General features: G+C 41.4%; 90 protein-coding genes and 1 other RNA gene. 37 read left to right on the forward strand and 54 right to left on the reverse strand.

All coding sequences use genetic code 11. The annotated features are described in order from the left end of the window. Nucleotides 1–45 precede the first annotated feature (45 nt). The 3 genes from PSE72_RS09275 to dagF are packed head-to-tail and all read left to right on the forward strand — an operon-like array spanning nucleotide 46 to nucleotide 3023. Nucleotides 46–1185, forward strand: coding sequence for an amidohydrolase/deacetylase family metallohydrolase (locus tag PSE72_RS09275; protein WP_109911695.1), 1140 nt, complete (start codon nucleotides 46–48; stop codon nucleotides 1183–1185). Continuing rightward, entirely contained in the window at nucleotides 1169–2281 is a 1113-nt protein-coding gene (locus tag PSE72_RS09280; protein ID WP_004908346.1) for a DgaE family pyridoxal phosphate-dependent ammonia lyase, read from the forward strand. The genes PSE72_RS09275 and PSE72_RS09280 overlap by 17 nt, the downstream gene beginning before the upstream one ends. Nucleotide 2282: 1 nt before the next feature. Continuing rightward, the gene (dagF, locus tag PSE72_RS09285; RefSeq protein ID WP_109911693.1) at nucleotides 2283–3023 is read left to right on the forward strand and encodes a 2-dehydro-3-deoxy-phosphogluconate aldolase; all 741 of its coding nucleotides are present in this window, start codon (nucleotides 2283–2285) and stop codon (nucleotides 3021–3023) included. A 137-nt stretch (nucleotides 3024–3160) separates the two neighbouring features. Here dagF and PSE72_RS09290 read toward each other — a convergent pair whose 3' ends face one another. The 3 genes from PSE72_RS09290 to rsmI form a co-directional block, all read right to left on the reverse strand. Then, nucleotides 3161–4237: a 4Fe-4S binding protein gene (locus PSE72_RS09290; RefSeq protein WP_196723992.1), complete on the reverse strand. Its 1077-nt coding sequence runs from the start codon at nucleotides 4235–4237 to the stop codon at nucleotides 3161–3163. 447 nt (nucleotides 4238–4684) lie between these two features. Beyond that, nucleotides 4685–5058, reverse strand: an RNA gene (gene rnpB / locus PSE72_RS09295) — RNase P RNA component class A. 94 nt (nucleotides 5059–5152) lie between these two features. Next, entirely contained in the window at nucleotides 5153–6025 is an 873-nt protein-coding gene (gene rsmI / locus PSE72_RS09300) for a 16S rRNA (cytidine(1402)-2'-O)-methyltransferase (protein ID WP_115167905.1), read from the reverse strand. 61 nt (nucleotides 6026–6086) lie between these two features. Between rsmI and PSE72_RS09305 the strand changes: the two genes are divergently transcribed. From PSE72_RS09305 to dolP, 4 genes are all read left to right on the forward strand, one after another. Continuing rightward, nucleotides 6087–7784 carry a penicillin-binding protein activator gene (locus PSE72_RS09305; RefSeq protein ID WP_115167906.1) on the forward strand — a complete coding sequence of 566 codons (1698 nt, stop codon included), beginning with the start codon at nucleotides 6087–6089 and terminating at the stop codon, nucleotides 7782–7784. Nucleotides 7785–7823: 39 nt separating this feature from the next. Then, nucleotides 7824–8204: a YraN family protein gene (locus PSE72_RS09310; RefSeq protein WP_115167907.1), complete on the forward strand. Its 381-nt coding sequence runs from the start codon at nucleotides 7824–7826 to the stop codon at nucleotides 8202–8204. A 114-nt stretch (nucleotides 8205–8318) separates the two neighbouring features. Then, on the forward strand, nucleotides 8319–8909 hold the full coding sequence (gene diaA, locus PSE72_RS09315; protein ID WP_115167908.1) for a DnaA initiator-associating protein DiaA: 591 nt from the start codon (nucleotides 8319–8321) through the stop codon (nucleotides 8907–8909). Nucleotides 8910–8918: 9 nt separating this feature from the next. Then, entirely contained in the window at nucleotides 8919–9494 is a 576-nt protein-coding gene (gene dolP, locus PSE72_RS09320) for a division/outer membrane stress-associated lipid-binding lipoprotein (protein ID WP_109911689.1), read from the forward strand. Nucleotides 9495–9557: 63 nt separating this feature from the next. Here dolP and mtgA read toward each other — a convergent pair whose 3' ends face one another. The 3 genes from mtgA to arcB all read right to left on the reverse strand — a co-directional run bounded on the left by mtgA (nucleotide 9558) and on the right by arcB (nucleotide 13517). After that, a complete protein-coding gene (gene mtgA, locus PSE72_RS09325; protein WP_115167909.1) occupies nucleotides 9558–10280 on the reverse strand; it encodes a monofunctional biosynthetic peptidoglycan transglycosylase in 723 nt (240 codons plus the stop codon). A gap of 8 nt (nucleotides 10281–10288) precedes the next feature. Then, nucleotides 10289–10939, reverse strand: coding sequence for an isoprenoid biosynthesis glyoxalase ElbB (gene elbB, locus PSE72_RS09330; RefSeq protein ID WP_115167910.1), 651 nt, complete (start codon nucleotides 10937–10939; stop codon nucleotides 10289–10291). A 232-nt stretch (nucleotides 10940–11171) separates the two neighbouring features. Further along, nucleotides 11172–13517, reverse strand: coding sequence for an aerobic respiration two-component sensor histidine kinase ArcB (arcB, locus tag PSE72_RS09335; RefSeq protein ID WP_115167911.1), 2346 nt, complete (start codon nucleotides 13515–13517; stop codon nucleotides 11172–11174). Nucleotides 13518–13817: 300 nt separating this feature from the next. Here arcB and PSE72_RS09340 point away from each other — a divergent pair, with 300 nt between their 5' ends. Next, nucleotides 13818–15224, forward strand: coding sequence for an FAD-dependent oxidoreductase (locus tag PSE72_RS09340; protein WP_198641642.1), 1407 nt, complete (start codon nucleotides 13818–13820; stop codon nucleotides 15222–15224). 72 nt (nucleotides 15225–15296) lie between these two features. Here PSE72_RS09340 and sspB read toward each other — a convergent pair whose 3' ends face one another. The 5 genes from sspB to zapE form a co-directional block, all read right to left on the reverse strand. Beyond that, complete coding sequence (sspB, locus tag PSE72_RS09345) at nucleotides 15297–15788, reverse strand: ClpXP protease specificity-enhancing factor (RefSeq protein ID WP_371021305.1); 492 nt, start codon at nucleotides 15786–15788, stop codon at nucleotides 15297–15299. 7 nt (nucleotides 15789–15795) lie between these two features. Then, nucleotides 15796–16437, reverse strand: a complete 642-nt coding sequence (gene sspA / locus PSE72_RS09350) for a stringent starvation protein SspA (RefSeq protein ID WP_004908304.1) — start codon at nucleotides 16435–16437, stop codon at nucleotides 15796–15798. A gap of 537 nt (nucleotides 16438–16974) precedes the next feature. After that, nucleotides 16975–17367, reverse strand: a complete 393-nt coding sequence (rpsI, locus tag PSE72_RS09355) for a 30S ribosomal protein S9 (RefSeq protein ID WP_004258235.1) — start codon at nucleotides 17365–17367, stop codon at nucleotides 16975–16977. Between the two features lie 14 nt (nucleotides 17368–17381). Beyond that, complete coding sequence (gene rplM, locus PSE72_RS09360; protein WP_004258237.1) at nucleotides 17382–17810, reverse strand: 50S ribosomal protein L13; 429 nt, start codon at nucleotides 17808–17810, stop codon at nucleotides 17382–17384. 307 nt (nucleotides 17811–18117) lie between these two features. Then, nucleotides 18118–19248, reverse strand: a complete 1131-nt coding sequence (gene zapE / locus PSE72_RS09365; RefSeq protein WP_117162555.1) for a cell division protein ZapE — start codon at nucleotides 19246–19248, stop codon at nucleotides 18118–18120. 355 nt (nucleotides 19249–19603) lie between these two features. Between zapE and zapG the strand changes: the two genes are divergently transcribed. The 3 genes from zapG to degS all read left to right on the forward strand — a co-directional run bounded on the left by zapG (nucleotide 19604) and on the right by degS (nucleotide 22961). Beyond that, nucleotides 19604–20008: a Z-ring associated protein ZapG gene (gene zapG / locus PSE72_RS09370; RefSeq protein WP_004908297.1), complete on the forward strand. Its 405-nt coding sequence runs from the start codon at nucleotides 19604–19606 to the stop codon at nucleotides 20006–20008. Between the two features lie 378 nt (nucleotides 20009–20386). Continuing rightward, the gene (locus PSE72_RS09375; protein WP_004908295.1) at nucleotides 20387–21781 is read left to right on the forward strand and encodes a Do family serine endopeptidase; all 1395 of its coding nucleotides are present in this window, start codon (nucleotides 20387–20389) and stop codon (nucleotides 21779–21781) included. 115 nt (nucleotides 21782–21896) lie between these two features. Beyond that, the gene (degS, locus tag PSE72_RS09380) at nucleotides 21897–22961 is read left to right on the forward strand and encodes an outer membrane-stress sensor serine endopeptidase DegS (protein WP_109911684.1); all 1065 of its coding nucleotides are present in this window, start codon (nucleotides 21897–21899) and stop codon (nucleotides 22959–22961) included. Between the two features lie 107 nt (nucleotides 22962–23068). Here the strand turns inward: degS and murA are convergent, their stop codons facing one another. The 7 genes from murA to mlaF all read right to left on the reverse strand — a co-directional run bounded on the left by murA (nucleotide 23069) and on the right by mlaF (nucleotide 27917). Further along, nucleotides 23069–24331 (reverse strand): UDP-N-acetylglucosamine 1-carboxyvinyltransferase, encoded by a 1263-nt coding sequence (gene murA / locus PSE72_RS09385; RefSeq protein ID WP_115167915.1) that lies wholly within the window; start codon nucleotides 24329–24331, stop codon nucleotides 23069–23071. A gap of 52 nt (nucleotides 24332–24383) precedes the next feature. Next, nucleotides 24384–24638 carry a BolA family iron metabolism protein IbaG gene (gene ibaG / locus PSE72_RS09390; RefSeq protein ID WP_004258269.1) on the reverse strand — a complete coding sequence of 85 codons (255 nt, stop codon included), beginning with the start codon at nucleotides 24636–24638 and terminating at the stop codon, nucleotides 24384–24386. 222 nt (nucleotides 24639–24860) lie between these two features. Continuing rightward, a complete protein-coding gene (gene mlaB, locus PSE72_RS09395) occupies nucleotides 24861–25151 on the reverse strand; it encodes a lipid asymmetry maintenance protein MlaB (RefSeq protein ID WP_109911682.1) in 291 nt (96 codons plus the stop codon). A 1-nt stretch (nucleotide 25152) separates the two neighbouring features. After that, the gene (gene mlaC, locus PSE72_RS09400; RefSeq protein WP_004908281.1) at nucleotides 25153–25782 is read right to left on the reverse strand and encodes a phospholipid-binding protein MlaC; all 630 of its coding nucleotides are present in this window, start codon (nucleotides 25780–25782) and stop codon (nucleotides 25153–25155) included. Nucleotides 25783–25817: 35 nt separating this feature from the next. Next, complete coding sequence (mlaD, locus tag PSE72_RS09405; RefSeq protein ID WP_102137924.1) at nucleotides 25818–26321, reverse strand: outer membrane lipid asymmetry maintenance protein MlaD; 504 nt, start codon at nucleotides 26319–26321, stop codon at nucleotides 25818–25820. Nucleotides 26322–26324: 3 nt separating this feature from the next. Beyond that, complete coding sequence (gene mlaE / locus PSE72_RS09410; protein ID WP_004908276.1) at nucleotides 26325–27107, reverse strand: lipid asymmetry maintenance ABC transporter permease subunit MlaE; 783 nt, start codon at nucleotides 27105–27107, stop codon at nucleotides 26325–26327. Between the two features lie 6 nt (nucleotides 27108–27113). Continuing rightward, the gene (mlaF, locus tag PSE72_RS09415) at nucleotides 27114–27917 is read right to left on the reverse strand and encodes a phospholipid ABC transporter ATP-binding protein MlaF (RefSeq protein WP_004908275.1); all 804 of its coding nucleotides are present in this window, start codon (nucleotides 27915–27917) and stop codon (nucleotides 27114–27116) included. A 479-nt stretch (nucleotides 27918–28396) separates the two neighbouring features. On the opposite strand from mlaF, the gene kdsD reads away from it, so the two are divergent. From kdsD to rnk, 11 genes are all read left to right on the forward strand, one after another. Next, nucleotides 28397–29365: an arabinose-5-phosphate isomerase KdsD gene (gene kdsD, locus PSE72_RS09420; protein ID WP_004908272.1), complete on the forward strand. Its 969-nt coding sequence runs from the start codon at nucleotides 28397–28399 to the stop codon at nucleotides 29363–29365. Nucleotides 29366–29379: 14 nt separating this feature from the next. Further along, nucleotides 29380–29940, forward strand: a complete 561-nt coding sequence (gene kdsC, locus PSE72_RS09425) for a 3-deoxy-manno-octulosonate-8-phosphatase KdsC (protein ID WP_004908270.1) — start codon at nucleotides 29380–29382, stop codon at nucleotides 29938–29940. Between the two features lie 16 nt (nucleotides 29941–29956). Then, the gene (lptC, locus tag PSE72_RS09430; RefSeq protein WP_004908267.1) at nucleotides 29957–30532 is read left to right on the forward strand and encodes an LPS export ABC transporter periplasmic protein LptC; all 576 of its coding nucleotides are present in this window, start codon (nucleotides 29957–29959) and stop codon (nucleotides 30530–30532) included. 1 nt (nucleotide 30533) lies between these two features. Beyond that, entirely contained in the window at nucleotides 30534–31094 is a 561-nt protein-coding gene (gene lptA, locus PSE72_RS09435; protein ID WP_004908264.1) for a lipopolysaccharide ABC transporter substrate-binding protein LptA, read from the forward strand. Between the two features lie 5 nt (nucleotides 31095–31099). After that, nucleotides 31100–31825 carry an LPS export ABC transporter ATP-binding protein gene (gene lptB / locus PSE72_RS09440; RefSeq protein WP_004908261.1) on the forward strand — a complete coding sequence of 242 codons (726 nt, stop codon included), beginning with the start codon at nucleotides 31100–31102 and terminating at the stop codon, nucleotides 31823–31825. Between the two features lie 41 nt (nucleotides 31826–31866). Next, entirely contained in the window at nucleotides 31867–33312 is a 1446-nt protein-coding gene (rpoN, locus tag PSE72_RS09445) for an RNA polymerase factor sigma-54 (RefSeq protein ID WP_115167916.1), read from the forward strand. Nucleotides 33313–33334: 22 nt separating this feature from the next. Next, nucleotides 33335–33622 (forward strand): ribosome hibernation promoting factor, encoded by a 288-nt coding sequence (gene hpf, locus PSE72_RS09450; RefSeq protein WP_004258306.1) that lies wholly within the window; start codon nucleotides 33335–33337, stop codon nucleotides 33620–33622. Between the two features lie 93 nt (nucleotides 33623–33715). Continuing rightward, on the forward strand, nucleotides 33716–34183 hold the full coding sequence (gene ptsN, locus PSE72_RS09455) for a PTS IIA-like nitrogen regulatory protein PtsN (RefSeq protein ID WP_004258311.1): 468 nt from the start codon (nucleotides 33716–33718) through the stop codon (nucleotides 34181–34183). A gap of 119 nt (nucleotides 34184–34302) precedes the next feature. After that, nucleotides 34303–35154, forward strand: coding sequence for an RNase adapter RapZ (rapZ, locus tag PSE72_RS09460; RefSeq protein ID WP_004258318.1), 852 nt, complete (start codon nucleotides 34303–34305; stop codon nucleotides 35152–35154). A gap of 5 nt (nucleotides 35155–35159) precedes the next feature. Beyond that, nucleotides 35160–35432: a PTS phosphocarrier protein NPr gene (gene npr, locus PSE72_RS09465; RefSeq protein WP_004258320.1), complete on the forward strand. Its 273-nt coding sequence runs from the start codon at nucleotides 35160–35162 to the stop codon at nucleotides 35430–35432. 211 nt (nucleotides 35433–35643) lie between these two features. After that, a complete protein-coding gene (gene rnk / locus PSE72_RS09470) occupies nucleotides 35644–36054 on the forward strand; it encodes a nucleoside diphosphate kinase regulator (RefSeq protein WP_004908251.1) in 411 nt (136 codons plus the stop codon). 134 nt (nucleotides 36055–36188) lie between these two features. On the opposite strand, the gene pmbA is transcribed toward rnk, so the two are convergent. Further along, nucleotides 36189–37529, reverse strand: coding sequence for a metalloprotease PmbA (gene pmbA, locus PSE72_RS09475; protein WP_115167917.1), 1341 nt, complete (start codon nucleotides 37527–37529; stop codon nucleotides 36189–36191). 185 nt (nucleotides 37530–37714) lie between these two features. Between pmbA and yjgA the strand changes: the two genes are divergently transcribed. Beyond that, nucleotides 37715–38260, forward strand: coding sequence for a ribosome biogenesis factor YjgA (gene yjgA, locus PSE72_RS09480; protein ID WP_004258329.1), 546 nt, complete (start codon nucleotides 37715–37717; stop codon nucleotides 38258–38260). A gap of 71 nt (nucleotides 38261–38331) precedes the next feature. Here yjgA and PSE72_RS09485 read toward each other — a convergent pair whose 3' ends face one another. From PSE72_RS09485 to PSE72_RS09535, 11 genes are all read right to left on the reverse strand, one after another. Continuing rightward, on the reverse strand, nucleotides 38332–38919 hold the full coding sequence (locus tag PSE72_RS09485; RefSeq protein WP_115167918.1) for an RBBP9/YdeN family alpha/beta hydrolase: 588 nt from the start codon (nucleotides 38917–38919) through the stop codon (nucleotides 38332–38334). Between the two features lie 60 nt (nucleotides 38920–38979). Continuing rightward, nucleotides 38980–39267, reverse strand: coding sequence for a barstar family protein (locus tag PSE72_RS09490; protein ID WP_004908240.1), 288 nt, complete (start codon nucleotides 39265–39267; stop codon nucleotides 38980–38982). A gap of 12 nt (nucleotides 39268–39279) precedes the next feature. Further along, nucleotides 39280–39768: a ribonuclease domain-containing protein gene (locus PSE72_RS09495; RefSeq protein WP_115167919.1), complete on the reverse strand. Its 489-nt coding sequence runs from the start codon at nucleotides 39766–39768 to the stop codon at nucleotides 39280–39282. A gap of 109 nt (nucleotides 39769–39877) precedes the next feature. Continuing rightward, the gene (tldD, locus tag PSE72_RS09500) at nucleotides 39878–41323 is read right to left on the reverse strand and encodes a metalloprotease TldD (protein WP_115167920.1); all 1446 of its coding nucleotides are present in this window, start codon (nucleotides 41321–41323) and stop codon (nucleotides 39878–39880) included. Nucleotides 41324–41328: 5 nt separating this feature from the next. Then, nucleotides 41329–42180: a deaminated glutathione amidase gene (gene nit1 / locus PSE72_RS09505; RefSeq protein ID WP_004908231.1), complete on the reverse strand. Its 852-nt coding sequence runs from the start codon at nucleotides 42178–42180 to the stop codon at nucleotides 41329–41331. Next, complete coding sequence (gene yhdP / locus PSE72_RS09510) at nucleotides 42180–45971, reverse strand: AsmA2 domain-containing protein YhdP (protein WP_115167921.1); 3792 nt, start codon at nucleotides 45969–45971, stop codon at nucleotides 42180–42182. The genes nit1 and yhdP overlap by 1 nt, the downstream gene beginning before the upstream one ends. 14 nt (nucleotides 45972–45985) lie before the next feature. Continuing rightward, complete coding sequence (rng, locus tag PSE72_RS09515; protein WP_004908223.1) at nucleotides 45986–47455, reverse strand: ribonuclease G; 1470 nt, start codon at nucleotides 47453–47455, stop codon at nucleotides 45986–45988. Then, a complete protein-coding gene (locus tag PSE72_RS09520; protein WP_115167922.1) occupies nucleotides 47452–48039 on the reverse strand; it encodes a Maf family protein in 588 nt (195 codons plus the stop codon). The genes rng and PSE72_RS09520 overlap by 4 nt, the downstream gene beginning before the upstream one ends. Nucleotides 48040–48074: 35 nt before the next feature. Next, nucleotides 48075–48563: a rod shape-determining protein MreD gene (gene mreD / locus PSE72_RS09525; RefSeq protein WP_115167923.1), complete on the reverse strand. Its 489-nt coding sequence runs from the start codon at nucleotides 48561–48563 to the stop codon at nucleotides 48075–48077. Between the two features lie 44 nt (nucleotides 48564–48607). Then, on the reverse strand, nucleotides 48608–49576 hold the full coding sequence (mreC, locus tag PSE72_RS09530; protein ID WP_109911672.1) for a rod shape-determining protein MreC: 969 nt from the start codon (nucleotides 49574–49576) through the stop codon (nucleotides 48608–48610). Between the two features lie 85 nt (nucleotides 49577–49661). Next, nucleotides 49662–50705: a rod shape-determining protein gene (locus PSE72_RS09535; RefSeq protein ID WP_004908213.1), complete on the reverse strand. Its 1044-nt coding sequence runs from the start codon at nucleotides 50703–50705 to the stop codon at nucleotides 49662–49664. A gap of 605 nt (nucleotides 50706–51310) precedes the next feature. Here PSE72_RS09535 and acuI point away from each other — a divergent pair. The 9 genes from acuI (at nucleotide 51311) to fis (ending at nucleotide 59396) form a co-directional block, all read left to right on the forward strand. After that, the gene (gene acuI, locus PSE72_RS09540) at nucleotides 51311–52294 is read left to right on the forward strand and encodes an acrylyl-CoA reductase (NADPH) (RefSeq protein WP_115167924.1); all 984 of its coding nucleotides are present in this window, start codon (nucleotides 51311–51313) and stop codon (nucleotides 52292–52294) included. Nucleotides 52295–52526: 232 nt separating this feature from the next. Continuing rightward, a complete protein-coding gene (gene aroQ, locus PSE72_RS09545) occupies nucleotides 52527–52991 on the forward strand; it encodes a type II 3-dehydroquinate dehydratase (RefSeq protein WP_004908209.1) in 465 nt (154 codons plus the stop codon). 18 nt (nucleotides 52992–53009) lie between these two features. After that, a complete protein-coding gene (gene accB / locus PSE72_RS09550) occupies nucleotides 53010–53480 on the forward strand; it encodes an acetyl-CoA carboxylase biotin carboxyl carrier protein (protein WP_004908206.1) in 471 nt (156 codons plus the stop codon). A gap of 12 nt (nucleotides 53481–53492) precedes the next feature. After that, nucleotides 53493–54839 carry an acetyl-CoA carboxylase biotin carboxylase subunit gene (gene accC, locus PSE72_RS09555; protein ID WP_004908205.1) on the forward strand — a complete coding sequence of 449 codons (1347 nt, stop codon included), beginning with the start codon at nucleotides 53493–53495 and terminating at the stop codon, nucleotides 54837–54839. Nucleotides 54840–55015: 176 nt separating this feature from the next. Next, nucleotides 55016–55258: a DUF997 family protein gene (locus PSE72_RS09560; RefSeq protein ID WP_004908202.1), complete on the forward strand. Its 243-nt coding sequence runs from the start codon at nucleotides 55016–55018 to the stop codon at nucleotides 55256–55258. Then, on the forward strand, nucleotides 55248–56708 hold the full coding sequence (gene panF / locus PSE72_RS09565; RefSeq protein ID WP_115167925.1) for a sodium/pantothenate symporter: 1461 nt from the start codon (nucleotides 55248–55250) through the stop codon (nucleotides 56706–56708). Before PSE72_RS09560 ends, panF begins: the two co-directional genes overlap by 11 nt. 198 nt (nucleotides 56709–56906) lie before the next feature. Next, nucleotides 56907–57791 (forward strand): 50S ribosomal protein L11 methyltransferase, encoded by an 885-nt coding sequence (gene prmA / locus PSE72_RS09570; RefSeq protein WP_115167926.1) that lies wholly within the window; start codon nucleotides 56907–56909, stop codon nucleotides 57789–57791. Nucleotides 57792–58108: 317 nt separating this feature from the next. Further along, nucleotides 58109–59092, forward strand: coding sequence for a tRNA dihydrouridine synthase DusB (gene dusB / locus PSE72_RS09575; RefSeq protein ID WP_004908195.1), 984 nt, complete (start codon nucleotides 58109–58111; stop codon nucleotides 59090–59092). A 7-nt stretch (nucleotides 59093–59099) separates the two neighbouring features. Continuing rightward, the gene (gene fis / locus PSE72_RS09580) at nucleotides 59100–59396 is read left to right on the forward strand and encodes a DNA-binding transcriptional regulator Fis (protein WP_004258438.1); all 297 of its coding nucleotides are present in this window, start codon (nucleotides 59100–59102) and stop codon (nucleotides 59394–59396) included. 64 nt (nucleotides 59397–59460) lie between these two features. Here the strand turns inward: fis and PSE72_RS09585 are convergent, their stop codons facing one another. Next, nucleotides 59461–61011 (reverse strand): methyl-accepting chemotaxis protein, encoded by a 1551-nt coding sequence (locus tag PSE72_RS09585; protein ID WP_109911670.1) that lies wholly within the window; start codon nucleotides 61009–61011, stop codon nucleotides 59461–59463. A 474-nt stretch (nucleotides 61012–61485) separates the two neighbouring features. On the opposite strand from PSE72_RS09585, the gene PSE72_RS09590 reads away from it, so the two are divergent. Both PSE72_RS09590 and PSE72_RS09595 read left to right on the forward strand, forming a co-directional pair. After that, nucleotides 61486–63621, forward strand: a complete 2136-nt coding sequence (locus PSE72_RS09590) for a TonB-dependent receptor (RefSeq protein ID WP_232800910.1) — start codon at nucleotides 61486–61488, stop codon at nucleotides 63619–63621. A gap of 20 nt (nucleotides 63622–63641) precedes the next feature. Continuing rightward, entirely contained in the window at nucleotides 63642–64619 is a 978-nt protein-coding gene (locus PSE72_RS09595) for an energy transducer TonB (RefSeq protein ID WP_115167929.1), read from the forward strand. Nucleotides 64620–64710: 91 nt separating this feature from the next. Here PSE72_RS09595 and PSE72_RS09600 read toward each other — a convergent pair whose 3' ends face one another. The 7 genes from PSE72_RS09600 to PSE72_RS09630 all read right to left on the reverse strand — a co-directional run bounded on the left by PSE72_RS09600 (nucleotide 64711) and on the right by PSE72_RS09630 (nucleotide 72554). After that, nucleotides 64711–65958, reverse strand: coding sequence for an aromatic amino acid transporter (locus PSE72_RS09600; RefSeq protein ID WP_115167930.1), 1248 nt, complete (start codon nucleotides 65956–65958; stop codon nucleotides 64711–64713). Between the two features lie 63 nt (nucleotides 65959–66021). Further along, nucleotides 66022–67425, reverse strand: coding sequence for a tryptophanase (locus tag PSE72_RS09605; RefSeq protein WP_115167931.1), 1404 nt, complete (start codon nucleotides 67423–67425; stop codon nucleotides 66022–66024). 528 nt (nucleotides 67426–67953) lie between these two features. After that, a complete protein-coding gene (locus tag PSE72_RS09610; protein ID WP_004908185.1) occupies nucleotides 67954–68610 on the reverse strand; it encodes a DUF799 domain-containing protein in 657 nt (218 codons plus the stop codon). Further along, nucleotides 68607–68960, reverse strand: a complete 354-nt coding sequence (locus tag PSE72_RS09615) for a DUF4810 domain-containing protein (RefSeq protein ID WP_115167932.1) — start codon at nucleotides 68958–68960, stop codon at nucleotides 68607–68609. Before PSE72_RS09615 ends, PSE72_RS09610 begins: the two co-directional genes overlap by 4 nt. A 9-nt stretch (nucleotides 68961–68969) precedes the next feature. Next, complete coding sequence (locus tag PSE72_RS09620) at nucleotides 68970–69644, reverse strand: CsgG/HfaB family protein (protein WP_115167933.1); 675 nt, start codon at nucleotides 69642–69644, stop codon at nucleotides 68970–68972. Nucleotides 69645–70176: 532 nt separating this feature from the next. Continuing rightward, nucleotides 70177–71304, reverse strand: a complete 1128-nt coding sequence (locus PSE72_RS09625; RefSeq protein WP_115167934.1) for a hypothetical protein — start codon at nucleotides 71302–71304, stop codon at nucleotides 70177–70179. Further along, the gene (locus tag PSE72_RS09630) at nucleotides 71301–72554 is read right to left on the reverse strand and encodes a hypothetical protein (RefSeq protein ID WP_164529171.1); all 1254 of its coding nucleotides are present in this window, start codon (nucleotides 72552–72554) and stop codon (nucleotides 71301–71303) included. Before PSE72_RS09630 ends, PSE72_RS09625 begins: the two co-directional genes overlap by 4 nt. 276 nt (nucleotides 72555–72830) lie before the next feature. Between PSE72_RS09630 and PSE72_RS09635 the strand changes: the two genes are divergently transcribed. After that, on the forward strand, nucleotides 72831–73544 hold the full coding sequence (locus PSE72_RS09635) for a UTRA domain-containing protein (protein ID WP_004908180.1): 714 nt from the start codon (nucleotides 72831–72833) through the stop codon (nucleotides 73542–73544). A gap of 89 nt (nucleotides 73545–73633) precedes the next feature. Here the strand turns inward: PSE72_RS09635 and PSE72_RS09640 are convergent, their stop codons facing one another. The 12 genes from PSE72_RS09640 to PSE72_RS09695 all read right to left on the reverse strand — a co-directional run bounded on the left by PSE72_RS09640 (nucleotide 73634) and on the right by PSE72_RS09695 (nucleotide 88481). After that, nucleotides 73634–75316 (reverse strand): electron transfer flavoprotein-ubiquinone oxidoreductase, encoded by a 1683-nt coding sequence (locus PSE72_RS09640; RefSeq protein ID WP_115167935.1) that lies wholly within the window; start codon nucleotides 75314–75316, stop codon nucleotides 73634–73636. 11 nt (nucleotides 75317–75327) lie between these two features. Continuing rightward, on the reverse strand, nucleotides 75328–76278 hold the full coding sequence (locus PSE72_RS09645) for an electron transfer flavoprotein subunit alpha/FixB family protein (RefSeq protein WP_004908175.1): 951 nt from the start codon (nucleotides 76276–76278) through the stop codon (nucleotides 75328–75330). Between the two features lie 15 nt (nucleotides 76279–76293). Next, nucleotides 76294–77049, reverse strand: coding sequence for an electron transfer flavoprotein subunit beta/FixA family protein (locus PSE72_RS09650; RefSeq protein ID WP_115167936.1), 756 nt, complete (start codon nucleotides 77047–77049; stop codon nucleotides 76294–76296). A 152-nt stretch (nucleotides 77050–77201) separates the two neighbouring features. Then, nucleotides 77202–78641, reverse strand: a complete 1440-nt coding sequence (locus PSE72_RS09655) for a purine-cytosine permease family protein (RefSeq protein ID WP_115167937.1) — start codon at nucleotides 78639–78641, stop codon at nucleotides 77202–77204. A gap of 275 nt (nucleotides 78642–78916) precedes the next feature. Next, a complete protein-coding gene (locus PSE72_RS09660; RefSeq protein WP_004908169.1) occupies nucleotides 78917–80056 on the reverse strand; it encodes an acyl-CoA dehydrogenase family protein in 1140 nt (379 codons plus the stop codon). Then, nucleotides 80053–81237, reverse strand: a complete 1185-nt coding sequence (locus PSE72_RS09665) for a CaiB/BaiF CoA transferase family protein (protein ID WP_115167938.1) — start codon at nucleotides 81235–81237, stop codon at nucleotides 80053–80055. Before PSE72_RS09665 ends, PSE72_RS09660 begins: the two co-directional genes overlap by 4 nt. A gap of 56 nt (nucleotides 81238–81293) precedes the next feature. Beyond that, on the reverse strand, nucleotides 81294–82961 hold the full coding sequence (gene hutU / locus PSE72_RS09670) for a urocanate hydratase (RefSeq protein WP_004908165.1): 1668 nt from the start codon (nucleotides 82959–82961) through the stop codon (nucleotides 81294–81296). Nucleotides 82962–83597: 636 nt separating this feature from the next. Then, nucleotides 83598–84299, reverse strand: coding sequence for a high-affinity branched-chain amino acid ABC transporter ATP-binding protein LivF (gene livF / locus PSE72_RS09675; RefSeq protein WP_004258508.1), 702 nt, complete (start codon nucleotides 84297–84299; stop codon nucleotides 83598–83600). Continuing rightward, entirely contained in the window at nucleotides 84299–85078 is a 780-nt protein-coding gene (gene livG / locus PSE72_RS09680; RefSeq protein ID WP_004908162.1) for a high-affinity branched-chain amino acid ABC transporter ATP-binding protein LivG, read from the reverse strand. Before livG ends, livF begins: the two co-directional genes overlap by 1 nt. Next, nucleotides 85075–86346, reverse strand: coding sequence for a high-affinity branched-chain amino acid ABC transporter permease LivM (locus PSE72_RS09685; protein ID WP_115167939.1), 1272 nt, complete (start codon nucleotides 86344–86346; stop codon nucleotides 85075–85077). The genes livG and PSE72_RS09685 overlap by 4 nt, the downstream gene beginning before the upstream one ends. Then, a complete protein-coding gene (gene livH / locus PSE72_RS09690) occupies nucleotides 86343–87269 on the reverse strand; it encodes a high-affinity branched-chain amino acid ABC transporter permease LivH (protein ID WP_115167940.1) in 927 nt (308 codons plus the stop codon). Before livH ends, PSE72_RS09685 begins: the two co-directional genes overlap by 4 nt. Nucleotides 87270–87371: 102 nt before the next feature. After that, entirely contained in the window at nucleotides 87372–88481 is a 1110-nt protein-coding gene (locus PSE72_RS09695) for a branched-chain amino acid ABC transporter substrate-binding protein (RefSeq protein WP_004908157.1), read from the reverse strand. 379 nt (nucleotides 88482–88860) lie between these two features. On the opposite strand from PSE72_RS09695, the gene panM reads away from it, so the two are divergent. After that, complete coding sequence (gene panM / locus PSE72_RS09700; protein WP_115167941.1) at nucleotides 88861–89265, forward strand: aspartate 1-decarboxylase autocleavage activator PanM; 405 nt, start codon at nucleotides 88861–88863, stop codon at nucleotides 89263–89265. Beyond that, nucleotides 89262–89648 carry an SMU1112c/YaeR family gloxylase I-like metalloprotein gene (gene gloA2, locus PSE72_RS09705; RefSeq protein ID WP_115167942.1) on the forward strand — a complete coding sequence of 129 codons (387 nt, stop codon included), beginning with the start codon at nucleotides 89262–89264 and terminating at the stop codon, nucleotides 89646–89648. Before panM ends, gloA2 begins: the two co-directional genes overlap by 4 nt. A gap of 109 nt (nucleotides 89649–89757) precedes the next feature. Here gloA2 and rpoH read toward each other — a convergent pair whose 3' ends face one another. From rpoH to ftsY, 4 genes are all read right to left on the reverse strand, one after another. Beyond that, complete coding sequence (gene rpoH / locus PSE72_RS09710) at nucleotides 89758–90636, reverse strand: RNA polymerase sigma factor RpoH (protein ID WP_004908152.1); 879 nt, start codon at nucleotides 90634–90636, stop codon at nucleotides 89758–89760. Between the two features lie 257 nt (nucleotides 90637–90893). Further along, nucleotides 90894–91871, reverse strand: coding sequence for a permease-like cell division protein FtsX (gene ftsX / locus PSE72_RS09715; protein ID WP_004908150.1), 978 nt, complete (start codon nucleotides 91869–91871; stop codon nucleotides 90894–90896). Then, nucleotides 91864–92529 (reverse strand): cell division ATP-binding protein FtsE, encoded by a 666-nt coding sequence (gene ftsE, locus PSE72_RS09720; RefSeq protein WP_004908148.1) that lies wholly within the window; start codon nucleotides 92527–92529, stop codon nucleotides 91864–91866. The genes ftsX and ftsE overlap by 8 nt, the downstream gene beginning before the upstream one ends. 6 nt (nucleotides 92530–92535) lie before the next feature. Further along, on the reverse strand, nucleotides 92536–93568 hold a 1033-nt coding region (gene ftsY / locus PSE72_RS09725), incomplete at its 5' end, for a signal recognition particle-docking protein FtsY (protein WP_272690953.1).

Below are 93568 nucleotides of genomic sequence, written 5' to 3' on the forward strand. Positions count from 1 at the left end.
TTTGAAGTATGACGAGCATCGAGTATGAGTATAAAGAGGGCAACTATGTACACTCTAATCATCAAACAAGGTAAGCGTATCGATGGCTCGATTATCGATATTCTTATCAAAGATGGAAAAATCGAAGCAGCAGGCCCTGAGTTAGCCTGTAACCAGCAAGCTGACAAAATTATTGATCTCCAAGGTAAAACTTATGTCAGCGCCGGATGGATTGATTCTCACGCACACTGTTTTGTTGAGTCACCTATTTACTTCGATGACCCTGATTTAGCAGGAGCCGCTGGCGGAGTTACCTCACTGGTTGATGCAGGCAGTGTCGGTGCTGATGATATTGATAAATTTTATCAACTGACACAAAAATCGAAAACCAATGTCTTTTCTCTGTTAAATATTTCACGCATTGGCATCATTGCACAAAATGAATTGTCCGATATGAACAACATCAATGATGCCTGCTTTCAAGACGCTATCGAGCGCCACTCAGGCTTTGTTGTTGGTATGAAAGCGCGTATGAGTAAAAGTGTGGTTGGTGAAAATGGTATTGCACCACTGATTAAAGCTAAAGAAATGCAGAAAAAACACCATCTTCCACTCATGGTGCATATCGGCAACAACCCACCGGATATCGATGAAGTCGCTGATTTACTGACACGTGGCGATATCATCACTCACTGCTTTAATGGCAAACCCAATAAGATTTTAGGCGAAGATGGCTACCTAAAACCATCAATTGCTCGCGCACTCGCACGGGGTGTCATATTAGATGTTGGCCATGGCGGTGAGAGTTTTAGCTTTAAAGTTGCCGAACAAGCCATGCGCATCGGCACTTACCCTGACATTATCAGTTCCGATATTTACCACCGCAACCGCGTTAATGGCCCTGTTTATAGCCTCGCTTTTGTGATGACCAAATTCCTGTGTATGGGCTTTAGTGCGGAACAAGTGCTTCGCTGCGTTACCGAAAAAGCCGCCAATTTCTTATCATTACCCGCGAAAGGCTATTTAAGGCCGGGCTTTGACGCCGACATAACCCTTTTTGACCTTAAAGAAGAGCAAACCGAGCTCACGGATGCAGAAGGCGAACACCGTATAGGCACTCACCGCTTCGTACCATTGGCTGCTATCGTCGGTGGAAAACACATTATTCATGCACAAGGTGAATCAGAACATGCAATCGATTTATGATAAATATCAGTTAAAACACGTTATTAATGCCTCTGGCCGCATGACAATTCTGGGTGTTTCAACGCCAACTCCGGAAGTTGTTGAACGTGTTGCTTACGGATTAAATAATTATTTTGAAATTAAAGACTTAGTTAATAAAACTGGCGAATACATTGCTAATCTATTAGATGTTGAAGCCGCAGTTGTTGTTTCCTGCGCATCTGCCGGTATCGCACAAGCTGTTGCAGCGGTGATTGTACAAGATGATGATGATTTACTGCTTAATTTGCATTCATCCGACAAAGTTGTGCCTCGTGAAATTATTTTACCTAAAGGCCATAACGTTAATTTCGGTGCTCCTGTCGATACAATGGTGAGCTTAGGTGGTGGTAAAGTGGTCGAAGCGGGCTTTGCTAACGAGTGCAACGCCGCCCAGTTAGCTGCAAAAATCACCCCCAATACCGCCGCTATTCTGTATATCAAATCCCATCATACCGTACAAAAAAGCATGTTAACCGTGGAACAAGCCGCCAAAGTGGCTCATGACCACCAGCTACCACTGATCGTTGATGCTGCCGCTGAAGAAGAGCTCACAGCTTACTACCAAGCAGGCGGCGATATTGTGATTTACAGTGGCGCAAAAGCGATTGAAGGCCCAACAAGTGGCCTAGTTATTGGTAAAAAACAATATGTTGAGTGGGTAAAACGCCAAAGCCAAGGTATTGGCCGTGCGATGAAAGTGGGTAAAGAAGGTATTTTAGGCCTCACTCTTGCTATCGAACAGTACCTGACAGCGACAAAAGAAACTGGCCCAGAAATGGTCAATCGAATGAGTAAATTCATCAGCGATTTGAATGCAATTAAAGGTATCTCTGCTCAAGTGGTCTGGGATGGCGCTGGACGTGATATTGCTCGTACTGAAATTAGCTTTGATGAAAAAACAATAGGCAAAACTACCTACCAAATCATGGCTGAGTTAAAACAAGGTGATACCGCGATTTACTTCCGTGAGTACAAAGCCAACGAAGGAAAAGTGGAAGCTGACATTCGTAGTGTTAGTACTGAACAACTTGATGTTATTTCTCAGAATATTCGTTTGTTAGTAGAAGGAATTTAAAATGAAATTGTCACCGAATTTTTATCGTGACCGCGTGTGTTTAAACGTCTTGGCAGGCAGCCATCAAAATGCAAAAGATATCTATGCTGCAGCAGAAACCTTTGTTGTTGTTGGTGTTTTATCTAAAAATTACCCTGACTTAGAAAGCGCGATTGCAGATATGCGTATTTATGCCCAAAAAACCGATAATGCATTATCAGTTGGCCTGGGTGCTGGCGACCCAAATCAATCAACCATGGTATCGTTGATTTCAAAAGAAGTGCAACCGCAGCACGTTAACCAAGTATTCACTGGTGCCCCAATTAGCCGTGCACTATTAGGCCAAAACGAAACCTTCGTGAATGCGCTCATATCACCGACAGGCACGGTGGGTATGGTAAAAATTTCCACAGGCCCATTAAGTTCTCAAGCGCCAGATGGCATTGTTCCGATTGAAACTGCCATTATGATGCTTAAAGACATGGGTGCTGACTCTGTTAAATTCTTTAATATGAAAGGGTTAACATATATTGAAGAATATAAAGCCATTGCCAAAGCTTGCGCTGACTTTGATTTTTCTTTAGAGCCTACAGGCGGCATTGATTTAGATAACTTTGCTGAAATTTTGCAAATTGCTCTTGATGCAGGCGTGAAAAAAATCATTCCTCATATCTATAGCTCAATTATTGATAAAGATACTGGCAATACGCGCCCTGAAGATGTACGTCAGTTATTGCAGATGGTTAAGCAAGCGGTTAACTGATGGGGTAGTAAGTAGTATGTAAGAAAATAAATATAAGCGAGAAATAAGTATAAATAAGCAGTACAAAATCTGTCATCACGACAAAACAACAAGTTGCCCCGCTTATTATCATATGTAGCGGGGTTTTTTATTGTGCATCAATGGCCTATCATTCTTGCATTTGGAATAATATGAAACCAATAATTATCGGGTACTGGGCTATCCCAAACGCCAAAATACATAGCAACCCCAATAGTGATAAATAAAATTGCCAAGGTTAAAATAGCCATCATCCTACCCGATAACCGAAATTGATGTTTTTTTGCTGGCAATTGCAATGAAAAATCCAGTGTTGATGCAACAGGGCAAGATTCCACGCAAGTCATACACCCCGTACATTCGAGCGTTCTTACCTGAATTAATTTATCAACAGGGATGCGGGATGGGCAGTTTTTCGCACATTTTCCACAATCAATGCAACTTTCCACATTTCGCCGAATTTTAAATGGTGAAAATAACGAAAACAGCCCTAGCAATGCACCATAAGGACACAAATAACGGCACCAAGCATTACGAATAAACAAGCTTGCCACCACTAAAACCGCAACACTGACCAGCGCAAACAAGCTAATATAGCGAAAGAAATCCAACATTTTGACGTCAATGATGATCCCATAAGGTGACATCATAAAGTATTGGATCATCTGCGCAGACATGGAAAATGCAATATAGAGAAAGAAGCTTAATAGTAAATATTTTAAACCTCGTAGGGGGATATCTAGCCATTTAGGTAAACTGATTTGTTTTTGATAACCAAACAGTTTTTGGCCTATTTTTCCCGTATATTCCGATATAGTGCCTATCGGGCACATCCATGAACAAAATGCTTTTTTGAGCAGTAAGCTAATCAAAATAAAAGAAACAAGCAGAAACATTGAAGCCGCATGAATTGGCGGGAAACTCCCCGTCTCCAACGTATATTTTAAATTCATTAACCCCGCAATCGGCAGCCAACCTTCAATTCCACCAGGGCGAGGAAGGTGAACTGTCGCTCCTCCGGTTTCGTAGTAACGCACCCAAAAATAGAAGGTGATGCCAATATAAATATTGATCGCCAATAGCGTAAACTGTACAAATTTACGCCATGTTGATGCATTACGCCAATCATTCCAAGGGAGCTTACCCCCTGTAGTACCAGGGCGACGTTGGTACCTTACACGTGGTTTTTCTTTCATGTCCGCACATCTCTTTAACATGCATTATAAATACCACTATTGTATTTACATATTCACAGGGCGCATTGATTTGCATCAGAGGGTTGTGATGTTGATGAGTTGATGAGTTGATGAGTTGATATATCAAATGGTGAAGACAAGCCAGAAAAGAAAGAAGAGAAGTATTTTTATATTAAATCAAAAGATTATGATTTTTTCTAAATAGTTCGTGTTATACCGAGGCGGCAAAATGAAGACAGCGCGGGGAGCATACAAAAGTATGTGACCCGTGTGGCCGAATGCAGCCAACACAGGTACAGCTCGAAGCATTATAAACTGAAATTTTTTCTAAATAATTCGAGGTGTGCCAAGGCGGCAAAATGAGGAAATCCCTAGGAGCATACAAAAGTATGTGACTAGGGCTGACGAGTGACGCCAACACAGGCACAGCTTGAAGTATGACGAAAAAATGGGAGTTGGCCGATAAGCCGGGTTCTGTCTTGGACAACCATTCATCTAGGCCAGCACTTGCGCACTGGCTCCAGCAACCTACCCGAGTTCAATGCGGGCCGCACCATATGAACCCCTATTTGGTCTTGCTCCGGGTGGAGTTTACCGTGCCACGAACTGTTGCCAGTCGCGCGGTGCGCTCTTACCGCACCCTTTCACCCTTACCTGATCCTGTAAACAGGCCATCGGCGGTTTGCTCTCTGTTGCACTAGTCGTAGGCTCGCGCCTCCCAGACGTTATCTGGCACCCTGCCCTATGGAGCCCGGACTTTCCTCCCCTCTACCCGTCTCCCGAAGGGACTACGATAAAGCAGCGGTTGTCTGGCCAACTCCGCGGCGAATTATAGGCACTTTGCTGAGTCTTGTACAGACTCTAACGACTTTCATTTACCACTTATATAAATGAACTCGTCTATTTGCTCAAGAATCATTCACCATCTTGATTATCAAGCATCAATTTATACAGCATATTTTTCTTGAGGCCATAAATTTCAGCCGTGATCGCCGCTGCTTTTTTAGGAGGTAATTCTTTTTGTAATAAATTTAATGTTCTCACCACTTCAGGGGAAACTGCGGAGTCATCTACGGGTTTTTTATACCCTTCGACAATCAACACCATTTCGCCACGGTGACGATTTTCATCTTCTTTTACCCAAGCGAGTAACTCTCCCACAGGGCGACCTTCAATAGACTCCCATGTTTTAGTGATTTCACGCGCTAAAACAACATGACGCTCCGGTCCCCAGACTTCCACCATATCTGCTAAACTGTCTAACAAACGATGGGTTGATTCATAGAAAATCAGTGTGCGAGTTTCTTGTTCGAGTGATTGTAAAACATCCTTACGACCTTTTGTTTTAGCCGGTAAAAAACCTTCATAACAAAAACGGTCTGAAGGTAAACCCGCGGCGGATAACGCTGTGATAGCAGCACAAGGCCCCGGTAAAGGTACAACACGAATACCCGCTTCGCGACAACGATTGACGAGATGATAACCCGGATCATTAATTAAAGGTGTACCCGCATCGGAGACTAATGCGATACTATCACCTTGTTGAAGTCGACTAATTAATTGATCTGCCTTTTGCTGTTCATTATGATCATGCAGAGCAAACAACCGTGCATTTATCGCAAAATTCTGTAATAGAATGCCTGAATGCCGAGTGTCCTCTGCAGCAATAAGGTCAACATGTTTAAGAACATCCAACGCACGTTGCGTGATATCCCTCATATTACCAATTGGGGTAGGAACGATATACAGCGTGGATGCCATAACCACAGCTTGATTAGGTTGGTTCATTGTTTCATCCGAATAGCCGGTTTAAAATTAAGCAATTGAAAAATACACCATTGGATACAGTATGCGTCCTTCAATTTTTTTGCATTTGAAAAAAGGGTTAATCTGCACAGCAATGCTGTCCACATTTGCTCTGTCTGGGTGCCAAATTGTCTCGGAATATTTTCCGTCAACCCAAAAAACACCTGAGCAAAGCGCATCTGATGATGCTAGCCGTTACCAAGCAATCATTGATGCAGCACAAGGTAAGCCTTCAATGGAGGCGATACGCGCCTACATTAGCCAAGAACCTTTATTAAAAACAACCACTGAACGCCAAGCTAACATTGATGGATTATGGCAGATGTTAACACAGTTAACGCCAGAACAAATTCATGGAATTAGTGCCGATGAAAATATTCTCCAAGGCTGGGTCGACCTTTTAGATATTTATCAAAATAACCGAGATGACACAGATGCCTTACTTGCTGGCTACAACGATTGGAAAATGCGTTACTCAAATAACCCTGGAGTGACGACAACACCAACCCTTTTACTGCAAGCGATGATACCTCAAGTGGGTAAAAATCCTAAGATTGCGTTGTTTTTACCCATGAGTGGGCAAGGACAAGTATTCGGCCAGGCGATTATGCAAGGCTTTATGGATGCGCAAAAAGGTCTGCCTCAAGGGTCTCCCTCTCAAGACGCTATAGATCCCCCAAGTAGTGGAAATGATGTCCTCGACCAAATTTATGAACAAGTTGCTGCAACAACAGGTAATACCCCTACTGCTAGCGATAGCGATGTAGTGGCATCCACTTTACGTATCGATGCAGCCCCTGTGAATACCCAAAGCGTCAAGGTGTTTGATACCACTAATAAACAAATGCCTGCGCTTATTGAGCAAGCAAAAAATGAAGGCTTTAACCTGATTGTTGGGCCATTATTAAAAAGTGACGTTCAAGTAATTACCCAAATGGGGGCTCCAGTTAGCGTGCTTGCGCTCAATGAGCTTGATGCGAACCAATTACAGCCTCGACCAAATCTTTGCTATTTTTCATTATCACCAGAAGATGAAGCACAGAATGCGGCCGCTTATATGAAAGCCGAAGGTAAGCAAATGCCATTGGTATTAGTTCCCGCTAATGCTTTCGGCGATAGGATAGCCAAAGCCTTTGCTCAAGGGTGGCAAGAAAAAGGAGGGGGAACCGTTTTAATGCAAACCTTTGGTTCTATCCCCTCTTTAAAAGAGTCGATTAATCATGGTGCGGGTATCCGTATGACAGGAACGCCAGTGAATACCGGAGCGCAATCAATAGATTCACAATATGTCGATTCGGCTGGTGCGATTGACGGCGTTTATATTGTCGCCACTCGTGATGAGCTCACCTTAATCAAACCAATGATTGAAATGGCAATTAGTTCTCGTTCTCGCCCTGCACTTTATACAAGCTCTCGCAGTAACCAAGCAGGGTCTGGCGCAGACTATCGCTTTGAAATGGATGGCGTTAAATTTAGCGAAATCCCTTTACTCGCAGGTGCAAACAATAACTTGCGTAAACAAGCCCAACAAAAGCTGAACAATGATTACTCTTTATTCCGCTTATATGCCATGGGTATTGACGCATGGTCTTTAGCCAACAATTACGACAAACTGCAACAATCGGGGCAATTTCGTATTAATGGCGCATCTGGAACCTTGAGTACCACACCAAACTGTGTGGTGTTCCGAGAATTACCTTGGTTGCAATTTAAACAAGGTAAAGTGGTTTCCGCGCAATAGAATCGTTCAATACTTCATTTTTTTTCAGACAAGGACGTCATGAAAATTATGCCAAAAGCCATACAATGGTTAACAGGCCGGCACTATGAAAATCAAGTGCTCGCTTTCCTGAAACAGCAGGGACTAACATTTGTCGAACGTAATGCAAGAAACCGAGGCGGAGAAATCGACCTCATTATGCGAGATAATACAGGTTGGGTATTTGTTGAAGTTCGTTTTCGCAAAAATTGTGATTACGGAGATGCACTTTTATCAGTAAACTGGCGCAAACGTCGAAAGCTATTAGCTGCCGCCAAATTTTGGCTCTCACAAAGGCAAGAAAGTTTTGAAACCAGCGCATGCCGTTTTGATATCTGCGCCATCACTGGAAACCAATTTGATTGGATACAAAATGCATTTAACGAAAATGATGTTTATTAACAAATGATATAGTCAGCTTTATATACTGATCATGCAGTCAACAAAGCTATAATTCAAATATAATAGCAACACAAAAATGATTTGAATTATATCGAGGCGACAAAGGAAAAACTCGTGCTAGACCGAATAAAAGTTTGTTTCACTGAAAGCATCCAAACTCAAATAGCAGCGGCTGAAGCGCTGCCTGATGCCATATCAAGAGCCGCAATGATGATGGTTCAATCTTTACTCAATGGCAACAAAATTCTATGTTGTGGTAACGGTGCTTCCGCCGCTACCGCACAACGTTTTGCTGCGAGTATGATCCATCGCTTTGAAACTGAGCGCCCTAGCTTACCCGCCTTAGCGCTTAATACCGATAATGCCGTGCTAACTGCGATTTCAGGTAGTAAGCAACCTTCTGAAATTTATGCGAAACAAGTTAGAGCATTAGGGCAACATGGTGATGTTTTGATGGCGATTTCAACCCATGGTAATAGTAGCGATATTATTAAGGCCGTTGAAGCTGCGGTGACTAGAGACATGACAATTGTCGCTTTAACAGGTTATGACGGAGGGGAACTCGCAGGCTTACTAGGCCCTCAAGATGTTGAAATCCGTATTCCATCCCAACGAAGTGTTCGAATTCAAGAAGTTCATCTTCTTACTGTAAATTGTCTGAGTGACCTTATAGACAATACTCTTTTCCCACATCAGGACGATTAAGGAGACAAAATGCGATTAATACCGATTTTTGCCATAGTCATCAGTACTGTTTTATTACAAGGCTGTATTGGGGCTGCAGTCGTAGGTTCTGCTGCTGTTGCAACGAAAAGTGCCACAGACCCTCGCAGCGTTGGTCAGCAGGTTGACGATGGAACCTTAGAAGCTCGAGTTAGTGGGCAACTGAATAAAGATAAAGAAATCACAGGTAAGGCTCGTATCATTGCGACCGCTTATAAAGGTAATGTCCTGTTAACTGGCCAAAGCCCTGATATGGCTTGGGCTGAACGAGCAAAACAAATAGCCTCTAACGTTGATGGCACTATCGCAGTCTATAATGAAGTTCGTAGCGGTGAGCCCGTTGATTTGGGTACGGCCTCAAAAGACACTTGGTTAACAACCAAAGTGAAATCGAAAATTCTTGCTAGTGATAGCGTTAAATCTGGTAGTGTGAAAGTCATCACTGAAAATGGTGAGGTTTTCTTACTAGGTGTTTTAACAAGGCAAGAAGGTGATGCAGCGGCAAAAATTGCTAGTGAAACAGACGGTGTTCGTCGAGTTACGACCGCTTTCACTTATCTTAATTAATCATAAACAATAATATATTGTTATAAAAACAAAAGCCGTGGGTTAAAAACCATGGCTTTTTTCTTATTCATCCACTAATTGGTTTATTTTCAGATAATTCCTACCTCCTAATAAGTGCATTTGATTCAAGATCCAAGCCTGCCTTTTGAGAACATAAGAAGATGGGTTTTTCACGCTATACCTATGAGGATTAGGTAAAACTGCTGCTAATAGTGCTGCTTCATTCATTGAAAGCTTGCTAGCCGGCTTATTAAAGAATTTATTTGCAGCCTCTTCTACACCAAAAACACCATCACCAAACTCAACTATATTAAGGTAAACTGTCAATACTCTTTGCTTTGACCATAAGAGCTCCATAATAGGAGTCATTACTGTCTCCAGCCCCTTTCTTAACCAGCTTCTTCCATCCCATAACCACAAGTTTTTCACTGTTTGCTGCGAGATCGTTGAAGCCCCTCTAATTGTTTGTTTATTACTCAAGTTGTGTTTGTAAGCACGCTCTATTGCATCAAGGTCAAAACCCCAGTGATGAGGAAAATTTTGATCTTCCGCAGCAATTACTGCTAAATAAATATACGGAGAAATGTGATTTTCATCTACCCATTCAGAATGGGATACATAAGAAAAATTTAAGTTTATCCATGCGGTGATTTGTCGTTCAATCATCACCGCAGAAAAAGGCACTGGTATGTATTTAAATAAAACGACTGAACAAATCCACACCACAAGTAATGAAAATGTGATCTTCTTTAACCAGTGCCATAATTTAGAAACAATAATTCGCATTCAAATAATCACGCCATTTCCAATACTTTCTTAACAAGCTTATTAATGCCCGTATTTGCTTCAGAAATTGATTGAGCCAGCATATAAGCAGGTGTTGTAACAACTCGGTTAACTTCATCAATTACAATATCATCAACAGCACATTTAATATGTTTCCCACCCATAAGTTCTATTTGGGCAATCGTTTCACTATCATCACCAATAGTTAGTACTACTGATGTATTTAACATTTTAGGGAGCATCACAGGAGCAATACACATCAGCCCTAGCGGTTTTTTTTGTTGGTGCATTTGGCGTACTAAACTTAATAGTTCTTTATTAATTTCACATTCACTTCCTTTAACTGCGAAATCACATAAATTTTTTGCCGCACCAAAACCACCAGGAATTATGAGGGCATCAAGCTTTGAAGCATCAGCTGAGGATAAAGGCGATATTTTTCCACGTGTAATACGTGAAGATTCTTCCATTTGATTACGTCCCTCTGATTTTAACTCACCATTAATATGATTAATAACAGCAGGTTGCAACTCATTAGGTGCAAAAAAATGAACTTCGGCACTATTTTCACTCAAAGCTAGCATAGTTAGTACTGACTCATGGATCTCACTTCCATCAAAAACACCACAGCCACTTAAAATAACCGCAATTGATTTCATATCTTCCTCCATTTGTAGTAAATTATCTCTCAGGCACTAAGGTGCATAAACATCAATCTTCATCACAGATTTTAATGAATCTTGTAACAGATTAGCTAAATTTTGGTATCTTGATGTTGCCCTTTACAGTGATATACCTAATTTAATGATTTGCAAACAACAAAAAACATATGCAGATCAATGATTTCCCTGGTGTTGGCGCAGTATTCGCGCACCCCAACTTCGGTTGGGGTTATTTTTTTGTACGCTCATCAACCCAGTTTCTCAAAGTTTCTATATCTGCTTTCCAATCCTGTTTTAATTCATCCACCCATTCCTGTACATTGTCCCACCATGCTGGTAAATCAGGAGATTGAATCTGTTGTGCGATTTTCTGTAAGTTCTTTAAGCCAACAGAACCTGCGGCTCCTTTGATTTTATGGGCTTCCTCCACAATACCTTTTTGGTCTTTAGCCACCATGTTCGAATCAAGAATAGCTAAGTAGCCTGGAAGCATTTTTTCAAAGACATCTAGCCCGTCATAAATAAGCTTAGGACCAACTAATTCAATATACTGCTCTAGCATATCGCAATCTAATTTGGATTCATCAACACTTGAAGCCTCATGCTTACTCGGTGCTTCTTCAGGTCGAGCGGATTGCTCCCCCCAAAATTGCTCAATAATATGGGTCAGTGCTGGAACTGATAATGGCTTACTCAATACACCATCCATACCTGCATCAAAGTATTCTTTTTTATCTTTCAGAACATTTGCAGTTAATGCAATTAATGGTGGTAAGTCTTGTTTATCATACTGCTGTTTAAGTTGCCTAGATATATCTAGACCTGTCATATCAGGTAATTGGATATCCAATAACACTAAATCATATTCACCAGGAGCAAACATTTCGAGGGCATCTTTACCATTCATTGCCACATCAACTGTATTACCTAAATTTTCTAATACAGAACAAGCAACAACGACATTCAGTTCGATATCTTCTACGAGTAAAATATGTAATGCAGGCAATGGGTAATCGTCTTCACTCTCTTGCTGTTCAATAACGTCACTTTCAACCACTGGCGCTGTAATAAATAAAGTAAAAGTAGAACCTTGCCCTATTTCACTTTCAACTTGTATATCGCCGCCCATATTTTGTGCTAAACGACGAGATACAGAAAGCCCAATCCCCGTTCCAGTAGCCGGTTTACCGCCAGCAGAATCTGTCACTTGATAATACATTGCAAAGATTTTATCTAGCTCATCCCTAGGGATACCTATGCCACTATCCTGAACCCTAAAAAACAATTTATTTTCAGTGTCTTGCCAAATACTAAGCTTCACTTCACCTTTTTGCGTGAACTTAACTGCGTTGCCAATTAAATTCCAGAGTATTTGCCGTAAACGAGTCCCATCGGTTAAAACCGTTTTTGGTAATGCAGGAGCGACATCCATGACAAATTTCAGCCCTTTCGGCTGTACTAATAGCCCACTTAAATTCTCTAAATCATTCACAAATTCAGATAATGTGATTGGTTGGTTATCTAACTGAACCTTGCGACGCTCAATTTTATCCATCTCAATAATATCATTGAATATATTACCCAACGTGACGGCACTTACATGAATCGTTTTTAAATAGCTAGATTGTTCCGAAGTTAAATCTGTGTCTAATAAAATTCGGCTCAAGCCGACAATGCCATTAAGGGGTGTACGAAGCTCGTGGCTGATTGTAGAAATAAAGGTGGTTTTCTCCCTGCTTGCGTTCTCTAACGCCTCCTGGTAGCGTTTACGTTCCGTTATATCGCGCCCAAAGCCCATCAGACCATGTCGTTTTCCAACTCGATCATAAAAAGGCACTTTACGGAGTTCAAAACAGGCTTTACGGCCGTCTGGATATACCAGCCATTGCTCATAGGTAAGAGAAACATTATGACGAAAAACTTTTTCATCGGTTTCCATAACCTTAGAGGCAATTTCAACATCATAAATATCTAACGGAGTTAGCCCAACTAAGTGTTTTTCACTTTTTCCGGTCAACAGTTCCATTGCCCGGTTACAACCTGAAAACTCATTATTTTCGTTGCGGTAATAAACTAAGTCAGGTGAGGCATCAAGGAATGAACGAAGTAAAACAGATTGCTGCTCAAGTTCAATTTGTGTTTGCTCACGATATTTCATTTCTTGCTTTAATTGTTCAAGGAGCTCTAAATGAGCACGCTCAGCTTTTTCTCGCTCTTGAATTTCAAGGTTAAGCTGTTCAATATTTCCCTGTAATTGAGTGTTTAAATCAGCATCACGTTTTCGCATAACTTCAAGTTTATCAACCATTCGCGATAAACGCTGCCGAGATTCCTCAAGTTGCTCGACCACCACTGACAAAAAATAAACGGCTAACGGAGTGATGATTAACCCAAAGAAAATTGACCCGACCATATCGAGGCTATCAACATGCCCTCTTAAAAAAATTGTCACTGCCATTTGCATTATCATGGCGAGAACAACGAGTGCCGATGCGAGTAATAGGGAAAAACGCACTAACCCGAGCTTCATCATTAAATCGACATAGTATTGCGCAAGGCCGCGAAGTACTTTCATAACCACCCCTTAGTTAAATTCTCTTTGAATCATATATCAAACAAGGCAGTTTCGGATGATTATTCACTCGAAATGTCGATCCCGCTCATTCAATAGCCATTTTTTACTATTAATGATAAAAAACAATCAGGTATTTTCTTTGTGTTAGATAAAGTAAAAATTTACCTTGGATAGTTTTTAATCATAATTACATAAAAATCAAAACAATAACGCTATTGTTCCTTGAGCAAGACCGCTAAAATCAAAGAAAAAGCCCCTGCTATCTCAAGTAAAATCAGACAAAATTCAGTAAGGAATGCCATGAATTCAAATATTTTCGCTTCCCAACGTCGCGAGCCGTCCAAAAAAGCGCTGGCAATCCGCAAAATAGCGTTTACTGAAATCTATGCGCCCGATAATGCAGTCGATGCACAACAGCAAGCGAGCCGCTGTCTATCTTGTGGTAGCCCATTTTGTGAATGGAGGTGCCCACTACATAATCCAATATCAAAGTGGCTCAGGCTTGCTGCTGAAGGAAAAATTATCGAAGCTGCTGAATTATCTCATCATACCAATAGTTTACCTGAAATTTGTGGGCGTGTTTGCCCACAAGAAAAACTGTGCGAATTAGCATGTGTACTTAATGATACAATCGGTTCTATCACTATCGGTCATATTGAGCGGTATATTAATGATACTGCTTTTGCGATGGGGTGGCGCCCAAACCTTTCCCATATTAGCCCCGTTAACAAGCGTGTCGCCATTGTTGGCGCAGGCCCGGCGGGTCTTTCTTGCGCCGATGTGCTTATTCGTAATGGTGTAAATGTCGTCGTTTTTGATAAGCACCCTGAAATAGGTGGGCTACTAACCTTTGGTATTCCGTCATTTAAGCTAGAAAAGGAACTGATGATCCAACGACGGGAAATATTTACAGAAATGGGCATTCAATTTCAATTAAATACCGAGGTAGGTATAGATGTCTCTCTAGATGAGCTTCTTTGCAGTTATGACGCCATTTTTATTGGTACAGGTACTTACCAAGCAATTCGAGGCAACTTACCTAAAAAATCGATTCAGGGCGTTTTTGAAGCACTTCCCTATCTAATCGCAAATACACGCCATTTAATGCAACTTCCCATCTCTAAAAACGAACCCTATGTTAATTTACACTCAAAAAGAGTTATCGTATTAGGAGGTGGAGATACCGCGATGGATTGTGTACGTACCGCTATTCGTCAAGGCGCAAAGCAGGTTAGCTGTCTCTATCGTAGAGATGAACAAAGTATGCCAGCCTCACAAAAAGAAGTCGCCAATGCGTTAGAAGAAGGCACTCAGTTCCATTTTAATATACAAGTCACTGAATTTGTCGTTAATGAGCAGCAACAACTTATAGGCGTTTATGCCACTCGTACACAAAATGGCGAATTAGAAAATGGTCGTTATCAAGTAGAACTACTTGAAGATTCAACCTTTTTTATCGAAACCGACACCATAATTGTCGCTTATGGATTTGCCCCTCATAACCAAACTTGGTTAGAAAAACCGTTAATTAAGCGTGATAAGTATGGTCATATTTTAGCAAACCGTAATAGCCGATTTCCGTTTCAAACTTCTCATGAAAAAGTATTTGCCGGAGGGGATATAATCAGAGGCTCAGATCTTGTTGTGACTGCTGTTGCTGATGGGCGTAATGCTGCCGAAGGTATTTTATTATTTCTAGAAGTTTAATTTCTCATTGATATAAAAAAACAGAGGGTTTTGCCCTCTGTTGATTAATATACTGTTAACCTGACCAATGGATTATTTGACAACCCTTAATGAAGGCCGACCTTTTGGTGGCCGCGGTGGCTCATCATCTGATGGCTCATGTGAATTTTCATCCACAGATTCAGCTTCATGAACTAAAGCAATGTTGTCTTCAAGCTCTTCAACTTGTTCAAAACCTGCTGATAACTCTGCATCATACGCAGCTTCAGGCTCAAACATCATTCCAGCCCCATTTTCACGTGCATATACCGCCATAATTGCGGCCATTGGGACATAAACTTGGCGAGGTATTCCACCAAAGCGAGCATTAAAACGCACTTCTTCATTGGTTATTTCAAAATTACCAACAGCTCTTGGCGCAACATTCAATACAATTTGCCCATCACGAGCAAATTCCATAGGAACGTTAACAGCAGGAACGGTGACATCAACCACCAAATGCGGAGTCATATCGTTATCGAGCAACCACTCATAGTGAGCGCGTAACAAATAAGGGCGACGTGGTGACATTGCTGTCATTTCCATCATTCTTTTAGCCTCTTGTAGACAAACGCATTTCGCGCTCAGATTCAGTCAACGATGCTAAAAATGCGTCACGTGCAAATACACGTTGCATATACAACTGCAAGTATTTGCTACTAGATGGGTTCAATTCAATACCAAGTACAGGTAAACGCCATAGTAACGGCGCTAAATAGCAATCTACGAGACTAAATTCTTCACTCATGAAGAATTCCATTTCAGCAAAAACAGGTGAAACCGCGATCAGCTCTTCAGATAGTTGACGGCGGGCATTTGCTGCCTCTTGCGCACTACCGTTCTCTATTTTGCTCATTAATGAATACCAATCGCTTTGAATACGGTGCATCAATTGACGACTCGTCCCACGTGCAACTGGGTAAACAGGCATTAATGGTGGATGAGGAAAACGCTCATCAAGATATTCCATGATAATGTGTGGGTCATAGAGAGTCAGGTCACGATCGACTAATGTTGGAACACTCTGGTATGGGTTGAGATCGATCAGATCTTGAGGCAGATGACCGGGTTCAACATGTTCAATTTCAACACTTACCCCTTTTTCAGCCAGAACAATCCGTACCTGATGGCTAAAAATGTCAGTAGGGCCAGAGAACAATGTCATTACCGAGCGTTTATTAGGAGCGACAGCCATTAAAACCTCCAAAATACAAAATGGACGAAATGTAATTAATTTTTAATTACCCATTACCCATTTTAAAATCCCCTGTGTTTAACTTTCATTTATCCATATTGGAAGTCAACACAACCCTCCCGCACAGTAAAGGCGAGAAATGCGAAATAAAAAAACAGGGGCGTATTCTAACAGATTTTGTACAACTTAGGGGGGCTACATCGAAAAAATCATAGATTTATTTCATTTTAAGGATAAAATAGTAAAAAATTTAGAGTTATAACAATATAAAAACAAAAAAATACAGAATAAAAACCTTAAAGTTAACTCTATAGTTTGGACTATGTTTAATTAAAGTATCTCAGTATCGCTCACTAGTGATTATTTTAGACTAAATTATGATGTTTAACTTTAGATTATATTCGTTCTTTTATAAAGAGTCATAATTAGACACTGTTACCTGTCATAAATAATAAAAATGTAAGTAAAACAATAGGCAATAAAAAACCCGCCATAAGACGGGTTTTTTCATCAATTTTATACCCAAAGGGTAATAAATTAACGTTTGGAGAACTGTGGACGACGACGTGCTTTGCGCAGACCCACTTTTTTACGTTCAACAGAACGCGCATCACGGGTAACGAAACCAGCTTTACGCAGATCAGAACGAAGAGTCTCATCATAAGCCATCAGTGCACGTGTAATACCGTGACGGATTGCGCCTGCCTGACCTGAAATACCACCACCTTTAACAGTGATGTACAGATCCAGTTTTTCCAACATTTCAACCAATTCTAACGGCTGACGAACTACCATGCGCGCAGTTTCGCGACCAAAGTATTGTTCCAGTGTACGTTGATTGATTGTGATGTTACCGCTACCCGGCTTAATAAAGACACGAGCAGATGAGCTTTTGCGGCGACCAGTGCCGTAGTATTGATTTTCAGCCATTGCTATAATCCCGATTAAATGTCAAGAACTTGCGGTTGTTGAGCCGCGTGGTTGTGCTCATTACCTGCGTAAACTTTCAGTTTACGGTACATTGCACGACCCAGAGGTCCTTTTGGCAACATGCCTTTAACCGCGATTTCAAGCACACGCTCAGGACTGCGAGCAATCATTTCTTCGAAAGTTGCTTGCTTGATTCCACCTACATGGCCAGTATGGCGATAGTAGATTTTGTCTTCGCGTTTATTGCCGGTAACAGCAATTTTTTCTGCATTCAGAACGATGATGTAATCACCAGTATCCACGTGCGGAGTATATTCCGCTTTATGCTTACCGCGCAGACGGCTAGCAATTTCAGTTGCAAGACGGCCTAAAGTTTTGCCATCTGCATCAACAACGTACCAGTCGCGTTTTACGGTCTCTGGTTTAGCTGTAAAAGTTTTCATTAAAACTTACCCAATATTGAAGTTACACGTTGGTGAACACTCATGTTCATAAGCTTTCTGAGGTTCACACGACTCTTTGTCCAGTAAACCTACCCCTTCGAGCAGCCTAACTGGCATTAATGCGTTATTTTTTGGGAAATAAAAAACAACGCTGTAACGTGGGGTCGCAAGATTATAGAGAAGTCAGAAACAAAAATCGACCCCAAATGCATTTTTTTTACGTTTGCTCAAATAAACATCGCATCTTGTATTTAAATTATGCGATTTAGATGATTTGTTCGCTAACAACTCGGTTTTATCGTTAACCTTAAGTTAAATGCGGTATTTTCAGGTACTCTTCACTTTGCATTTCTTGCAATCGAGATAAGCAACGTTGGTATTCGAATGCTAACAATTGCCCCTGATACAGCGATTCCATTGGCACTTCAGCGTTAATCACTAATTTAACTTTTCGTTCGTAAAACTCATCAATTAACGCTAAAAACCGCCGAGCCGGGTTTTCATCGTTGGTTCCCATCACAGGTACATCGTACAGTAAGACGGTGTGATAACAGTTGGACAGGTAAATATAGTCATTTTGACTACGAGGCTCCTCACACAATACTTTGAAGCCTATCGCAAGAACACCTTCTGCAGCACGGATAACGGGCATTTTTCGGTGGTTAACCTCTAAAACAGGGTTCACCTCACCTTCTTTTCCTGCCAATTTCACAAACACCTCATCAAGATGTTGTCGGTTTTCATGGTTAATTGGCGATAAAAATAAATGTGCTTGCGTTAAAGTTCTTAAACGGTAATCAATACCTGCATCGACATTCATCACATCACAGTATTTTTTAATTTGCTCAATCGCAGGTAAAAAACGTGCCCGCTGCAAACCATTTCGATAAAGATTATCAGGGATGATATTTGAAGTGGCGACAAGAGTGATGCCCCGAGCAAAGAGCCCTTCTAGTAAAGTGCCTAGGATCATAGCGTCTGTAATATCTGACACAAAAAATTCATCAAAACACAAGACATCTGTTTGTTTTTTAAACTCATCCGCAATGATATCTAGTGGGTTCTCTTGCCCTTGCAGTGCCATCAAATCTTCTTGTACTTTTTTCATAAAGCGATGAAAATGTAAGCGAAGTTTACGCGTACCCGGTAAACTTTCATAAAACATATCCATTAGCCACGTCTTTCCACGCCCCACCCCGCCCCACATATATAGCCCTTGTATGGGGACAACCGGTACTGTTGACGTTTTACCTAGAAGGCGGTTAAAGCGCTGCTTTAAACCTGAAGGCTTATCTTGTAAAGTGGAAGAGGTTGCATCAACAAGCTGCTGATATATTTTATCTAGGCGTTCTACAGCGAGCTTTTGTACGTCATCTGGCTGATAGTTTCCATCAGCTAGCGCTTGTTGATAACGCATTATAGGGGTCATCGGCGACATTAACTGAATAATCCTTAAAAATTTTTCGGTTTTTTTACCGTTATTTGATATACACTGCCTTTATTATAACCAGATTCAGTTATCATTTAACTTTCGGTTAACGAGCCGCTATAGAGTAAGGAAATTCGATTTAAGATTCCACTCTTAATATCTTAATAAGTTGTTGACTAATTTAGCCTGTCTAATTCAAAGCTTGTCGATTTTGTCATCACTTAACTAGTCAAATTACAATATGTTAAGACGCTTTACTTGACGCTTACATGCAACTTGAATTATTTAAGGTATAGTAACGGTAACAACACTACGTTTCTGCGAACATTGAATCTGTGAACATTGAAGTAATGAAGGAGTCAGCATGACCTGGGAGTATGCATTAATCGGATTGATTGTGGGTTTTATCATCGGTGCATTAGTTGTGCGCTATGGCAACCCAAAGCTTCGCCAGCAAAAAACAGCGCAGGCTGAGCTAGACAAAAAAAGTACTGAACTTGAAGAGTACCGTAAAGAGCTTGTGAGCCATTTTGCTCGTAGCGCAGAATTATTGGATAAAATGGCGCGTGATTACCGTCAGCTTTATCAACACATGGCACAAAGTTCGTCTGAATTAATGCCTGATATGCCAGCGCAAGACAACCCATTTAACTATCGTTTAACCGAATCTGAAGCAGATAACGATCAAGCGCCAGTTAAAATGCCACCAAGAGATTACTCAGATGGTGCATCGGGTCTTTTCAGGCCTATCGAAGAGAAAGAGAAGTAAGTTTTTATCTTTTATCACCAGTAAGCACCACTTACTGGTGATTTTCTACCAAATACACTAAATTTAGTCGCTTTCCGTGTATCTTTCATGATTAAATTTTTATTTAATAATTCTGAACAAGATTTCCATCCAAATATAAATTAATAATTTATTTACCTACTGTATAGAAGTTATGGTTTCACTTAAGTTGCATGTAAATAGATGTAAAAGAGTGGATATTCGCTACCCGTAAGGGGAACTTTTGCGCATAATCGGTAGTCATAGTCATCAGTAAAATTGAATCTGATACCAACCAATATTATCTCAACGCATTGTGTTTATTCTAAAATTGTATTTACAATGAGTTGATAATTTATTCTTGAGAGAATCGACTAAATTATGAAAAGAAAAAACTTTTTTCTTACCGCGGTAGCAATGAGTTTAGGTTTATCTTTAGCGGCTATCCCTGCCGTAAGTAGCGCAGCATTACCTGCAACTTTACCTGCAACAGCACAAAGCCAGAACATGCCTAGCTTAGCTCCAATGCTTGAAAAAGTATTGCCTGCTGTAGTTAATATTCACGTGTCGGGTACGCGCGTACAAAACCAGCAAATTCCAGAAGAACTTAAATTCTTTTTTGGCCCAAATGTACCACAACAGCAACAAAGCGTACGTCCATTTGAAGGCTTAGGTTCGGGGGTCATTATTGATGCTCAGCAAGGTTATATTTTAACCAATAACCATGTTATTGATGGCGCTGACAAAATTCAAATTCAATTAAATGATGGCCGTGAAATTGCCGTTAACTTAATTGGTAAAGACCCGCAAACAGATATCGCGTTATTGAAAATCAGTAATGCAAAAGATATCAAAAACTTAACAGCTGTTAGTATTGCAGACTCCGACAAATTACGTGTGGGTGATTTTGCGGTTGCCGTCGGTAACCCATTTGGTTTAGGGCAAACAGCGACATCAGGCATTATCTCCGCATTAGGCCGTAGCGGTTTGAACCTTGAAGGTCTAGAAAACTTTATCCAGACCGATGCTTCCATTAACCGTGGTAACTCTGGTGGCGCACTCGTTAACCTAAACGGTGAATTAATCGGTATCAATACCGCAATCTTAGCACCTGGCGGCGGTAATATCGGTATCGGCTTCGCGATCCCAAGTAATATGGCTAAAAACCTTAGCGAGCAGTTAATTAAGCATGGTGAAGTAAAACGCGGGATCTTAGGTATCAAAGGTACTGAAATGAACTCCGATATCGCTAAAGCATTCAATATTGATGCACAGCGTGGCGCTTTCGTGAGCGAAGTTTTACCTAAATCATCCGCAGCTAAAGCAGGCATTAAATCCGGTGACGTTTTAGTCTCTGTTGATGGTAAACGTATTAATAGCTTTGCAGAGTTAAGAGCTAAAATCGGTACTAGCCAAATTGGTAAAGAAATTACTATTGGCTTGATTCGCTCAGGTAAACCAATGGAAGTCAAAGTGGTTCTCGAGAACGACGAAGGCTCTGCAACTAAAGCCGAAAAATTGAGTGAATCTTTATTAGGTGCAACGATTTCGAATGCAACGGTAAGCAACACCAAAGGTGTTCAAGTTGATAGCGTCGCGCCTAAATCACCGGCGGCTGCCATTGGCCTAGTAAAAGGCGATTTAATCTTTGGTGTCAATGACGCTCGTGTTGAGACGATTGAACAATTCCGTAAGATTATCGATGCTAAACCTCCGGTATTAGCCATGAAAGTATTGCGTGATGGTGAAACCTTATATTTACTGATGAGAAATTAATTCATCAAAAACCATCTGAAAACCAATAAAACAGGTACAGTATCACTCTGCTGTACCTGTTTTTTTATGTTATGCTCTGAACATGTTTAAGCAATAACTAAATATTCTATATCCTATGGTGAAGAAGCTAACTTTATCTGTCATGCTTGGCCTGTTGACTGCATTGATTATTATCGTTGCGGTTCCTTCTTTGCGCCCTCAAGGTTTAGCCGACTTATTATATGGTAAAACAAATAGTGAGCCCGTCAGTTATAATAAAGCGGTACGTCGTGCTGCACCTGCAGTGGTCTATGTTTATAGCAGTTCAAAAGGCAGTTTTTCTCAATCAGGACGTGAATTAAAATCCCTCGGTTCAGGTGTGATCATGAGCCAAAATGGCTACATCATCACGAATAAACATGTGGTTGATAACCCAGACCAAATTTTAGTGGCTTTACAAGATGGTGCTATTTTTGATGCCCTCCTAGTTGGCTCAGACCCATTGACTGACCTCGCCGTATTGAAAATTGATGCCGATAACTTACCTGTTATTCCAATTAATACGCAACGAGTCACTCATGTTGGTGATGTCGTACTGGCAATTGGAAATCCTTATAACATAGGTCAAACCGTTACTCAGGGGATTATCAGTGCGACAGGTCGTGTTGGGTTAAGCTCTACTCGCCGACAAAACTTTCTTCAAACCGACGCCTCAATCAACTCAGGTAACTCTGGCGGAGCATTAATTAATACCGAAGGTGAGTTAGTAGGCATCAACACGCTTTCTTTCACTGCAGGTCAAGGCATTAGTTCTGAAGGGCTAAGCTTTGCTATTCCTACCGCACTAGCCACCAAAATCATGGATAAGCTAATTCGTGATGGCCGAGTGATCCGCGGTTATATTGGTATTACCGCACGCGAATTGCCTCAAATTAGGTCAAATAACAATAATATCAATCAAATACAAGGCTTACGGGTTTTCCAAGTTGCCCCAAATGGGCCAGCGGCTAAGGCTGGTATACTGCAAGGGGATATTATTTTATCGGTTGATGGTAAACCGGCTATTTCAGCCGCGGAAACTATGGATTTAGTTGCAGAAATCCGTCCCGGAAGTAAAACGGCAGTACAAATTTTACGAGATGGCGAAATTAAAAATATTGATGTGATTATCGAAGAAATTCCTGAAGAACAGGCTGGGTAATCATTAGAAATACATTTGCATAAAAAAGGTTGTTCGATATCGAACAACCTTTTTTGATTCATCGAATAGGTAAATAAAGCCACCAGCCTATTTACCTTATCAAGGTATTAATCATCTGAGTGCACGCGCTGAATATCAGCACCTAAACCACGTAGTTTATCTTCGATATGCTCATAACCACGGTCAATATGATAAATACGGTCAACTGTCGTTGTCCCTTCCGCAATACAACCCGCTATAACTAAACTCGCAGAAGCTCGTAAATCCGTTGCCATCACCTGTGCACTGGTTAATTTTTCAACACCATGACATAACACAGTATTACTTTCAATTTCAGCATGAGCCCCCATACGGATTAGCTCAGGGATATGCATAAAACGATTCTCAAAAATCGTTTCAGTGATCATGCCAGCACCATCAGCAACAAGATTAAGTAAGCTAAACTGTGCTTGCATATCCGTTGGGAACCCTGGGTGTGGCGCCGTACGTAATGTCACTGCTTTCGGGCGTTTGCCTTCCATATCTAGGCTAATCCAGTCATCACCTATTTCAATTTTAGCTCCTGCTTCACGCAATTTAGCTAACACCGCATCTAAAGTATCTGGACGAGCATTACGACAGATAACCTTGCCGCGCGAAACCGCGGCTGCAATTAAAAATGTTCCCGTTTCAATACGGTCAGGTAGTACTTTATAAACACCCCCACCTAAACGTTCAACACCTTCAATAACAATACGGTCAGTCCCTGCACCCGTAATTTTTGCACCAAGGGTATTTAAGAAATTAGCAGTATCTTCAATTTCAGGTTCACGTGCCGCATTTTCAATTGTTGTGGTTCCTTCAGCTAAAGTCGCAGCCGTCATAATAGAGACTGTCGCACCCACACTGACTTTATCCATCACAATGCAAGCACCTTTTAAGCGGCCATCGACCGTTGCTTTTACATAACCATCTTCTAAAGCAATCTTTGCGCCTAATTGCTCTAAACCTGAAATATGTAAATCAACTGGACGAGCACCGATAGCACAGCCACCTGGTAAAGAAACTTCACCATGACCAAAACGAGCGACCAATGGCGCCAAAGCCCAAATGGATGCACGCATGGTTTTAACAAGGTCATAAGGTGCACAGTATGTCGTTACAGTGCTTGCATCGACGTACACTGAGCCATTGCGTTGTACTTTAGTACCAAGTTGATTCAGTAATTTAATCGTTGTGTCGATATCCCTCAAATGAGGGACATTCTGTATTTCTACTGGCTCTTCAGCCAACAGAGCAGCGAACAGAATTGGTAATGCCGCATTTTTTGCGCCAGATATAGTGACCTCACCCTGTAAGCGGGTTGGTCCTTTAACTAAAAACTTATCCATTCAAGTATTCTCGTATGTCGAATTTTACAGTCTGTTCGCTTAGGCTTTGTAATCAAAGGCCACTAAGTTTACGATCGCGCTCCCATTGCGCAGGGGTGTACGCTTTAATAGACAAAGCATGAATGCGGTTATCCGCAATATACTCCATTAAAGGCGCATAAATTGCTTGCTGTTGCTTAACACGGCTCATACCGTCAAACATGTCACCGACCGCGATAACCTGAAAGTGGCTACCATCACCAGTAACAATAGCCTCATTCAGAGACAATTTTTCCATCAATACTTGCTTAATTTCGTTGGTATCCATAATGACTCAATTTATTAATTATTTGTGATTTATAATTTTACTCTAAATAGTGCAAATTGCATGCATAGCATACAGAGGCATCGCAATAAGAACAGTCAGAGCTCAATCCTCTATCCTAAAGGATTAGGCTTAACACTTAAACCAAAGAAAACGCCTCTCGTGCCGAAAAGCACATAGAGGCGCTTATTTTTACATAACTTGACCCAATTTAGGATATTTAACCTAATTGAGGATAACCCCTTGAACCCCGTATAGCTCAATCAATGTGTTCAAGTTATCACTGACACCGGTTATATTCAGTGAACGGTTTTTAGCTTGGAATTCACCTTTTAAGCGAACTAGCATCGCCAACCCTGTTGAGTCAACATGTTTGAGACCAGAAACATCTATATTTTCAATGCGTTCCAGCGATGAGTCTTTTTTATCCCAAAACGACATTAGCGAATCACGGTCTAACGTCCCGGTGAGATAAAGTGTTGTTTCATTGAGTTCCCATGCTAACAACTGACTCATATTACTTTTTCTCTTCTAAAGTAATTGGCGCTTTTGCACTGATTTCTAACTGTTTTGTTAAGCCATCGACACCTTGCTTACGTAAAATATCACCCCACTCATTTTGCTTAGTCGTGATCATACTCACGCCTTCTGCAATCATGTCGTAAGCTTGCCAGTAACCTGTTTTACTATTTTTACGCCATTGGAAATCTAAACGGACGGGAGGACGGCCGTTGGTATCAACAATAGTCACGCGAATGGCGACAATGTTTTTATCTCCCAACGGTTGCTCTGGGGCTATTTGATACGTTTGGCCATGGTACATTGCCAATGCTTGACCATAGACTTGTTCGAGGTAATCTTCAAATGCGTTGAAATAAGCCTCACGCTGTGCTGGAGTTGCCCCTTTATAATAGGTTCCTAACACCAAAGCCCCTGCATATTTAACTTGTACATAAGGTAATAATTCCTCACGAACAATTGTTCTAAGATACTCGGGGTCTTGCTTAATTTTCGGTTGCTCTGATTTCAAGCGGTTAAACGTTTTCGCCGCCGCTTCATCCATTAATTTATAAGGGTTGGTTTGGTCTACTGCCATGGCAAATGGCGCGATTGCCAACATAGCAACCATCATTAAACGTTTAAACATAATTCATTCCTTTATTCTTCAAAGGGAACACCAAATTACTGTGCAGTTGACTCTGGCTCTGCACCTTGGCTATCACCACTTTTATATAAAAACTGGCCAATTAAGTCTTCTAATACCATAGCCGGCTTAGTATCTTCAAGACGCCCGCCATTTTTTAAGATTGCGATACCTAATTCTTCGTCATCTGGACCAATATTCATCGCAATATATTGTTCTCCCAACAACCCTGACGTCCGAATTGATAGTGAGCTCGAATCAGGAATATTGTCGTATTCACTCAATAAATCAATTTTAACTTCAGGAACATAGTTCTTTTTATCTAGCGTGATACTGGCAACTCGACCAATCACCACACCACCCACTTTGATTGGCGAGCCTTCTTTTAAGCCACCAATATTTTCAAAAGATGCTGAAATTTGATAGGTGGATTGGCTTCCTATCGATTTTAAATCAGCGACTTTTAAACACAAAAAGATAATTGCGGCAATCGCCAGCAACATAAAACAACCAACCCATATTTCACTTTTTTTACTTTGCATGACTTAGTTCCCAAACATCAGTGCGGTAAGTACGAAATCCAGTCCTAAAACAGACAATGACGCATGCACAACTGTTCTTGTTGTAGCTTGGCTTATCCCCTCCGAAGTTGGGATGGCATCATAGCCATTAAATAATGCGATCCAAGTAACTGTGATAGCAAAGACTAAGCTTTTAATCACACAGTTGACTAAATCTAGCCGCCAATCAACGGAAGATTGCATTGAAGCCCAGAAAAAGCCTTCATCAATCCCCTTCCAGTCAACCCCAACTAGTGCGCCACCTAAAATACCGACAGCAACAAAAATTAGAGATAACAACGGCATACTAATAAAACCAGCCCAAAAACGTGGCGCGATGACGCGCCTTAGAGGGTCAACCGCCATCATTTCAAGGCTAGAAATCTGTTCTGTCGCTTTCATTAAGCCAATTTCAGCAGTTAATGCAGAGCCCGCTCGTCCAGCAAACAACAATGCGGTTACAACAGGGCCTAACTCACGCAATAGTGAAAGCGCCACCATCATACCTAAGCTAGCTTCAGCACTAAACGTCGTGAGAACCAAATAGCCTTGTAACCCCAAAACCATCCCAATAAATAACCCAGAGACAGCAATGATCAGCAATGATTGCACACCAATGGCGTACAATTGCTTCATCAGTAATGGCCATTGTTTACGAAACTCTGGTTTACCGAGTAAGGCGCGAAACAGCATGTAACCTGCTCGACCAAACGCGGAAAATATATCAATCCATCGGCGTCCGAAGCCTGCTATCGCCTTTAATATCATTTTATTTTACCCTAATAAATCAGCCAGATAATCATTGGCGGGAAAACGGAATGGAACAGGCCCATCAGCAATGCCATCAAGGAATTGTCGTACACGAGGGTCTTGGTTTTCTCGCAATTCTTCACCCGTTCCCTGAGCAATGACATGCTGCTGCGCAACAATATAAGCATTATCTGCGATACTCAATACCTCTGGAACATCATGGGAAACCACGACACAGGTGACACCCAGCGCTTGATTAAGCTCATCAATCAATTTAACCAAAACCCCCATAGTAATCGGATCTTGGCCGACAAAAGGTTCATCAAACATGATTAAATCTGGGTCAAGCGCGATAGCACGTGCTAACGCAGCACGCCGTGCCATACCTCCTGACAACTCAGATGGCATTAATTGAGCAGCGCCACGTAAACCAACCGCCTCTAGTTTCATCATCACCGTCGTATGAATCAGCGATTCTGGCAAGTTAGTGTGCTCACGTAGAGGGAAAGCCACGTTATTAAATACGTTCATATCCGTGAATAACGCCCCGGATTGAAACAGCATGCTCATCTTTTTACGAGATTGATACAGCTTTGAGCGTGACAACGCTGGAATATTGTCGCCATCAAACCAAATTTCACCTTCATTTGGCCGTAATTGCCCACCAATCAAGCGCAGTAATGTGGTTTTACCAATCCCTGATGGCCCCATAATTGCCGTAATTTTTCCACGAGGAACCGCCAGATTAATATTTTCAAATATTTTCCGGCTTCCACGAGTAAAGGACATGTTCCGTACTTCAATTAAGTTGTCTGTCTGTGCTTGCATTGTTAAATAACTCGTTATACACCACGCGTAAATATTTTTTATCCGTTCAGATGTTACCGAAAGATAAACTGAAAATCGTCAAATATCACAACAAAATAGAATTTATAGTATTATAGCGTTGAAAATATGACTTTTAGTGTTACAACCCTGTTTTTACCTTCAGATAACAGAGAAAAAACAATATAATTTACTTATAGTCAGCAAAAGCTTTCACTATTAACAGCAGATAGCTCTTAGAATGTTGTGATTTACCTAGCTTGAGGATACTCGAATTTGCCTATCCATTTTTGGTTCAAGATGCTAATGAAATCGTCTTGTACGTATTAAATTCTACATCGAAGTCCCGAAAAATACTCATTAAGTATAAAACTAACATTAAAAATAGCTTAACTGACAAAATACTTACTGATACCAAGTATTCGTTATACAATTTAATTTCGCTAATCCGATTAACTTAAAAGCTACGCATGGAACTAGAAATGTCAAACTTCGATTTTCAGAAAGTAGGTAAAGAAGTTCTCCATATCGAACACGAAGGTTTAAAAAACCTAGAACAATATATCAATACTGACTTTGACCGCGCTTGCCAGCTCATTTTTAACTGTGAAGGTAAAGTCGTCGTAATGGGAATGGGGAAATCGGGGCATATTGGCCGTAAAATTGCCGCCACACTAGCGAGTACAGGAACACCATCATTTTTTGTTCATCCGGGAGAGGCCAGTCACGGTGACCTTGGGATGATTACTCATAACGATGTTGTGTTAGCCATTTCAAATTCTGGTGAGTCAGGAGAAATTTTAGCCTTACTTCCTGTTTTAAAAAGAATTAAAGTGCCTTTAATCTGTATGACTAACAATCCTGAAAGTAATATGGGAAAATATGCAGATGTTCATTTATGTATCAAAGTCCCTCAAGAAGCCTGTCCATTGGGGCTTGCTCCTACCACGAGTACAACAGCTACACTCGTGATGGGAGATGCATTAGCGATAGCCTTATTAACCGCCCGCGGCTTCACTGCGAATGATTTCGCACTTTCGCATCCGGGTGGCGCACTTGGGCGCAAACTTTTACTCCTCGTTCGTGATTTAATGAATACGGGTGATGAAATCCCCCATATTCCTAAAAGTGCGTCTTTACGCGAGGCTTTAGTGGAAATTACCCGCAAAAAACTGGGTATGACCGTTATTTGTGATGATGATATGAATATTGAAGGTATTTTCACTGATGGGGATTTACGCCGTATCTTTGATATGGGAATCGACCTGAATAACGCTAAAATTGCTGATTTAATGACCCCCGGTGGAATTCGAGTATCACCAACCATGTTAGCGGTTGAAGCGCTTAATTTAATGCAATCTCGGCATGTGACTTCGTTATTAGTTGCAAATGATAACAAATTAGTTGGTGTGCTACATATGCATGATCTGCTTCAAGCAGGTGTTGTATAACATAAGGAAATACCATGACGTCTACCTTGTTGGAAACCTGCTATGGCCCTGTTGCCAATACTGTTTTAACCAAAGCAGAAAAAATCAAATTATTGATCTGCGATGTTGATGGTGTCATGTCTGATGGCTTGGTCTATATGGGAAATAATGGCGAAGAACTCAAAGCCTTTAATGTCCGTGACGGCTATGGGATACGTTGCTTATTAACTTCCGGTATTGAGGTCGCCATCATTACAGGAAGAAAAGCGAAGCTTCTTGAAGATAGGGCCCAAACATTAGGCATTACATATCTTTACCAAGGTCAAAGCGATAAGCTTTTGGCGTATCACGAACTGTTAGATACACTACAATTATCAGCTGAAGAAATAGCTTATATTGGGGACGATCTGATTGACTGGCCTGTTATGGCTAAAGTAGGCTTATCCGTCGCCGTCGCGGATGCCCATCCTTTGTTATTACCGCGAGCGGATTATGTGACTCGCATTGGCGGAGGAAAAGGCGCAGTCCGCGAACTTTGTGACCTTATTTTGCTTTCTCAAGGCAAACTGGAAGAAGCAAAAGGTTTATCAATATAACGAATAGATTGAATTCATGAGCAATGCGAAGAAGTGGTTAATTATTATTTTATCCTTGGTTGTATTAGGGCTTATCGGCTGGAATTTAGCAGGTAGTGATTCTGACAACCAAGAGGATAAAGTAATTAATGATGGTCAACCTAATTATCAAACTGATGATTCAGTGACTTTTGTCTATAATCCAACGGGTAATTTAGCGTATAAACTCGTTTCAGATAAAATAGATAACTACACTGAAGGAAAAATCACGTGGTTTTCAAAACCGGTTCTAACCACTTATAACGAAGCGGGCGAGCCAACTTGGACGGTTAAGGCTTTCAAGGCTAGGTTAACGAACGATAGAATTCTCTATTTATATAGCGATGTTCAGGTTGATAGCTTAACCAAAGACTCGCAGATCCAACGAATTACAACTGAGAGTGCAGTTGTCAATTTGACAACACAAGACGTTTCATCTGATGATAAAGTGACCATTATTGGACAAGGTCTCAATTCTACCGGTATGAAAATGAAGGGAAACCTTCGTACAAGAACGGCTGAATTAATCGAAGATGTTAAAACTCATTATGTGTTACAACCAGAAGAGCATTAAAATGAATCAAGTAACTAAGAAACGTTTTATTCAAGGAGCTGTTGCCAGTGCAATCTTGGCTCTTAGCCTACCTGCAATGGCATTAAAAAGTGATACGCAGCAGCCAATGACGATTAATTCGGTCAAACAATCTCTTGATTTAGAAAAAAACGTCACCACCTTTACTGATGATGTTGTTATTAAACAAGGTTCTATTGATATCAGAGCCAATAAAGTGGTTGTAACACGTCCAAGTAGTGACTCGGATAAAATTGTGATTGAGGCCTTTGGTACCCCGGTTACCTTTTACCAATTACAGGATGATGGCAAACCAATTAAAGGCCATGCCAGCAAAGCCCGTTATGAGGTCGATAAACAGCTCGTCACCTTAACAGGCAATGCTTATCTTGAGCAGTTAGACAGCAATATCCAAGGTGACAAAATTACCTATTTGGTTCCTACGCAGCAAATGGAAGCATTTAGTGATAAAGGTAAACGCGTCACCACTGTAATACTGCCAGCCCAATTGCAAGAAAAAGGCCCAGCAGCGAATAAAAATTCATCAGCAAGTAAGAGTAAATAACTGTTATGGCTACACTAACCGCTGAAAATCTAGCTAAAGCCTATAAAAAACGTAAGGTCGTTGAAGATGTCAGCCTGGAAGTTAAATCAGGAGAAATCGTTGGCTTGTTGGGACCAAACGGTGCCGGTAAAACCACAACCTTTTATATGGTTGTGGGTATTGTTCAGCGGGACGCTGGCAAAATTATGATTGATGGTGAAGATATCAGCCTTCTACCACTGCATGAACGTGCTCGTCGTGGAATTGGCTATCTTCCTCAAGAAGCCTCAATTTTTCGCCGCCTCAGCGTTTATGATAACTTAATGGCTGTGTTAGAAATTCGCGAAGATTTGAGCTCCCAGCAACGTAAAGAACGTGCTGAGGAATTGATGGAAGAATTTAGTATCACCCATCTTCGGGACAGTATGGGGCAGTCGCTATCCGGTGGGGAACGCCGCCGTGTGGAAATTGCGCGTGCACTTGCTGCTAACCCAAAATTTATTTTATTAGACGAACCTTTTGCGGGTGTAGACCCTATTTCCGTCTTAGATATCAAAAAAATCATTCAGCACTTAAGAGATTACGGCCTCGGCGTTTTAATTACCGACCATAATGTGCGGGAAACCTTAGATGTGTGTGAAAGAGCCTATATTGTCAGCCAAGGGCACTTAATTGCGCATGGGTCACCAACCATGATCTTAGAGAACGAACAAGTGAAACGTGTATACTTAGGTGAAGGTTTCCGGTTATAAATTATCGTGTTGTCATTTTTTAGGGAGAATAAAACAGATTCATGAAGCAAAGTTTGCAGCTTAGAGTCAGTCAACAACTTGCAATGACCCCTCAATTGCAGCAAGCTATCCGCTTGTTGCAGCTGTCTACACTTGAGCTTCAGCAAGAAATTCAACTTGCCTTGGAAACCAACCCACTTCTTGAACAAGAAGAGTTGAATTCCGAGTCCGAATCTATTGACTCCCTAAATGAAAATACCGATACCAGTGAACTCGACACCAAAGACGCTCTTGAAAATCATGATATGCCAGATGAGCTCCCTTTAGATGCTGATTGGGATGAAATATATACGGCAGGAACACCGTCAGGGACCAGTAACGATTATAGTTTTGATGAACTGCCTGTTTATCAAGGTGAAACGACACAAACGCTGCAAGATTACTTGACATGGCAAGCTGAGCTGACCCCTTTTACTGACACAGACAGGGCAATCGCTACTGCCATTATTGATTCAATAGACGATTCCGGTTATCTGACAACAGCAATTTCTGATATACATGAAGGGATTGATAACCCTGAAATTAGCATAGAAGAAGTCATCGCTGTCCTAAAGCGTATTCAGCATTTCGACCCGCTGGGTGTTGCAGCACAAGATTTAAAAGAGTGTTTATTAATCCAATTGTCGCTGTATCCTCAGCAAACTGATGGGCTACAAGATGCAAAGCGCATTATTAGTAACCATATTGATTTGCTGGCTAACCGTGATTTTCGCCAGCTGGGTAAATTAACTCGCTTAAAAGAAGATGCACTAAAAACCGCGATAAACCTGATTTTAACGCTAAATCCAAAACCCGGCCAATCCATCAATACTGGGGAATCAGAATACGTCATTCCTGATGTTTTAGTGAAAAAAATTGCTGGACACTGGCAAGTTGAGTTAAATACAGATAGCATCCCTAAACTAAGTATTAATAACCATTATGCTTCAATGCTAAATAATTCAGCAAATGAAGATGACTCGCAATATATTCGTAGTCATCTGCAAGATGCAAAATGGTTGATTAAAAGCCTTGAAAGCCGCCACGAGACACTCTTAAAAGTCGCGACTTGTATTGTAGAACAGCAACAAGAATTCTTTGAGCTGGGTGAGGAATATATGAAACCGATGATACTGGCCGATATCGCCTATCAAGTGGACATGCATGAATCAACCATCTCACGAGTAACAACTCAAAAGTTTCTCCATAGTCCACGAGGCATTTTTGAGTTGAAGTATTTTTTCTCCAGCCATGTTAATACGGACACAGGTGGCGAAGCCTCCTCAACCGCAATTCGAGCATTGGTGAAAAAACTGGTTGCTGCTGAAAACCCAGCAAAACCATTGAGTGACAGTAAATTGACGAGTATGCTGGCAGAACAAGGCATTCAAGTCGCTCGCAGAACTGTTGCTAAGTATCGAGAATCGTTATCCATTCCGCCCTCTAACCAGCGTAAGCAGCTGGTTTAATTGATAAAATAAGGAAGATTGTATGGAATTTCAGATTACTGGACACAATATTGAAGTTACTCCTGCATTGCGCGAGACTGTTGAGAAAAAACTCAAAAAATTGGAGCAATTGTTTGATCGTATTAATGGTATCCAAGTTGTCTTGAAAGTTGAAAAAGTTCAGCAAATTGCTGAAGCAACCGTGCAAGTTAATGGAGCGGATCTCCACGCATCAGCGGAAGAAAACGATATGTACGCTGCTATAGATATACTCGTAGACAAACTGTCGCGCCAATTAACCAAACATAAAGAAAAACTGAGACAACATTAATACATTGACGCGGCTTATTAATTAGCCGAATAATGTTTCAAACCAGATGGTGGGATACATCATCTGGTTTTGTAGTCCTAAGTGAACAATAAAATGAATAGTGATATAGAAATCCAGTTAAACGTTGTTTTATCATCAGCCTGTACACGTAATAATATTGTGTGCACCAGTAAAAAAAGAGCTTTAGAAATTATTAGTGAGCTGGCTGCCGTTGAATTGGAATTACCTGAAAATACGGTATTTGAAGCGTTATTAACCAGAGAAAAAGTTGGCACAACAGGTATTGGCGGCGGTATTGCCATTCCTCATGGAAAGCTGAACGAAGGTGAAAGTAGCCGTGCTGTCGGTGTCTTTTTACATTTAGAAGAGCCGATTGCTTTTGATGCAATTGATAACCAGCCTGTTGACTTGCTTTTCGCTTTACTCGTGCCATCAGACCAATGTAAAACGCACCTGCATACGTTGTCGCTTATCGCCAAAAAACTAGCCGATAAAACGCTCTGTAAACGCCTGCGCAGTGCACAAAGTGATGAAGAGCTATACAGCATAATTACAGAGTAAGCGATAAATTATGTATCTTGCCATATGCAAATGATATTGTTATGGTTTCTAAGTAATATTAATTGGCAAGTACTGCTTTTCAAGAAACACATTATTAAGAAACAAAAGGGAGCAAGCTCATGGTGCTGATGATAGTCAGCGGCCGTTCCGGTTCGGGGAAATCCGTTGCCTTACGTGCGCTGGAAGATATGGGTTTCTATTGCGTAGATAACCTACCGGTTGTATTACTGCCGGAGTTAGCGAATTCACTGGCTGATCGTAATATTTCAGCAGCGGTAAGCATCGACGTGCGTAATATGCCCGACAATCCAGAGATTTTCGAAGAAGCGATTGATAAATTACCATCAACCTTCTCTCCTCAATTATTGTTTCTAGATGCCGACCGTAACACGCTTATACGTCGTTACAGTGACACTCGTCGGTTGCACCCACTTTCAAGTAAAAATCTTTCGCTTGAAAGCGCAATAGATGAGGAAAATGAGCTACTTGAACCTTTACGCTCTCGTGCTGATTTAGTTATTGATACTTCAGAAATGTCCGTTCATGAATTAGCTGAAATGCTAAGAACACGTTTGATGGGCAAACGTGAGCGTGAACTGACAATGGTGTTTGAATCCTTTGGTTTCAAACATGGTATTCCTATTGATGCCGATTATGTATTCGATGTGCGTTTTTTACCAAACCCGCACTGGGATCCGAAATTACGCCCAATGACAGGTCTTGACCGGCCCGTTGCTGCATTCTTAGATAGGCATACTGAAGTCCATAACTTCATCTACCAAACTCGTAGTTATTTAGAATTATGGCTACCGATGTTAGAAACCAATAACCGTAGCTATTTAACTGTTGCGATTGGCTGTACAGGAGGGAAACACCGTTCAGTATACGTCGCAGAACAACTTGCCGATTATTTCCGTTCCCGTGGTAAAAATGTGCAGTCACGCCACAGAACATTGGAAAAGCGTAAATAACAGCAATGACCGTAAAAGCCACAATAACGCTCAAAAATCGGCTTGGGATGCATGCACGGCCTGCCATGTTACTCTATGATTTAGTTAAACAATTTAACTCTAGAGTTATTTTGCGTAATAATAATCAAATTGAGGCGGAGGCCGATAGCGTTATTGCGATGTTGATGTTAGACTCAGAACAAGGCAGTAAGATTGATATCGAGGTTAGCGGTCCGGATGAAAATCAGGCCTTGTCTGCAATTATCAACCTATTCGAAAACAGGTTTGACGAAGAATAGTTGATGAAATGATGAAAAATAGCAGAGTTTCAAGCTAGCTATAGCATGTCAATCAGTAGATTTTTATCTAGGCAGGCTTAGAGATCGTGATCATGATCTCTTCCCTTTAAAGCGTATAGCGCCTAATATTTTAAACAAACTTATTTCTAGCGACACCCCCTACCTTATGGGTGGGGGGTGTTTGCTTTGTATGTCTCTATTGGAGTGTGGTATGACAAAGCCAACAATTATTATCAATGATTTAGATGCTGAACGTTTAGATGCACTGATGGAACAGCCGGCTTATGCGGGCACACCGGTTGCCGAAGCGCTAAATGATGAACTTGACCGTGCAGATATTCTTAGCCCACAAGAAATCCCTGCGGATGTGGTCACGATGAACAGTACCGTTCGCTTTTTGGATTTAATCAGCAACGAAGAACGCACACGCACCTTAGTTTACCCTGCGTCACTGAAAGATAGTGCGGAGCAACTGTCTGTGATGGCTCCGATTGGTGCAGCCTTGTTGGGCTTGCATGTAAACGATGAAATCAGCTGGGAATTGCCAAACGGTGTTCAAACACGTGTTCGTGTACTTGAAATCGTTTATCAACCAGAAGCAGCTGGTGAGTTCCACCGTTAATCACGACAACGGCTGAATTAAAGAAGGCTTAGCGAAAAAAGTTTTTATTTAAAAAACTCAGGCAAGCCCTCTGGCATATTCAGGCACTCAATTGAGTGCCTTTTTTGTTGCCATTAAATAAGCAAAGTAGAGAACTATTCTCCCGCAATACTCATTTCTGGGATCAATACCGAACCACACTGAATATTACTGCGAGTTTCAATATCATCAGCGATAGTCACCATATTCGCCCACATATCTTTTAGGTTTCCAGCAATAGTAATTTCACTCACTGGGTACTGAATCTCACCATTTTCGACCCAAAAACCTGAAGCGCCACGAGAATAATCTCCTGTAATCCCACTCACCCCTTGGCCCATTAACTCAGTAACGATTAGCCCTGTTCCCATTTGTTTCAGTAATGCATCAAATGAAAGCCCTTGGCCTGCAATACGCCAGTTATGGATGCCGCCCGCGTGGCCAGTGCTTTGTAAACCTAGCTTTCTTGCTGAATAGCTGGTCATCAACCACGTTTGTAGAACACCATTTTCGACGATATTGCGTTCACAAGTGCGAACACCTTCGCTATCAAAAGGTGATGATGCTAATCCACCCATTAAATGCGGTTGCTCATTGATAGTTAGCCAGCTTGGTAGAATTTGCTTTCCTAAGCTATCGAGCAAGAAAGAAGATTTGCGGTAAATACTACTGCCACTAATGGCACCAACTAAGTGACCAAACAGACCTGTAGCCACTTCGGCCGCAAAAATAACAGGCGCTTTCATCGTAGGTAATTTACGAGGTGATAAACGAGATAAGGTGCGTCGAGCGCATTCCTGCCCAACCCACTCAGGGGACTGTAATGCACCTAAGCTACGACCGATCGTATAAGCGTAATCACGTTCCATCTCACCATTTTGCTCTGCAATCACACAACTCGACATCGAATAGCGGCTTGAGCAGTAGCTTTGCAGCATACCATGGGAGTTGCCAAATACACGTACACCATAGTGCCCATTAAAACTGCCGCCTTCGGTATTCACAATGCGGGGGTCTGCATTTAATGCTGACATTTCTGCAACTGATGCTAAGCGGATAGCTTCTTCGGGAGAAAGTTCGCTCGCTTGAAACAAATTGAGGTCAGGAGCTTCAAAAGCCAACAAAGATTTGTCTGCCGGCCCTGCACACGGGTCTTCTGAGGTGTAATTAGCGATATCAATTGCCGCTTGAACGGTGCGTTCAATCGCTTCAGGGCTTAAATCTGTAGAAGAGGCACTACCTTTACGTTGTTGATGATAAACGGTGATCCCTAATGCCCCATCACTGTTAAACTCAACATTTTCGACTTCCCCTTGGCGGGTACTCACACTAATTCCTGTGCTTTTGTTTACTGCGACTTCCGCAGCATCACAACGTGTTTTTGCAAAATCTAATGCGTGTGCGACGGCTTCTTCGAGTTTTTTACGTTGTTCAGTGACTTGTTCAGTTACACTCATGCTTTAGTCCAATCAATAATATGGGGGAAACGTGATTTTCTGCCCTAACACGTAAATGCTAGGTAGTCATAGAGGGGTTTTCCCAGTTACAATATATAATAGATGAATGTTAACACTCACAACACAGTAAATCATATTAATTACGCGTAATTAAACCACTGTGTTCGGTAAAAAGGAAAATCGATATGGCCAAACAGCCTGATGACTGGCTGGATGATATCCCAGCGCCGCAAGACGAAGAAGATGAGGAAATCATTTGGGTCAGTAAAAGCGAAATTAAGCGCGATGCTGAGATCCTCAAAAAATTAGGGGCTGAGCTCGTTGATTTAAGTAAAAGTGAATTAGAACGTATTCCGTTAGATACTCAATTACTTGAAGCTATTGAACTTGCTCAAAAAATCAAACGTGAAGGCCGTCGTCGCCAATTACAATTGATTGGTAAGTTACTACGTTCACGTGAGGTTGAGCCGATTACAGAGGCTCTGGATAAGCTTAAAAACCGTCACAACCAACAAGTAGTCATTTTACATAAACTGGAAGACTTACGAACCCGTTTATTAGATGGCGGTGATGAAGTCATTGAAGACGTAGTTGCCCTGTTCCCACAAACAGACAGGCAACAATTGCGTGCATTAGTCCGTAATGCGAAAAAAGAGCGTGAAGGCAATAAACCGCCAAAAGCCTATCGCCAAATCTTTCAATATTTGAAAGATCTGTCTGAAATGGCTTAATAAATTATCCCCTATGCTACGGCTAGGGGATTTTTCTTGGTAAATGTACCTAGTATTCTTACCAGCCATAACTAGCTAAAATGCGCTTTGATTGTATCAAGTAGTGTTTTGAACTCAGTATAGCCTTCTCTATCAAGGAAATGCCCGGCAGATTCTTCAATAATAACCTGTGTTTTTAAAGCCTCTGCCAATGCTTTCGAAGACCTTGGTGACACAATTTCATCATTGGTTGATATAATCGATATTCGATTATTTGCTATCTGTATGAGTTCATCATAATTCAATGGCTCAAGGGTGTGATGCTGTAATTCTGGCAATGTTTCTTGCGTTTCATCAAACCCTGATACCAATACATAACCCGCTACCGATTGCCTCGTATTTTGCAAAAATCGTAATGCGGTAATGCAACCTAAGCTATGACCAATCAAAACCGTATTTTCATCAATATCAAAAGGTAAGTGTTGTAAGCGCTGCTGCCACCTTTCAGGATGAGGAGCGAGTGAGTCAGGCATGATGGGTACGTTAACAAAAGCGCCTAAGGCTTCAAGCTCTGATTTCAACCATGGAAACCAATTTTTATCAGGGGATGCCGTATAGCCGTGAACAATAAGGAATTTTTTTTCTTTTAGCGGAAATGCAGTGCAGGTAACGTTATTCATCCTAAAGACCCCTATCAGCTCAGTTATCTTATTTAGACTTTACCATGAGTGATAGGAATATTAGTTAGAGCTTTTTGTTATATCTAAAGCAAAAACGAACTCTTCTTCCCACATATCTTGTGCGTCATTCATCACATCAATAACATCTGCGAATTTTATACGTTGTTCGGCCGTCATATGTGAAAACGTAATGGTTACAGGCAACTCAATGCCTGCGGAAACCATGTCCCACAGGGCATCAAGATTATAGCCAAACCAATCAGGAAGGGAAAATTGTTGAGCAAATTGGTCATAAAAATCATTCAATGAGTTTATCTGCCTGAAATCAAAGCTCACCTGTTTGCTCATTATGATTTTCCTTTAGTTGACTTGAGTAAAGCTCTTATAGTGGTCATGAGTCACAAAAATCATCCCATCCGATGAGTACAGCAAACGGTCTGCCCCGCGATGACCACAGCGATAATTGATATCTGCTTCAAACCACTGACGCCCTTGTGCAATTGGCAAACTTTTTTCACGGTTAGAAAAACGGTCTCCGCCAATTGCTCTTCCAGGTAACACATCGCAAAGGTTACCTTTTTTCGCATCCCATCCGGCTTCACGGGCTTGTTTCTTCGTCATATAGAAAGCTGGAAGTTTTTGATATTTTTCCATAAAACTAACCACGTTGTCTTGTGCAGTTAGCTTATCAATCGGTTGTGGTGTTTCTTTTGGCGTTATCACTTCACGAGAAGGTGGATTGCTTTGATTAATGGATGGTTCAGATGGTGTTTTATCTCCACCATTAAAATAAAGGCTAATCACAATCAAAATAGCCATCAATACGACAGGTAAAAAACGTTTATTCATAACACCTCAGTTGTTTTGTGCTTTGCAGGCACACAATCGCCCTAGTCACAACATCGACAAGAAGTTGTCACCAGGGCGAGCAGAGCCTAGTTTATATCGCCATAAACGATTATGCGGTACCGCCAACGGTCAGTTTGTCCAGTTTTAATGTAGGTTGGCCGACACCAACAGGGACACTTTGGCCTTCTTTACCACAAACACCAACGCCTTTATCTAGCGCTAAGTCATTACCAACCATTGAAATCTGCTGCATAGCTTCAACACCCGAGCCTATTAACGTCGCCCCCTTCACAGGAGAAGTAATCTTACCCTTTTCAATCAGGTAAGCTTCTGATGTTGAAAATACAAATTTACCTGAGGTGATATCTACCTGACCACCACCAAAGTTTGGTGCATAAATGCCTTTATCCACACTAGCAATAATTTCTTCTGGCGTTGATGTCCCTGCTAACATGTAGGTATTGGTCATACGCGGCATCGGTAAGTGCGCATAAGATTCACGGCGTGCATTACCTGTTGGAGCAACTCCCATCAGGCGTGCATTCAGTTTATCTTGAATATAATTACGTAAAATACCATTTTCTATTAGGACGTTATACTGCCCAGGCACCCCTTCGTCATCAATAGCGAGAGAGCCACGACGGCCCGCTATCGTGCCATCATCCACGACGGTACACAGTGGTGATGCGACTTGTTCACCAATTTGGCCTGAAAATACAGATGTGCCGCGACGGTTAAAGTCACCCTCTAAACCATGCCCTACAGCTTCATGCAATAGAACCCCAGGCCAACCGGCACCTAGCACAACAGGCATCATTCCCGCAGGAGCCGCAACTGCAGACAAGTTCACCAGTGCCATACGCACCGCTTCGCGTGCATATTGTTCAGCAACTACTTGCCCTTGGTGAATTTCCAAGAAATATTCATAACCATAACGACCACCACCGCCACTTGCACCGCGTTCACGCTTACCGTCATGTTCCACCAGCACGCTGACTGACAAACGCACTAACGGGCGAATATCTGCCGCCAAAGTACCATCTGTTGCGGCGACTAACACTTGCTCATAAACACCGGTTAAACTAGCATTGACCTCAATGACACGCGGGTCTTCTGCGCGTGCAACTTGGTCAACACGATGCAGCAAATCAATTTTTTGTTCCCGCGATAAGCTTTGCAGTGGATCTGCCACTGAATACAATTTTTTATATTCAACGTTAGTTAAAATTTGTGATTTACCAGAGCCTTGCTCATTCACAATGCTGCGTGCAGCGGTAGCACTTTGTGTCAGCGCGTGTAGCGAAATTTGGTCTGCATAAGCAAAACCCGTTTTTTCACCACTAACAGCTCTCACACCAACACCTTGGTCGATATTGTAAGAGCCATCTTTGATGATCCTATCTTCAAGCACCCATGACTCATGGAAGCTCGATTGAAAGAACAGATCCGCATAATCTAGATGGCGCTCAGATAACAAACCTAAAATGTCATACAGATTTTCTTGCCCAAGGCGGTTGGCGGCCAGCAAATGTTCGCTGACAGAAACTAAACTCATATTCGTTACTCTTTGGTTTCTTTTTTAATCAATGATGTCAATTGCGGTCTAAAACGGTTGTGTTTTACCACTTTTATTTGCTCGCGCATGACACTCAAGCTGTCTGTTTTAATATTCAGTACCGTAGAAGCGACGGCATCCACGTTCTTTTTCATCACTTTACCCCACCCATCAACCGCAAGGCTATGCCCCCACGTGCGACGTGTACCGTGCACACCGACTTGAGCAGGTGCTAAAATATAGCATTGGTTTTCTATCGCACGGGCTCGTAATAACGGCTCCCAATGTGCTTGACCGGTGTAACGGGTAAATGCCGCTGGTACAGAGATAATTTCTGCACCTTGCTCACGTAATGCTTGGAATAAACCAGGAAAGCGTAAATCATAACAAATCGTCATGCCAAGGCGGCCCACCGGCGTATCAACAACGGTAATATGTTCACCACGCTGATAAATCACGGATTCGTTATAAGTGCCTTGTTCATCTTCGATATTGACATCAAACATATGAATTTTATCGTAGCGCGCTTTAATGTTTCCTTCGGCATCAAATAATAAGCTACTACTTGTAATACGTTCGGGATCTTCACGGCTAATCATTGGCATTGAGCCAATTAAAATCCAAACATGATAACGTTTGGCCATTGCGCTGATCGCTTTTTGCAAAGGGCCTTTTCCTTGCTCTTCCGCTTGTTTACGATAGGTCGCTGCATCTGCAAATAACAATGCGTTTTCAGGTGTCAGTACTAACTCAACAGTTTCTGGTAACTGTTTGATCTGTTGTTCGATTTGCGCCAAATTGTGTTTAGTATTATTTCCGCTACATAACTGCAAAAGTGCAACGTTGCCATTTTTCATTACTCTTGAGTCTCCTTCAGTTGACGTAATACTTCATCAATTTTCGGCTCGTCCAAGCTACCTGTTACTCGGTAACGAATAACGGAAACTTTACTCCATAGTGGACCGAGCACTTTTGTTGCCGCAAATACGGCAGCGCCTGCAAATGGGTTTACCACAAACGCGGTTGCTACTCCTACTGTAGCAGATATTTCCGGTGTAATGACGGCTTCAACATTAATTTGGCGTTTAACGAGGTCAATTTGACCATTAAAAGCAATATCGGCAACTAAACCATCAACATAGGTATTTTTCGAAACCAGTACACCATTTTTAATGGTCGCATCACCTTTAATGGAATCAAAATCAAAGTCATCACTAAATGTATCGCTAAAATCAAATCGTAGTTTACGCAACAGCGCATCAAAGCTGACTAGACGCAATATTTGCCCTGCACGACCGCCCCCCATTTGTGCAATCGCTCCTTTACCCAATTTTGCAGACATTTTACCATTTAAAGAGGCAATATCTGGTGACCAAGGCAAATTAGCCCAATCTAAATCAAATTCAATAGTATAAGGTGATTGGATAATGGGAACCAATATACCAAAATACGCTGCTGTTTCGTCAAAAGCTTCGCCGGTCAATGAACCTGCAATTTGCGTTTTATTGCCGTTTTCGCTATTCCAAATAGCATCTAGCGTTAATTTCGTAACACTGTTATCTAGCGTGCCATCGGTCAGTTGCAATAACGTCCCTTTAGGTTGGATATTCGCACTAATTTCACCCAATTTCTGCCCAGCAACCCAACATTCTTTACAATGAAACTGCAATTGTGGCCATTGGCTAAAATCAAATTGTGTTGTGGCAAGGTCATTGATTTGAGCACTAGAGGAAGTGCTAGGGTTGTAATACAAATAATCAATAGCGACCTGCCAAGGCTGTGAAGCAAAGATTTGTAACGAGCCTTTTAGGTTTTCACTGTTGATACTGACCAATTGCTCAGGCCGTTGTAAATCATAAGAAAAGTTTACTGCGTTCCATTGCTGCCCAGCGAGGTAGATTGATGGAATATTGACCTGGAGCATATCCGGCAAGCCAATATTCATACCACCTTCGCGGCTATGGGATGACACTAGTAACCCAGCTAATTTCTCCCAGTTCATATCAGTAATCGCTGGCAAATCGACAATAAAAGCTGAGTTTTTAGGGAGTTCAGGGATAACATCACGCCATTGAGCAATATGGGCTTTTAATAAACTCAGAGGTTTGTCACTCAACCCCCATTGAGTATTAAAACCAATGCGCTTACCGATATCACCACCAACCACCAACTGTTCTGTGGTTCCTTTTGCTTGAACATTAATTTGCCCAAGCTCTGCTAACAAAGCGTTATCAATAGCAGGTAGTTGGCTTTTCAGTTGTTTTAGCCCTGCGGTGACGTCTATTTGTAAGCCAACGGGTTCTTTTGCCGTATTCGGAATGGTGATAGCGACTTGGCTTTTCCAGTCAGTGGTTCCTGATAATTTTTGTTTAATATCAGCAGGTAACATTGCCAACTTATTCACCGCCCAGTTTCCGTTAATATTCACATCCACTAAATAATTTTTTGCTTGGTCAGTGGTAGTGAAATCGACAGTAATTGGCTGTTCAAACCAGTGTCCACGCAGGTTTTCACCGCGTAAATCTCCATTGTTAAACTCAAAGCTACCCGTTAAAGCAGAAATAGTGCTATCAATTGGCTGAATATATAAATCGTTTTTATTGAGATTGACCTTTCCTTTAGCAACAACATCCTTACCCGCCACCAGTGGAATAGATAACCCTAACTGGCCATTAACAGTTCCCCCAATTTGTAACTCTTCAAGCGTATCGCCAATTGAGTGGTTCATCGGGGTATGCACAAAATATTGCTGGATTTGTTTTCCAGTTCCATTGATATCTGCATTGATATACAGCATTTCTTTAGTGTAATCAGGGATATTGGCATCAAGATTGGTTGCCGTGGCATCTGCCAATTTTACCGTTGGTGCATGCATAAATAGCCCTGCACGCCTAAAGTCTAAATTCATATCTAAGTTCAATAATGCAGGCCATTCACTGTCATATTCGAATGTCGCATTACGCAGAGGGACATAAACCTGGAATTGCCCATCATTGTTATCGTATGGGAAATGAGCTGGGTCACCTTTATAGACCAACGTCGCATTATCTACACTACCTGCGATAATGGCTTTCGTCAGGTAATCCGCCACATCTTGCCCCATTAATTTTTGTGGGAAATAACGCCACGCATCCCCTGCATCATCTAAACGAATTCCGGCAAGAATGGCGAGATCGGCATAATTTCCTTTTTTCGCTTTTGCGTAACGAAACTCACCATTTGCCCAAAGAGACTGAGCTTGTACCTCTAATGATGGGCTCCACAGTTTAAATTCACTGTCATTATTTACCCAATGGAACTGACCTGTTGCCGTCTTTATTAAAAAAGGAGCTTTAAATTCATCGCGATAGTCCACTTCACTATCTTGCAAGCTAACTGTGGCACTACCACTTTGCATGCCACCAATTAAAACACCCGAAAAATGATTGACTGAAGGCAACTCTTTCCATTTTTTCCAGCTGACATTTTGCCAATCCATGTTGATTTGTACGTTTTCAGGCATGTTTTGTGTGATATCAAGGGCAAATTCACTCACTACACCAGTTGGTTGGCGATGTTGCCAATCTTGTACCATTTCAGGTGTCAAAAAAGAAAATGTGGGCAAAACTTCGCTTAAACGTTCGAGTTCAATATCTTTAGCACGGATGCGCCAATGGTCATTATCTTGATATTTTTTGCTGGCAGGCAAATACAATACAGAGACGCTCCCTTGCGGCCAGATAAACTCATTGGTTTTCAAGGTATCAAGCTCAGGAATGTTAAATAACCACCCATTCCCCTGCCTTTTCATTCGCAAAAGCAAATCATTAACTTGTAGGTTTTGGGCTAATTCGCCCGTTCCCCAGTTAGCTTCGCCTTGTCGTAGTTGAATAAGGCCGCTATCAATTCGATGATTTCTCAGGGTTACCCAAGAAGACAGGCTAAAATTGGCATCCCGCAATGAAGTATTGTCACGCATCCAGCGGCTAAGCCATGGCTGCATGTCAATATTATCCGCTTGTAGATAAAAAATACCGTCACTTAACACGCCGTTTTTATCTGACACATCAAGCTTTACTTGCAGATAGCCATGCTGCTTATTAATGGTTTCAAGACTCACAAAACCTTGAGCACGATGCCGTTCATTATCATTAAGCCATGAAAGCTCAGGTAAAATCAGCGTTGTTTTTTGTTCAGAAGGTGTGAGGAAGGTTAATTGGCTTTCTTTTAATATAAAGTGGTCGAATTGCCGTAAAAATAGCTCTTCAATGCTATCTAAAGACTCGCCTTTCGCGGAGTCTCCAAGGCTAAAAGGGACTTTATAATCAACATTTAACTGATAGAAGGTTAAATCACGAAAGCGCCAGCGTAGAGAAAATAATGAGCCCCAGATATCTAATTCAACCGTAATAGTATTCGCGGTGACATCCGTAGTTTTACTCTGTAAAGCGACATCGGATAACGTCAGTACAGGGCCAAAAGATTGCCAAGCCCCTTCGATTTTACCAATTTGTACAGATACATCGGTCTTTTTTTCAACATAATCGACCAAATCCTGTCGATAGTTGTCGATATTAGGCAGAAGAAAACGCAGCCCTGACAGCACTAATGCACACAGCAATAATATAACCGCGGTCGTCACCAGTGCTACACGTGGCAGTCGTCTCACTCAAATCTCCTTAATTACATCATTACGACGTCAAAACGTTCCTGACTGTAAAGAGGTTCAGTCTGAACTTTAACTTGCTTCCCAACAAAGATTTCAACTTCTGCGAGGGCATGTGATTCATCCCCTTTAAGGACATCAACCACCGCTTGGGATGCATAAACTAAAAACCTATCTGCATCGATAGTACGGTGAACGCGAACTATTTCACGTAAAATTTCATAACAAACTGTTTCTACCGACTTAACGGTTCCGCGACCTTGGCAAGTTGGGCAGTCATCACATAACACATGTTCTAGGCTTTCTCTTGTGCGCTTACGCGTCATTTCAACTAAACCCAGTTGCGAAAAACCATTAATGGTGGTTTTGACTTTATCTTTGCTCAATGCCTGCTCTAATGATGCTAGCACACGGCGACGATGTTCAGGGTCAACCATGTCGATGAAGTCAATAATAATAATACCGCCTAAGTTACGTAAACGCAGTTGCCTTGCTATCGCTTGAGTCGCCTCGATATTAGTATTGAAGATGGTTTCTTCAAGATTACGATGACCAACAAATGCTCCAGTATTGATATCAATCGTCGTCATGGCTTCAGTTTGGTCGATAATCAGATAACCACCTGATTTTAGCTCTACTTTTCGATCCATGGCTCGCTGAATTTCGTTTTCAACGTCAAATAAGTCAAATATTGGCTGATTACCTTGATAAAGTTCGAGCTTAGCCGTCATTTCTGGTACATACTCTTCGATAAACTCTTGCAATTGAGTATAGGTCAAACGGGAGTCAACACGAATACGATCAAGATGAGCACCAGCAAAATCACGGATAATGCGGTAAGCAAGCGCTAATTCACCATAGATTTTTGTGCGAGTCACATTACGTTTTTTTCGTTCAATCACTTTCGCCCACAGGCGCTTTAAGAAGGCCGCATCCTGTTTAACTTCCTCTTCCCCGACCCCTTCTGCTGCCGTACGGATGATAAAACCACCATTTTCATCACAATACTGTGAAACACACTCTTTTAGGCGTTCTCTTTCAACTTCACTTTCAATACGTTGAGAAACTCCCACATGGGAAGCCCCTGGCATAAAGACCAAATAACGAGAAGGGAGAGTAATATCCGTAGTAAGACGAGCGCCTTTGGTGCCAAGGGGGTCCTTGACGACTTGAACGATTAAATCTTGCCCTTGCTTAACGAGCTCAGCGATGTCCCTGACATGAAAGTTTTTTTGTTCGTCACCCGCAATGCATTCCGTATGGGGCATGATATCCGAAGCGTGCAAAAAGGCCGCTTTATCTAGACCAATATCAACAAAGGCCGCCTGCATCCCCGGTAAGACACGGCTCACGCGGCCTTTGTAAATATTCCCTACTAATCCTCTTTTTGCTTCTCGCTCAACATGAATTTCTTGTAATATCCCACCATCAATATAAGCAACGCGCGTTTCAGATGGTGTAATGTTCACTAATAGTTCCGCAGTCATGACTTCCCCTTACCATCACTTAACGCTAAAAATCGCTGAATTAGCTCGTCTGTTTCAACCAGTGGTAAACCAACAACCCCATGGTAGCTGCCATTGATTTTACGTATAAAACGCCCACCAATGCCTTGTATTCCATAAGCGCCAGCCTTATCCATTGGCTCTCTTGACTGTATATAATCCCGTATTTCGAGTAAAGATAACTCGCGGAATGTCACATCCGTCACAATTAGTGACTGTATCGTCTGTTGACGGTTGGATAAGGCAATCGCCGTCATCACTTGATGAGTTTTTCCCGATAACGCACTTAGCATCTCTTCTGCATGCTGGCAATCGCGCGGTTTTTCCAAAATTTTGCCTGCAAGAACAACAATAGTATCGGCGCCCAAAACAGGTTGATTATCGGGTGCTATCGCAACACCGGCTAAAGATTTATCTCGTGCAAGACGTTGAACATAGTCTTGAGGCGTCTCCCCTTCCTGCCACTGTTCTTCTACCTCTGGACGTAAAATTTCAAAAGTATAATTAAGTTGCTGAACAAGTTCACGTCGACGGGGTGAGCCAGACGCAAGATAAATTAAACACATAAACTGTATTCCCAGTCAGACCGACAACTAACACCCTAACATACTGAAAATTGCCGACGAATTTTACGTAAAAGCAAAAATAGCCATGGCCATAGAATACCATTCACTACGCTATTCCAAAATACTTGCGGATGGAATAATACTTGTGATGATAGAAATTCAGCCCAAAAAACAGCAAGATCCTGAATGATAGTGAGCAACATAATCACCAGCGCTTGCTGCCACAGCGCCATATTGCGCAACAACTGGTGCTTATAAGAGACGAGATAGCAAATAATGCTAAAAGAGAGGGCATGTACCCCCAGTGCTGAACCCTGAATGGAATCAACGATAATCCCTAAGATAAAGCTCGTACCAACACTCACACGGTGTGGTAGCGCCATCACCCAATAAGTGAGAATTAACAGAAGCCATGATGGCCGGTAAAAGCTGAGTTGCTCCGGCCAAGGCATGACTTGCAAAATCAAGGCAATAAAAAACGATAACCAAATGATGGCGCGGCCATTTCCACGATACTCATCCATGCTGATTTACTCTCTTGCCCATAACCATACTGTGTTTCCTCTACTTATGGTTGTGACGTCGGAGCCATTGATGGTGGCAATGGAGGCCCCTGAATTTCATTCGGGTTAGGTAATACTTGTGGCAATACTTTCATTAAGCGTTCATTTGCTGCCCGATAGACTTCCGAAGGCTGTAATGGCGTTTTAGGGTCGTTATCATTTCCCCATAATAACAGAAGGTAACGTAAACGCTGTAATTCGGCGCTCGGCTTCGCACTAATGATAGTATAAGCTCGTTGTGTGTCATGTTTTACGGCAGAGACCACCCCTACTGGATAACCTTCAGGGAAACGCCCCCCTAGCCCTGACGTGACAAGGACGTCACCAACACGAATATCGGTATTTTCAGGTAACGGTTCTAATTGGATATCATCAGCACATCCAGAACCGGCTGCAATCACACGAACATCATTACGTAATACTTGCACAGGCAATGCATGGGTAGTGTCACAAATTAGCAGGACACGGCTATTAAAATTACTTACCCCAACCACTTGGCCAACAACGCCTTTATCACTAATAACAGGCTGCCCTTCATAAACGCCTTCATTACTGCCTTTATCTATAACCACTTGGTCACGATATGGCGTATTCGCGCCTGAAATAACTTGCGTGACCATCATGTGTTCATCTTGGCGAAGTGGCGAGCCAAGCAACTCCCTTAAGCGTGCATTTTCCTGCTTAAGTTGCTCTAAAAGCAAGTTATCCGCTTTTTTCAGTAATAGCTCTTGGCGTAAGGCTTTGTTTTCGAATTGCAGTTGTTCTCTTGAAGAGAAACTTTCGGAGATATTATCTAGAAATTGGCGTGGGCCATTCGCTAAAAAATAGAATGGGCTAACCGCCGTGTCTAAGTAGTTACGGACTTTATTGAAAGGCTCAAAACGATGGTCAATCACCACCAGTACAAGTGCAATGATTACCGCAAAAAATATGCGTAACTGTAGGGATGGACCTCGCCTAAAAATTGGCTTCATGTGTGGCTAAGTTTCGCTAATGTCAGAGGAACAAAAAATAGTCAAAACAGTTGGAGAACCTCCCCAACCGTTTCTAAAAGGCCATTTAGTCTTCGCTAAACAGGTCGCCACCGTGCATATCAATCATTTCTAACGCTTTACCGCCGCCACGCGCGACACAAGTTAGTGGATCTTCTGCAACAATAACCGGGATACCCGTTTCTTCCATCAATAAGCGATCTAAATTACGAAGAAGCGCGCCACCACCCGTTAAGACCATACCGCGTTCTGAGATATCTGAGGCCAGTTCAGGAGGACACTGTTCAAGTGCTAGCATTACCGCGCTGACAATTCCTGTCAGAGGTTCTTGCAATGCTTCTAAAATTTCATTGGAATTCATTTTAAATCCACGAGGCACACCTTCTGCAAGGTTACGACCGCGAACTTCAATCTCGTAAACTTCATCGGTTGGAAATGCAGAACCAATTCCATGTTTGATGCGTTCTGCTGTCGCCTCACCTATCAGTGAGCCATAATTACGACGTACATAGTTAATGATAGACTCATCGAAACGGTCACCACCAATACGCACCGAAGAAGAGTAAACAACACCATTTAAAGAAATAACAGCAACTTCTGTAGTACCACCACCAATATCAACAACCATTGAGCCTGTAGCTTCTGATACAGGTAACCCAGCACCAATAGCTGCAGCCATCGGCTCTTCAATTAAGAAGACTTCACGCGCACCCGCACTTAGCGCGGACTCACGAATGGCTTTACGCTCAACTTGTGTTGCACCAACAGGCACACAAACAAGGACTCGCGGACTAGGGCGTAAAAAACTGTTACTATGAACTTGTTTGATGAAGTGCTGTAACATTTTTTCAGTCAAGAAAAAGTCAGCGATAACACCGTCTTTCATTGGCCTGATTGCCGAAATATTGCCTGGTGTACGTCCCAGCATCTGCTTCGCTTCACCACCGACTGCAGCAACGCTTTTTGGCGATCCAGAGCGGTCTTGACGAATAGCAACTACAGAGGGTTCATTTAATTTTACGCCTTGTCCTTTGACATAAATAAGGGTATTGGCCGTACCCAAGTCAATAGACAGGTCATTAGAAAACATGCCACGAAATTTTTTAAACATAACGAAAGAGTTATCCTGCAAGCTGGGGACGAATTTAAACCCGTCTACTCTACCAACCACTTGAAGCAGCCTCAAGGCGTTAATGAGCTGCTTCTATAAATATGGTTAATTCATCTATTTTTCACGTACCGTACTGTACATGCTTCTTATGTAAACGAAGCAGATAAAAACCCCAAAAATAGATATTAATTGTATTCTTTACCTACAGGATAAAATTATACAGAAAAACATCTACTCTTTGGTTGTTATATACTCCATCTTTTTCTTCCCAGTGTGACAAGTTATTGGGGCAACAAGTTCAAATATTATTTAGTTCTTTTTATTATTGCTACACACTGGCTATTTCCAATACAAATTGGGTGAATTCGCTGGGTGTTCGCTCTATTATCTACCAAAAACGCGGCAAATTTATGTCAATACGCAAAATGAATCCGTCGAGATGCGATATTTTGCATGATAAAAGCCTATTTATGCCAGAAAAAAATTATTTTTTACAAATTAATTACAATATTAATAGCTTAAACACTGTCACTACGTCAATGAATTACCCGCAAATTTTAGGCACTTTTAAAGTACATATTTAATCATTTTATTAGGAGTGAAAGATGAAAGCTCTCATCCTGCAACAATCGGAAGATAAAATTATCTCTGGCATTCAACCTCTAACCACAGAAATGCTACCGGCCGGTGAGATTATAGTCGATATTCATTGGTCCACACTCAATTATAAAGATGGGTTAGCCATTTGTGGAAAGGCGGGTGTCGTTCGCCAATATCCAATGGTACCCGGTATCGATTTTTCAGGTGTGATCCACCACAGCGAAGACCCTCGCTTCCAAGTTGGCCAACATGTGCTACTGACTGGATGGGGAGTGGGCGAAACGCATTGGGGGGGCTTAGCTTCTCAAGCAAGGGTTCCGGCTAAATATTTAACGCCTCTTCCAGAGAATTTATCTTTAAAGCAAGCGATGGTTATTGGCACTGCTGGCTTTACCGCTATGCTTTGCGTAAACGCTTTAGAAGAAGCGGGTGTGACACCAGATAAAGGCGAAGTCATCGTGAGTGGCGCTAGCGGTGGTGTTGGTAGTACTGCCGTGCAATTACTGTCTTTACTGGGTTATGAGGTTGTCGCGATTTCAGGTCGAGAAGAAAACAGCGGTTACCTGCAAAGTTTAGGTGCTAAGAGAGTATTACCTCGCAGTGATTTCACTCACCCTGCTAAACCATTAGACAAACAGCTATGGGCAGGGGCGATTGATACTGTAGGCGGTGAATTACTCGCCAATCTTCTTGCACAAACACACTATAACGGTACTGTTGCAGCCTGCGGTTTAGCCGGTGGCTTCGACTTACCAACTAGCGTCATGCCATTCATTTTACGTAATGTCCGCCTACAAGGTGTGGATTCTGTTTACTACCCTGCTGCAAGTCGCACTAAAGTATGGCAGCGCCTTGCAGATACTCTCCCCGCGGCTTTCTATGAGCAAGTCAGCAATGAGATTAAATTAGAAGATTCTGTCGAATATGCAAAAAAACTCTTAAAAAATGAAGTTACTGGGCGTACGCTAGTTAACCTACGTGCGGAGTAACGCATTTGTTGCGGTACTCCCGCCTAAATAGGGATTACCGCACATTTTCAAAAATAAATTCGGGTAATTTCTCTGATAAGACCAGTATTTTGCTGCTATATGTCACGAAATAATTATAATGACGGACTTTGTCAGTAGAAAATCCATTTATTTTTATGATAAAAGATGACAAACGCTTAGCATCGCGTTATGTTGTCGGGCTATTGATAATATCGTCGGAGTTAGCAGCATAATGGCAGAAGATATTCACATTTTACTCTTGAATGGGCCAAACCTGAACCTGCTAGGTACACGGGAACCTGATAAATATGGCAACCAAACTCTTGCTGATATTGTATCCAAGCTCGAGGCAGAGGCAAACCCGCTAGGAGTAAAACTGAGTCATTTTCAGTCAAACGCAGAATTTGAACTCATCGATAAAATTCATGCTGCACGTCATGATGTTGATTTTATCCTCATCAATCCGGCTGCATTCACACATACCAGTGTTGCACTACGTGATGCATTACTCGCGGTGAGTATCCCGTTTATCGAGATCCACCTGTCTAATGTGCATGCTAGGGAATCATTTCGCCAACATTCTTATTTCTCCGATAAAGCTATCGGTGTAATTTGTGGTCTAGGTGCTGATGGTTATAGTTTTGCTTTACAGGCAGCGGTTAACCGTCTGCGCCTAATTAATTCAATCCAAATATAAGAGTACGGAATCATATCCATGGATATTCGTAAAATTAAAAAGCTGATCGAGCTGGTCGAAGAGTCTGGCATTTCTGAACTGGAAATTTCTGAAGGGGAAGAGTCAGTACGTATCAGCCGCGTTTCACCTGCTGCTCAGGTTATGGCTGCACCTCAACAGTATTACTCAGCACCGGTTGCACAACAACCTGCTCTGGCTAATGCAGTTGCACCATCTGAAGCAATGGTAGCGCCAGCTGCACCAGCTGCAGTTGCAGGTCACCAAGTTCGCTCACCAATGGTCGGTACTTTCTACCGCGCACCAAGCCCAGAAGCGAAGCCATTTGTCGAAGTTGGTCAAACGGTCAGCGTTGGTGATCCACTTTGCATCGTTGAAGCGATGAAAATGATGAACCAAATCGAAGCAGATAAAGCAGGCGTTGTTAAAGCCATTCTGTTGCAAAACGGTGATGCAGTAGAATTTGACGAGCCATTAGTTGTCATCGAATAACGAGGCGTTTCCATGCTGGAAAAAATTGTTATTGCTAACCGTGGAGAAATCGCATTACGTATTTTGCGTGCCTGTAAAGAACTTGGCATCAAAACAGTAGCGGTTCACTCTACGGCAGATAGCGATCTAAAACACGTGTTACTGGCTGATGAAACAATTTGTATCGGCCCAGCAGCATCAGCGAAAAGTTACTTAAATATCCCTGCGATTATCTCAGCAGCGGAAATTTCAGGTGCGCAAGCAATTCACCCAGGATATGGTTTCTTGGCTGAAAATGCAGATTTCGCAGAACAAGTTGAAAACTCAGGTTTTGTTTTTATCGGTCCAAAAGCTGAAACCATCCGCCTAATGGGTGATAAAGTTTCTGCCATTAACGCGATGAAAAAAGCCGGTGTACCTTGCGTTCCGGGTTCTGATGGCCCATTAGGGAACGACACTGAAAAAAATAAAGCCATCGCGAAACGTATCGGCTACCCTGTCATCATCAAAGCATCTGGTGGTGGTGGTGGTCGTGGTATGCGTGTGGTACGTAATGAGAAAGATTTAGAATCTTCTATCAACCTAACACGTGCTGAAGCGAAATCCGCTTTTAATAATGATATGGTTTACATGGAAAAATTCCTTGAAAACCCACGTCATATTGAAATTCAAGTCATGGCTGATGGCCAAGGCCATGCGGTTTACTTGGCTGAGCGTGACTGTTCAATGCAGCGTCGCCACCAAAAAGTGGTTGAAGAAGCACCAGCTCCAGGTATTACACCTGAAATTCGCCGCAATATCGGTGAGCGCTGTGCCAATGCGTGTATTGAAATCGGTTATCGCGGTGCAGGTACTTTCGAATTCTTATTTGAAAACGGTGAGTTCTACTTCATCGAAATGAATACCCGTATTCAAGTTGAGCACCCAGTCACTGAAATGATCACTGGTGTAGACTTGATTAAAGAGCAGCTGCGTGTTGCATCTGGGTTACCATTATCAGTTAAGCAGGAAGATATTGTGGTTCACGGCCATGCTGTGGAATGCCGTATCAACGCAGAAGACCCGAATACCTTCATCCCAAGCCCGGGCAAAATCACCCGTTTCCACTCTCCTGGTGGTTTTGGCGTACGTTGGGAATCTCATATTTACGCAGGCTACACTGTACCTCCGTATTATGACTCAATGATTGGTAAATTAATTACTTATGGTGAAACTCGTGAAATCGCTATTTCTCGTATGAAAAATGCGTTAAACGAACTTATCGTCGATGGTATTAAAACCAATATTGAACTGCACCAAATGATTATGAGCGATGAAAATTTCCAAAAAGGCGGAACTAACATCCACTATTTAGAGAAAAAACTGGGTATTGCTGAATAAGTCAGCGATAACCTGTTTAACTCATCGTTAATCGATACCGTAACGCGCTGCGTTACGGTATTTTTTTATGCTAAATACGCTTTATTGCACTTTTCTTCTGCTATTTTTCACACTCAGCCCACGGATTATCGTACAATTGCTGATTATTTTTTTATGGGAATGAAGGGGAATAACGGGTGGATAAACGTTTTCTTCAATCAAATAAAGAAGCACGCTGGTCATTTTATTTGACTATCGCCTATCTAGTCGGCTGGGTTATTAGTGCCTACCTGCCGGACAATACACTTGGAGTTACAGGGCTACCACTGTGGTTTGAATGGTCTTGTCTCATCTTACCCATCATTTTTATTTTGCTCTGCATTATGATGGTTAAACTGATTTTTAAAGACATCTCTCTGGAGGAGAATGATGCAGATTGAAGTTCTCCTGCCTCTCGTCGGCTACCTAGCTCTCGTCTTTTTGCTATCCATTTATGCATATAAAAAACGAACAAAAGGCGAGTTTTTAAATGAATACTTTTTAGGTAATCGTTCAATGGGCGGCTTTGTCCTTGCGATGACCATTACCGCTACCTATATTAGTGCGAGTTCTTTTATTGGTGGGCCGGGAGCTGCCTATAAATATGGCCTAGGTTGGGTGCTATTGGCGATGATCCAACTGCCTGCTATTTGGCTTTCCCTCGGCGTACTTGGTAAAAAATTTGCTATTTTGGCGCGTCGCTATAATGCCGTTACGCTCAACGATATGCTGTATGCACGCTACCAAAGCCGATTTTTAGTGTGGTTTGCCAGTGTTAGCCTGCTCATTGCCTTTTTTGGTGCCATGACAGTGCAATTTATTGGTGGTGCGCGCTTATTAGAAACAGCAGCAGGTATTCCATATACTTACGGGTTAATAATTTTTGGGGTTTCCATCGCACTCTACACCGCAATTGGTGGGTTTAGAGCTAGCGTATTAAATGACGCACTGCAAGGGCTAGTGATGCTATTAGGCACGGTGATCCTACTAGTGGCGATTATTTACCATGCCGGTGGTCTACCCTCTGCAATAGAAAAAATGCATAGCATAGACCCGAAATTGGTATCGCCTGAAGGTGCAGATGACATTTTAAGCGGGCCATTTTTAGCGTCATTTTGGGTTTTGGTCTGTTTTGGGGTGATAGGCTTACCTCACACCGCAGTACGTTGTATTTCATATAAAGACAGTAAAGCGGTTCACCGCGGCATTATTTTGGGAACTATCGTCATGGCAGTGCTGATGTTTGGTATGCACTTTGCAGGCGCTCTCGGTCGCGCAATTTTACCTGACCTCACGATCCCAGACCAAGTGATCCCGACCTTGATGGTACAAGTTCTGCCACCTTTCGCAGCAGGGATCTTCCTAGCGGCACCAATGGCTGCGATTATGTCGACGATCAACGCACAACTGCTGCAATCCTCAGCGACCATCGTAAAAGATATCTATCTGAACACTGTGCCAACGCAAATCAAAAATGAAAAGCGTCTTGCGCGGATCTCTAGCCTTTCCACTTTGGTCTTAGGTGCGTTGCTTTTAGTTGCAGCATGGAACCCGCCTCAAATGATTATCTGGCTGAACTTACTGGCTTTTGGTGGTTTAGAAGCCGTTTTCTTGTGGCCATTAGTCCTCGGGCTCTATTGGGAAAAAGCCAATGGGACAGGTGCAATCAGTGGTATGGTCGTCGGTGGCGTCAGTTATGCCATATTGGCAAGTTTTAAAATTGAAATCATGGGCTTTCACGCTATCGTCCCATCACTGATTTTTAGTCTTATTGCCTTTTTTGTCGGTAATCTTTTTGGCAAAAATCCAGTACAATCACCAGCAAACGAACAGGTAACTAGCACTCACTGATTCCTATCTACTGATAGGTGAATTTGGCGTTACCTAATGTAAATGAACAAATGCAATGCTCTAGATAATTCGCGTCATAGATAGGCGGCAAACGAGCTAATCCCTAGGAGCATACACCAGTATGTGACTAGAGTTAGTGAGCGCAGCCAACAACGCTATGGCGTGAAGAATAACGAGCATTTTAGAAGAGAAAAAACAATGCCTTGGATACAAATAAGACTAAACTCAACTGCAAAAGATGCTGAAAACCTTGGCGATGAGTTAATCGAAACAGGGGCGGTATCCGTCACTTTTCAAGATAGCCATGACACACCCGTGTTTGAGCCACTTCCAGGGGAAACACGTCTTTGGGGTGATACCGATGTTATCGGGCTCTACGATGCAGAAACCGACATGAAACTTGTCGTCGCTCAACTAGAAAATAGTCCTCTACTGGGCACGGGTTTTATCCATAAAATCGAACAATTAGAAGACAAAGATTGGGAAAGAGAGTGGATGGATAATTTTCATCCAATGCGCTTTGGAGAACGTTTATGGATCTGCCCAAGCTGGCGTGATGTACCCGACCCAACAGCGGTTAATGTGATGTTAGATCCTGGTCTCGCCTTTGGTACTGGAACACATCCAACCACCTCATTGTGTCTTCAATGGTTAGACGGTCTTGATCTCGAAGGTAAAACCGTGATCGACTTTGGTTGTGGATCCGGAATTTTAGCGATCGCTGCATTAAAATTAGGTGCCGCTCATGCGATTGGGATCGACATCGACCCTCAAGCTATCACCGCAAGCCGCGATAATGCGCAACGTAACGGTGTTTCAGAGCGTTTATCCCTATACTTACCGAAAGACCAACCTAATGACTTACAAGCCGATGTCGTGGTTGCTAACATCCTTGCTGGCCCATTACGCGAACTTGCCCCTATGATTAGTGTACTACCACGTCCGGGTGGGTTATTAGGTCTTTCTGGTGTACTCGCCAGTCAAGCTGAAAGTGTTGCGGATGCATACCGTTCAACTTTTGAAATTGACCCTGTCGCTGAAAAAGAAGAATGGTGCCGGATTACGGGTGTCAAGCATTTTTAGTGATTTTTTTTATTAAAATCAGAGAATAATTTCTTTGAAAACAACGCCAGAATAGATTATCTTATAGCTCAAATATTGCTCAATAGCTGGCGATAATCTGTTCTGCACGAGATTTGAACAGCACAACAGTTATTTTAATAAATCGTTATGGAACCAACTTAACTATTTGTTAAATATAACTAATTTTATAATTGCAAAGCTGCAAGATAAAAAAATTAGTGATAAATAACCGTTTGCTCAAAGTTTGTCCTTTCATATCTCGTAAAAAATGCGTAATATACGCGCCCTTGCAGTCACAGTATGGCCCCCATTTAGTTATGCGAATCGGACAATATCAGTTGAGAAACTGCCTTATTGCTGCCCCCATGGCAGGCATTACAGATAAACCGTTTAGGTCACTCTGTTATGACATGGGTGCTGGGATGACAGTATCAGAGATGCTTTCTTCTAATCCTCAAGTTTGGAAGACCGACAAATCTAGACTCAGAATGGTTCATCGCGATGAACTTGGGGTTCGTTCAGTGCAAATAGCTGGCAATGATCCCGATGAAATGGCTGCCGCGGCTCAAATCAACGTTGAGAGTGGCGCTCAAATCATCGATATCAACATGGGCTGTCCAGCTAAAAAAGTGAATCGTAAGCTTGCAGGCTCGGCACTGCTACGCTACCCAGAAATCGTGAAATCGATTCTTGAAGGTGTCGTCAAAGCAGTGGATGTGCCAGTTACCCTTAAGATCCGCACAGGCTGGTCACCTGAAGAGCGAAACTGCATAGAGATTGCCAAATTGGCCGAAGATTGCGGCATTCAAGCTCTCACTATTCATGGCAGAACTAGAGCCTGTCTGTTTAATGGGGAAGCTGAATATGACAATATTCGGGCAGTTAAGCAGACTGTTACCATTCCGGTTATTGCCAATGGCGACATTACTGACCCGCTAAAAGCCAGAGCTGTTTTAGACTACACAGGGGCGGATGCCTTGATGGTAGGCCGAGCAGCTCAGGGAAGACCCTGGATCTTCCGGGAAATCCAGCATTATCTGGACACAGGTGAAATATTGCCACCGATGCCTATGGCAGAGGTACAACGTATTATGCTAGCGCATGTACAGGAATTGCACGACTTTTATGGTCAAGGCAAAGGAGCCCGTATTGCGCGCAAACATGTTTCTTGGTACTTGAAAGAACATGCACCTGATGACCAGTTTCGGCGCTCATTCAACACCATTGAGGATGCCAGCGAACAGCTGGAGGTGTTGGAGGCATTTTTTGAAAATTTTTGCGTAAATAAAGATAAGAGCTGACAGAACTATGTTCGAACAACGCGTAAATTCTGACGTACTAACCGTTGCTACTGTAAATTCACAAGATCAAGTAACTCAAAAACCGTTACGTGACTCAGTCAAGCAAGCACTGAAGAACTATTTTGCTCAATTAAATAATCAAGATGTTAATGATTTATATGAGCTGGTATTGGCTGAAGTAGAACAGCCTTTGTTGGACATGGTTATGCAATATACCCGTGGAAACCAGACCCGTGCAGCCCTGATGATGGGTATCAACCGCGGCACTCTGCGTAAGAAACTGAAAAAATACGGCATGAACTAATCCTAGTCGGTTAATGCAGTGTTTTTGTGAGCCCTCACTGTAATGCAGTGAGGGCTTTTTATTATCAAGCCGCAGATAGATTAAACTTCTGAACCGCTTGTTGTAGGTCTTGAGTTTGCTGTGCTAATGAGTTGGCTGCTGTAGCCACTTGCTCAACTAAAGAGGCATTTTGCTGTGTAACACCGTCCATCTGTGTAATAGCGACCCCAACTTGGGCGATCCCTTTGCTCTGCTCTTCTGAAGCTACGGTGATTTGCTCCATAATTGCTGTCACCTCATTAATTCCTTGTAAAATATGCTCCATCGTTTTGCCCATCTCGTTCACTAAACCAGTTCCTTTTTGTACACAAGTTCCTGAGTCTGCAATTAACCGTTCAATTTCCATCGCTGCTTCTGCACTGTGGCTCGCTAACTTACGCACCTCTGCAGCGACCACCATGAAACCGCGCCCATGCACACCTGCACGAGCCGCTTCGATAGAAGCATTGAGCGCTAAGATATTAGTTTGGAAGCTGATATCGTTAATCATGTTGATGATATCTGCGATTTTTTGTGAACTTTGGGATATTTCACTCATAGTAACGACAACTGAATCAACAATGCTATTCCCTTTATTCGCGACCACGAACGCTTCACCGACTAGCTGATTAGCTTGAAGTGTGTTTTCCATATTCAGTTGAACTGCTGCTGTAATTTCCTCCATACTCGCTGCCGTCTCTTCTAACGCAGCGGCCTGCTCTTCGGTTCGAGATGAAAGGTCGCTATTACCGTTTGAAATTTCACTTGCCCCCAAATAAATATTGTCACTTCCTTGTCGGATTGTATTGACCGATTCACTTAAATCTTTTCTCATCCCTTCAAGTATTGGAAATAATTTTCCTACACAGCTATTTCCGAATGACTGTACAGGATGGCTTAAATCACCTTTTGCGATATCAATAAAATGCTGTCTCAGTAAACCTAGTGGTTTTTGCATCATTTCTGCCATATAGCGATCCGTAAAAATGAGCATGAAGATCCCTAATATTGCAGTGATGATCATAACCATTCGCGTAATATCCATCACGTTATCAACATGATTTCGAGCTTGGCTAATCAACTCTTCTGCTGTCTGGTTGAATTTTTGAATTGAAGAACCAAAAGCTCGGCTCAATGCGGGAGTGATATTATGGGCGTGGGACAAATATTTATTGGTATCACTTTCCATACTAAGGGCTAATTGAGGCTTTACCCCATCATCAAGTAGTGCTTGCCAACTGCTAATTACCTGCTCTGCAATTTCAGGAGTCATTGGCCCAGGGGAAATCAATTTCATCTGCTCTAAATATTTTTCCATATTGGACATTGCCTCTTTGACGGGACCATAGTCCACTGTTTTTCCTTCACTTTTACTTTCCATTACCCGGGTTAACCGTGTAACAAAACGGAAATATTGGTCATTTCCCTGACTGATCACCGTCATTTGTTGTACTAATTGCCTATCAATATCGTTTCCATCAGCAATGCGTGATAGTGACCAACCACTATATACATTCGTTCCCCCCAAGATCAGACACAAAATACTTAACAATACGAAGACCACAGTACGAATTGAGTAATTTCGAAGTTTCTGCATAGAATTTCTCTTTTGGTGGGATAATCTGACAATATTTAACTTTATCGGCGCTATAGAAAAATATTTTAACGGCTAGATTTGGTTATTCTTTACCCTGTATAAGTAAAAGCACTTATATTTCAAGGGGGTTACTATTTGATTTTGGGAATCAGAGAAAATTAAAAATTTGAGATTAATGTGATTAATTTGAAGTAGATCGCTAAATACAAGAATCCAACCAAAGTAAATGAACCATCCCGAACACTATTTTCATATCTATCCTGACGTAAAAGCTACCATCCACTCAGTAACATATACCCCCTAAGTCAACAATTTATTTTCACTTAAATCAAATAATTATGCATAGAATAAATTGGTTTAAATTAATTGATCTTGAAATCAATAACAATATAATAAGATTGATTATCATTTGTATTATCATTACAAAAAGGCAAACCGACTCCAATGAAAAATATTCCCTCCGTTGGAAACAATATGGTTAAATTTAAGCCAGATTTTATTTGTTTCATTGTTTTATCAACACTTTCTTTTACAACTCATGCAGCCAATAAAGAGCTTAAATCATCGCAGCTTCAAGATGCTACCGATGCAATTGAACTACAAGATAGTTATGCAAGACCTGACTACGTTGAAATAGAGCGTTTACGAGATACCAAGCAAATTATTGTTATTTCAAAAGAAGATATTCAAGGTAAAGGAAATCGCACAATCTCTGATGTGCTTAAATCCGTTCCTGGCATTAGTGTCGATACCTCTGGGCAAGGTAATATAGACTTGCGAGGACAAGGGGCTGAAACCTCACAACGTAACCTACAAGTATTACTTGATGGGGCTCCAATTACCACATTAGCAAATCACCCTTACACCACTAACTACGATATTATTCCCGTTGAACAACTTGAGCGTATTGAAATCATTCCCGGTGGTGGAAGCGTTATTTACGGCTCAGGGACTGCAGGTGGAGTTATTAATATCACTTCTAATCTGAGAAGTATGGCTAATCCCAAAACAAGTGTTTTATCTGAATGGAACTCAGAAGGATACCGTTTAAATGCTAATTTGGGAGCGCGGGTTAATGATAAATTTTCAATTTTAGGCACAGCCAGTAAACTAAATCGTGACCTTTACTATAAAGATACCTACCGTAATTCAGAATATTATTCATTAGGTGGAAGATGGGATCTCACTTCAGATCAAAGCCTGATGTTGCGAGGAAGCCATCTCACTGAAAGTTCCCAATACGTAAAAACGCTCACATCACGTAATATCAAAAAGTATGGTAAAGACTACGTTCCACCAGACAAAACCGTCACTGTCGGTATTGATGAAAATGGTAAGTTAATTAAAAAAACAATCAGCGGTTATTTGACTGGTGACCGCGAAGTCGATAGCTATAATTTAAGTTACCAAAATGCATTTACGGATAAACTCAATTTTGCTACTGATGTTTTCTACACTGATGGTTTTTATACTAATAATGCCAACTGGGAACAAAAAGTTAATCAAAAAAGCCACGGAACAAAAATCAAATTAGATATCGGCTATCTTGATGATAGTAACCTACTTTTGGGCATAGATTATTCCAAACAAAAGGCTTCTATTCATTATATTGGAAGCTATAAAAAGGACAGTAAAGGCCGATATTATGGGGTTCCTCATAATTTCGATTATGATAAAACCACAAAGGCAATTTATGTCCTTAACAGCCTGAAATCAGATCAATTTGTTTTTACTCAAGGGCTAAGACGTGAATTGGCTGAATGGTCATTTGATAAAAGCGGTACTGTAAATGGAACAGGTACTTCAGACCGTTGGAATACCGCTGCAGAACTTTCTCTTGCTTACCTTTATCGCGATACAGGTCGAGTTTATGGGCGATATGAACGAGGCTACACCCTTCCAGATGGCTTGCAAATCAGTGACCAATCGGTCGTTAATGGTGAAAAAATTTACACGCCGACTAAGGCAGAAGATGAGAAATATGACTTATTTGAGGTCGGCTTAAGAGACAAATTAGCGTTTAGTACTGTCAATGTCACGTTCTGGACATCCAATACAAATAATCAGTTAAATCGCATTTATCTCACTAGCGTCAATGATGCGAAGACAATGAATTTGTTGAAAACTCGCCGCTGGGGAGCCGATGTTGACTTCCAGCAAACGCTCGGTGATTTCACCTTCCAAGAATCATATTCATGGCTCAGAGGACGTTCTGATTATAACAACCATGGCCGCCAATTCTTGGAAGAAAACGGCAAAAACACCATTGATTACACGAAAAGTGGTTTAACTAAAGTGCCAGAGCACTCCGTTAAACTAAAAGTAAAATACGACTTTACTGAGGATTTATCAGGAGATATTCAGTACACCTATTATGGTTCGTACAATAACTTCCTTTCTGATGCCAATAAAGAAGAAGATGGCGTTGTTAAATCACGTGAGCTCATTGACCTGAGTGTTCGTTACACACCGATTGAACACATTGAATTATATGGTGGGGTCACTAACTTAATGAATAAAACTTACTACGACTATGTTACTGCAGGCTACGGCTCATTGATTCCTGGAAATGAGCGCTCATTCTTTGCAGGTATCAAAGCCACATATTGATTTAAACAGGAAATGTTTCAGTGACTATAAACCCGTTTTTTCGTTATAAACTTGCTTTAGCACTGTCACTCGTTATCCATATCATTGCCATTATGTTTATCGCCCTACAAGCAGGTAGGGCGGTACCTATGGTCGAAGGTGAGGAAACGATAACGCTATCTCTAGGGGGACCAATGGGCTCCGCTGGGGGCTCAGGAGAGCAGAGTAGTAAGAGACAAGCGCAATTACAAGAAGTTATATCAGAATCCTCCTCGAAGGCTGAAGCTGCTTCGCAATTGAAGCAGCTTAGCAAGTCTCAACCTAATGAAAGTAAAATACCCTCAAAAACCCAACTTAAAAATTCATTAACTCCTGTTAATGTCCCCGTTGATAATACAATTGAATCACCTTTGCTCACACAGAAAACCAAAGTAAATATAAAACCGGAGATCAGTCAGCCCGTACAAGGAAAAAAACAAGAAAAACAAAGTAAATTACTGAACAATGACACTCGAAATAACACAGAAAATCAGCTTATTGCCAATAACATAAGCCATGAAACACAGCAAGACTCACTAGAAACAGCTAAAGAAACACCATCCAATTCAGCGGCTAAAAATCATTCTTCCACCACCTCATCAACTTCAGAAAGTAGTCAAGGTGGTAAAGGGAATAATATATTATCGGGTAATAACCAATTCGCTGCTAATGGTGATGGAAGTTATACCGCACTCAGTTCGAGTGGTATTTCCTATACAATTTTACAGGATGCGACCCCTAAGTATCCAAAAGAGGCTCGCTCCTTAGGCTATACAAAAGTGGTTAAAGTACAAATTCGGTTATTAGTTGGATTAGATGGCCAAGTTGAATCCGTTGAAATATTAAACAACAAGATCCCTGATTTAGGTTTTAAAGAAGAAGCGGTGAAAGCGATTAAAAAAATGACCTTTAAACCCATTATTTATCAAGGACAAAATATTAAAATGTACTTTAAAAAAACGGTCATATTTCAATACTAGCTTACAGTTAGCCATATTGTTGGACAGAAAAAAGGTACAGCGAACCCTCACTGTACCTTTGCAGTTATTTTACAGCTTGTATTTTGAAAAATTAACGGTATATCGGTAACAAATTAAACTGCGCTAACAATTGGCAAATAATACCAAAGACACCAAAAGCGATTACGGCATAGATTAACCCCTTTCCGCCCCACACTTTAAATTTAGATTCAGGAAAAAGCTCCCTTACCTTTAATGCCATAACTGCAGGGCAAATAATCGCCCATATACATGCCGCCATACCTGCATAAGCTATTGCGATCAAAAAACCATTTGGGAATAACATGCAAAGAATAAGAGGAGGCAAGAAACATAATAATGCAGATTTCATTCTACCTGATGGGTTATCTTTAAAATTCAGCGAAGCAAGAATGTAATCAAATAACCCAATTGCGACACCTAAGAATGAACAGAATACAGCACTAATAGAGAACCACAGTAAGAATGTCGCAATATTTTTGCTATTCAGCACTGCATATAATGATTCAATAAATGCGTCTAAATTACCGCCTTTATTAATAATTGTTAAAAACTCTGCCCGTGGTAGATTTCCCATTGTCCCCATGATCCAAAGAAAATAGAGAACCAGTGCTAATACACAACCGATAACACAACTCTTAACAACCTTTCTTTCATTCTCATGATAAAGCTTATATAGACTACAAACATTCCCATGATAACCAAAAGAAGTAATTGCATAGGGGATAATAATAAAGACAAAAGGTAGCAATGCTGTTTGTCCGCCCTCAACCGGTGAAGTTAATAACAAATCTGTTTTTACAATAAAAAATAACCCAGAGAAAGCCAAAATAAATAAAACTATTTTAATAAATAAAAATAATGATGTTAAACGGCTTGCTCCAACGCCACTCCACCAAATACTCGCACCTAATATTAATGTAAAGATAATAAATATTAACCTTAAGTTGATGTTGTATCCATAAATGGCGGCGGCTTCTTTAATCACTGAACCTGCGGCTGATATATAGGCATATATTAATATGTAGAGTACAAATATTAATGCCATATTAGCTATATAGCATGCCCATTTTGGTAATAATTCTTTAGATATGAAAAAGTAATTCGTTCCTGATCCATATTTCGATATACATTCTAAAATATAAATCCCTGAATGAAACATAAAAAAGCAAACAACTAACAAGATAACTACAGAGTTAATAAACCAAGCTCCAGCCATAATAGTGGGCAAACTAAACATACCCGCCCCTATCATGGCACCGCCTAGCACAAAACCCCCTACCATTATGGAGGGTTCTTTTTTGGCTGCCGAATTATTCATGGTGTTTACCTTAAGAATAAGGATGAGGTTCCCGCATTGCACGGGAACCATAAGAACGACCTATTATTTAATTGGTTTTAATCTTGCAGTAAAGTGCCTTAATACTGGTGGTTCATATTCGAAATCAAGACCTTTCAGAGTTGCGAATTTATCTTTTAACCCAATGAGAGCATCTGCAATGTAATCCATATGGTCATTGGTATATACCCGTCTCGCAATAGTTAATCGCATAAATTCCATGTCTGCATGTTTTTGTTTGCCCGTTTCAGGATCACGGCCTAATAAGAATGAACCAATTTCAACCGCACGAACACCAGACTCCAAATAAAGTGCGTTTATAACAGCTTGCGCAGGGAATTGGTCACCTGGAATATGTGGAACCAGTTTTTTACAGTCGACGAATACTGCGTGCCCGCCTGTAGGATATTGAATTGAAATACCACCTTCGCGTAAGCGGTCGCCTAAGTATTTAACTTGCCCTATACGATAATGCAGATATTCTTCACCAGCCCCTTCTTCAAGACCCTGTACCATTGCGGCCATATCACGACCCGCTAAGCCACCATAGGTCACGAAACCCTCCATTGGAACACAGCGTTGTCTTGCCAGTGTGAAGATTTTTTCGTCATTTTTAATACAAACCAACCCGCCGATATTTAATAGTGGGTCTTTTTTCGCTGACATCGTTAATGCATCAGCATACTTGTACATATCAAGAATAATTTCTTTAATTGTCGAATTTTTATATTTAGGATCACGCTCTTTAATAAAATACGCATTTTCACAAAAACGAGCCGAGTCCATGACAACAAAAATATTATGTTGTTTAGCAATATCATAAACTTCTTTCAAATTCGCCATTGATACTGGCTGACCGCCCGCACTATTACAAGTTACAGTAGATACAATTGCAACAACGTTTTCTGCACCATGCTCAGCAATATTATCTTTTAATTTTTGGATATCAAAATTGCCTTTCCAATCATCATAAGTATCCGAGTCATAGGCTTTTTCGGTAACAATATTAATTGCCTTACAACCGTTTAATTCAACGTGTGCTGCTGTTGTATCAAAGTGGAAATTAGAAATAAATACCGGTTTTTTAGCACCGCCTTGTTCCTGTTTTACTTTCAATAAAACAGGGAATAACATATTTTCAGCACCGCGACCTTGGTGAGCAGGAATGACATAATCATAGTCAAACATCTCTTTCACTTTATCTTTTAAATCATAATAGTTACGAGATCCTGCGTACGCTTCATCACCAGTAATCATTGCTGCCCACTGGTGGTCACTCATCGCATTAGTACCTGAGTCAGTTAATAAATCAATATAAACCGCACTGCTTGGTAGTAAAAATGGGTTATATCCTGCTTCTTTTAACGCCGCTTCGCGTTCTTCTCTTGATGGAATACGGATATTTTCTACCATTTTAATACGGAATGGTTCTACGATTCTTTTAGCCATGATAATACCTTTAATTTTTCATTAAATAATAGAGATTTAACCCATAGTGAAATAAGTTAAAAAAACTTTAAGAAAGGAAAATAGAAAGGTTATTTATTTGGGAAAAAGAAGGCTAAAGAGATATCAATATTGAACCATTTCTTCATATAGAAGAAATACCTTGAAATAAGAGATTCGTTTAACAAGAACATACTATGACTCCTATCAACGAGGAATTAGTACAACCGACAACTATTATATATATAACAGTTGTATTACTAAAGTAATCGCTATTGTCATAATATTGTACCTCTATCACATTATTAGTAAGAGAGGCTGGAACAACTTGACTCAAGTCACAGTCTTAATTTATTTATTAAATAAGAGTTTAATTTTATTAAGTTTAGTTTAACTACATTAGTAAAAAATACATATACTTAATATAACAACATAATTAAATACATTAATTTAACTTAAATAAAAGATAACTTAAATAAAATGGGTAAAATAGTTTTATCCTATTTTACCCATTATTCAAATAATTAATAATTACTGAGCATCTTTACCGTATTTAGGTGATCTAGGCCCATATAAGATACCATTAGGCTTACCAGCAGATAATAACCTAACACTTGTTATACCTGCAATTGCATAGCTTTTATCTGTCATTGTATCTACGATTTGGTTAACAACAGCAGACACTAACGCCCCAATAATACCATTTGACGAGGAATTATTTTCAGCACTCGATGCAGTTGCGGAGCCACTCCATAGTAACGCCCCTGTTCTAGCATCAACCAATTTTGCATCCGCTGTAACGCGAGTATCACTGGAAATAACCTGATAACTTGTTCCGTATTCAGTGATATTCAAATAAAGTACCGCATCATTACCAAAAATTTCACGTAATTTTGCTGGAGGAACAGCCTGAATATCACCCGCATTTGTCATCCCGTTTTGCTTAAAAGTTTCCTCAACAACAGCAACAGGGAACACATAATAACCCGCCTCAGCTAAAGGAAAGGTCGCTTGTGATAATAAACCATGACTTGCCTGTATCTCTGGTGAACTATTTTGTGGTAATAGCACCAGAATACTTTTTGGTTTACTTTGATTAAATGCCGTGTAATCAACTTTAGTTGGCTGAGCACATCCCGTTAATAACCATGTCATCACCAATCCGCAGACTATAAGTAAATGTTTCATTTTACTTTTCCTTTATTTTTCATGAGAAAATCCATGTAAGCCGCAGATTCTGGATACAATGCTTTTTCTGCAGTGAATTCTTGCATTGCAAGATCAACCGCTCCGGTTGTTGAGTACAATAACCCTAAATGTGCATGTAACCCTGGCGGAGTTGCCAAACCTTTTGCTTTGCTCATTTCCAAATTCTTTTTCAAAGCTTGAATTTGTTCTTGGGAGCTAGTTTCTGTTTGTTGATAATATTGGTAAACCGTTGTTTGATAACCATCCCAGTTATATAATGGTTTTGGTTCATTGGCACAGCCATTTAATAAAATCGCACCGGCCATAACAGCCAATAATTTAATTTTCATCGTATTTCCTTATTTAGCTGGCTGCCATGCACCACTTTCAATACCCGAAACTAAGTTATTTACAGCTTCCCTAATGGCTAAATCTAATACTTTTCCATTCAATGTTGAGTCATAACTAGCGGTACCACCAAAACCAATCACTTCCCTATTTGATAATTCATATTCACCAGCACCTTGTGAAGAAAATACCACTTCAGATGTTTGAACATTAACAACGTTTAAATTGACTTTGGCATATGCTACTTGTGATTTACCACGACCTAAAATACCGAATAACTGGCGATCCCCAACTTCTTTTCGCCCAAATTCAGTAACATCACCAGTAATCACATAAGTTGCACCTTTTAACTGTTGAGACTGACCATTAATACCAGCTTCTTCTTTAAGCTCTTGCATATTTGCACGGTCTAATACATTAAAACGACCTGTTTGCTGTAAATGTGTCATCAAAATGGTTTTAGATTGATTACCTAAACGATCTACACCATCAGAGAAAATACCATTCATATAACTAGAACGATTATCGAATTTCCCTATTGATATTGGGCTTTTTGGACCTGAATATTGAGTATTATATGTCGCAACTTTTTCTACAGCTAAAGAGCGAGAAGATTCTTTAGCGCAACCACTTAATAAAGCACTTACAATAAAAATAGATGCAATACTGATTTTGGATATATTCATTTAGCTATCTCAATTAAAATAAAATTAGAATTAGAATTAATTTTTTCACTGTTATTTTGCATTAAATGAAGAATAGGATCTAGTCAATACTACCTATTTTTTACCTTATGTTTAGCTTAATTTTCAATTATGATAATATTCATAAAGTCACTAAGGTTTACTAAAATAAAATCAACCGTTTGATTAAATATGGATAAATTTAAAAAAATAATTTAATTAGTAATCTTTAGTGATGATATCGAATATCACCCTCTATAGATAATAATATATATTATTATCTATATTTCTTTTATTTTATTTATTTTTTCTAATTAAAGGTAATATTTCCATATAATTAATTAGAATTGATTAATTTTTATCTATTTTTCAATCTACCATTGAAAGGCCCTCTTACTCATTTTAACTCGAAGATTTTTACCGCAAGCTATCCCCATCTCCGCATTAAATCAACCTTTTTAAGTAACCAATATAAAAAAGGATAGAGTTTCCCCTATCCTTCTTGAATGAGAACACGCTAAATCACAATCGCATATCAATGCAAAGATTGATAAGTAATAGACGTTCCCTTAGTCAGGTTACTTTCATTAGAATAACTACTTTCTATTTCAATCAAGGATTGGTCCGTCATATTATATATTTTGTTATACAAAGGATATTCAGGGCGATAACGGATCTCTTTCGTTGCAATATCCATCATTAAGTATTGTTGTGAACCTCTAACTGAATTCGAAACAATTACCCCCTGATTACCAACTTTTAAGCTGTTCAAATGGTTATAACCGCTTTCTGCAATAACGTCAAAATCACCATTAGTCTGGAATTGCATCAAAGAAAATAAATGGCGTGAAGGCTCCTGAGCAACCACAAAAATATCGCCATGACGATTTTGTGCTGATTCATTAATTCTGACAGGTAGCCATTTACTACTAATAACCTGTTTAGTGGGGATATCCATAATAACTTCTAGCGATCCCATTTGATTACCATAGCTGTACCACATTACGATTTTATCTCGATAAGTCGCGTAGGAGAAATTTGAATTACCCGCAATTTCCTCAGGGAATAATGATTTAGCTAAATCACGAACATTCATAAAATGTTCCCATGTCATTCCTTTATCTGTGCTAATAAAGATATTTTCATTATCCGCAACCACATAAAAAGGAGAACCTTTAAATTGATAAATTTTACCCATAATTAATGTCGAAAATAGAGTATTGGGCTTATCTCCCCAAGGAATTAATTCACTTACCGAAAAGTTGGTTAAATTAATAGTACGGTAGCCATCCCTTAGCATGATTAAGCACTCATTTCTTTCACAAACAGCATTATAGAAGCTTTGGTCACCATACGTAATAAAATGGACACCTTGATTATCTGCAAACAATATCTGGTAATCATATTCACTCAACGTTTCATAAGGACTATAAGAATAATAATAGCTAGAACGGCTGCTTTTTTGAGCTATTATTAGCATCCCCTTTTCAGATGGAAATGTCGTTGCGAAATCATAGCTACCTATTGCTACACTATTTTCATTATGGTTTTGCCATTGCCAATCTTCCGTGCCACCACGAATAAAAATAAAAAGAGTTAACAATAAACTGAATGAGAAAATAAACGTTAAAATAAGGAATCGTTTACTGAGAAATGGGTTCATGAACGCACCTCCGTCACATAATCTGTTTTACCGTGCTGCCGACGAAGTTGTTTTAAAAAATATTGAGATTGATAATAGGCATTACCGCGTTTTGACACTTTAAAATAAATCGCCACACATAAAGCAATAAGGAAGCTTATTCCGAGTAAAATAGTTCCTGAGAAACTGATAAACATGACACCAGTATCAATAATATTCATCCAGTCCCAATAATCCCAATAGCCGCCTTTTTCAAAGGTTTCACTAATAGATGCCCAACCAGCAACTAGAATGAAAAGCGCTAGAATACAAAAAATAAAACCCCATAAACCAATATAGAACCCTCTTTCTTGTGGAGCACCTTTACCAATCAGACTATATGCTAGTCCGTCTTGATGATTGAGAATGCCAAAAACCACTTGTTCCTTTGAATTTTCCTGAATGTTTTTATGTAAAACCTCAAGTTCATCCCCCTGCGCAATAAATAGTTTATGATTATTAAAAAGAGGCTCATTTGCTGAGACTAAAACTCCCATGTGTTTTTTATTAATCTGTAAATTAACTTTATTGAGTGTTTGGAGAGTATCTCCTGCAGCGATCGTAAGGTTGTAATTTGCAGTGATATTTACCTTGCCTTTTGTAACTGATAGTGATGTTTTATCAACATTAATTTCAGCGGCTTTATGTAACTTTACAGGCTTAGATTTAGGATTTTTGATACCGTCGATTTCAATATATGAAGTTTCTTCAAACAGTTTATATTTCCCAGCAATAAGTGAATCTAGCGCTTTCAAAATTAACTTTCGTTTTGGACTTAAAATATGCTTTGTTTGTGCGAGTGCTAAGCCAAAAAGAACGATCCCAGAGAAAGCAGCACAACCCAAAATGGCCACTAATATGATCATCAAGAAACTGTCGTCTGCCTCAGTAAAACAGTAATACACCGCAGGTATCAGGGCCATTAAGGCTAACGAAATTAAGTATTGTTTTCCTAATGAACGATTGAAGCTAACGGTTCTATCAGGCTCAAGCCGGCCATGCTCTGCATGGTAAACCCATTCAACCCAATAGCTTCCATCATTCATCTCTTCTGCACAAATAACCAAAGAGTCACCTTGCTGTATGCGCTCTAAAAAAATTTGGCTATTTGAAAAATCATCCTGATTAAAGAAAAATACTTTTTCAGAGGCAATCAATCTTACCATCCCCATTGGACTGACATTTTGATAATCACATTGAGTAAGACTGACATGGAAATATTGAACTCGCATGAGTAAATGCCTATTTCGCTAAGTAAATTTAACATTATGATAATAAATAAAGGTATATAGCCCTAGTAAAACTTACCTTATAATAAAATAATTCAGACAATGACGAGCACCCTAAACTGTTATTTAACTCAGGTTAATCATTAGAAATAGGTGTCTCCTACTAGCAAAGCCGGCAATTACTGATAAACTTGCATTCAATACAAAGTTTGTGAGTGAAATGTGGCAATAAAGCAATTTTACCACTCCTTCCTTTAACAATAATTTTGAATAATAGCGATGACATCACAACCTGCATATAAGCAAATTCAGTCTTACATTTTACGCAGTATTGATTTAGGTATTTTTAAGCCTGAAACTCAAATACCGACAGAATTAGAGCTATGCGCTCAATTTAATGTAAGCCGTATGACGGTGAATAAAGCCATTTCAGAGTTAAGCCAAAAAGGGATCCTAAATCGTATTGCAGGGAAAGGCACATTTGTTGCCACCCAAAAACATGAGCTTCCGGTTACAAAAGCATTTGATATTTTTGATGAGATCTCAACGAGCGGTAACAAATATAGCGGTCACCAATTACAACTTAAAACTATTTCCGCATCAGCAGAAATCGCGCTACAGCTCGGAATTAGCGAAGGAAGTGATGTGGGCTACTGTAAAGTTCTTCATTTTGAAAACGATATTCCTTTAATGTTAGAAGAACGTTATGTTAACCACGCCATTGTGCCTGACTTTGTGAAGCAAAAATATGGCGATACAGAAACACCTAGCGGTTATTTGCAACGCCATTTTCCTGTCAGTGAAATGGAACATACCATTGAAGCCGCATTAGCCACAAAGTCCATCGCTCAATCATTATCAATTAAAGAAAGCTCACCTTGCTTACAACTTAGTCGACGCACTTGGACGGGTAGTACCCTAATTAGCTATGTTAAAATGATCACCGCTGGTTCGCGCTACAAATTAAAATTACATTCGCGAATTGAGAATTAATGCAGAAATAAAAAAATGGGGCAAAATTGCCCCAAAGCGACTGATAAAACAAAAAATATCAAGCACATCTACATCACAATAAATTCGTTTTACATTCCTTGATAAATAGGCCCTTCCCCTCCTTGGGGAGCGGTCCAGGTGATATTTTGTAACGGATCTTTTATGTCACAAGCCTTACAATGCAGGCAGTTCTGTGCATTAATTTGCAGTTTTTCTTCACTTTTATCCCCTATAATTTCATAGACTCCAGCGGGGCAATAACGCGTCTCAGGTGCGGCATATTTCATTAAATTAATTTGGATAGGGACATTAGTATCAGCCAGTTTTAAATGACAGGGTTGTTCCTCTTCATGGTTTGTATTCGATAAAAACACGGAAGAAGGCTTATCAAAAATTAATTTACCATCGGGTTTTGGGTAGTTTATCGGTGTAAAACCTTTCGCTTCTTTTATTCCTTCGTGGTCCGATTGTTTTAATTTCAACGTCCACGGGCTACGCCCTTTTAATAACAGTTGTTCTGCACCAAATAGCATTGAACCAACTACTAACCCTTTTTTCATATAAGGCTTAAAATTCCGTGTTTGGTAAAGCTCTTGATATAACCAGCTCTCTTCAAATAGTTGGCGGAACTGCTTTTTAAACTGTAAATAATCAACCATTCCATTCTGGGTAGCACTAAAGCACGCTTCTGCCGCTAGTGCGCCACTTTTAACGGCACAATGGGTGCCTTTAATACGAGCCGCATTTAAAAAACCAGCATCATCGCCAATTAGCCCCCCACCAGGAAAGCTTAATTCAGGTAACGCGGCTAATCCCCCCGCCACCATCGTTCTAGCACCATAACTGATCCGCTCTCCACCCGATAAAAAATCACTAAAAGCAGGATGAGTTTTTAAGCGTTGAAACTCATCAAATGGCGATAAATAAGGGTTTTCATAATTTAGCCCGACGACCAAACCCACTGCGACTAAGTTATCTCCATAGTGATAAGCAAAACCACCGCCATAGGTGTGGTTATCTAGTGGCCAACCAACAGAATGGACAACTAACCCTGCTTGGTGTTGCTCTTTTGGAATTTGCCAGATTTCCTTAATTCCCAAACCATAGGTTTGTTTGCCACTCTCTGCGGCTAAATTAAAATGGTTGATTAATTGTTTACCGAGTTGACCTCGGCACCCTTCCGCAAAAAAGGTCATTTTCGCAAGTAAATTCATACCCGGTTGATACATCGCCGTTGGGTTACCTGATTTATCAAGCCCCATATCTCCGGTGGTGATGCCAATTACTTGGTTTGTCTCATCAAATAGCACTTCAGTTGCAGCAAAACCAGCAAAAACATCAACCCCTAATCTTTCAGCTTCAACAGCAAGAGCCGCACTTACCTGCCCTAAGCTGCCAATGAAATTACCATCATTTTTCAAACAGTTTGGTAATAAAGATAGGGGTAAATGACTTGCTTTTTTTTCTTTCAACCATAAAAAACGGTCATGGTTTACAGGTGTTAAGGGGCCTGAAACTTTTTGCTGCCAGCCTGGCAGCAATTCATCGAGAGCCCGTGGATCAATCACTGCACCAGATAAAACATGAGCACCTATCTGTGCGCCTTTATCAATTAAACAAACCGAGATATCTGTTCCTTTCTCTGCGGCTAGCTGTTTTAATCGTATTGCTGCAGATAACCCTGCGGGTCCACCACCGACAATCAGGACATCGAACTCCATCGATTCCCGCTCGGGAGCCTCGTTTATCTTATCAATCTTGTCGATAGCCATTCGTCCACCTCTTACGCTAATGCTTTGTCAAATTCCGGTAAGATCTCAAACAGATCGCCAACAATGCCGTAATCCGCAACTTGGAAAATCGGCGCCTCAGGATCACTATTAATCGCAACGATTACTTTACTTTCTTTCATGCCTGCAACATGCTGAATAGCACCCGAAATTCCTACTGCAATATATAATTCTGGCGCGACAATTTTTCCTGTTTGTCCGACTTGATAGTCATTCGGAACAAAACCTGCATCGACAGCAGCACGTGAGGCACCAACCGCAGCACCCAATTTGTCAGCTATTGTTTCCAATAGCGCAAAATTTTCACCAGAGCTCAAACCTCTCCCTCCTGAAATAACCACTTTTGCAGAGCTCAATTCCGCACGGCTAACTTGGGTTAGAGATTGGCTTTTTAACTGACTGCGCAAGGGAATATCGGCAAGGGAAATGGTTTCAATTTCAGCATTATTTTGTGTTTCATATCCCCCTGAAAATGCCGAACTACGCACCGTAATCACGACTTGTTGGCCATTATTTTGTACTGTTGCTAACGCATTTCCTGCATAAATAGGTCTAATGAAGGTTTGAGAATCAATAACTTGAGTAATGTCTGAAATTTGTGCTACCCCTAACGTTGCAGCAACCCGTGGGGCTATATTTTTCCCAAATGTCGTCGCAGGAAACAGTAAATGGGTATATTCCTTTGCAATATTAACCACGGCGTGAGCCATCGGTTCTGCGAGTTGGTTTTTCAAGTTATCTGATTGTATTTCTAGAACTTTACTCACACCTTGTATACTCGCAGCTAGCTGAGCGACCAATTCCGTCTCATCTCCTGCAATCAATAAGTGCAAATGATCACCCGCGGTAAGAAGCTGTTTTGCAGCGTTAATACTATGATAAGTAGAATTTTTTATTGTTTGATTATCATGCTCGACAACCACTAATACAGATATTTGGCTCATGGATATTTTCCTCGATTAAATCACTTCTTTCGCTTGCAATGTACTGACTAGCTCTGTCGCACTGCCTAACAATGTACATTGCCCTGCCCGTTTTTTAGGCTCTGAGACACTAAGCGTTTTAATTTGCCCTAATAGAGTAAAATTCATATCAGCAATATCGATAATATCTAACGTTTTTTTCTTAGCTTTCATGATATTAGGCAAAGTTGCATAACGAGGTTCATTGAGCCTTAAGTCCGTTGTGATAACCGCGGGTAATGGCATCTCTAACGTTTCTAACCCGCCATCAATTTCCCTTGTAACCTGCAGTAGTTGGCCTTCAAGCTTAATTTGTGAGGCAAATGTCGCCTGCGGATAATCCAATAATGCGCTAAGCATTTGGCCTATTTGATTACAATCATCATCAATAGCTTGTTTGCCTAATAAAATAAGATCCGGCTGTTCCTTTTCCACGATTCGTTGAAGTAAGCGCGCAATATCCAGTGGTTCTAAAGTTAATTCTCCAGGCCTCTGGACTAAAATGCCACGGTCAGCCCCAATCGCCATCGCACTGCGTAATGTTTCTTGATAGCCAATATCACCAACGGAAACAGCAATAACTTCTGTCGCTTTTCCCGCCTCTTTTAAACGTACAGCCTCTTCGACAGCGATTTCATCGAAGGGATTGACGGCCATTTTGGCATTCGCCAATTCAACGCCTGAGCCATCGGCTTTTACTCTTATTTTAACGTTATGGTCTATTACTCGCTTCACTGCGACTAAAATTTTCATAGCAACTCCTATCCCAATTCTTCAACGATTATTGGGTATGATGATGTTCTAAAATCGTTTTTTAGGTTGAGAGAAACCGTAACAGTGATATTCACACTGCTACTGGCTATCTCAATTTTTACTATTTTTAATGCTAGTTTTTGATGAAATGGTTATTTACTTGTGGGTAATATCAATCGGTCTGCCACTGACATAGGCCATTTTTTAATCGCAACATAGTAAATAACACTGGTTGCCACCAAGCCCACAATCCATGAGATATCAACACCACCGAGTTTTTCGACTAAAGGCCCGGTATAAAACCCTGTTGAAATAAAGGGCAACTGTATTAACACACCCGCAATGTAAGTGAATATCCCAACTTTATTCCAACGCCCATAGCGGCCATTTGGGTTTGCAAGTTCAGGGACGTCGTAGCGGCCTTTAGTGACCCAATAGTAGTCAACCAAGTTGATTGCGCTCCAAGGGGTAAAGAATGCAAGCAAAAACAATAAGAAAGCAGAAAAGAGTTTTAAAAATGAATGCTGGCCCGCTAGTCCAAGTAAGGTTGAGAAACTGACCATTAAAATAATAAAGAACAACCTTTGCCCACGAGAAATTTGGCTTTTCCCACGGAAGCCACACCAAATTGCCGCCATAGACATAAAACTGCCATAAGCATTCAGTGCAGTTATCGTCACTTTTCCGTAGAAAATACTGATATATAACAGAGCCGCTATCAAACCAGTACTACCTAAGCCCACAATATACGAGACTTCGTTACCCGCAAACTTATTGCCGGCAAGCGCTGCGGCAAAAACCCCTAAAATCATTGATGCTTGCGTACCAATGACTGTACCTGAACCTACGGCCAAAAAGGCTTTGATTGTCGGAGTTTTAGTCGGTAAATAACGTGAATAGTCCGCAACATAAGGCCCAAATGCAATTTGCCAAGAAGCAGACAATGACATCGCTAATAAAAAGTTAGTCCAGCTAAAATGACGGTTTTCCAGTAAAACCGAAACATCATTCATATAAAATAGACGGAAAAATAGATAGAAGAACGTAATTACGCCTATGACGCTCGCCACTTTCCCTAAAATATGGATGATGCGATAACCACAAATTGTGATGCCGATAATCACTACACCAAAAATAATAATTCCAACCCAATCCGTCACATGTAATAACTGACCGACTGCTTGCCCTGCCAGCACAGTACCACTGGCAGAAAACCCGACATACATCATGCAAACTAATAAAATAGGGATGACCGCACCGTATACGCCAAACTGTACACGACTCGAAATCATTTGTGGTAACCCCAATTTTGGCCCTTGCACCGCATGCAAGGCCATCACGGCACCACCTAACAGTTGACCAATAAATAAGCCAATTAATGACCAGAATACATCCCCACCCAGTACGACTGCCAAGGCTCCGGTTACAATTGCAGTTATTTGTAAATTAGAACCAAACCAAAGTGTGAATTGGCTTGATAAGGTGCCGTGGCGCTCAGACTCTGGAATGTAATCGATGGAACGCGCTTCGATTAAAGGTACATTCTCCTGCCGGTTTTTTTGCCCTGTAGCGATGTCGTTTGAAACTGTCATGGTAACTCCTCTTTAAGCAAGGCTGGCTTAAAGAATGAACCAATTAATCGTAATGGAACCGCAATAACTACAGTTGTAAGGTACAGTTATTAAGCATTACGCTGGGTGATGTTTTATCTGTTATTCACCCTAAATAACTAATTGAAATACATTCTTAAACCTGATTGTTGTTGTGTTTTTAATTCCATGATCCTGTTGTCAGGTAGTGCTTCCTATGGTGCTCCATAAACCAGTAAACGCCTGTCCCGCTTACTCGGCTCAATACTTAAAATAACTTAGTGGGCATCTAAAACAGCACGTGAAATAATAATTTTTTGTATTTCTGATGTGCCCTCAAAAATCCGTAAAATCCGTGCATCACGCACATAACGTTCAAGGGGAAGGTCACGAATATAGCCGTAGCCGCCATGAAGCTGTAATGCTGCATCCGTAACAAAACCCGCGCACTCAGCGGCAAACAATTTCGCCGTCGCAGATTGCAAACTAAAACGCTCCCCTGAATCACGCAATTCTGCAGCTTGCCAAGTCAACATACGAGCGGCCTCCAACTGGGTATGCATATCCGCAATACGCCATTGAGTTCCTTGGTATGCGGCTAAGGGCTTTTTACCAATTTGGCGTTCTTTTACCCAACCTAAAGCACTTTCCATCGCAGCGCGAGCAATACCGAGTGACGTTGCGGCCACTTCAACACGCCCTTTATCTAAAACTTCCATCGCGGTATGGAACCCTTTATTTTCCTCTCCCAGTAATGCCGATTCCGGTAGCCAACAATTCAGCGCTAATTCATAAATCGTGCTACCCCGTAATCCCATGGTTTTTTCAGGTTGAGAAAATGCCACGCCTTCCGTGCCTTTAGGGATCATAAATGCGCTGATCCCGCGGGCTCCCGCTTCTACATCCGTTTTCGCATACAACACGATAAAGTCAGCCTCTTTGGCGTTAGTAATATAGTGTTTATTACCCCGAATACGCCAGCCACTATTTTCACGAGTTGCCACGGTTCGCATATCTGCAGGATTAGAACCTGCAGCCGGCTCGGTTAAACCAAATGCACCTAATAATTCCCCAGCAGCGGCTTTTGGTAACCAATAATTTTTTTGCTCTTCGGTACCACCAATTAAAATTGAATCTGTCGCCAAAAAATGTGCCGTTAGAGCCGATGAAGTGGAAGCACAAGCGGCAGCAACAGCTTCGACTACCTGACTCATCGCCACACTGCCAATGCCAAAACCGCCATACTGCTCAGGTAAATTAATTCCCCAACAGCCCATTTCCCCTAGCGCTTGTAAACTTTCTGCGCAAAAGGTTTCTGTTTCATCGTATCTCTGTGCATTCGGCTGTAAAATGTCATGACAAACTTTTTCTATCGCATCTACAACCGCTTGTTCTGTTTCATTAATATCAAAACTCATTGCATCGTCTCCGCATTTTTAATGGTTGTTCTTGCTGGCTTATACACTAAGTTTGCCTCACCTAATTTTGGTGCACGGTGGGTCGAATGAGGTTTCTTCCCATTGAAAAAAACCGGTTGAGAAACCAAAGGCGTTCCCCCATCATTCAGGTGCGTCAGAACTTGCCTCACTTGGGCATGCTCACTTTGTGTTGCTTGGTGTAAATTATGAATTGGTGAAGCAGGAACGCCCGCGTTTAATAATATGTCACATACCTCTTCAACGGTTTTTTGGCGTGTCCAACTTTCGATCTCTTTTCTAAGTTCAGCTTGGTGCTGTGTTCGGCTCGGGTCATTAAGGTAGCGTGAGTCGTGGCATAACTCCGGTTTTTCCATACATTCGCAAAAGCGTTGGAATAGCTTTTCACTCGCAATCGCGATAACCACTAAGCCATCTTTTGCCTGATAAGTATCGAATGGCGTAGATACTGGATGGCGGTTACCCACTAGGCTCGGAGCCTTATCATGAGCAAATAGGTTTGAAAGCCCAGTTAACTGCATGCTCAGTAAGACATCCACCATCGCTACATCAATATACTGTGCCGCTTCGTCATGACGCTCTCTCGCAAATAACGCACTGCTTATCGCCCATGACGCAAACATTCCAGCACACACATCGCCAATTGACTCACCACTGCGTGTAGGCCCTGTTTCTGGGAAACCAGTGACACTCATTAGGCCTGACATCGCTTGTGCCACGATGTCATAAGCGGGATAACTGGCGAGTGGGCTGTTTTGCCCAAATCCAGAGATACTGGCGTAGATTAATTTAGGGTTGTGCTGCTTTAGGCTCTCAAAATCGATACCGAGTCGTTGAGTCACACCAGGGCGAAAGTTTTCAACCACCACATCACTTTCTTTGACTAGTTGGAATAAAATCGCTCGGTCTTCATCCGCTTTAAGATCCAATTCAATACTGCGTTTACCTCGGTTAATTAAACCGTAATAAACACTTTCCCCATCAATGAATGGTCCTAAATGGCGGCTATCATCACCGTAGTTGGGCACTTCAATTTTGATCACTTCAGCACCAAGATCGGCCATCATACCTGTGCAATAAGGGCCAGCTAACACTCGGCTTAAATCGATCACTTTGATCCCCGCCAGTGGCCCTTGTCTTTTCTGAGTTAACGCAGCATTCATACTGAATTCCTTCTATTCCAGAAAGATGCCAGCTCAACTTCAGCTGGCAAAGGACATTACTTCACCATCGGCAAGTTCAAGCCTTGCTCTTTCGCACAGTTAATGGCGATGTCATAACCTGCATCTGCATGGCGCATAACGCCCGTTGCAGGGTCATTATGTAAAACACGAGCTAAACGCTTATCAGCGGCGTCCGTTCCATCACACACAATGACGACGCCTGAATGTTGTGAGAAGCCCATACCAACACCACCACCGTGATGTAAACTGACCCATGTTGCGCCACCTGCGGTATTTAATAGTGCGTTCAATAAAGGCCAGTCTGATACCGCATCAGAGCCATCTTTCATAGATTCCGTTTCACGGTGAGGGCTAGCCACAGAGCCTGAATCTAAGTGATCACGACCGATCACAATTGGCCCCTTTAACTCACCACTTTTCACCATTTCGTTGAAAGCACGGCCTAATCTTTCTCTGTCTTTTAAGCCTACCCAACAAATACGTGCAGGAAGCCCTTGGAATGCGATACGCTCACGTGCCATATCGAGCCAATTATGTAAGTGTTTGTCATCTGGTAATAATTCTTTTACTTTTTGGTCTGTTTTATAGATATCTTCTGGGTCACCTGACAACGCGACCCAACGGAATGGACCAATACCTTCACAAAACAGAGGGCGAATATAAGCAGGAACAAAGCCTGGGAAATCAAAGGCATTACTAATGCCTTCATCTTTTGCCATTTGGCGAATATTATTGCCATAGTCAAAAGCCGCTGAGCCACGCTTTTGCATCGTTAACATCGCATCCACTTGGACTGCCATGCTTTTTTTCGCTGCTTTGGTCACTTCAGCAGGTGCGGTTTGTTGTTTTTCACGCCATTGGTCGAGTGTCCAACCCTGTGGTAAGTAGCCGTGTACAGGGTCATGGGCGCTAGTTTGGTCAGTGACGGAATCAGGAGTGATATTGCGTTTCACCAATTCACTGTAAACATCAGCCGCATTACCTAATAGCCCAACAGAAACTGGCTGGCCATTTGCTTTGGCTTCCTCGATATATTGCAGTGCTTCATCTAATGTCGTCGCTTTTTTGTCCACATAACGAGTTCTTAAACGAAAATCGATACGGCTTTCATCACATTCCACCGCTATCATGCTAAAGCCCGCCATGGTTGCTGCTAATGGCTGTGCTCCGCCCATTCCACCTAAACCGCCCGTTAAGATCCAACGCCCTGCTGCGTTACCATTAAAGTGTTGCTTGGCCAGTGAAACGAACGTTTCATAGGTGCCTTGGACGATCCCTTGAGAACCAATGTAGATCCAAGAACCAGCCGTCATTTGGCCATACATCATTAAGCCTTTACGATCTAACTCATTAAAGTGATCCCAATTCGCCCAGTGAGGAACAATATTTGAGTTTGCGATCAATACGCGGGGCGCATCTGGATGGGTAGGGAACACTCCGACGGGTTTACCTGACTGCACGAGTAATGTTTGGTCATCTTCCAGTGTGGTCAGCACATCTAAAATTTTGTCATAGCATTCCCAATCACGTGCCGCTCGACCGATACCGCCATAGACCACTAAGCTTTGAGGGTGCTCAGCGACATCAGGGTCTAAATTATTTTGGATCATGCGATATACCGCTTCTGTCAGCCAGCTCTTACAGGTTTTCTCACTGCCACGTGGTGCGCGGATCACTCGAGTTGAGTCAGTACGATTTAACATGGTTGTATCCCCTATCATCCATTTTTAATTAACTTTAAATTAACAATTTTATTTATAATAATCTGCGAGATACCCAGTTAGTGACGATGCACCTGTGTTCTAAAATTAATTATTTAATTAAAAATCAATAAATTAATTTTCTATCAACTTACTCGAGACTATCCATTCATTTAGGGTGTTTATCTATGACTCAAATATATATACATTTACTTCACAAAGTATATACATTTAAATTTGAAATTTTGTAGGAAGTGTGAAGGTTGGAACTCAAGAGAAGTTATACAACAACAAGTAGCTGTATGTTTCTAGAGAAAAAGTTGTATATACATTTGTTTTTATGCATAGAAACAAGTAAATAGCGAAATTGCGAGTCGCTTCACAGAACGTTGCAACGATGTATAGTGAGAAAACCCATGCCAAACAGCTCAAAATGGAATACATCAGAAACAAAAACGGGCTACCTGCATCAACAGATAACCCGAGTGGATTATAACCATGACAAAAATTTAATTTTCTAAATCATTCACGTTGTGGCTAGGCGGCAAAATGAGTATAGCTTGGGGAGCATACACCAGTATGTGACCCAAACAGCCGAGTGAAGCCAACAACGCCACAGCGTGAAGGATGACGAAAATTTTAGCCGCCTAGATAGGCGCTTCGTACTGCCTCATTCGCTAGCAACGCTTTGCCACTATCTTCCAACACAATATGCCCATTTTCCAACACATAACCACGGTCTGCGAGTTTCAACGCTTGGTTGGCGTTTTGTTCGACAAGGAAAATCGTCATTCCTTCTTCGCGTAGCTGCTGAATCGTATCAAAAATTTGCATAATGATAATGGGAGCAAGGCCTAAGGATGGCTCATCAAGTAAGAGTAACTCTGGCTGGCTCATTAAAGCACGGCCTATCGCTAGCATTTGTTGCTCACCGCCAGACATCGTTCCTGAACGCTGGCTTCGACGCTCATACAGCCTTGGAAATAGCTTATAAACTCGCTCAATACGTTCTTGGTACTGTTGGCGATCGGCAAAAAAGCCCCCCATTGCGAGATTTTCTTCCACTGTCATACGAGAAAATACACGCCTCCCTTCGGGTACTAATGCAATGTCTTCACGCATAATTTTCGAAGTGGGCAATTGGGTGATATCCACGCCTCGGTAGATGACTTGACCTTCCGATGCACGTGGATCGCCACAAAGCGTACTGAGCAAGGTGGTTTTCCCTGCACCATTTGCTCCAATTAAGGTCACAATTTCACCTTTTTGGATATTCAAACTAATTTCATGTAGTGCTTGAATTTTTCCATAATGGGTAGAAACTTTTTTAAACTCTAGCATCAGTAAGCTTCCCCCAAATAGGCTTTTATCACATCAGGATGTTGACGGATCTCACTCGGTGTCCCATTCGCTAATGGCGTTCCTTGATTCACGACATAAATGCGATCTGAAATTCCCATGACTAATTTCATATCATGTTCAATTAAGAGAATTGAAACATTATGATGAGCTCGTAACTCAGCAATCAAGTCATCCAAATCATTGGTTTCTTTAGGGTTAAGACCCGCTGCTGGTTCATCTAACATTAATATTTCAGGGCGAGTGACCATACAGCGAGCAATTTCTAACCGACGCTGCTGCCCATAGGCTAAATTACCCGCTTGTCGATTGGCAAAGGGGAGTAAATCAACACGCTCAAGCCATTTTACCGCATTATCAAGCGCTTCAGCTTCTGCCCGACGAAACGCAGGGGTTTTCAATAGCCCAGAAAAAATGCCACTTTTTAAATGTTGATGTTGCGCCACAAGTAAATTTTCAATCACCGTCATTTCTTTAAATAACCGCACATGCTGAAATGTTCGGATGACGCCAAGGCGAGCAATAGACTGCCCTGTCAGCCCTTCAAGGTGTTTTTCACGATATAAAATCGTGCCGCTGGTCGGCTTATAAAACCCCGTTAAACAGTTAAAAATGGTGGTTTTACCCGCCCCATTAGGGCCAATCAGTGAAACTATTTCCCCTTGATTAATGGTTAACTCAACATTGTTGACGGCAAGTAACCCACCAAAACGCATTGTTAAGCCATTAACTTGTAGCAAAGGCGTTGTTATATGGCTCATACGCCCTCCCCTTCAGGGACTTTTTTCACCTGCATTTGACGACGTTTCATCGGTAATAGGCCTTGTGGTCGCCAGATCATCATCAGCACCATCAATGCCCCTAATAACAGCATGCTGTATTGGTTAAGGTCACGCATCATTTCCCGTGATACGACTAAGATAATTGCGGCTAAAATCACGGAAGTTTGTGAGCCCATTCCCCCTAAAACGACGATGGCTAACACAAATGCCGACTCCACAAAGGTAAAAGATTCTGGGCTGATAAAGCCTTGTCGTGCGGCAAATAACGTCCCTGCAAATCCCGCAAAGGCCGCACTAATAGTAAATGCGGTTAATTTTATTCGAGTTGGGCTTAGCCCTAATGAGCGACAGGCAATTTCATCTTCGCGTAATGCTTCCCATGCACGACCTAATGGCATACGCAGTAAGCGATTGATAACAAATAAGGTTAAGACTACTAATAACAAGGCGACAAAATACAGGAAAATAATACGGTCACCAGGGCTGTAATCTAAGCCAAAAAAGTTATGGAAGGTATCCCAGCCCTCTTTCGCGGTACGGCTAAATTCCAAACCAAAGAAAGTCGGTTTCGGTAATTGACTGATCCCATTTGGCCCGCCAGTGATTTCGGTATTATTCAGTAATAAAATACGAACAATTTCCCCAAAGCCGAGCGTCACTATTGCAAGATAGTCCCCCCGCAACCTTAGAACAGGGAATCCCAATAAAAAACCGGCTAACGCAGCGGTTAACCCTGCAATCGGTAAACTTTCCCAGAAACCAAAACCATAGTAATGATTTAATAAACCAAAAGTATAAGCACCAATGGCATAAAAGCCGGCATACCCAAGAACCAGTAACCCAGATAACCCAACAACCACATTTAACCCTAAGCCTAACATCACATAAATTAATGTCAGGGTGGCAATATCCACGCTTCCGCGAGAAACAATAAACGGCCAAATAATTGCGGCAATAATAATTACAGCTGCAAGAATCTTTTGCTTGGCTGTCGAACCATCAAAATCAGGGATCGCCCACGCCTTTTTAGGAACTCCTTGCCATACTTTATTTAATGTCGGACGAACCAACTGGTAAACAAAGATGACAATAATACCCGCAATGATCCAGTTCCAACGTACAGAATCCCCAACCGTAACAACCAGTTTTGTGCCATCAAGAGCGAGCTGCAACCCCATCATGAACAGAGCCAATACGAAAAAAGTCACTGAAGCCACAATGGCATTAATCCAATTTTCTTTTCTCATACTTTTTCGACCTCCGGGCGTCCCAGAATGCCGGTTGGCATGATTAATAGCACACCAATCAATAAACCAAATGACACAACATCTTTATATTCAGTGCTTAAATATGCAGAAGTCATTGCTTCTGCCACACCTAAAATCAAACCACCTAACATCGCGCCAGGAATACTCCCTATTCCTCCTAACACTGCTGCGGTAAATGCTTTCATTCCAGCCATAAAGCCAATATAGGGGTTAATCACACCATAAAATTGCCCCAATAGCACACCCGCTACGGCCGCCATTGCAGCACCGATAACGAAAGTTAATGAAATAACGCGATCAGTATTAATGCCTAATAAGCTGGCCATTTTAAGATCTTCTGCGCAGGCTCGGCAGGCTCTGCCCATTTTTGAATAGCGAATAAATAGCGTCAAAGCTAACATCGCAAGCACGGTAACCCCCCAGATGGTCAATTGCATCTTAGTCACCGTGGCTTCAAAACCATCGCTTTCACCGAGAACCCATTGTCCTGTAATCAAACTGGGTAGTGCTAAATCACGCGAACCTTGTGACAAACTGACATAGTTTTGCAGGAAAATAGACATTCCGATCGCAGAGATCAAAGCAATCAATCGCTTAGAATGACGGACCGGCCGATAAGCAACCCGTTCAATACTCCAACCATAGGCACTAGAGACCACAATTGCCGCAATGAAGGCCGCAGCAACAAGGATCCAACCGATATCAATCCCAAGCATCATTAAGCCTGCGATCACAATAAAAGAGACATAGCTACCAATCATGTACACTTCACCGTGGGCGAAGTTAATCATCCCAATGATGCCATACACCATCGTATAGCCGATAGCTATCAGTGCATAAGTGCTACCGAGGGTTAAACCATTCAGAAGTTGCTGAATAAAATACAGAATTTGATCTGACATAAGACTATCCTTTCGAACTACTTGTCCTCTATAGAGAACAGAAGCCGGAAGCAAGTGACTTACTTCCGGTTCTTATTCACTATGCTGGAACACTGCTGAGTACTATTTTACAGAGGTGGAAGTCCCATCTTTGTGCCACTCAAATACACCAAACTCAAACCCTTTCAGGTCACCGTTTGGCTGCCAGCTTAATGTTCCCATGACAGTTTCGACCGGATTTGCTTTCAGGTCTTTCACTAAATCTTCAGGCTCAATACTGCCAGTACGCTCCATTGCCGTCGTTAAACCTTGGATAGCAGCATAAGTTGTCCAAACAAATGGCCCTGTTGGGTCTTCTTTCTTCGCTTTGATGGCATCAACAATTGGTTGGTTAGTCGCAACTTGGTCGTAACGTTTTGGTAAAGTTACCAACATGCCCTCAGAGGCATCACCTGCAATATTTGATAATGAAGAGTTACCGACGCCTTCAGGCCCCATAAAGCGAATATTCAAGCCAGCTTGCTTCGCTTGGCGTAAAATTTGCCCCATCTCTGGGTAATATCCCCCAAAGTAAACAAAATCAACATTCTCTTTCTTCAATTTTGCCACTAAAGCGGAAAAGTCTTTGTCACCCGCCGTTACCCCTTCAAACATCACTTCTTTAACGCCAGCTTTATTGAGGCTTTCACGTACAGAACGGGCTAAACCTTCCCCATATTGTTGTTTGTCATGCACAACAGCAATACGAGTTGGTTTGATATCTTCCATAATAAACTTAGCTGCAGTGGGTCCTTGGTCCGAATCCAAACCGGTTGTACGCAGAACCATTTGATAACCACGTGTAGTTAAATCCGCATTAGTTGCAGCTGGGGTGATCATAATGACACCTTCATCCTCATAAATATCGGATGCCGGCTGTGTTGAAGAGGAACATAAATGCCCAATAACATGGCGTATACCATCGTTAATCACTTTATTTGCCACCGCAACCGCTTGTTTCGGGTCACAGGCATCGTCATATTCTACTGCCACTAATGTGTTTCCATTAATGCCACCTTTAGCATTAATATCTGCGATCGCTTGGCGTGCCCCTGTAAATTCCATATCACCATATTGAGCTACAGGCCCTGACATCGCGCCAACAACCGCTATTTTAATTTCCTTTGCCCATCCTGCTGAACTGAATGCCATCGCAATACAGCCCGCTAATAATGCTTTATTCATATTCTTCATTTTATCGTCCCCGTCTTCGTGGTTCTGAGTGTTTGTGTTTGATTTGTAGTAGATTATTATAGTTGACAGGTACAATGCCTGAGATTTCAAAATACAGCGAATAAGGCTATATATTTCATAACATTAAACAAGATAATTATGCTAAATAGCAAATGTATATGGCAGGTTTTTACATTAGAAGCAGAATAAAAAACTGATGTGTTAAAGTAGGTTTTTTGTAAATACTAGTGTTATATTCGGGTTAAATTTAAATTAATCCGAGTGAAATTCGGAAAATTCAGTATCACCAAATTTTTCTCTCTAAAATCAAAAAATCGGTTGTAGATCACTCTGGCAGGATGAGTGACTGCAACTCTTACAGGGAAACAAACAAAATATCATGAGACTCACTATTATCCCGCTGGTCAATCCTACTGAGCAACAATATCTGGACTTACATAAAATCTGGCCTGACCAGAGCCCTTTTGAGCTAGCCAAAATGTGCAAAGCAGGTGACCTATTCTATGCCGCCCGTTTTAATGAACGCCTTCTTGGAGCTGCAAAAATTACGGTGGATCATAACACTGCCACTTTGCAGGATTTTTGCGTACGAGAGGTCACTCGCCGACGCGGTGTTGGCTCATATTTATTAGAAGAAATTTGCCAAGCTATTCCTGACATTACACTATGGAAATTTGATATTAGCGGGGTAGCCCTACAAGAAAAAGAAGCGGTGCGGCTATTCTTGGCTGCTAATGGCTTCAATACCACTACACAACCTGATATATGGGAAAAAACAGCATGAAGTTAAATAAAATTCATCATGTTGCTATTATCGCATCCAATTTTGAGGTTAGTAAGGACTTTTATTGCCGTATTTTGGGTTTGAATCTACTTGAAGAACATTACCGCCCAGCAAATAATTCATGGAAAGCGGACTTAGCCTTTGGTGAACATTACCAAATTGAATTATTCAGTTTTGTTAATCCACCAGCGAGGCTGAGTTATCCCGAAGCCACAGGGCTGCGTCATTTAGCCTTCAGTGTTGATGATTTAAATAAATGGGTCACTTATTTAACTGAGCAAGGTGTGACTTGTGAGGCCATACGCATCGACCCCTATACCCAAAAGCGTTTTACATTTTTCACAGATCCCGATGGCTTACCGCTAGAGTTATACGGTGATTAATTGAACAATAAAAAATGTAAAAGTAGAAATGATTATCTGCATTTATCCACCTCTTAACGGGTAATAAATGCAGATAATTTTAGTGAACAACGAATTGGCCAGTCATAAATTACATTTCGCTATCTTCGTCTTCTTCCATCGCCAAACGTAACTTCTTCATTGCGTTCTTTTCAAGCTGACGAACACGCTCTGCAGAAACACCGTATTTATCAGCGAGTTCTTGCAACGTCGTTTTGTTGTCATCATCTAACCAACGAGCTCGGATGATATCCTGACTGCGCTCGTCCAAAGAATCCAACGCATCAGCTAAGCGGTCAGTTGCATGGCTTTCCCAATTATCATCTTCAATTGAGCCAGCAAAGTCTGATGCTTTGTCTTGTAAGTATAAGACTGGGGCTACAGGGCCACCAAAATCACTGCTGTCATCGTCATCTGACATATCAAATGCCATGTCTTGTGCAGCCATACGTGATTCCATTTCACGCACATCTTTAGTACTTACCCCTAACTCTTGGGCAACCATATCAACTTCATCCTGGTTAAACCAACCAAGACGTTTTTTATTCTTTCTTAAGTTAAAGAATAGCTTACGTTGCGATTTTGTTGTCGCGACTTTGACAATACGCCAGTTACGTAAAACGTATTCATGAATTTCAGCTTTGATCCAGTGAACCGCAAAAGAAACAAGACGAACACCAACCTCAGGATTGAAACGACGCACAGCTTTCATCAGGCCGATATTACCTTCCTGAATTAAGTCAGCTTGTGGTAAACCATACCCTGCATAACTACGAGCAACATGAATAACAAAGCGCAAGTGCGATAAGATCAGTTGCTTTGCAGCATCCAGATCACCATGGTAATGCAGCCGTTCAGCAAGTTCCTTTTCTTCCTCAGCGGTGAGCATCGGGTAAGCATTAGCAGCCCGAACATAGGCTTCAATACTTCCTTGTGGAACAAGAGCTAATGATTGCATGTCTTTGGTCATTCAGATCCTCAATAAAATAATAGGAAACAGATTAGTTTGTATTGATAACCGCATTGGTTAGCCATGAGGTAAACATTTTTAGTCTACCAGTTTAACCGCGTTAAATAAATTATATACAAAATTTGTTAACAGTAGGTCAATGTAGGACAAAACAATTCAGACTAAGTTCATTTTTAACGAAAATTTGCAATAGAATCAAAGAGTCATGATATAATCAAACCATGACTCTTTAATAAAAATGATGAAAAAACAACATATTACTCAGGTGTAAAGTGTCGTAAATGTTGAAGTGTTGCCAACCATGCCGCTATCCAACCAACCATAGCGGATAACAGTAGAATCAATAAAGACTCTTCCCATAACAATCCTTCAATCTGAAATTGCGTACCAAATACACTGGCTACTTTTGCCACACCGTCAGCTAACTGCCAAACAAGTAGAAAGGTCATAATTAGGGAAATAATGGCACCTAATGCACCCAATACAAGGCCACCATTTAAAAATGGCCTCATGATAAACCCATCAGTAGCACCAATTAACTTCATCACATTAATCGTATCGCGGCGAGCAAAAATATTGAGCCGTACGCTATTACCTATCACAAGGAATAGTGACACAATCATTAAAACCCCAATGACAGAAGCGACTTTCCCAACCAAACCCGTTAGTGCAGCTAACCGCGCAAACCAGCTATCATCCATGCGAACTTCTTCAATGCCATCGACTTGGCTGACTCTATCACGCAGTGTTATTAATACATTAGAACCTTCAAAATCAATTTTAGGCGTAATTATTGCGACTGCAGGCAGTGGGTTTTCCTCTAGCATATCGAGTGCAGTACTAAAACCGGACCAACTGCGAAACTCACTCATGGCTTGGTCACGTGAAAGGTAATTCACATGGTCAACCCCATCAAGAGCCTGCAGTTGTGTTACTACATTTTGCCCGCCTTGTTCATCAAGGGATTTATCCAGATAAACAGTGAGTTGTGGTGTTGGATACCATTGCTCCGCGGCTTGCGAAACGTTTTTCCACACAATATAACAAAGGCTCGGTAATGTGAGTGAAATCGCAATAACCATGATAGTCAAAAAGGTGGCCAAAGGCTGTCTTAGCATGTCAGCGAGCGCATTCAACCACGAGTAACGCCACTGCTCTTTCCAACCGCCTTTTAATGCTTTACTTTTCGATTGCTTGGCTCGTTCCGGCTTGCTTTTACGGACATTCTTAGCCATGTTGACCTCCAAGCATACGGCCTTCACTCAATGTAAGAACACGGCAGTTACGACGCTCAATCAATGCAATATCATGGGTCGCCATTAAAACGGTCACCCCTACACGATTAAATTCTTCGAATAAACGCATGATTCCTTCAGACAATTCACCATCAAGGTTACCTGTCGGTTCATCCGCTAATAACATCGTTGGCTTATTCACCACCGCTCGGGCAATACCGACACGTTGTTGCTCCCCACCAGATAACTGAATTGGGAAGTTTTTCGCTTTGTCCAATAACCCAACTTTATCCAATGCGGCAGAAACTCGCCGACGAATATCCTCGGTACTGGCACCAGAAATGATTAGCGGCATTGAGACATTGTCATATACCGTTCGATCAAATAACAGGTGGTGATCTTGAAAAATCATCCCGATCTGCCGGCGCAGAAACGGGATCTCTCGATTTTTCAAGCGGCTGATATCATGACCATTGAATAAAATATGACCCGCACTTGGGCGTTCAATTCCACAAATCAATTTAAGTAATGTACTTTTACCTGCGCCTGAGTGGCCTGTTAGAAATGCCATTTCTCCAGGTTGAAGATGAAAATCAACCCCTTGGAGTGCTTGGCGGCCACCGCGATAAGCTTTACTAACGTGTTCAAAGCGAATCATCGAAAATTATTCCTCTCGGGCAAATAGAGCCTCGATAAAGTCATCTGCTTTAAATGGACGTAAATCTTCAATACCCTCACCAATACCAATATAACGAATTGGAATACCAAATTGGTCGGCAATAGAGAAAATTACGCCACCTTTTGCTGTGCCATCGAGCTTAGTCAATGTTATACCTGTTAAACCGACCGCATCATCAAAAAGTTTTGCCTGACTTACCGCATTTTGTCCAGTACTTGCATCTAGCGTTAACATAATTTCATGGGGAGCATTTTCATCGAGTTTTTTCATCACCCGGACAATTTTTTTCAACTCTTCCATCAAGTGCGATTTATTTTGTAAGCGCCCAGCGGTATCTGCAATTAAAACATCAACCCCTTTCGCCTGCGCTGATTGAATCGCATCAAAAATAACCGATGCAGGATCTGCGCCAGTATGTTGAGCGACCACAGGGATCTTATTGCGCTCTCCCCATACTTGAAGTTGCTCAACGGCTGCTGCACGGAAAGTATCCCCCGCGGCTAACATGACGCTTTTCCCTTCCGACTGATATTGACGTGCTAGTTTACCAATTGTTGTCGTTTTCCCGACCCCGTTAACACCAACCATAAGAATAACATAGGGTTTTTTGTCTTCAATCACGAGTGGTTTATCCACTTTCGCTAAAATATCAGACATTTCCTCACGCAATTTGCCATATAACGCTTCTGCATCCTTGAGCTCTTTACGGCTCGCATGTGCCGTTAAGTTATCAATGATTTTGCGAGTGGTATCAACACCGACATCAGCAATCAATAGCTGCTCTTCAAGCTCTTCAAATAAGTCATCATCAATTTTTTTACCTGAAAACAGCCCAAAAAAACCTGAACCTAAATTCTGGCGAGTTTTTAATAACCCTTTCTTTAGCCTAGCAAAGAAACCTTCTTTTTTAGGTTTTTCTTGCTCTGTTGGTAAATTATTTTTTTCTTCTTCTAAACGTAAGCGCTCAGCTTCAGCTTCTTCCTCTGCAATTCTTGCTTCTTCGGCGGCTTGTTCTTCC

The organism is Providencia sp. PROV116 (assembly GCF_028482485.1).
GTDB lineage: Bacteria > Pseudomonadota > Gammaproteobacteria > Enterobacterales > Enterobacteriaceae > Providencia > Providencia rettgeri.

What these genes read in the sequence shown, in the direction of transcription:
- PSE72_RS09275 (WP_109911695.1), top strand. Translation starts at nt 46, where the DNA reads ATGTACACTCTAATCATCAAACAAGGTAAGCGTATCGATGGCTCGATT.
- PSE72_RS09280 (WP_004908346.1), top strand. Translation starts at nt 1,169, where the DNA reads ATGCAATCGATTTATGATAAATATCAGTTAAAACACGTTATTAATGCC.
- dagF (WP_109911693.1), top strand. Translation starts at nt 2,283, where the DNA reads ATGAAATTGTCACCGAATTTTTATCGTGACCGCGTGTGTTTAAACGTC.
- PSE72_RS09290 (WP_196723992.1), bottom strand. Translation starts at nt 4,237, where the DNA reads ATGAAAGAAAAACCACGTGTAAGGTACCAACGTCGCCCTGGTACTACA.
- rsmI (WP_115167905.1), bottom strand. Translation starts at nt 6,025, where the DNA reads ATGAACCAACCTAATCAAGCTGTGGTTATGGCATCCACGCTGTATATC.
- PSE72_RS09305 (WP_115167906.1), top strand. Translation starts at nt 6,087, where the DNA reads ATGCGTCCTTCAATTTTTTTGCATTTGAAAAAAGGGTTAATCTGCACA.
- PSE72_RS09310 (WP_115167907.1), top strand. Translation starts at nt 7,824, where the DNA reads ATGAAAATTATGCCAAAAGCCATACAATGGTTAACAGGCCGGCACTAT.
- dolP (WP_109911689.1), top strand. Translation starts at nt 8,919, where the DNA reads ATGCGATTAATACCGATTTTTGCCATAGTCATCAGTACTGTTTTATTA.
- mtgA (WP_115167909.1), bottom strand. Translation starts at nt 10,280, where the DNA reads ATGCGAATTATTGTTTCTAAATTATGGCACTGGTTAAAGAAGATCACA.
- elbB (WP_115167910.1), bottom strand. Translation starts at nt 10,939, where the DNA reads ATGAAATCAATTGCGGTTATTTTAAGTGGCTGTGGTGTTTTTGATGGA.
- arcB (WP_115167911.1), bottom strand. Translation starts at nt 13,517, where the DNA reads ATGAAAGTACTTCGCGGCCTTGCGCAATACTATGTCGATTTAATGATG.
- PSE72_RS09340 (WP_198641642.1), top strand. Translation starts at nt 13,818, where the DNA reads ATGAATTCAAATATTTTCGCTTCCCAACGTCGCGAGCCGTCCAAAAAA.
- sspB (WP_371021305.1), bottom strand. Translation starts at nt 15,788, where the DNA reads ATGGAAATGACAGCAATGTCACCACGTCGCCCTTATTTGTTACGCGCT.
- sspA (WP_004908304.1), bottom strand. Translation starts at nt 16,437, where the DNA reads ATGGCTGTCGCTCCTAATAAACGCTCGGTAATGACATTGTTCTCTGGC.
- rpsI (WP_004258235.1), bottom strand. Translation starts at nt 17,367, where the DNA reads ATGGCTGAAAATCAATACTACGGCACTGGTCGCCGCAAAAGCTCATCT.
- rplM (WP_004258237.1), bottom strand. Translation starts at nt 17,810, where the DNA reads ATGAAAACTTTTACAGCTAAACCAGAGACCGTAAAACGCGACTGGTAC.
- zapE (WP_117162555.1), bottom strand. Translation starts at nt 19,248, where the DNA reads ATGTCGCCGATGACCCCTATAATGCGTTATCAACAAGCGCTAGCTGAT.
- zapG (WP_004908297.1), top strand. Translation starts at nt 19,604, where the DNA reads ATGACCTGGGAGTATGCATTAATCGGATTGATTGTGGGTTTTATCATC.
- PSE72_RS09375 (WP_004908295.1), top strand. Translation starts at nt 20,387, where the DNA reads ATGAAAAGAAAAAACTTTTTTCTTACCGCGGTAGCAATGAGTTTAGGT.
- degS (WP_109911684.1), top strand. Translation starts at nt 21,897, where the DNA reads ATGGTGAAGAAGCTAACTTTATCTGTCATGCTTGGCCTGTTGACTGCA.
- murA (WP_115167915.1), bottom strand. Translation starts at nt 24,331, where the DNA reads ATGGATAAGTTTTTAGTTAAAGGACCAACCCGCTTACAGGGTGAGGTC.
- ibaG (WP_004258269.1), bottom strand. Translation starts at nt 24,638, where the DNA reads ATGGATACCAACGAAATTAAGCAAGTATTGATGGAAAAATTGTCTCTG.
- mlaB (WP_109911682.1), bottom strand. Translation starts at nt 25,151, where the DNA reads ATGAGTCAGTTGTTAGCATGGGAACTCAATGAAACAACACTTTATCTC.
- mlaC (WP_004908281.1), bottom strand. Translation starts at nt 25,782, where the DNA reads ATGTTTAAACGTTTAATGATGGTTGCTATGTTGGCAATCGCGCCATTT.
- mlaD (WP_102137924.1), bottom strand. Translation starts at nt 26,321, where the DNA reads ATGCAAAGTAAAAAAAGTGAAATATGGGTTGGTTGTTTTATGTTGCTG.
- mlaE (WP_004908276.1), bottom strand. Translation starts at nt 27,107, where the DNA reads ATGATATTAAAGGCGATAGCAGGCTTCGGACGCCGATGGATTGATATA.
- mlaF (WP_004908275.1), bottom strand. Translation starts at nt 27,917, where the DNA reads ATGCAAGCACAGACAGACAACTTAATTGAAGTACGGAACATGTCCTTT.
- kdsD (WP_004908272.1), top strand. Translation starts at nt 28,397, where the DNA reads ATGTCAAACTTCGATTTTCAGAAAGTAGGTAAAGAAGTTCTCCATATC.
- kdsC (WP_004908270.1), top strand. Translation starts at nt 29,380, where the DNA reads ATGACGTCTACCTTGTTGGAAACCTGCTATGGCCCTGTTGCCAATACT.
- lptC (WP_004908267.1), top strand. Translation starts at nt 29,957, where the DNA reads ATGAGCAATGCGAAGAAGTGGTTAATTATTATTTTATCCTTGGTTGTA.
- lptA (WP_004908264.1), top strand. Translation starts at nt 30,534, where the DNA reads ATGAATCAAGTAACTAAGAAACGTTTTATTCAAGGAGCTGTTGCCAGT.
- lptB (WP_004908261.1), top strand. Translation starts at nt 31,100, where the DNA reads ATGGCTACACTAACCGCTGAAAATCTAGCTAAAGCCTATAAAAAACGT.
- rpoN (WP_115167916.1), top strand. Translation starts at nt 31,867, where the DNA reads ATGAAGCAAAGTTTGCAGCTTAGAGTCAGTCAACAACTTGCAATGACC.
- hpf (WP_004258306.1), top strand. Translation starts at nt 33,335, where the DNA reads ATGGAATTTCAGATTACTGGACACAATATTGAAGTTACTCCTGCATTG.
- ptsN (WP_004258311.1), top strand. Translation starts at nt 33,716, where the DNA reads ATGAATAGTGATATAGAAATCCAGTTAAACGTTGTTTTATCATCAGCC.
- rapZ (WP_004258318.1), top strand. Translation starts at nt 34,303, where the DNA reads ATGGTGCTGATGATAGTCAGCGGCCGTTCCGGTTCGGGGAAATCCGTT.
- npr (WP_004258320.1), top strand. Translation starts at nt 35,160, where the DNA reads ATGACCGTAAAAGCCACAATAACGCTCAAAAATCGGCTTGGGATGCAT.
- rnk (WP_004908251.1), top strand. Translation starts at nt 35,644, where the DNA reads ATGACAAAGCCAACAATTATTATCAATGATTTAGATGCTGAACGTTTA.
- pmbA (WP_115167917.1), bottom strand. Translation starts at nt 37,529, where the DNA reads ATGAGTGTAACTGAACAAGTCACTGAACAACGTAAAAAACTCGAAGAA.
- yjgA (WP_004258329.1), top strand. Translation starts at nt 37,715, where the DNA reads ATGGCCAAACAGCCTGATGACTGGCTGGATGATATCCCAGCGCCGCAA.
- PSE72_RS09485 (WP_115167918.1), bottom strand. Translation starts at nt 38,919, where the DNA reads ATGAATAACGTTACCTGCACTGCATTTCCGCTAAAAGAAAAAAAATTC.
- PSE72_RS09490 (WP_004908240.1), bottom strand. Translation starts at nt 39,267, where the DNA reads ATGAGCAAACAGGTGAGCTTTGATTTCAGGCAGATAAACTCATTGAAT.
- PSE72_RS09495 (WP_115167919.1), bottom strand. Translation starts at nt 39,768, where the DNA reads ATGAATAAACGTTTTTTACCTGTCGTATTGATGGCTATTTTGATTGTG.
- tldD (WP_115167920.1), bottom strand. Translation starts at nt 41,323, where the DNA reads ATGAGTTTAGTTTCTGTCAGCGAACATTTGCTGGCCGCCAACCGCCTT.
- nit1 (WP_004908231.1), bottom strand. Translation starts at nt 42,180, where the DNA reads ATGAAAAATGGCAACGTTGCACTTTTGCAGTTATGTAGCGGAAATAAT.
- rng (WP_004908223.1), bottom strand. Translation starts at nt 47,455, where the DNA reads ATGACTGCGGAACTATTAGTGAACATTACACCATCTGAAACGCGCGTT.
- PSE72_RS09520 (WP_115167922.1), bottom strand. Translation starts at nt 48,039, where the DNA reads ATGTGTTTAATTTATCTTGCGTCTGGCTCACCCCGTCGACGTGAACTT.
- mreD (WP_115167923.1), bottom strand. Translation starts at nt 48,563, where the DNA reads ATGGATGAGTATCGTGGAAATGGCCGCGCCATCATTTGGTTATCGTTT.
- mreC (WP_109911672.1), bottom strand. Translation starts at nt 49,576, where the DNA reads ATGAAGCCAATTTTTAGGCGAGGTCCATCCCTACAGTTACGCATATTT.
- PSE72_RS09535 (WP_004908213.1), bottom strand. Translation starts at nt 50,705, where the DNA reads ATGTTTAAAAAATTTCGTGGCATGTTTTCTAATGACCTGTCTATTGAC.
- acuI (WP_115167924.1), top strand. Translation starts at nt 51,311, where the DNA reads ATGAAAGCTCTCATCCTGCAACAATCGGAAGATAAAATTATCTCTGGC.
- aroQ (WP_004908209.1), top strand. Translation starts at nt 52,527, where the DNA reads ATGGCAGAAGATATTCACATTTTACTCTTGAATGGGCCAAACCTGAAC.
- accB (WP_004908206.1), top strand. Translation starts at nt 53,010, where the DNA reads ATGGATATTCGTAAAATTAAAAAGCTGATCGAGCTGGTCGAAGAGTCT.
- accC (WP_004908205.1), top strand. Translation starts at nt 53,493, where the DNA reads ATGCTGGAAAAAATTGTTATTGCTAACCGTGGAGAAATCGCATTACGT.
- panF (WP_115167925.1), top strand. Translation starts at nt 55,248, where the DNA reads ATGCAGATTGAAGTTCTCCTGCCTCTCGTCGGCTACCTAGCTCTCGTC.
- prmA (WP_115167926.1), top strand. Translation starts at nt 56,907, where the DNA reads ATGCCTTGGATACAAATAAGACTAAACTCAACTGCAAAAGATGCTGAA.
- dusB (WP_004908195.1), top strand. Translation starts at nt 58,109, where the DNA reads ATGCGAATCGGACAATATCAGTTGAGAAACTGCCTTATTGCTGCCCCC.
- fis (WP_004258438.1), top strand. Translation starts at nt 59,100, where the DNA reads ATGTTCGAACAACGCGTAAATTCTGACGTACTAACCGTTGCTACTGTA.
- PSE72_RS09585 (WP_109911670.1), bottom strand. Translation starts at nt 61,011, where the DNA reads ATGCAGAAACTTCGAAATTACTCAATTCGTACTGTGGTCTTCGTATTG.
- PSE72_RS09590 (WP_232800910.1), top strand. Translation starts at nt 61,486, where the DNA reads ATGGTTAAATTTAAGCCAGATTTTATTTGTTTCATTGTTTTATCAACA.
- PSE72_RS09600 (WP_115167930.1), bottom strand. Translation starts at nt 65,958, where the DNA reads ATGAATAATTCGGCAGCCAAAAAAGAACCCTCCATAATGGTAGGGGGT.
- PSE72_RS09605 (WP_115167931.1), bottom strand. Translation starts at nt 67,425, where the DNA reads ATGGCTAAAAGAATCGTAGAACCATTCCGTATTAAAATGGTAGAAAAT.
- PSE72_RS09610 (WP_004908185.1), bottom strand. Translation starts at nt 68,610, where the DNA reads ATGAAACATTTACTTATAGTCTGCGGATTGGTGATGACATGGTTATTA.
- PSE72_RS09615 (WP_115167932.1), bottom strand. Translation starts at nt 68,960, where the DNA reads ATGAAAATTAAATTATTGGCTGTTATGGCCGGTGCGATTTTATTAAAT.
- PSE72_RS09620 (WP_115167933.1), bottom strand. Translation starts at nt 69,644, where the DNA reads ATGAATATATCCAAAATCAGTATTGCATCTATTTTTATTGTAAGTGCT.
- PSE72_RS09625 (WP_115167934.1), bottom strand. Translation starts at nt 71,304, where the DNA reads ATGAACCCATTTCTCAGTAAACGATTCCTTATTTTAACGTTTATTTTC.
- PSE72_RS09630 (WP_164529171.1), bottom strand. Translation starts at nt 72,554, where the DNA reads ATGCGAGTTCAATATTTCCATGTCAGTCTTACTCAATGTGATTATCAA.
- PSE72_RS09635 (WP_004908180.1), top strand. Translation starts at nt 72,831, where the DNA reads ATGACATCACAACCTGCATATAAGCAAATTCAGTCTTACATTTTACGC.
- PSE72_RS09640 (WP_115167935.1), bottom strand. Translation starts at nt 75,316, where the DNA reads ATGGCTATCGACAAGATTGATAAGATAAACGAGGCTCCCGAGCGGGAA.
- PSE72_RS09645 (WP_004908175.1), bottom strand. Translation starts at nt 76,278, where the DNA reads ATGAGCCAAATATCTGTATTAGTGGTTGTCGAGCATGATAATCAAACA.
- PSE72_RS09650 (WP_115167936.1), bottom strand. Translation starts at nt 77,049, where the DNA reads ATGAAAATTTTAGTCGCAGTGAAGCGAGTAATAGACCATAACGTTAAA.
- PSE72_RS09655 (WP_115167937.1), bottom strand. Translation starts at nt 78,641, where the DNA reads ATGACAGTTTCAAACGACATCGCTACAGGGCAAAAAAACCGGCAGGAG.
- PSE72_RS09660 (WP_004908169.1), bottom strand. Translation starts at nt 80,056, where the DNA reads ATGAGTTTTGATATTAATGAAACAGAACAAGCGGTTGTAGATGCGATA.
- PSE72_RS09665 (WP_115167938.1), bottom strand. Translation starts at nt 81,237, where the DNA reads ATGAATGCTGCGTTAACTCAGAAAAGACAAGGGCCACTGGCGGGGATC.
- hutU (WP_004908165.1), bottom strand. Translation starts at nt 82,961, where the DNA reads ATGTTAAATCGTACTGACTCAACTCGAGTGATCCGCGCACCACGTGGC.
- livF (WP_004258508.1), bottom strand. Translation starts at nt 84,299, where the DNA reads ATGCTAGAGTTTAAAAAAGTTTCTACCCATTATGGAAAAATTCAAGCA.
- livG (WP_004908162.1), bottom strand. Translation starts at nt 85,078, where the DNA reads ATGAGCCATATAACAACGCCTTTGCTACAAGTTAATGGCTTAACAATG.
- PSE72_RS09685 (WP_115167939.1), bottom strand. Translation starts at nt 86,346, where the DNA reads ATGAGAAAAGAAAATTGGATTAATGCCATTGTGGCTTCAGTGACTTTT.
- livH (WP_115167940.1), bottom strand. Translation starts at nt 87,269, where the DNA reads ATGTCAGATCAAATTCTGTATTTTATTCAGCAACTTCTGAATGGTTTA.
- PSE72_RS09695 (WP_004908157.1), bottom strand. Translation starts at nt 88,481, where the DNA reads ATGAAGAATATGAATAAAGCATTATTAGCGGGCTGTATTGCGATGGCA.
- panM (WP_115167941.1), top strand. Translation starts at nt 88,861, where the DNA reads ATGAGACTCACTATTATCCCGCTGGTCAATCCTACTGAGCAACAATAT.
- gloA2 (WP_115167942.1), top strand. Translation starts at nt 89,262, where the DNA reads ATGAAGTTAAATAAAATTCATCATGTTGCTATTATCGCATCCAATTTT.
- rpoH (WP_004908152.1), bottom strand. Translation starts at nt 90,636, where the DNA reads ATGACCAAAGACATGCAATCATTAGCTCTTGTTCCACAAGGAAGTATT.
- ftsX (WP_004908150.1), bottom strand. Translation starts at nt 91,871, where the DNA reads ATGGCTAAGAATGTCCGTAAAAGCAAGCCGGAACGAGCCAAGCAATCG.
- ftsE (WP_004908148.1), bottom strand. Translation starts at nt 92,529, where the DNA reads ATGATTCGCTTTGAACACGTTAGTAAAGCTTATCGCGGTGGCCGCCAA.